This window comes from Sinorhizobium sp. 7-81 (assembly GCF_030124405.1).
GTDB lineage: Bacteria > Pseudomonadota > Alphaproteobacteria > Rhizobiales > Rhizobiaceae > Sinorhizobium > Sinorhizobium psoraleae.
Genome location: NZ_JASKLT010000003.1, coordinates 451,001 through 564,631, shown reverse-complemented (window position 1 = coordinate 564,631; position 113,631 = coordinate 451,001). Strand labels below are relative to the sequence as shown.

Sequence of the window (113,631 nt, the reverse complement as noted above, 5' to 3'; positions counted from 1 at the left end):
GCCACCACATTGGGTGCATCCGCCCAGGCGGGAGAAGAGAGAAGAACAGTGGATGCAAAGAGCAGGGCAGGCGTCGATTTCATCGGGGTCTCCGAGCTTAACAGGTTCAAGTGTTACGCAGCCTTTGCGCATTGGATGTTGCGCAGCATCGTCATGTAATGTTATTACATCAATTGCGTTATGCTATAACGTGTGCGATAGCCAGTGGCAACCATCAATCCGGAATTTTTTGATGCTGAATTTCCGATCGCCAGAAACGAGGCCGCTCGTCAGCCTCAACAACACCGGGGTCCGCCGGAACGGGCGATGGCTCGTGCGCGGCGTCGAGTTTTCGATCGGCCGCGGCGAGATCGTCACCCTCATCGGGCCGAACGGGTCGGGAAAATCGACGACGGCGAAGACGGCGATCGGCGTGTTGAAGCCGGACGAGGGATATGTCGAGCGGATCGGTGGGCTCAAGGTCGGCTATGTGCCGCAGAAGCTCGCCATCGACTGGACCTTGCCCTTGACAGTCGAGCGGCTGATGACGCTGACGGGTCCCTTGAAGGCACGCGAAATCGAGGAGGCGCTCGCCGCAACCGGCATGCTGCACATGGCGAAAGCCGAAGTGCAGCATCTTTCGGGGGGCGAGTTCCAGCGCGCGCTGCTTGCCCGCGCAATCGCCCGCAAGCCTGACCTGCTTGTGCTCGACGAGCCGGTCCAGGGCGTCGATTTCTCCGGCGAGATCGCGCTTTACGAACTCATCAAGCAGATCCGCAACCGCACCGGCTGCGGGATCCTGCTGATCTCGCATGATCTTCATATCGTCATGGCGGAAACCGATACGGTCGTCTGCCTCAATGGTCATGTCTGCTGCCGCGGCACGCCGCAGGCGGTGAGCCAGAGCCCGGAATATCTGAAGCTCTTCGGCCGGCGGGCAGCGGGCACGCTCGCGGTCTACAGCCACCATCACGACCATACGCACCTGCCGGACGGGCGCGTGCTGCATGCGGACGGCAGCATCACCGAAAGCTGCTTCCCGGGCGACGGTCATCATCACCACGAGGAAGGCGAGGACGTGCACGACCACGATCCGGACTGCGGCTGCGGCCATCATGCGCGGCTCCACGGCTACGAACAGCCGGAGAAGCGCGATGCTTGACGATTTCTTCATCCGCGCGCTCGTCGCCGGCATCGGCATCGCCATCGTCGCCGGGCCGCTCGGCTGTTTCGTCATCTGGCGGCGCATGGCCTATTTCGGCGACACCATGGCCCATTCGGCGCTGCTCGGCGTGGCGCTGTCGCTGCTCCTCGAACTCAACCTCATGGTCAGCGTCTTTATCGTCGCTTCCGTCGTCTCGCTGCTGCTCTTGTTCCTGCAGAAGCGCGGCGCGCTGTCGACGGATGCGCTGCTCGGCATCCTCTCGCATTCGGCGCTGTCGATCGGCCTCGTCATCGTCGCCTTCATGACCTGGGTGCGGATCGATCTGGTCGGCTTTCTCTTCGGTGACATCCTTGCCGTTTCCGAGGCCGACATCGACATCATCTGGGGCGGCGGCATTCTGGTCGTCTTCGCGCTCGTCTATCTCTGGCGCCCGCTGCTTGCCTCGACCGTCAATCCGGAACTGGCGGAAGCCGAAGGCCTGCGGCCCGAGAGGGCGCGGCTTTTCTTCATGTTGCTGATGGCGCTGGTGATCGCCATTGCCATGAAGATCGTCGGCATCCTGCTGATCACGTCGCTTCTGATCATCCCGGCGGCGACCGCGCGTCGCTTTGCCGGGTCGCCGGAGATCATGGCCGTGCTTGCCTCGGTGATCGGCGCGCTCGCCGTTGCCGGCGGGCTTTTCGGCTCGCTCCACTTCGACACCCCGTCGGGACCGTCTATTGTGGTTGCGGCGCTTGCGCTGTTCGTGCTGAGTCTCCTGCCGGTCGGCAGAAGGCTCGAAAGCGCTTCACATTTTCCGAACGGAGGACACCAGTGATGGCCACGCCGCAATTGACGAAAAACCAATCGCTGGTGATGGGAGCGCTGGCCCATTCGGAAGGCCCGATGAGCGCCTACACGATTCTCGATAAGCTGCGCGACCAGGGATTTCGCGCGCCGCTGCAGGTCTATCGCGCGCTCGACAAGCTGCTCGAATACGGCCTCGTCCACCGGCTGGAAAGCCTGAACGCCTTCGTTGCCTGCACCTGCCCGCATGACCACGAACATGATCGCGGCGTCACCGCCTTTACCATCTGCGAGGGCTGCGGCCAGGTGACGGAGTTCCACGACGAAGCGATCGAAGAGCGCCTTTCGGCGCTCGTGCGCGCGCAGAATTTCAAGACCGAGAAGACGACGATCGAAATCCGCGGGCACTGCGGGAGCTGCGCCGCCTGATTTGTGCCGGTGTGAGCGTCAGTCCAGCCGCGTGAACTGGGCGGCATAGCGCTGCCAGTTCTTCACGTAATGTTCGGCGGAACGCTTCAACCGCTCGACCGCGGCGTCATCCAGCGTGCGGATCACCTTGGCCGGCGAACCGACGATCAGCGAATTGTCGGGAAATTCCTTGCCTTCGGTGACGAGCGCACTGGCGCCGACGAGGCAGTTCCTGCCGATTTTCGCGCCGTTCAACACGGTCGCGCCCATGCCGATCAGTGAATTGTCGCCGATCGAGCAGCCGTGGATGATTGCCCGATGACCGATGGTGCAGCCTTCGCCGATCGTCGTCGGGAAACCGGGGTCGACATGGATGATCACGGCTTCCTGGATGTTCGTGCGCGCACCGATGCGGATCGGCTCGTTGTCGCCGCGCAGCGTCGCGCCGAACCAGATGCCGACATCCTCGCCGATTTCCACCTGGCCGATGACGTTGGCGTCGGGGGCGACCCAATAGCTGCCTTCCGCCGGCTTTTGCGGCCGCAGCGGTCCGAGTGCGAAGAACGGCATGCGTGTTTCCTTCCTGGCTACTGCATGTTTCCTCAAATCCCAGCCGATTCAAGGATAAAAACATGTAGGCGTTAGACTACGGTGACCGAGAGCGCGGCGACGCCATCGACGCCGCAGGTGACGATGTCCCCGCGCCGAACCGGCCCGACGCCTGCGGGTGTTCCGGTCATGATCACGTCGCCCGGCGCAAGCGTAAAGGTCCCGGAAAGCTCGGCGATGATCTCGGGTACCTTCCAGATCATCTGTTCGAGATCGCCCTGCTGACGCAGTTCGCCGTTGACCTTCAGCCAGATATTGCCATTGACCGGATGGCCGATCGCTTCGGCCGGGACGATCTCCGAGACCGGTGCGGAATGCTCGAAGGCTTTGGCGGCCGCCCACGGCTTGCCGGCCTTCTTCGCCTCCGCCTGCAGGTCGCGGCGCGTGAAATCGATGCCGACGGCATATCCGTAGACGTGGTTGACCGCTTCCTCGACGGGAATGTCGGCGCCGCCGCTGCGCATGGCGACGATCAGCTCCACCTCGTGGTGCACGTCGGAGGAGCGCGGCGGGTAGGGGAAGTTCGCGCCCGGCGGCAGCAGGTTGTCCGGATTCTTCTGGAAGAAGAATGGCGGTTCGCGGTCGGGATCATGTCCCATCTCGATCGCGTGGGCGGCATAGTTGCGGCCGACGCAATAGACACGTCGGACCGGAAAGCCCACGAGGCTGCCGGAGATCGGCAGCAGCACGGGCGGCGAGGGCGGTATGACAGTTTCCATGAATCCCCTTCTACCGCGATTGACCCGGCAATGAAAATCGACCCTACCGCATGTCTCCTTGAATCGACCTCGATTCAAGGACAAAGACATGCAGCATTTCAAATTGCCTACAGCGACCTTTGCGCGTCTGATAAGACGCGCAAAACGCCGCAACGCCTTCGCGTGTCGATTGGGCGCGCGGCGCTGCGGCGAATCTGGAGGTGAAGGTTAGCAGCCGGAACGGCTGCCGCAAAAGGCAAAGTATGCCGAGGGCTTGATGCGGTGGCTGCGATCAGGCGCAGCGCACATAGTCTCTAAGCTGGTCGCGGGTCAGAAACCGGCCGTCCGAGCGCGAATTGAGTTCCGGGTGGCTGTATTCGAGGCTGGGTACTTCGGGAAGTTCAAGGGCCTGGCGGACGGTCATGATGCCGATATCCTTGCGGCCGCTTTCGCGCTTCATACTCACTTCGACTATGCGATAGAGATGGCTCTCGCTCATGGTGGCTCTCCCGTTTTATTTTTCCCTTTTGGTGTGGACTAAAGCTCTCCGAAATTGGTTTTTATGGGGCACCTCAGAATATAACCGCAAGAAATGAACGCTTCGCGACAGAAATCGGGCAGTTTCGCGAATATTTCTGTGTCATTTCGAGATGCGCGGGAACGAAAAAGTAGTACATTTCCGCCTGTGGTCGCTTCGGTCGGAAACTAATCTATGCGCAGATAGGCCGGGGCCCAGTTACCGCGGAAACAAAGAACAACGTCTTCGCCAGTTCGCGCGATATCGTACACAACGCCGTGCGTCGATGCCTCAATGCGTCTCTAAATGCGCCTCCTTGGCGGCGGAAATAAAGAGTTTGCGGGCTTCTTCGACGGTACGGCGGCCAGCAATCGCAGCGCGACAGGCGCTGCGGGCGGCGACGTAGTAAGGTCCACGGTGGGGCCATTGGTCCGCCAGGCACCTGAGCGCGTCGGACGGTCCCTTGACCGTGCGCACATCATTACCGGTCAATCCAAGTTCAATCGGATGGCTCCACAACACTTGATGCATGCTTCTCCTCCTTGAGATCATGGACAACAACGTCGTCAGCAGGGTCCCGGTTCCGCGCTCCTCGGACGCGCACCTTGAGCCAGGTGCTTCAATGTAGCGCAGGAATTACGGTTTGTCCGCTAATTTGCGGGCGTGTCCTTCCTTGGGGGCGCGACGTTCCCGCGGGGCGCGGGGCGCGTAGAATTCCTGGCCGAGGGGACTTCCTGCCGGCTGAGGAACTATCGGCCTTCACATGGGTTTTGTTTCGGCAAGCTCGGAGGGGAGCGCCTTGATGATTGCCCCGGACTTTGAGGAACCGGAGCGGAATGCCCCCAACGAGTTATCCGTGGTGGATCGCGCGCCATGTTGACATGGCGCGGGGATCTTCTGTCGCATTAGGAAAGCAAAGATGTGGACGAAATCGCTTGTTGCCGAAATTCTCGGCGAACCGTCGCTGTCGCAGACCGCCGGCAGCAGTCTGGCACAATTCGAATGGAGGAACCGCGTCATCGTCATCTTCTCCGACCTGACGAACGAGAAGGCGGCGCGGCAGGAGAAGCTGCTTCTTGCCAAGCACCGTGAACTTGCACGCCATGATGTTGTGGTCCTGCGCGTGCGGGACGGCTGCGTCGTACCCCTCTACGGAGCTGGCGGCGACCTCGACGCACGCCAGATCCGCGAAGACCTCGACGTAAACGAGGTTCGCGACTTCACCGTCGTGGTCGTGGGAAGAGATGGATCGGTGAGACTTCACGCGAACGAGCCGAAAAAACCGGATGAGTTCTTCGCTTTGTTCGAGGGAGGCAACGCGGCGCCGAACCGGCATGCGCCCGGGGGTTGAGGCGGAACGCGGCCGTGGGAGGTCAATGCAACGTCCTTGAAACCGCTGCCGAGACGCCTTGCTTCATTTCGGCATCCAAGCGCATGGCCATCACATAGTCCTCGGTCAATTCCATCAGAGCCAGCGCGATCTCCTGCCACGTCCAGCCTTCGCTCTCGGCCAAGGCGATCAGCAGGTGGAAATCATCATCCAGCGCGCGCTGGCATTCGAGGTCGCGGTCGGGATGATTGTGGCGGATGTTTTGTGCGAGCGCTTTAGGCATTGTTCCTCCTTACTCCGAAAAGGAACTCCGGGAGCATCCCCGTGGTTCCATCGTGGCGAGCCCTTTTCCTGGAGAATACGTGGCGGATGGCGGAATGGTTGCAGCAGCCGGGGGGCGGTTGGAAGTGCCGGCGCCCCGTCTCGCGAGCACCGGTAAGGTGCCGAAAGGAGTGTCGTTTACCGGCGGCAATCAGCGACGGCTGCAGTCTCGCTTTACCTGGATTTGCGCGGTATAAGACCTCGCCCTAATTCTGCACTGCCGCTCCGATATGGCTCCTGCCGCGACAGATCCGTCGCGGCCCCCCGGGGCATCGTGCGAACCGATGAGACGTGAGAGACTTGCCGTCAATGGCTGAAAATCCGGGAAAACCCCGATACTTCAAGGCGCCCATCTTCGCCGTGGCGCCTATGATCGACTGGACGGATCGTCACTACCGCTTCTTCGCGCGGCAGCTCTCGCGCCATGCGCTGCTTTATACGGAGATGATCGTCGCCGACGCGATCCTGCGCGGCGATCGCCAGAAGCTGCTCGGCCACGATGCCTCGGAGAACCCGGTCGCCTTGCAGCTCGGCGGCAATGATCCCGCGAAGATGGCGGAGGCCGCGCGGATCGGCGAAGGCTTCGGCTACGACGAGATCAACATGAATGTCGGCTGCCCGTCCGACCGGGTGCAATCGGGCACCTTCGGCGCCTGCCTGATGCAGGAGCCGGCGCTCGTCGCCGAATGCGTCGCGGCGATGAAGGCGGCGGTCAGGATCCCCGTGGCCGTCAAATGCCGAATCGGCGTCGACGACCAGGACCCGGAACTGGCGCTGCGCGACCTCGTCGCCCGCGCGAAGGATGCCGGCACGGATGCCGTCTGGGTGCATGCGCGCAAGGCCTGGCTGCAAGGCCTGAGCCCCAGGGAAAACCGCGAGGTCCCACCACTCGACTACGGCCTCGTGCATCGGCTGAAGGCGGAACACCCGAATCTTTTCATAGGCCTCAACGGCGGTCTTCAGACACTGGATCAGGCGCTCTCGCATCTGGATCGTCGCTTGCTGCCGCCCGGTGCGGCCAGCGCCCCAGCCGTCGAAGCCGAAGCTGGGCAAGCGCTGGACGGCGTCATGCTTGGCCGCGCCGCCTATCACGACAGCGGCCTCCTGACCGCTGCCGACGGTTATTTCGCCCATCCTCTGACAGGTGCTGCGCCGGACCCGATCGAGCCAAACACCTTCTCCGATCGCCACCACCGCCTGTCGCTCGATTTCTGGGCCGGCGTGCGCGACGCGATGGCGGACTACGCCGCCACCCATATTGCCAGCGGCGGCCGCCTGATCCACGTCACCCGTCACATGGTCGGCCTTTTCCAGGGCTGGCCCGGGGCCCGGCGCTACCGCCAGATCCTTTCCGCCGAAGCCACGCGCAAGGGCGCCGGTCCGGAGGTGATCCACGCCGCCTTCGACGCCGTGTTCGAAGCCGCGACCGCAAGGCAGGCGGCGGAGTAGGGCGCGCCGGTCTCTTTTCGAGCCGACCTCTCCTCTCGTCCCTCATTCCTGTGCTCGTCACAGGAATCCAGCCACAGCGCGTCCGCGCTGTGAATGCTCCGTTCATCGAAAGACGGATTCTCCCGGCGTTGCTCGCCCAAGCATCTCCCGCGCCCAAGGACTTGGGCGCACTGGATTCCTGTGACGAGCACAGGAATGAGGGAGCACAGGGAGCGGTCGCGCCTCCGTAAGCGCACCCAACAAAAAACGGCGCCTCTTGCGAAGCGCCGTTCTTCAAATTCCGTCGGAAACGTCCGGCTTAGAGAGCCTGGAGGTTGACGGCCTTCGGGCCCTTGCCCATGCGATCCGGCTCGGTGTCGAAGGCAACCTGCTGGCCGTCCTTCAGGGTTGCGAGGCCGGCGGCCTGAACGGCGGAGATGTGGACGAATACGTCCTTCGCGCCGCCGTCCGGCGTGATGAAACCAAAGCCCTTGTCCTGGTTGAAGAATTTTACGATGCCCTTGGTGGCCATGGAAGAAGTCCTTTTCCTTCAGTCTGTCTTTTTTGCCGCAACCCAACGCTTCAATAGCACGTATCGGCTGCTGCAGGTAGTGTCCGCGCCCCCGGAGGGATGCGAACGGGTCGTCTTCAGTGCTATCGGCACTGAAAGGCGTCGAGTGGTCACGATATCGGGGAAAAGACGTCTACGATGCCGCTTGCGGCAGTCCCGGCGAATGGCCGGGCTCAAACGAAAGTCCAGTCTCCGGGATTGAAAACGCCCGAACGGTTTAGAAGTGGCAGTATTCGCGAAAAAAGGCAAGGGGAGAGTTTCCAGGTGCCGCGCCACCGGCCGCAACGCCTTGCCTGCCGCCGTTTGCGTGGTTTCCCTCGAAGGCGCGCCGATCAGGAAATGTCGTGGATTGCCTCTTTCTGACCACATTTTCGTCCCGACGCTCGGCTGCAACCGCCATGGGCTTGCTGCGGCCGCAGCGAACCGGTAGGTCTGAACCGGAAGGAATATCGCAGTTGATGAACAGGTGCCCCGCGTGATCGATCCCTATGTCCTCCTCGGAATTGAGCGCGACGCCGACGAGCGGGCGATCCGGACTGCCTACCGAAAGGCGGTGAAGACCGCGCATCCCGACCGCGGCGGCGATGCCGAGCAGTTCGGCAAGCTGCAGGCGGCCTATGACCTGCTCAAGGATCCGGTGCGGCGCAAGGTCTATGACGACACCGGCTACGATCCGCAGCTCGCCGACGCCAAGGACCTCAAGGGCCTGATGATGCTCGAAACGCTGGTCAACGATTTCATCCTCGACGAGCGCGAGCCCGGCAGCTTCGATCCCGTCGCGGCGATGCGGCGCAAACTCTCCGACGATATCGTCAAGAACCGCTTCCACATCCTCGAACTCGAACGCCACCGCTCGCGTGTGCGCAAGCATCTCGACCGCCTCGGCCGGCGGCCGGAGACCGACGTGCTCGGCTCGATGCTCCGCGCCCGCAGCCAATCGATTGCCGACGCGATAAAGAACGCCGAGGCGCAGATCGAGGCGATCGAGCAGGCATATCAGATGCTGGAGGGGTATTCGTATGAGCTGGAGGCGATCGAGGTGAAGGCGGCGGAGTAGGGCGGGATCGTTTCGATTTAAACGCGATAAGATCGTCCGCCTGGCTGCAGGAGCCTGGCTCCGACGTCGTTCCGTCCTGTGTGTCTTCGCGCAGTCGTCGCGTTGTCCGCTATGGCCCTTCAAGGCGGCCCTTCTTTTGAGATGCGATACACGCTGGAGGGTACGTTTCAAGACGGACAGCCGGGGGGGGGGTAGCGGACCAAGCCCGGCGTCAACTTCGGGACCCGCTCCATCCGCTGCACTTTGGGAACAGTGATGAGCAATTCGCGCCAGCCGTGATCGGCCGGCGCGACTTGCCTGTCATCTGGCGTGGGCGTCGATCTCGCTAATCCTGATCGTCGGCGTCGCCGTCACCGTCGCCGCTGCCGGGATCACGGTCACCGTCGTCCGGATCATCGTCGCCGTTGCCGGGGTCACGGTCATCGTCCGGATCATCGTCGCCGTTGTCGGGATCATCGCCGCCGTTGTCGGGATCGCCGCCGCCGTTGTCGGGATCATCGTCGTCGTCGCCGGGATCATCGCCGCCGCCGGGATCGCCGCCACCGCCGCCGGGACCGCCGCCACCGCCACCGGGACCGCCACCGCCGCCGCCGGGACCGCCACCGCCGCCACCGGGACCGCCACCACCGCCGCCGGGACCACCGCCACCGCCGCCGGGACCACCGCCGCCGCCGCCGGGACCACCGCCACCGCCGCCGGAGCCGCCGCCACCATCTCTATCGAAGCCTTCGGTGGAGGTCGTGGAGAAGGGGTTCCCAATAGCCGCCGTAGATAACGGCGGACATTGGTTGATTTGGTCGGTCGTCAGGATATCGGCTCTGTTCCGAGCCACGCAGCAGGCCTCGTAGTTCGCCTCTGTCAGGGGACTGCACTGATCAGCCGTGAGTATCGGCCCCTCGAGGGCTTGGGCGCGTGCGGTACCCGTTGCCGGTATTAAAAAACCGACCGACATCAGGGCCAGGCCGGTGCTCTTTAAAAGTACATCTCGGGTTTTCATGTTTCTCTCCCTAATTTAGTGAGCACTTAAATTCGCAACTCGCGGGAATGTTCCCTAAAAAATCAGGGGTTTTCGGAAACTCATGGCTGCGCGGCACTACCGGAGGTTTTCAGATGACCGTGAGAAGATCGCGTACGCATGATCGCGCGTTTCTCATCCAGGAACCGCGACGTGCTCGTCGATTCGAGATCGTCCGTGTTGCAGGCACAACATGGGGCTTCGGTGCGGAACTGTGCCGGGGCAAGTGTTTCCGGAAGTAAGTTACGGATGCTTTCCCTCTTCGCGGGAGAGATGCCTGAATGGGGCAGAGAAGGCGCCTCCGATTATCGGCGGCGCAGCGTTTATGCCGGCCGCCGCTTACGACCGCGGCTCGCCGACCCCAAGAATCTTAAGGGTGTGATGGTGGCCTGAGACATTGGTCGATGATTTCATCCTCGACGAGCGCAGGCCCGGCAACTTCGGTGCCGTCGGAGCGATGCGGCGCAAACTCTCCGACAATATCGCCAGGAACCGCCTCCATATCCTCGAAGATTATGCGCGGGCTTCGTTTGAGTTTAACAGGGCCAAGGAACAGAAAGAGGTTGCTGCTTCTTGTGCATACCGACTTTATCTTGACGACTCTGAAAGGCTTGCAAGCATGGAAGTACTTGATCCACCCACGTTGCTCCCCCTCATCGAGGAAGCGCTGGGAGCAGCGGCGGCCTTGCAGTAGTCTGCTCTTGATAACTTTGGCGCTGTCGACGGGGTGATCGTGTACATACAGCCGACGCGCGTTTGCGGTAGATGCCTCGGGCTAAGGGGGAGTTGTTACTGTTGCTAACTTCCCGGCCGCCCCGTCTTGCCCTTCGTGCGCCCCTTGCGCCGCTTCTCCTCGGCCGGGTCCTCATACGACCCGACGCCCGGCTTCGCCCGGATCAACGGCTTCTCCGGCACCTTCCCCGTCACCGGCTTTTCCGTCCGTCCAACGGTCATCTCGTCGAGCGTGTTCTTGCGGAACAGCGATTGCTCGCGAGCCGATTTGCCGGCAGGGACTGCCACGTCGCGGCCCATTTCGTCGAGGTCGGGCTTGCGGAAGAGGGGGCGTTCGGTGTCGGTGCCCGGGCCCATGTTGTCGAGTGAGGGTTTGGCGAAGTAGCTCCCGGATGCTTCGTCGGCGGTTGAAGGGGTGGTACCCCCCTCTGTCCTGCCGGACATCTCCCCCACAGGGGGGGAGATTGCGCTGGGGGCGCCCTTGCTGCCTCGCTTGCCAGCTTCCGCACTCCGCGCCTCTTCTCTCCTTTTCCCTGTCGCGCCTTCGGCGCTCCGGGCCTCTTCCCGTGCCATCGGATCGTCCAGCGCCGCAAGTTCCGCCGCCTTGAGGCGCTTGATCTCGTCGCGGAGGCGGGCGGCGGTTTCGAAGTCGAGGTCGGCGGCGGCGTCGCGCATCTGTTTTTCGAGCGCGTTGAGATGCGCCTGGAGATTGTTGCCGACGAGGTGGCCGCCGTCGGCGAAGCCCTTGCCGGAGATGCCGGAAATGTCGGCGCGGACGTGGTCGCGCTCGTAGACCGAATCGAGGATGTCGGAGATCTTCGCCTTCACCGATTCCGGCGTGATGCCATGTTCGAGGTTATAGGCCATCTGCTTTTCGCGGCGGCGGGCGGTCTCCTCCATCGCGCGGCTCATCGAGCCGGTGATGGTGTCGGCATAGAGGATGACCTTGCCGTCGACGTTACGGGCGGCGCGGCCGATCGTCTGGATGAGCGAGGTTTCCGAGCGCAGGAAACCCTCCTTGTCGGCGTCGAGGATGGCGACGAAGCCGCACTCGGGGATGTCCAGGCCCTCGCGCAGGAGGTTGATGCCGACCAGCACGTCGAAGGCGCCGAGGCGGAGGTCGCGGATGATCTCGATGCGCTCCAGCGTGTCGATGTCGGAGTGCATGTAGCGCACCCGCACGCCCTGTTCGTGCAGGTATTCGGTGAGGTCCTCCGCCATGCGCTTGGTGAGCACGGTAACGAGGGTGCGGTAGCCGGCGGCGGCGGTCTCGCGGATTTCCCCGAGCACGTCGTCGACCTGTGTCTTTGCCGAGCGCACTTCGACCGGCGGGTCGATCAGGCCGGTCGGGCGGATCACCTGTTCGGCGAAGACGCCGCCGGACTGTTCCATCTCCCAGCCGCCGGGGGTGGCCGAAACCGCGATCGTGTCTGGGCGCATCGCGTCCCATTCCTCGAAGCGCAGCGGCCGGTTGTCCATGCAGGAGGGCAGGCGGAAGCCGTATTCGGCGAGCGTCGCCTTGCGGCGGAAGTCGCCGCGATACATGCCGCCGATCTGCGGAATGGTGACGTGGCTCTCGTCGATGAAGATCAGCGCGTTATCAGGAATATATTCGAACAGCGTCGGTGGCGGCTCGCCCGGCTTGCGGCCGGTCAGGTAGCGCGAATAGTTCTCGATGCCCTGGCAGGAGCCGGTGGCTTCCAGCATTTCGACGTCGTAGCGGGTGCGCTGCTCCAGCCGCTGCGCCTCCAGCAGCCGGCCGGCGCGCTCCAGCTCGGCGAGGCGCTGCGTCAGCTCGTCCTTGATCGCCTTGATGGCGGCGTTCAGCGTTGGCCGCGGCGTCACATAGTGCGAGTTGGCGTAGATCTTCACCGATTTCAGGTCGCCGGTCTTCTGGCCGGTCAGCGGGTCGAACTCGGTGATCGCGTCGATCTCGTCGCCGAACATGGAGATGCGCCATGCGGCATCCTCCAGGTGGGCGGGGAAGATCTCGATCGTGTCGCCGCGCACGCGGAAGGAGCCGCGCTGAAAATCCATGTCGCGGCGCTTGTATTGCTGCGCCACCAGGTCGGCCAGCAATTGCCGCTGGTCCAGCCGGTCGCCGACACTCATCTGGAAGGTCATCGCCGTATAGGTCTCGACCGAGCCGATACCGTAGATGCAGGAGACCGAGGCGACGATGATCACGTCATCGCGCTCGAGCAGCGAGCGCGTCGCCGAGTGGCGCATGCGGTCGATCTGTTCGTTGATCGAGGATTCCTTCTCGATATAGGTGTCCGAGCGCGGCACATAGGCTTCCGGCTGGTAGTAGTCGTAGTAGGAGACGAAATACTCGACCGCGTTGTCGGGGAAGAAGTTCTTGAACTCGGAATAGAGCTGGGCGGCGAGCGTCTTGTTCGGCGCAAGGATGACGGCCGGGCGTTGCGTCGCCTCGATCACCTTGGCCATGGTGAAGGTCTTGCCCGAGCCGGTGACGCCGAGCAGCACCTGGTTGCGCTCGCCGGAGGTGAGGCCGTCGACGAGGTCGGCGATCGCCGTCGGCTGGTCGCCCGCGGGCTCGTAGTCCGATTGCATGCGGATGGCGATGCCGCCTTCGGACTTTTCCGGCCGGGCAGGGCGGTGCGGCGTCCAGAGCTTGCCGTCCTTGAACAGCGGGTTCCCGCTCTCGATCAGCTTGGAGAGCGCCTCGACGGTGGCGGTGACGCCGGAGCCTGCGGTCAGCTTGTCGGCATCCTCCAGCGCGACATCGAGGCCGGCCACCGGATTGAGCCCGGCGGCGGCGCGCGTCTTCGGGTCGGTCGAGCCGCCCATGGACGTGCCGCGGGCGGTCTTTCCGCTCACCGTTTTTCCGCTCACGCTGTCGGCGCGTTGCGCCTTCGCTCCGCGAGGGCCTCGCGTCAGCTCGGACGCCCGTTCGGGCTCGCGGCCTTCGGCCGATTCCTTCTTGGTAGCTGCCGCTTTGGACGCGGCAATTTCCACCTTTTTGCGATGCTTACCCGCCTTGGAGGCAACCTCGCGCCGGCTTTCGAAGGCGCTTGCTTCCGCCTCCGCCTCGAGCTGTTTCACCCAGTCGGAAACATTGCCGGACAGCGGCGTGCCGGAAAGCGGCGCCTGCGGGGCTTCTTCGAAACCGCTGGGTGCCGACGGCTTCTTTCGGGGATCTTTCGGGGAATTTGCCATGGCCGGAATATGGACAGAGTCAGGTCGAAAGAAAAGGGGGAGTGAGTACAAAAGGGAAACGAAGCAGGTGTTTTTCCGGTGGCTTCGGTGGCCGACGCATGCACGCGGCGATTGCGCCGCCACATGGGCTGTGCAAGATCGCTCGGGATCGGTTTCCGGAGGCAAGGGTGGAAGCAACGCAGCAAAACACGGCCAGAACTGCTTTCGACGAAATCGCCCTGGCGCCGAGCGGCGAGACCCTGGCGAATGTCCGCGCCGCGGTGGAAGAATACAATGCCGCGAGGCTGCTACACCAGGCGAGAGCCCACCGGCGGAAATGGGGGATGCTTGGTCTCTACGCGGTGGCTTGTGCGACGGCGTTCTTTTCGCTCGATGAGCAGATCGCGGAGCAATACTTTGGCTTGATCTGCGTAACGGTGGTGATCGGGGGATTTGGCGTTCTGGCTTGGGCGCAGCATCCGGTGAGAAGGGCACGGCAGGCCTTGCGCGATCGAATTCTGCCGCAGATCTTCGGGTTTGTGGGCGCCGTCGCGTATAGCCACGGTGCAAGGCCGCCGTTTTCACATGCCTTCGACAGCCTGAAGCTCGCGCTTTACGACAGCGATGATTACGGCGACATTATCACTGGCGTCTACGAGGGTACGAATTTTGCTGTTGCCGAGTTGAGCCTCCGCCACGGCAAGACGCCCGTTTTCCGTGGTGTCCTGTTGTGCGTGCATTTGAGCAAGGCCTTCCCCGGCCGGCTGATTGGAATCGAGCGTCCAAGCCTGCCGGAGCGTTTCGTCCGGGTTTTTACACTTGATCATTGGACCGTTGTTCCGAGCGGCAGCCCCGAGCGTGACGGCACGCATGAATTTCGCTCCGACAACCCGGCAGCGGCCAAAGCGGTGCTGCGCGGGTCCTTGCTGAAGGCGCTGCAGCACCTTTCCGAGACGTGGCCGGCCGGTACCGTCCGCTTGGGGCTCGCAAGCAACGATTGCTTCCTGCTCATTCCGACGAAACACGACTTCTTCGAATTGCCTGACATCGGAGAGGAGATCGACTGTGAGCAGCATGTACTGCGAATGATCCGCGAACTTCTCGTACTGCTCGCGACCGCGAAACTCGCAGGCCAGATCGGTTGGGAGGAGCTTTTACCCGGGGAGACCCTGGAAAGCGCGGATTGAACACGGTGAGCCGCTTGCGGTGGCGATCTCGATCGGCTCATCCTCGGGCAAATGATTCGCGCTCTCCCGAGGTTTTCATGCCATTCGCCATCAATCCCGCCTATGTCTGGCCGGTGCTGCTTCTGCTTGTCTCCAACGTCTTCATGACCTTTGCCTGGTATGGTCACCTGAAGTTCACGTCATCGCCGCTCTACATCGTCATCGTCGCAAGCTGGGGCATCGCCTTCTTCGAATACTGGCTGGCCGTTCCCGCCAATCGCATCGGCCATTCGGTCTATTCGGCGGCGCAGCTGAAGACGATGCAGGAGGTGATCACGCTCACCATCTTCGTCATCTTTTCGATTTTCTGGCTGAAGGAATCGATCGGCTGGAACCATGTCATCGGCTTCGCGCTGATCGCCGCCGGCGCCTCGTTCATCTTCAAGGGGTGAGGTCGGTTCGCAATGCCCCTCATCCGCCTGCCGGCACCTTCTCCCCGCAAGCGGGGAGAAGGGACAAGCGGCTCGCTCCAGATTCCCCTCTCCCCGCACGCGGGGAGAGGGCTAGGGTGAGGGGCAAGAGCGCCTACGTTGGCGAAAGCGCAGACGGCTATTGGATGGCTCGTCGCGAGGCGGAATTTCGGCGCCATCAGCTAAGCAGATCAAAAGCGCGATAGATCCAGATCAGTTGGTAGAGCAGGCCACCGACGAGGAAGATCGCATGAAACCGCCTGTTCGGCGTCCAGGCGGCGGCGACGCACAGGATGATGTAGGCCGCGTTGCGCAGCGGATATTCGAGGCCGTAGCTTTCGAAATGGGCTTTGCCCTTGAGAGCCGTATCGATGAGGTCGACCGCAAACGCGACCGCGAGGAAGCCGAAGAACCACACCCGCCGCGACAGGAAATACTCCTCGTAGCCGGCATATTCGTCCAGCGAGGTTGGAAAGAGCAGCACGCAGAGAAAGAAGTAGATGCAGGCGTAGAGAATGACAAAGAGGTAGACGCTGAAATCGATCACTGCGAGCGAGTGCAGGTAGTATTCCCACCACCAGAAATGCAGCAGGAATACGAACATGAACAGCACCCAGCCAAGGTGGATCCAGTAGACCTTGGTCTTGCCGGGGTGCTGGACGAAAAGTGCCACGCCGCTTAGGAGCCGCGCCAGACTGAGGCTGATGATCATGCCCATGACGATGCGAATATGGGAGAAGATCGCCGGATCTGGCGCGGGCGCATCCATCCGGTTGCCTATTCTTCCGGTACCGGTGTCGGCTTGCCGGTGGAATCGAGCGCCACCATCACGAAGATCGCGTCCGTGACCTTCTCCATGACATGGGAGAGGTAACGCTGTGCCCAGGCCTCCACCTTCAGCGTCATCGACGTGCGCCCGACCTTGACGATATCGGTATAGATGCACAGCGTGTCGCCGATCTTCACGGGCATGGCGAAAGCCATTTCCTTGACCGCCGCCGTAACCACGCGACCCCTGGCGCGTTCGGCGGCGCGGATGCCGCAGGAGAGGTCCATCTGGGCCATGACCCAGCCGCCGAAGATATCGCCGGCGGCATTGGCGTCGCCCGGCATGGCGAGTGTCCGCAAGGTAAGCTCGCCGTTCGGCTTGATCGCGTCGGTCATCAGCCTGTCTCCCTGTTGTCGAACAAGATCTATCGCATGGCCGGCGGGCAGGGAAAGAGCGCCGACCGACAAATCCGCGTGGAGTGAGGCCGTCGTGAAGTGTTCAACCGTTTTCAAGTCGTTAATTGAGCACCGCGAAAATTAGTGATTCTTTGTTAGGGGCTTTGCAAAGACCTGCTCCTATCCTGTCTCAAAGTGGAGGCTGGGGATGAGAAAATTTCGGATTTCGGCGCGTCTCTACGCGCTGGTTGGGTTCGCGCTGCTGACAATGGCGGCGGCGCTGACGTTTAGTCTCGTGCAGGCGCAGGACAGGCTGGTCGCGGAGCGCAAGGCCATGCTTGCCGCGATGAACGAGAACGCCATCACGGTGTTCGACGCCTATTTCAAGCAGGAGCAGGCCGGAACGCTTTCGCGCGAGGAGGCGCAGAAGCGGGCCCTCGAAGCCGTCAAGGCGATGCGCTATCAGGGGAGCGGCTATTTCTGGGTCAACGACATGCATCCGACCATGGTCATGCATCCGATCAAGCCGGAGCTTGACGGCGCGGACCTGACGGCCAACAAGGACCCCAACGGCAAGCATCTCTTCGTGGAATTCGTGAAGACGGTGCAGGCGCACGGTAAGGGCTTCGTCGACTACTACTGGCCGAAGCCGGGGGCCGAGGAGCCGGTGCTGAAATATTCCCATGTCGCCGGCTTCGAGCCCTGGGGCTGGGTGGTCGGCACGGGCGTCTATGCCGACGATCTCGCCGCGATGTTCCGCGAGCGCGCCTGGCAGATGGCCGGCATTCTCGCTGCAGCGGCGCTCGCGATCCTGATGGCGGCGCTGGCGATCGTGCGCAGCGTCGTGCGGCCGGTCGAGAAGCTGAAAGTCTCGATGCAGGCGATTGCCGACGAGGATCTTTCCTCCGATGTGCCGGAAACCGATCGCGGCGACGAAATCGGCCAGATGGCCAAGGTTCTGGTCGTGCTTCGCGATTCAGTGCGGGAGCGGCTCGAATTGCGCTCGCGCGAAGCGGAGCAGCAGGACAGGCTGAATGCGGAACGGAGCAGCAGCGAGGAACGTCAGCGTGCCACCGCCGAGGCGCAGGCGGATGCGATGGACACGATCGGCGCGGCGCTGGAGCGCCTGGCGAGCGGCGACCTGACAGCCGAAGTCGAGCATATCGCTCCGGAATACGCCAAGCTGCAGAAAGACTTCAACACCGCTGTCGCGGCGCTTCGCGATGTCATCGGCGCCATCTCGCAGTCGACCGAAATCGTCCACGGCAGCGCCGGGGATATTTCCGAGGCGGCCAACAATCTGTCCCGCCGCACCGAGCAGCAGGCGGCTGCCCTCGAAGAGACCGCGGCAGCGCTCGACGAGATCACCTCGACCGTTCGCCATGCCTCCGACCGTGCCCACGAGGCGCGCGACATGGTCAACGAGACGAAGGCGAGCGCGGCGAAATCCGGCGGCATCGTTCGCAATGCGATCGACGCCATGGGGCGGATCGAAGCATCCTCCAGCCGGATCAGCCAGATCATCGGCGTGATCGACGAAATCGCCTTCCAGACAAACCTGCTTGCGCTCAATGCCGGCGTCGAGGCGGCGCGGGCAGGCGAGGCGGGCCGCGGCTTCGCCGTCGTCGCCCAGGAGGTGCGCGAGCTTGCCCAGCGCTCGGCCGGGGCTGCCAAGGAGATCAAGGATCTCATCAGCGCCTCGGTCAAGGAAGTGGGTGCGGGGGTGGAACTGGTGCGCTCGACCGGCGATGCTCTGATGGAGATCGAAACACTGGTCAATCGCGTGAACGAGCAGGTCGCATCGATTGCGACGGCCTCGCGGGAGCAGGCGACGGGCCTTCAGGAGGTGAACACCGCCGTCAACAGCATGGACCAGATGACGCAGCAGAATGCCGCGATGGTCGAGGAAACCACGGCCGCAAGCCAGACGCTGGCGCAGGAGAGCCGCGAGCTCAAGGTGCTGCTCGAGAAGTTCTGCCTGCAGGAAAGACATCGTCAGGCGGTCTATGGCAGGGCGGCCTGAGAGATAAGAAGACTTCTTGCAAAAACTGGCCCGCGTTCCAACGCGGGCTTTTTTGCATGCGGTCGCCGTCCTATCGCCGGTTGTATGCGAAGGGGCGCAACTCGCGGCACTTGACGTTATAGTGCCGGCCGGGTCACATGCGGTGGCGGAGGGGATTGGCCGTGGCAGGTCGGTCGCTTGGGGCCCATTGATTCGATCCGGAGGGGATTACCTGTGTCGCTTCTCAAGCTTTTCATCGCTCGGCCGTCCGCTGTCATCCTGATGGCAATTGCCTTCCTTTCGGCCTGCACCGTCGTGGTGGAGGAACCGCGGCCCGGCCCGGGGCCAATCCGCCCGCCGGGTCCGCCAATGTGCACCATGGAATTCGCCCCCGTTTGCGGTGAGCGCGGCAACCGGCTCAGAACATTCCCGAATGCTTGCCAGGCGCGGGCTGACGGCTTCCGGGTGGTGCATCGCGGCGAGTGCCGCCCCGACAATCGTCCGCCGCAGCAAGCCTGCACACGCGAATTCGCACCCGTTTGCGGTCAGCGCGGGCCACGGACGCAGACGTTCCCGAACGCCTGCGTAGCGCGTGCGGAAGGATTCCGGGTGATTGCGCCGGGCGAATGCCGCGGTGGCGGCCGTCCTCCGGAGCAGCAGTTCTGCACGCGGGAATTCGCCCCGGTCTGCGGTCTGCGCGGCGGGCGCATGCGCACCTTCCCGAATGCCTGCGAGGCACGCGCCGACGGGTTCAGTGTCATCCATGGCGGAGAGTGCCGCTGACGTCCTGTAAGTATCGTTGATCTGGATTTCAGGCCCGCAGTCGAATGGGTGCGGGCCTTTTCACGTATCGGCTCGCGGCGGTTCGTTGCCCTGATATGGGAGGTTTCCGGAAAGGCTTCGTTTACCGTGTTTCCATAAAGTGCGAACGAGATCCGGCTTTTTAAGCCGTGCGCCAGCTTGACGACACAGGCGGCAGCGACGGTTACGGCTGGGGCGGCGCATCGACAACGCTTCGGCTTGTCGTGGATGAAGGCGGCAATGAGTATGGCGTATGTTTCTCTTCTCCATCGGCCGTTGACGGCGCTGGTGCTGGCCGCGTCCCTGGTCGCCTGCACGACCGACGTCCTCGCGCCTTCGGCCCGGGTCGACGGAGGCGCCCGCGTCAGCGCTATCGAGCCGGTGCGTGCCGATAGCCGCCCTCAGCAGGAAATGGCTTACCCGTCAGGTGAACCCGTCGCGGCGTCAACCGGGAGTGTCGTGCCTGCCGAGCCGAGCGCACAGATGGAGCGCGGGCTGCCGATGATCGATAGCGAGCCGATGCCGACGGAAGCGCAAACGGCAGGCGCCGGTCCGATGGCGATACCCGCCGAAGGCGTCAACATGGACGCGATGCTCGGGGTTCAGCCGGTCGTCGGACTTGCCGAGGAGCAGAGCAACGAGATTGCCGAGGGTAATGCCAGTCAGCCGGTGGTCGCCGGGATCGGGGAGGACAATATACGTCAACTCGGCGGATCCGCGGGGCCGGTGCCCGTATCCGAACCGAACGTCGATTACGACCCCGACCTGCCGCCGTTGACGCCGGGACGGATCCCGGCAGAGGAAGCGAAGCAGCCGCGTTACATGGAGCGGCAACGGGTCGTCCAGCCCGCGCAGGAACCGCAGCAGGTCGCCTTCCTGCCACGCGCGCGCAATCCGCTTTCCGCGCCGGAATACACCGGCGAAATGCCACGCGCGGAGATCGCCTGCCGCCAGCGCCTGAAAAAGCTCGGCGTCGTCTTCCGCGATGTCCCGCGCATCAGCAACGGGCCGTCCTGCGGCATCGATTATCCGATCGAGTTGAGTGGCCTTTCCGGCGGTATCGGTGTGAAACCGGCGGTGAAGCTCAACTGCCAGGTGACCGAAGCTTTCGCCAAATGGGTCAAATACGAACTCGCGCCGTCTTCGCGCTATCGCTACTGGTCCGGCGTCAAGACGATCAAGCCGCTCGGCGGCTACTCGTGCCGTACGATGAACTCCCGACGCGGCAATCCGATGTCCGAACATGCGCGCGGCAATGCCATCGATGTCGGCAAATTCATTCTGAAGAATGGCAAGGAGATCGACGTCCGCAGGAAGGGCTTCTTCGCCTTCCGCGAACGCGGCCTCCTGAAAGCCGTGCGCTCCGACAGCTGCAAATATTTCAACACCGTGCTTGGCCCCGGCAGCGACCCGTTCCACAAGGACCATTTCCACTTCGACCTCAGGACGCGCAAATCCGGCTATAGGCATTGCGACTAGAAAGCCGTGCGTTCAAGCGAGCGCATAAAGGCAGCTCCAGCGACGATTGCAGCTAAACAAAAAAGGCCGGCGGGGAAGCCGGCCAAACCCGGAGAATAGGGGGAGACTCCGGAGTGCAAATCACGGGAAGCGAGGGCTTCACGCCAGGTCAAAGTGATTGAAAAGCATCACCGTTTCATGACAGTGATAGGCAAGCAGTCCTGATCCGGATTGTTCTTTGCCGGATTCCAGCCAAATCGAGTTTCTTCATGCCGCCAGTTTCGGAATTGATGATGTTTGCACTGGCGCTGGCGGCGGCCGGCGTCGTCGCCGGCGTGCTCGCCGGCCTCTTCGGCATCGGTGGCGGGGCCATCCTCGTGCCGGTCTTCTATCAGGTCTTCGGCCTGCTCGGCATCGATGACGCGGTCAGGATGCATCTTTCCGTCGGCACGTCGCTCGCGATCATCGTTCCGACGTCGGTGCGTTCGTTTCTGGCGCATTATCGCCGCGGCGTGGTCGATCTGGACCTGTTGCGCAACTGGATCGTGGCAGTGCCGCTCGGCGCGATCCTCGCCTCGGTCATTGCGGCCCATGTCGGCAGCGAGACGCTGCGTCTGATCTTCGCGGTGATTGCGCTCGCCTTGGCCTTCCGGATGATCTTCAACCGGTCGAGTTGGCACATCGGCACGGATCTGCCGAAGAATCCGGTCAAATGGCTGGTCGGAGTCGCGATCGGCATTCTCTCCGGCCTCATGGGGATCGGCGGCGGCGTGCTCAACAACACCTTCATGACGCTGCACAACCGACCGATACACCAGGCGGTCGCCACGTCCGCCGGCGTCGGCGTGCTGATCTCCATCCCCGGCCTGTTCGGCTATGTCTGGGCCGGGTGGGGCGAGGCGGGCCTTCCGCCGCTTTCGACCGGCTTCATCAACTGGATCGCGGTGGCGCTGATCATCCCCATAACCTTGCTCGTCGCGCCGCTCGGGGTGCGGCTTGCCCATGCCATGGACAGACGACAGCTTGAGGCGGGATTCGGGATTTTCATGGTGCTCGTCGCCATCCGGTTCTTCTACAGCCTCTACGGCTGAGCGGAACGAAACGTCACGTCTTCAATGAGTTGTGCACTTGGCCACCGTCACGCCGCCGGTGGCGTTTTGTTTGCTCAGGTCCACAATATATAATGTACTTAATCATATATTATATGACTTTATGGAGGCGATCATGCCTGCAAACCTCATTGCAAAACCGGAGGTCAAAGGCTTCTACGAGTGCCGGACGGGAAGCATCCAATATGTTGTTTCCGATCCGGCGACGAAGCGCTGCGTGATCATCGACCCCGTGCTTGATTTCGACGAGAAATCGGGAGCGACGGCGACGGAGCAGGCGGAACTGATCCTCGACTACGTCACCGGCAACGATCTGACTGTCGATTGGATCCTGGACACCCATCCTCACGCGGACCATTTTTCCGCCGCAGCCTATTTGAAGGGAAAGACCGGCGCGCCGATCGCGATTGGCGCCGAGATCCGCCAGGTGCAATGTCTCTGGAAGAAAATCTACAATTGGCCGGAGTTGGCGGCGGACGGCTCGCAGTGGGATCATCTCTTCGCCGATGGCGAACGCTTTTCCGTCGGCTCCATCGAAGCCTATGTCATCCATTCGCCGGGGCACACGCTGGCGTCCGTGACCTATGTCATCGGCGACGCGGCCTTCGTGCACGATACGATCTTCATGCCGGACAGCGGCACTGCCCGGGCCGATTTTCCGGGCGGGGATGCGCGTCAGTTGTGGCGCTCGATCAATGCCATCCTTGCCCTGCCGGACGAGACCCGCGTCTTTACCGGCCATGACTACCGGCCGGATGGCCGCGAAGCACGCTGGGAAAGCACGGTCGGCGAAGAAAAGCGCTGCAATGCGCATGTGGTCGGCCTGACGGAGGACGACTTTGTTCAATTGCGCCAAGCGCGCGACAAATCGCTGCCGATGCCGAAGCTGATCCTGCATGCGTTGCAGGTCAATATTTGCGGCGGTCGACTACCGGAGCCGGAGTCGAACGGTGCGCGCTACCTGAAGTTTCCGCTGAATGCGCTGCTGGGCGCGGCGTGGAACTGACGGGAGAATGACGATGGGTACAGTGATGAAATTGCGAAACGTGCGCCCGGACATGAGCGTGCGGGCCGGTGAGGCGGCGGCGCTGCTGAAGACGCTCGCCAACCAGAACCGACTGATGATCGTCTGCGCGCTTGTCGAAGGAGAACACTCGGTCGGCCAGTTGGCGGAGATGCTTGGCATCCACCAGCCGACCTTGTCGCAGCAACTGACGGTGCTGCGCGAGGCCGGCATTGTGGCGACGCGGCGCGACGCCAAGCAGATCTTCTATCGTCTCGCCGAGGAAAAGGCCTCGCGGCTGGTGATGGCGCTTTACGAGATCTTCTGCCGCGAGGGCCGGAAGCGTTGACTGCTGACCATCGGAATGCGCTTGCAGGCGGCTGCCGATCGGCCTTTTCGCGGCAGTGCTGATGCGGGCGAACGCTCGCCGCGATATTCACGGATGGCGATGTCTGCGCCCTCACAGCGGCAAACATCCTGGCGCGTTGCGGCGCCAGGCGACGTAGCGGTTCGCTGACCCGCTTTGTCGAAAGTGCCGCCCGCGTCTGCGACAATCGCCGCGAAAGCGATCGGTTTACGGTGTGTCGCAGGGAATTTTGCCCTGCATGGGCTGCAATTCCTAGCGAATTGGCCCATATAGAGCGGCATCCTGCCACTCCTGCACCATTCCCGGATCCCTTCGCATGGCGCCCATCGTTTCCGTTTCCAATCTCTCGAAGACCTATGCATCGGGCTTCAAGGCGCTGAAGGGCGTCGATCTCGATATTGAGCAAGGTGAAATCCTTGCGTTGCTCGGGCCGAACGGCGCAGGCAAGACGACGATGATTTCGATCATCTGCGGCATCGTCAATCCAAGCGGAGGCGAGGTCACCGTCGGCGGCCACGACGTCGTGCGCGACTTTCGCCAGACGCGGGCAATGATCGGCCTTGTGCCGCAGGAACTTACCACCGACGCCTTCGAGACTGTGTGGAATACCGTCTCCTTCTCGCGCGGGCTGCACGGCAAGAAGCCGGATCCCGCCCACATCGAGAAGGTGTTGAAGGATCTGTCGCTCTGGGACAAGAAGGACAACATGTTGCGCGAGCTTTCGGGCGGCATGAAGCGGCGCGTGCTGATCGCGAAGGCGCTCTCGCATGAACCGCGGGTGCTCTTCCTGGACGAGCCGACGGCCGGCGTGGACGTCAACCTGCGCAAGAGCATGTGGGACGTCGTCAGGCGGCTTCGCGCTTCAGGCGTGACGATCATTCTGACCACGCATTACATCGAAGAGGCGGAAGAGATCGCCGACCGGATCGCTGTTATCAATGGCGGGGAAATACTGCTGGTCGAGGACAAGGCCGCGCTGATGACGAAACTCGGCCGCAAGCAGTTGCGCGTCGATCTCGCCCAACCGTTGGACCGCCTGCCAGATACGCTATCCTCCTACAACCTGACGCTTGAGGGCGACGGCAACTGTCTGATTTATGACTACGACACGAGCGCCGAGCGGACCGGTATCACCTCGCTGCTCGCCGCGCTTGCCGAAGCGGGAATCAGGCTTAAGGACATTTCCACGCGACAGAGTTCGCTGGAGGACATTTTCGTCGAGATCGTGGGGGCAGAGCGATGAACATCGAGGCAGTCAAGTCGATCTATTTCTTCGAAATGGCGCGTACTCGCCGCACCCTGCTGCAGAGCGTCGTGTCGCCGGTCATATCCACCTCGCTTTATTTCATCGTCTTCGGCGCGGCGATCGGCGCACGTATTCAGGAGATCGACGGCATCTCCTATGGCGCCTTCATCACCCCCGGTCTGATGATGCTGACGCTTCTGACGCAGTGCATCGGCAACGGTTCCTTCGGCATCTATTTCCCGAAGTTCACCGGCACGATTTATGAAGTGTTGTCGTCGCCGATCTCGATGGTGGAGATCGTGCTTGGCTATGTCGGTGCGGCGGCAACCAAGGGGCTGATGATCGGCACGATCATCCTGGCGACGGCCTCGCTCTTCGTCGATCTCTCGATTGCCCATCCCTTCGTCATGCTGTTCTTCTTCGTGCTGACGGCGGTGACGTTCAGCCTGTTCGGCTTCATCATCGGCATCTGGGCCAAGGATTTCGAACAGCTGAACCTGATCCCGATGCTGGTCGTGCCGCCGCTCGTCTTTCTCGGAGGCAGCTTCTATTCCATCGACATGCTGCCGCCGTTCTGGCGCGCGGTCAGCCATTTCAACCCGGTGCTCTATCTGATCAGCGGCTTCCGCTGGAGTTTCTTCGAGATTTCCGACGTCAATCCGATCGCGAGCGCCGTCATCATCCTCGTCTTCCTGACGCTCTGCATGGCGGTGCTGACCTGGATCTTCCGGACCGGCTACAAACTTCGTAACTGACGGTCGGACTAGAGCGCCGTGCGTTCAAGCGAACGCACAAAGGACGCTCTAGCACTTTGATTCTAGAGCATCTTATCCGCTTTCGTGATTCCACCCGAAAGCGGATAAGATGCTCTAGTCGCGCAGCCTGAGCTCGTCCGCGCGCATCTGGAGGAAGTCGAGGGTCGAAATGAAGCTCATGCCGAGAAGGCTGCGGTCGAGCCTTCCCTCCGCCGCGACCATTGCGCGGATATTCCGGCGCTCGATCGGGCCGATGGCGATGTCCGACAGGATAACCGGGGCGGCGAGCGCCCGGCCATTCGCCGTCATGACCGTCACGGTGTAGCTGAGGTTCGCCGGATCGAGACCGATCCTTTCGGCGTCCTCGTAGGTGAGCGCGACACTGCTCGCGCCGGTATCGACCAGCATGCTGACGTCGTGGCCGTTGATCCTCGCGTCGGCGGCGAATTGGCCGTCGAGACGGCGTTGCAGCACAACCTCCTGCTGCCCCTCGCTGTCGGTAATCACCATCGCCCGTCCGGGCATCAGGCCTGTCAGCAGCCTGTCGCCGACCGACCGCAGTTCGAAACGGTAGACATAGACGGAGACCAGCGCGAGGGCGATCAGGAACCAGATGAAGATCTGGCGCAAGCCTTCGCCCAGGCGTCCCCGGCTGCGCAGGATGCCGGCACTGAGCAGCGTGGCGAGGGCGCCGAGCGCAACGAGGCGCCCGAAATCATCATTGTTGATGCCGAAGGTTTGGCCGCTCTCGTGGTTGATGACCAGAAGCGCAAGGCCGATCGCGAGGATTGCCAGCAAAAGTATCAGACGATTCATGCGCCGCTTCGTTCCCGCGCCATGCGCGACCGGCGTGTCTCGCGCCGCGGCTTGCGCTCCACCGTATCGAGCCGCGCGGGCAGGGCCGCCATGATACTGTGCCGTTCCGCGTCGGTGTAGAGCGTCCAGGCACCGATCTCTTCACGCGTGCGGCCGCAGCCGAAACAGTAGCCGGTTCTGTCGTCGATCGAACAAACGAGAATACAGGGGGATTCCATGGTCCAGGGCTTACTCTGTTTTGTGCCGAAGTGGTTCGCTGCCAGTATCCCGTTTTCACTCGGACCTGCTGCATGTTTCCTTAAATCCTAGCCGATTTGAGGATAAAAACATGCAGCAATTCAAAGTGCTGTCCTTTGCGCGCCCAATCAAGACGCGGCGCTCCAAAACAATATTGGCGTTTCAGATCGCCAGCGCAAGGGCGCCGAGAATGGCGATCTCGGTCAACTGCTGGGTCGCGCCGATCGTATCGCCGGTATGGCCGCCGAGCTTGCGCGATGCAATCTTTCCAAAGGCCTTTACGGTGAGCGCGAAGGCGGCAAGCGCGAGCAGCACCGCGATGGTGGGAACGCCGGCCGCATAGAACAGGAGCAGCGAGAAAAGAACGGCGGACCCGAGCGCGACGGAAGTCGCCTGGGGATCGGGCGTACCGGCCGATGCGGCCACTCCGTCGCGACGCGCAGGCGGCAGGCGCGACCAGTGCCAGACCATGGCACCGCGGGTCAGGGCGCTCACGGCGAGGAGCGCGAGTCCCGCGTCGATCGGCCCGAGCAGCGGCAGGAAGGACGCGAGCGCCGATACTCGCAGGCCGACGGAAAGGATGAGCGCCAATGCGCCATAGGTCCCGACGCGGCTGTCCTTCATGATCTCGAGCGCGCTTTCGCGGTCGCGGCCGCCGCCAAAGCCATCGGCGGTGTCGCCGAGACCGTCCTCGTGCAAGGCTCCGGTGACGAGCGCCTGCACGGTAACGACGAGAAATGCAGTGAAGAGCGAACTCGCGTGAAGCGCCATCAGAGTTGCCGCAAGGACGGCTGCGGGCAGGGCGATCAGCATGCCGGCGAAGGGAAAGGCGCGCACGACACGTTCGAGCCGCCCGTCATGATCCACGAAATGGCGCTGCGGCATGGGGATGCGGCTGAGGAAGGCGACCGCCCTCGCCACGTCGTCCCAGAGATCGCCGATATATGTCATTGCCCCTCCTGCGACCCCTCTGCAGCGCCGCGCGGCTTACGCGCAAAGGACGCTGTAGTGCTTCGCTGCATGTTCTTATCCTTAAATCGACTAAGGAAACATGCAGCAGGCCGAATCGTCGCGCCTCGCCCGATCATGCTCCGGCGACAGCATCTGGCGCAAATGCCGTTGCCGGACGCGGTCCCAGGCTCTATGACGTGCGCCAACCGACGCTTCTTACCTGCAAGGATTCTCCATGAGTGCCAGCATGAGTGCCAGCGGCCTTCCGTTCGATGATTTCCGCGAATTGTTGCGCAACCTGCCGGGGCCGGATTCGGCGGCGCTCGTGGCCGCGCGCGAACGGGATGGGCAATTGACGAAGCCGCCGGGCGCGCTTGGGCGTCTCGAGGAAATCGCCTTCTGGCTCGCCGCCTGGACCGGCCGCGCGCCGGCAGTCACCCGGCCGCTGGTCGCGATCTTCGCCGGCAATCACGGTGTGACCCGCCAGGGTGTGACGCCCTTTCCACCGTCGGTGACGGCGCAGATGGTGGAAAATTTTGCCGCCGGCGGCGCGGCGATCAACCAGATCTGCATCAGCCATGATCTTGGCCTCAAGGTGTTCGATCTCGCGCTCGACTATCCGACCGGCGACATCACGGAGGAGGCTGCCCTTTCCGAGCGCGACTGCGCGGCGACCATGGCCTTCGGCATGGAAGCGATCGCCGGTGGAACCGATCTCCTCTGCATCGGCGAGATGGGGATCGGCAATACGACGATTGCGGCTGCGATCAACCTCGGCCTCTATGGCGGCACTGCGGAGGAGTGGGTCGGACCGGGAACGGGTTCGGAAGGCGAGGTGCTGAAGCGCAAGATCGCCGCGGTCGAGAAGGCCGTAGCGCTCCATCGCGACCACCTCTCCGATCCGCTCGAACTGATGCGCCGGCTCGGCGGACGCGAGATCGCGGCGATGGCCGGCGCGATTCTCGCCGCGCGCGTGCAGAAGGTTCCCGTGATCATCGACGGTTACGTCGCAACGGCGGCGGCGGCGATTCTCAAGGCCGCGAATCCATCGGCACTCGATCATTGCCTGATAGGCCATGTTTCCGGCGAGCCTGGACACATGCGCGCGATCGAGAAGCTCGGCAAGACGCCTCTGCTCGCACTCGGCATGCGGCTTGGCGAAGGTACGGGCGCCGCGCTTGCAGCGGGCATCGTGAAGGCGGCGGCCGCCTGCCACAGCGGCATGGCGACCTTCGCCCAGGCCGGCGTCAGCAATAAGGGGTGAGTGGTCCGCGGCGGCTCCTCGGCGGCAAGGCGGCAAATCGATTCCGAATTCGTGGAATCCTGCGGCAGCCTTGTTCTTGGCGCGACCACGTGCCACCGTTGCTGTCGATTGGCCGTCCGGCTCGGAAAGCTCCATCCTGGAGGGCTTGATGCGAGCGGGCCGCTCTCCTATCCAAAGGGCATGCGATCGGCGGTGGGCCTTGACCCGGGCCGCCTTGCATTCGCCTCAATCGCAATGTCGTAGCTGCCGCAGTTTTGAGCTGTCGAGATAAAATGGACGTCAACAACACCAACCCCCGTAACGCCAAGCCCGGACCTGTCGGCAAGCACACCGGTATCCGGCACCTCTTTGCTGCCGCCAGCTATTCTCTGGGCGGTGCGAAGCGGCTGATCGGGGAGGCGGCGTTCCGGCACGAGCTCATCGCCTTCGCGATTGCCATGGTCGCGTTCGCCGTCGCAGGCGCGACGCTGTTTCAATACGTCGCGATGGCGATTCTCTTCCTCCTGATGATGGCTTTCGAGGCCATCAACACGGCGATCGAGGAGATCGTCGATCGCGTCTCGCCGGAAATCTCGGAAATGGGCAAGAACGCCAAGGATCTCGGATCCTTCGCCTGTCTCTGTCTGATCCTGGCCAATGCGGCCTATGCCTTTTATGTGGTGTTCCTGGCCGGATTCATGAACTGAAGCAGGCGCAGAGTGCGTAACCGATCAGGCGAAGCTCTTGCGGCGCCGCGCAGGGGCGGGGACATCCTCGACTGGCGGGAGGCTCTCGAGCACGCGACGCGGCGGCAGGATGGCGATCGCTTCCGTTCCTTCACGGAGCTTCGAACGCAGGATGAACTGGCCGTTGTGCTTGGCGAGGATCGCCTGAACGATCGGCAGGCCGAGGCCGGTGCCCTGTTCGGCGCTCTTGATCGCGATCGAGCCCTGACCGAAGGCGGAAAGCACGATCGGGATTTCCTCTTCCGGGATGCCCGGACCGTTGTCCTTGATCGAGAGATATTGTCCGCCGCCGGCGGTCCAGCCCACCTTGACGGTGACCTCGCCGCCCGACGGAGTAAACTTGACCGCGTTCGAAAGCAGGTTAAGCGTCACCTGGCGTATTGCTTTCTCGTCGATCCACACGGCAGGCATGCCCAGCTCGAATTGCTCACCGATCGTGATGTTCTTCGACCGGGCGCGGAGCTGCACCATGCCGATGCAATCCTCGGCGATGTCGACGAGATTTACCGCCTCCTCGTTGAGGTCGTATTTGCCGGCCTCGATCCGCGAGAGGTCGAGGATCTCATTGATGAGATTGAGCAGGTGCTCGCCGGAACGGTGGATGTCGGACGTATATTCCTTATAGGTCGGGTTGCTGAGCGGCCCGAGCACTTCGGTCGACATGACCTCGGAAAAGCCGAGAATTGCATTCAGCGGCGTGCGCAGCTCATGCGACATCGAGGCGAGGAAACGGGATTTTGCGAGGTTGGCTTCCTCGGCGCGCCGACGGGCTTCGTCCGACATGGATTTCGCCACTTCCAGTTCCGCGATGAGGTCGTCCTTTTCCGATTGCATGGAAAGAATATGAACGTTGGCGCGGTTCATCCGGCCGGTCATGAAGACGAGGAACACGAGCGAAAGCGAGAGGATGCCGGTGAGACCAATGTCGACGGGGTTGCCGTCCGTTACCGACGAGAAGGCGAGCGCGCCGACAACTGGCAGGAACGTGTAGAGCAGGGCGTTGCGCAACAGGAAGGTGCCCATGGCGGTCGCCGCGAGCGCAACCAGCAGGGTGGTGCCTTCGAAGAAGCCGAAGCGGATATCGCCGCAGGAGGCGCAGTCCTGGATGGCGAAAATCGCCCAGCAAAGCCCCATCAGCACCTGGCCGATCAGGAAACGCCGGCGCCAGACGACAACCTTGTCGGGGCCGATATCCTCCCGCTTCGCCTTCCGCGCAAGGAATACCATTACCGCATGGGCCGACAGCGCCATCAGGGCCCAGGCGAGGATGCCCAAGTCGCCGGTAAGATAGACGCCGGTGGCCGCAATCAGCGCAACAAGCAAGGGCAGGGCGATCGCGCCATGCAGGACGGAGTCGATGTGGAGGAGAAGCATTTCCCGCTCGAAGCCGGACGGAGCGGACGAGCCGGTTTGCAGCCGCGCGCGCGTCGCCCGGACGGTCTTCGAAACGGCCTTGTTTCGATGACTGCGCGACTTGTCGACAATGATCTTATCTGTCGATGTGCTGACGACGATACTCATGCTCTTGATCGAGGGATTGTGTCCAGCTTGCAGTCTAGGATGCAATCCTTAAGAAGTTGCTGCCCGGCATGAAGGAATTGAAAACCATTGTGGCGCGATTGCGTTTTTCGGGAGGCGGAACGAAGTTGGCGGTGTCGAGTTTCGAGGTGCGTGCGTGAGACCAGGGAACCGGAAGTTCCGGATCATCAACGGCACGGGAGCAAAGCCCCCCGCGCCGGGACGGGGGTTCGGATTTGGCCGGCCAGCGGGTGCCTTGCCGAGAAAACGCGCCGATGGGCGAGGCGGAATGATCGGTGGTTGGATGTTCCTCCTTCTGCTCAGCATCGGCGCCTATTTCGCTGCAAAGCTACCGCCGCCGGAACAGACGGTGACCGGCGAGCTGCAGGGCGCAGCTTCGGCAAGCGACGGCGACAGCCTGAGGCTCGACGGACGGCGCGTGCGGCTTGAAGGCATCGACGCGCCCGAAATCGGCCAGACCTGCCGGCGCGGTGACGTCACATGGGACTGCGGCGCCGAAGCGCGTCAGCGCCTGAGGGCGCTCACCAGCGGTCTTGCGACCGTCTGCCGCCTGCATGGCCGCGACCGCTATGGCCGCGATCTCGGCGTCTGCGAGGCGGGGCAGCGCGATCTCGGCCGCGAGATGGTTCTCTCCGGCTACGCGGTCAGCTATGGCCGCTACCAGCACGAGGAAGAGGTGGCACGAGAGGGCCGCGTCGGTCTCTGGGCCGGTGATTTCGTTCGGCCGCAGGCGTGGCGCCGGTCGCATGGCGGCGCGGAGGAGACGCCGCATGAAGCGAGCGACCGGCTGGAACTCGCTTTTCAATGGCTCGAGGAGCAGGCCCGGGCGATTTTCAGGAGGATCGTCGATGGCGGATAGTGGCGCGCGTCACCTCGAGGAACTGCGCGCAGCGATTGCCGCATGCCGCATCTGTCGCGACAATCCGGCGCGTGGTGACGAACATCGGCTGCCGCACGACCCGCGGCCAGTGGCGGTCATTTCGGATTCGGCGCGGATATTGATCGCGGGCCAGGCACCGGGACTGCGGGTGCATGAGAGCGGTCTGCCCTTCAACGATGCTTCGGGCGATCGGTTGCGGCAGTGGCTCGCCGTCGACCGACCGACATTCTACGACCCGAAGAAATTCGCGATCGTCCCTGTGGGATTCTGCTTCCCGGGATATGACCGACACGGCAGCGATCTCCCGCCGCGGCGCGAATGTGCACCGCTCTGGCGGCAACGGGTGATGGACGCCATGCCGCAGATCGAGCTGGTGCTGGCGATCGGCCATTATGCGCAGCGCTGGCATCTCGGACCGGATTGTCCAGCCTCGATGACCGAGACGGTGCAAAACTGGCAGCGATATGTCATGCGCAACAGCGGCCCGGCCGTCTTGCCACTGCCGCATCCGAGCTGGCGCAACACCGGCTGGCTGCGGAGAAATTCCTGGTTCGAGACGGACCTGCTGCCGTTTCTGCGTGCCCGCGTCGCTCTGTTGATTGCCTGAAACAATTTTCTTTATTTTCACGAAATCCACGTTATGAAGGGAAAAATATTCGAGAGGACCTTTCATGGATCGCCTAGACCGCAAGATCCTGCGCCTTCTGCAGGAAGACTCGACTCTGGCCGTTGCCGACCTCGCCAAGAAGGTCGGACTTTCGACCACGCCTTGCTGGCGGCGTATCCAGAAAATGGAAGAGGATGGTGTCATCCGCGGCCGGGTCGCTCTGCTCGATCCGGTGAAGATCAACACCAAGGTGACGGTGTTCGTTTCGATCCGCACCAATTCACATTCGATGGAATGGCTGCGCCGTTTCTCCGAAGTGGTCGCCGATTTTCCGGAAGTGGTCGAATTCTATCGCATGAGCGGCGACGTGGATTACCTGCTTCGCGTCGTCGTCCCGGACATTGCCGCCTATGACGCGTTCTACAAGCGACTGATCGCCAAGATCGAGATCCGTGACGTGTCCTCGGCCTTCGCCATGGAGCAGATCAAGTACACGACCGAACTGCCGCTCGATTACATGGTGATCGACCAGGCAAAGTCGAGCGAGGAATAGACCGCCCGCCTCAGGCCGGAATGCCGAGCCGGGCACGCACGCGATCGCTTTGAAGTTCGCGCACGGCGTCCTTCCCGACCCACCTTGCCGCACGACGGTCGCTTGCGGCGAGCTTTTCCGCCAGCGCGACCGCCGGTCCATGGCAGGCGGCGTTTCGTTTGCCGATCTGCCGTAGCGCCCAATTGACCGCCTTCTTCACGAAATTGCGTTCGTCGCCGGCATGCGCCTCGATTAGCGGCAGCCAGGCAACAAGCGCTGCATCCGGCTCCTGCTTCAGGTGAACCGCCGCGGTCGCGATCATTGCGAAAGCGATGCGGCGGACGAATTCCCGCTCGTCGGCGGCGAATTCCGGAACGAGCGTCTGCTCGAGACGGGCGGCGACAAAGAGGTCGGCGACGGTATCGGCAAGCTCCCAGGAGTTGCAGTCAGCCGCCCAGTCCCGCGCCTCTTGCAAGGCGAGCGCATTCGGGTCGGCCGTGAAGACCGCGAGGAGACGCGCTTCGCGGATGTCCGATTGCCAAAACTCCATTGTCCGGCCGTGGTCGACCTTCACTTGCCGGGCGATGCGATGCAGCTCGACATTGGAGAGGCCGAGCGCGGTTTGCGTGGCGATGCCGAACCGCGCCATGCCGGCCACGTTTTCCCTCGAGCCGAGCGCCCGCATGTATTCAATGATTTCGCCAGCTGTCGACGCGGGCGAAATCGTCATTTTTCGAGACGGGCCAGCAAGGACGAGGTATCCCAGCGATTGCCGCCGAGCGCCTGAATGTCGGCGTAGAACTGATCGACGAGCGCGGTCACCGGGAGCTTGGCACCGTTGCGGCGCGCTTCGGCCAGCACGATGTCGAGATCCTTGCGCATCCAGTCGACGGCGAAGCCGAAATCGTATTTGCCGGCATTCATCGTCTTGTGGCGGTTCTCCATCTGCCAGGACCCCGCGGCGCCCTTGGATATGACGTCGATGACCTTCTCGATATCGAGGCCCGCCTTCTTGCCGAAGTGGATGCCTTCGGCGAGCCCCTGCACGAGGCCGGCAATGCAGATCTGGTTGATCATTTTGGTGAGCTGGCCGGCGCCGACCGGGCCCATCAGGCCGACCATGCGGGCATAGACCGCTATCACGGGCTTGGCTCTGTCGAAGGCGTCTTCGTCGCCACCGCACATCACGGTCAGGACGCCGTTTTCGGCACCAGCCTGTCCGCCGGAAACCGGCGCGTCGATAAAATGCGCATTCTTCGCGCGGGCCGCCGCATAGAGCTCGCGGGCGACCTCGGCGGAAGCCGTGGTATTGTCGATGAAGACAGCGCCCGGCTTGATTGTTTCGAAGGCGCCGTCCTTACCGATGGTAACGGAGCGAAGATCATCGTCGTTGCCGACGCAGGAGAACACGAAATCCTGGCCGTCCGCCGCATCCGCCGGCGTCGCAGCCGTGTGGCCACCGAACTCGGTCGCCCACTTTTGCGCTTTCTCTGCGGTGCGGTTGTAGACGGTCAGTTCGTGCCCGCCTCGGACCTTGAGGTGACCGGCCATGGGGTAACCCATGACGCCGAGACCGATGAATGCGACTTTGGCCATTTCCTGCAGACTCCCATTTGCTTCGGAGCAGGTGTAACCGATGGCCGGCGTGCATAAAAGAGCCGGGATGCGTTCGCTGTCGCATCCGCTGGTTTCACGCCCCTCGTCTCAGGGCTTGAAGCGGGCGACCACCAACTGCCCGGCGATCGGCTCGCCTTCCTCCATGCGCACCGTGATATCACCGATCTCGATGATTTCGAACCCGGTCGCCGTCAGGCGATCGCGCAGGTAGGCTTCCGAATGGGCGAAGCGCTGATGCGGACCAACCTTGTAGTCGCGGCCGGCGAACGCTTCCGCGGGAAGCGTTTCGCTGGAGAAGATCAGCAGGCCGCCCGGAACGAGATTGTCGACGGCACCGAAGAACAGCGCTTCGAGCGCACCCATATAGGGCAGTACGTCGGTGGCGACGATCAGGTCGAAGGGGGCTTCGTCGTTATCGTCCAGGAAATCGACCGCTTCGGCGACGTAGAGCGTCTCGTAGAGATCCTTTTCGTGGGCGATCTCGACCATGTTTTCGGAGAGGTCAATGCCGGTGACGTCTTCCGCCATGTCGCGCAGCGCGCCGCCGGTCAGGCCCGTGCCGCAGCCGAGATCGAGAACGCGCTGGAAGGGTCCGAGTTTCAGAGCCTGCAGGCGCTGGCGAACGAGCAGCGGCACGCAATAATCGAGCTGATCGACGAGGACGTTCTCGAAGACATCGGCATGTTGGTCGAAGAGCGTCGCGACATAGGCGTCGGGTGCCTTCAACGGCGTTTCGCCGCGGCCAATCGATGCGAGGCGAACGGCAGCGCCGCCGTGATCCTCCGGGTCGAGTTCCAGGACTTCCGCGTAAGCCGCTGCGGCCGCGTCGAGGTTGCCGGACTTCTCCAGCGTCAGCGCGCGATTGTACGCCTCCGCCAGGGCTTCCTCGTCGATTTTCTTGCTCTGTTGCGTCATGGGCGCTTCTTACGACCGTCCACAGGCTTTGGCAATCCGCCTTTCGCCGTGCGCTCCCGAGAGGACGACTCATTCATCGAATGGCGTGCCCGAAACAAAAAACGATATTTAGCGTTCGGTAAAAAATGACAATGCTCAAGCTCGACGGGATTTATCCCCGGCTGGAAAGGAGTCATCATCCATTCAACAACGAAGACCGGAGGAAATGCCGATGTCCGCTGAACTGAGCCCGCTGACATTGGAAACGGAAACCGAATTGCCGGAGCGGCAGGGGCCGCCGCTGCCGCAGACGACGCAAGAGACGATCAACACGATCGTGCACTATTATCGCGGCGAAATGGGGCGAATGGCCGGATGGCGGGACCGCATCGACCGCACGTCGAACTGGGCGATCACCGTTGTTGCGGCGATGCTTTCCGTATCTCTGTCGACGCCGTCCTCGCATCATGGTGTCCTGCTGTTCGCGATTCTCCTGATAAGTTTGCTGCTGTTGATCGAAGCGCGACGTTATCGCTTCTTCGACGTCTATCGCGCGCGTGTACGCCAACTCGAGCGCGGTTATTTCGCGCAAATTCTTGCGCCGGAGGGGATGCCGAGCCTAAAATGGTCGGCCTCGATTGCAAAAAGCCTGCGCAAGCCGGCCTTCCTGATGAGTTACCGCGAAGCCGTCTATCGGAGGCTCCAGCGCAACTATTGCTGGATGTACCTGATCTTGCTTTTGGCCTGGGCGCTGAAGATCTCGTCGCCGAAGATTTCCTCCAACGGCGAACCTTTCGGCCACGTTCGTTCCTGGGCCGACGTGACCGAAAATGCCGCGCTCGGGCCGCTCCCGGGCTGGGCGGTGATGATCGGGGTCGCGCTCTTCTACGTCCTTGTTCTTTACGCGTCGCTGCACAAGGAACATCACGAGGGCGAACTCGCTCACGGCGAGGTGCATGTCTGACAGTGCGCATAGCGCATCGATGATGTGTGCATTTGTTGCTGTCATCAGAAATTGTCGTTTGCGGTCAGCGAAAATGACTGCTTCAACTGCATCCGCTCTCGGGGCAGCTTCGGCCAGGGAAGCATGCTTGGTTTGAAATCAACGCGACTTTTGCGCGCCCGGCGCATGCCGGAGACTACGGCGTCGAGCATCTTGTCGGACGCGCAAAGGACGCACTCTGAATGCTGCATGTTTCCTTGAGCCGGCTACGATTTAGGGAAACTTGCAATAAAGGACGAGAAGATGAGTGGAGAGAAGGTAGCGATCATCACCGCAGGCGGCTCGGGCATGGGTGCGGTTGCAGCGCGAAGGATGGCGGCGGAGGGATATCGCGTCGCGATCCTCTCCTCATCCGGCAAGGGGGAGGCGCTGGCGCGCGAACTCGGCGGCATCGGCGTCACCGGCTCGAACCAGTCGAACGACGACCTGAAGCGCCTGGTCGATGCGGCCTATGATGCCTGGGGCAGGGTCGATGCGCTGATCAACTCGGCCGGCCATGGGCCGCGCGCACCCGTATTGGAGTTGACCGACGAGGACTGGCACAAGGGAATGGAGGTCTACTTCCTCAACGCCGTGCGGCCGACCCGGTTGGTAACGCCGATCATGGTCGAGCAGAAATCCGGCAGCATCGTCAACATCTCCACCTATGCGGCCTTCGAACCAGATCCTTTGTTTCCGACGTCGGGCGTCTTCCGTTCCGGTCTCGCCGCATTCACGAAGCTCTTTGCCGACCGCTATGCCGCCGACAACGTCCGTATGAACAATGTTCTGCCGGGCTTCATCGACAGCCTGCCGGAGACGGAGGAGAGGCGTAACCGCATTCCAATGGGGCGTTACGGCACGTCGGAGGAAGTCGCTGAATTGATCGCGTTGCTCGCGACCGATCGCGGCGCCTATATCACCGGCCAGAATATCCGCATCGACGGCGGAATCACGCGTTCCGTGTGACGCCGGCGGGAACCATGCGGCGCTCAGTGGAGAATGAACTCTCCCTTGAGCGCCCGCCATTCGCTGGCGGATACCAGCTTGCGATGCACATAGCGCACTGAATGCAACGGGCCGTCCAGTTTCTCCTGCCAAAACTTCAGGAAGTGGCGCATCTCCGGAAAGTCCGGCGCGATGTCGTAATGTTGCCAGATATAGGTCTGGAGGAAGGTCGGATGGTCGGGCATCCGGTAGAGAATCTGGGCCGTTGTCAGGCCATAACCCTTGAGCTGCAGCTCCATCTCACTCGTCATCAGGACCTCACTTCTCGCAAAGGTGGTCTCTATGATGAAACGCTTGATCTATTAATCAAGTCTTAGTATTCGTATCGAAACGAGATTTCCTGCGGAATAACAAAGGCTTGTCAGCACTCGCCGATCGGTGCTGCCAAGCCTTAGGAGGAGCGGTGATCCTGCTCCACACCGGCCTCGGGCAACGCGGAAGGCGGCCGAGAGACCGCTGCCGTGTTGACGTTGCGCTATCGCTTCAGATGCCGCGTCAGTCGTGCCTCGAACCAGGCCCAGATGTTGCGCAGCAATTCGACCATCAGCAGGTAGAGAACCGCTGCCCAGACATACATCTGGTAGTCGAAGGTGCGGGAGAAGGCGCGGCGCGTCTCTCCCATCAGGTCCAGGACGGTGACGATTGCAACGATCGCCGAGCCCTTGATCATCAGGATGATCTCGTTGCCGTAGGGGCGCAGCGCGACGATCATCGCCTGCGGCAGAATGATCTTGAAGAACGCGACGCGCTGCGGCAGCCCAAGGGCCGCGGCGCCTTCGTGCTGGCCGCGTGGTACGCTCTGGATAGCGCCGCGCAGGATTTCGGCCTGGTAAGCGGCCGTATTCAGCGTGAACGTAAAGAGCGCGCAGTTCCAGGCATCCCGGAAGAACCACCAAAGCCCCACCGCTTCGAGCTGCGGACGGAAGCTGCCGAGGCCGTAATAGACGAGGAAGAGCTGGGTGATCAGCGGCGTGCCGCGGAAGAAATAGACATAGGCATAGGAAAGCCAGGACCAGATCTTGTTCTTCGACATGCGCCCGAGTGCTACCGGCAGCGACAGGATGGCGCCCATGATGATCGAGGAGATCACGAGCGTCAGCGTGACGCCGAGACCGGACAGGAAACTCGGCCCGTATCGCGAGAATTTCTCCGGGTCCCAGCCGTTGACGACAGTGAGGAAGATGCCGACGGCAAGCGCAAGCCAGATGCCGAGCGTAACGCTGCCGATGAAGCGCGAAAGCGTATAGGGCTTAGGCGGCGCCGGTGGCGGTGCCTGCGGCGGAATCATGGTTTCGGCAATGCTCATCGGCTCATCTCCGCGCGTTTGGTCCAGCGTTCGAGCGCCGAGAAGGCGACGGATGAAACCATCGCCAGGACGAGGAAGAGGATACAGGCGATGCCGAAGAATTCGAACGCGTGCTTGGTGACGCGGGCGGCGACGCCCGTCTGGCGGAGAATGTCGGGCAGCCCGACGACTGAGACGAGGGCGGTATCCTTGAGCAGCGCCATCCAGAGGTTGCCGAGGCCTGGAAGCGCGATGCGCACGAGCTGCGGCAGGATGATCAGCCGCATCGTCTTGCCGCGATGGAAGCCGAGCGCATCGCCGGCCTCATATTGCCCGTGCGGAATAGCCTTGAACGCGGAGAGCAGCACTTCCGAGCAGTAGGCGGAAAAGACGACCCCGAGCGCAATCATGCCTGCAACGAAGGCGTTGATCTCCACCGGGCCCTCGTAGCCGAGGGTCGCAAGGAACTGCTGCACGAGGATCTGCATGCCGTAGTAAACGATGAAGAGCGTCAACAGCTCGGGCAGGCCGCGAAAGATCGTCGTATAGATGTTGGCCGCAAGGCGCAGCGACTTCTCGTTCGATTGCTTGGCAAGCGCGATGAAGAAGCCGACGACCAGCCCGACTGGGAGGGTGGCGATCGCAAGGCTTGCAGTGATGAGGAATCCGTAGGCGATCTCGTCGCCCCATCCGGCGTCGCCGCACGCCAGAAGCGTGCCGGAGCCGAACCAACGAAATACTCCGACCGGACCGCAGAGCGGATCGATGATCGATCCGATCCAGGCGAAAACGGAGAAAAGGGCGGCGAACAGTCCGCTCATGCCAATAAATTCCCCTTGCAGCGTTCTTTTTGGCGTCAATGACGCTTATTTTCGAAGGTTCTTGTCAAACAAAAACGGCGGAAGGGCAAGCCATCCGCCGTTGCATTTTTTGCATCAACCGAGATTTCCCCGGTATGATCGGCACGAAAATCGAGCCTGCTGCATCTTCTCCTCAAATCGCAGTCGATTTACGGACAAAACATGCAGCTTGTGCGCCAGAAGAGGCGCACGGCGCTGTGGTGGCGTCGATCAGCTGCCGTAGACGTCGAACGGGAAGTACTTTTCGTTGATTTCCTTGTACTTGCCGTTTGCGCGGATGGCTTCGATCGCCTTGTTGAGCTTTTCGCGCAGCGCGTCGTCGCCCTTGCGCACAGCGATGCCGGCACCTTCGCCGTTGATGACCGGGTCGATCGGCAGCGTGCCGAGCAGCTTGCAGCAGGCGCCGTCCTCGGTCTTCAGCCACTCCGAAAGTACGACGACGTCGTCGATGACGGCGTCGACGCGGCCATTGGCGATGTCGAGCTTGTATTCGTCGGCGGTCGGGTAGAGTTTCACCTCAGACTCCTTCATATGCGCTTCGGCATAGTTGGAGTGGGTCGTGGAACCCTGAGCACCGAGCGTCTTGCCAGCGAGTGCGGCCTCGGTCGCCTCGGTGATCGGAGAGTCCTTCGGAACGACGATCGCCGGCGGCGTGTTGTAGTACTTGTTGGTGAAGTCCACCTTTTCTTTGCGCTCGGCGGTAATCGACATCGATGCCACGATCGCATCGAACTTCTTGGCGATGAGCGCCGGAATGATGCCGTCCCAATCCTGGGTCACAAAGGTGCATTCGGCCTTCATCTCTTCGCAAAGCGCCTTCGCGATGTCGATGTCGAAACCAGTCAACGAACCGTCCGCTTCGAGATTGTTGAAGGGCGGGTAGGCGCCTTCCGTGCCGATAACGACCTTTTCGCCGTCTGCCATGGCGGTGCTGGCCATGAGCACGAAAACGGCAGCCGATGCGGCGGCTGCCAGCCGTCTGGAAATACGCATGATTATCCTCTCTGTTGGCTGACACCCGGTTTTTTCTTGTTCGCGGATGCCAAATAGGGCCGGGGCGTACGCCTCGGTTGGCGGGATATTCGTACTTCTCCTGCAAAAATCAACTGGAAAGCGCCATCGCCCACCGCGAAGCCGGGATCACGCGCCGTTCGCTTCCGCGAGCGAAGATGAACGGCCCGTTCAGCGGAGGTTAATGTAGCCTCCGATAGGCCTTGAAGCGGAACCGATCCGCGACTGCAGCGTTGCGAGTACGACATAGACGAACACAAAAAAGTCGGAAACCGCGGATCATGGCCCTTTAGGTGCAGGCTTGCGGCCGTGACAGGTCGACTGGACAGGACGCGCGGCAAGCTACGGGACCTCCCCAATAAGAGGAAGGAAGACAATGTCGATTCGATCCAGACTTTTCGCGACAGTGGCCGTGCCGGTATTCGCGGCGAGCTTTGCCGTTCAGCCGGCACTTGCCGAGAGCCTGATGGCGCCGTTCGAAGTTGCTCAGGAAGGCGCGGAGCAGCCGTCGCCCGAGGAGTTGCTGCTTAAGAAGCGCAGAAAGCAGCGTGCGGCCGAAGAAGAGCCCCAGGGGCAGGCTGAGGAGCAACAACGCCAGGCCGAGGAAGAGGCCCCCGTCCGCAAGAAGCGCCGACAGCAGGCCGAGGAACAGCAACCCGCCGCTGAGGAGGCTCCGCGGCAGGCTGAAGAGCAGCAGGCTCCGAGGCGCAAGAAGCGTCAGCAGCAGGCTGAGGAACAGCAACCCGCCGCCGAGGAGCGCGCTCCGGAGCAGGCCGAGGAGCAGCAGACTCCAAGGCGCAAGAAGCGCCAGCAGCAGGCTGAGGAACAGCAGCCCGCCGCCGAGGAGGGCGCTCCGCAGCAGGCCGAGGAGCAGCAGGCTCCAAGGCGCAAGAAGCGCCAGCAGCAGGCTGAGGAACAGCAGCCCGCCGCCGAGGAAGCTCCGCAGCAGGCTGAAGAGCAGCAGGCCCCAGCGCGCAAGAAGCGTCAGCAGCAGGCTGAAGAACAGCAGCCCGCCGCCGAAGAGGGTGCTCCACAGCAGGCCGAGGAGCAGCAGGCTCCGGCACGCAAGAAGCGCCAGCAGCAGCAGGCTGAGGAAGGTCAACCCGCCGCCGAGGAGGGCGCTCCGCAGCAGGCTGAGGAGCAACAGGCTCCCGCCCGCAGGAAGCGCCAGCAGCAGGCTGAAGAACAGCGCCAGACGGATCAGCCAGCCGAACAGATTGGTGAAGGCGAACAGCCCGCTCCTGGCGCGGAAGCACCGGCGACGGCAGAGGGTACCGGCGAACGGCCGCGTGGCCAGCGTGCTCCGGAAGTGGTCGATGAGCGCACGGAGGAAGAGAAGGTCAAGATTGCCAAGGACCCGGCGGCGAGCGACGACACAGTTGTGCTTCCGGTCGAAAACGGTGCAGCCGTTCTCGACAGCGACAAGGATGCCGACAATGTGGGCGGCAACCGTGCCCGCGAGGCTCGGCGCAAGCAGCGTGAGGAATTGCGCGCCAAGGAAGAAAGCGTAGCGCCTCCGACCGACGATGCCGCAGCCCAGGCGAAAATATCAACCGAGGTCCGGGAACAGATTCCACAGAGGATCGAGGCCAATCTGAACGAGGAAGGACAGCGCATCGAAGAAGCGCCGGTCTTCGCCGTACCTGAGACGACCAACATCGTCAACAACACGATCGTCAACAACACCGTGATCAACAACAACACGACGAACAATGTCACCGAGGTGGAAGTGGTCGAGGAGGTCGATGACCGCGTGATCCTCGGCGTCGGCGACCGCATTTTCGTCCGCGGTGACGACCGGCCGCGTCTGCGGCGCGATTCGGAGGAAACCTTCTACGACCAGCTGCCGCGCGACCGCGTCCGTGAGACCATCGTTCGTCCGGGCGGCTATCGGATCGTCACGGTCTACAACCGCTATGGCGATATCGTGCAGCGCTCGCGTATCGACAGCGACGGCAACGAATATCTGCTGATCTATGCGCCCGAGTACGAGGAGGATCAGGACCGTCCGGCGATCGTAGACGTCGGTTACGAACTGCCGCCGATGCGTCTCACCATTCCGGTGGAGGATTACATCGTCGACTACGCCGACGATCCGGACCGGGATTACTACGAATTCCTGTCCGAGCCGCCGGTCGAGCAAGTCGAGCGCGTCTACACGATCGATGAGGTGCGCAACTCCGCCCGCCTGCGCGACAAGGTTCGCCGCATCGACCTCGACACGATCCACTTCGAGACGGGTAGCGCCGAGGTGTCGATGTCGCAGGCCAAGACGCTGCGCGGCGTCGCGGATGGCATGTCGAAGATCCTCGAGAAGGATCCGGGTGAAACCTTCTTCATCGAGGGCCACACGGATGCCGTCGGCTCGGACCGCTCGAACCTGGTTCTTTCCGATCAGCGTGCGGAATCGGTCGCGGTGCTCCTCAGCGAAGTCTATGGCGTCCCCGCGGAAAACCTCGTGACCCAAGGCTATGGTGAGCGCTTCCTGAAGGTGCGCACGCAAGATGAGGAGCAGGAGAACCGCCGCGTGACCATCCGCCGCGTGACTCCTCTCGTGCGGCCGGTCGCTCAGCGCTGACGACAGCCTGCTGCCACTGCTTGATGAAACGGGGCCGGGAGACCGGCCCCGTCTTTATGTATGGGCGCAGGAAGCCGTGAAGTCGCTGGAGAAATGAGTTCGGTTCGGAGGTTCAGCCCCGCAGCCCCGTAACCTTTTCAACGAAGTCGGCGATTGTGACCGTATCGTCGAGAACGAAGACCGGGAGGTCGGTGTCGGTCACCGGATGATCAGCAGCGATGGCGACGATATGCGGGTCGATCGGCGCCAGCGGCTGGCGGTTGGCTGACTCCAGGCGGCGTGCTTCGATCTTCGGGATCGGCTCGCGCTTGTAACCTTCGATCAGTACGAGATCGCAAGGTGCAAGCCGCGCCAGGACCTCTTCGAAGGACGGTTCCGGCGCACCACGCAATTCATGCATGATCGCGAAGCGCGTCGAGGAGACGATCGTCACCTCATGCGCGCCGGCCTCCCGATGGCGGTAACTGTCGGCGCCGACCTTGTCGATGTCGAAGTCGTGGTGGGCGTGCTTGACGGTGGACACGACGTAGCCGCGCCGCGTCATTTCACTGACGAGGCGGACCATGAGGCCAGTCTTGCCCGAATTCTTCCAGCCGGCGATGCCGAATATCTTGGGTTGTTTCATTGTTTGCGATCCTTGAGGCGTTGCAGCCATGCTTCGGCCTCTCGAAGCTCTTCCGGCGTATTGATATTGAAGAAGGGGTCGAGCGGACCAGCCTTCGTGTCGATCATCGGAAAGTCTACCGTTGACGACGGATGGCGCGCAATGAAAGCGCGTACGCGCAACTTGGTGTCGGTGCGGATCCAGGCTTCCAGATCATCGGCGATTGCGATCGGCCACAGCGCAAACAGTGGATGCATGGCCCCGTCGGAACAGGCGACGGCAATCCTTCCCTCCAGGTCGGGCGCTGCGGAAAGCCGGGCCACGAGGTCATCGGGGAAAAACGGTGTGTCGGCCGGCACTGTCAGCACGTGGGCAGCATGTGGTGCGGCCTGCGCGGCGTGGCGCATGGCGGTCAGAATGCCGGCGAGAGGGCCGAAATAGCCAGGCACCGTGTCGGCAACCACGGCAAGACCGGGGGGCAGGTCGATGCCGGGAGCGGCATTGAGATTGAGCGCAATAACGTCCGCTTGCGGGGCGAGTCGCTCGACGATGCGATCGAGCATCGTTCGGCCATCGAGCACGAGGCCCACCTTCGGCCTGCCCATGCGCGAGGACCGGCCGCCGGCGAGGATGACGGCGGGCGGGCGCGGCGGTGCTTCTGGCGCATTCATGGCCATCGACGCGTTCCTCTATTCGAGAGGGCCGGCAAGGGAGCGTTGGGCAACGGCCTTCCTGCCGCGCAGGCTCTCGCGATAGAATGTGTAGAGGCCGGAACCGACGATAACGGCGACCCCCGCCAGCATCCAGCTATCCGGCGTTTCCGAGAAGAAGAAAATGCCGATCGCGACCGACCAGAGCAGACTTGTGTAGCGGAATGGCGCGATCACGGAAATGTCGCCGTCGCGCATCGCGAGCACGATCGTCTGATAGCCGAACATCAGGAGAATGCTGGCAATGGCAATGTGAGTGAGCGACGTCGCCGACATTGGCTGCCAGCCCCCGAACGGCACGATAAGCACAGCGCCGACGAGCGTCGTAATCAGGGCCGTCGTGACCGTGATGAAGAGCGACGGCACGTCGCTGCCGATGCGGCGGGTGCAGAGATCACGCGTCGCGGTGCAGAAGACGCAGGCGACGACGGTCAATGCTGCAGTGGTAAAGCCTTCCGGTCCGGGTCGCAGCACGATCAGCACTCCGACGAAGCCGATGGCGATTGCCGCCCAGCGGCGCCAGCCGACGGGCTCGCGCAGGAAGAGCGCCGCGCCGAGCGTCACCGCCAGCGGCAGCGCCTGCATGATCGCGGAGGCGTTTGCGAGTGGTAGCTGGCCGAGCGCCGAAATATAGGTGATAGACGCCAGCGCCTCCATGACGATGCGCAGGATGATCGCCGGCCGCAGGATCGTTCGGATCGGGCGAAACGCACGGAAGTGGACGGCGATGACCAGCACCATCACCGTGGTGAGCAGGCCGCGGACGAACATGATCTGGCCGGTATTCATGGCGCCGGTCACGGATTTGACGAGCGCGTCGTTGCAGGCAAAACTGACCATGGCAAGGCACATCAAAACGATGCCGCGGAAATTGGCAGATGAATGCATTCGTCTTTCCTGGTGGCCTCGGCCGAGGCCAATGCCGTGCTTGGCGGGAGGAGGCGAATCCGTCTGGCGAGATGCGCGCCCCATGGCCAAGCATTGACCGTCCTTTCGCGCAAACTCAAGCATCGTTTGTGCAAAATCGCCCTCCACAGGGGCGGTGAGCCGTACCGACGCAAGATTCCTGGCTGCGCGCCACCGTGCCGCCGCTTCCGGCGAACATTCGCTGAATCTTAAGTTTCGCTGCCTATCGTCCCGATGATTCCGCAATCCAATCGCATGAAGCGATCGGTGGAGACGGCCGTCAGATCTTTTTGCGCCGTTGATCCGCGACGTGCCCGCTGGAGCCTGGGAGGTGCTTCCGCCGGCATTTCACACCGCTTCCGTCAGAGAAGCCACCGTGCGGGCATGTTCCTCATAAAAAAGAACCCGGGGTCCGCAATGTCTATGATCGATCGCCTCTTACAGCGCCTGCGTATCGTCACAAAAGTCCTCCTCTTCGTGGTTCCGCTCGTGGCCCTGATCGCCGGGATCGGTCTCGTCGGTTTCTTCACCGCGCGCACGCTCAACGGGCATATGACCGTGACGCGCGAGACCATCAACAATCTCTCGGATTTTCAGGCGCTGCGCAGCGCGTTGCAGGCGTTCGCCGACAGTCCGAGCGAGGAAGCGCGCGATGTCCTTGTGAAGCAGATCGACGAGCAGGAGCAGGGCGTCAGAACACTGGAAGGGCTGTTGGCACGCGAGGCGGACAGGGCGCAAATCGCCTCTGTCGTCGCCCTTGGCTCTCAGATGCGCAACCAGACCGACAAGCTCTGGTCGGTAAAGACCGAGCAGGACACGGCGACGAGGTCGCTTGAGGCGGCGCTCGCCGACATGACCGAGAAGGGCAACGGCGCCTACAAGCAGATCGATATCATCCGGACGGAATCGGGAGAGAAGGAAGCCTTTGCCAAGGCGCTGCTCTTCGATGCGGCTGCCTATCAGGGGGTTGCCGAACGGATCAAGAAATTCCGCCTGCCGGTGACCATGGCCGTCAATCCCGATGCCAAGATCGACCAGGCAAACAAGCTGCTGCCGCATCTGCTGAAGCAGATCGGTGAAGCCGAGAAGATCGCCTCCGAAAAGGTGCAGAAACCGATCGGCGAACTCAAGGCGCAGGCGCTGAAGATCCAGGCGATCCTCGCAAGCGCCGAGGAAAACGACGCGAAGAAGAACGCGCTCGTGCCGATCCTCAGCAAGCTCTCGAAGTACGAGGCCGATTTTGCCAAGGAAGCGGTCAAGAATTCGGACACCGCAGCCAAGCGCTTCGTCGGGATGGACGAGGAAATTTCGACACTCAAGACGCTGATCGCTTTGATGAGCGATACCTTCAAGGGGCTCGACAATACCCGCTTTCATATCAGCGAGTTGCACCGTTCTCTCGACGCCGCGAGTCGCGACCTCGTGATTGCCGATATCAACGGCGTGCGCGAAACGTCCCTCAAACTTTCCGAACTCGGCGGCAAGAACGCAGCGCTCCGCGACCTGCCGGCGAAGCTTGGCCCCTCGCTCGACAGTATCGACAAGGGTACTGCCGCATTGATCGATGTCGGCGGCCGCTGGCAGGCCGCCAAGGGCGAGGCCGCGACGCTTGTCGCCGATGCAAGCCGCACACTTGAAAGCTTCGTCAGCAGCGCGCAGGAAGCCGGGAAGCAGGACAGCCAGCGCTCGGCGACCGTCTCGATCATCGCCATGGTCGCCGGGACGCTGCTTTCCATCATCGGTGGCCTGATGCTGGTCGAGACACTGCGCGGCCCGTTGAAACGCGTCACCGAAACCATGACACGGCTCGCCAACGGCGACCTCGAAGTGGCGATCGAAGGCCGCAATCGCGGCGACGAAATCGGCGACATGGTGCGCTCGGTTGCTGTCTTCCGCGACAACGCACTGGAAAACGTGCGGCTGGAACGTGAGGCGGAAGCTGCGCGGACCCTGTCGGCCGCGGAGGAGGCACGCCGCTCGCAGGAGCGCGCGCGCATCGAAGCCGAGCAGATGCAGGCGCTCAATGCTCTTTCCGACGTCCTTGCCCAGCTTGCCGCCGGCAACCTCGAGGAAGGCATGGCGGAGGATCTGCCTGCGGACTACGTGATCATGGCGCGCACCTACAACAACGCCGTCGAAGCGCTGCGTGCGACGCTGACGGATGTACGCCTCGTCACGGAGGAGATCACCGGCGGTACCGGCAATCTCTCGGCCTCGGCCGACGATCTTGCCCGGCGTACAGAGCAGCAGGCGGCGGCGCTCGAGGAAAGCTCGCGCGCGCTCCGTCAGCTCACCGAACTCGTCCGCTCGACCGCCGAAAGCGCGCGCAGCACGACCATATCGGTCGATGAGACGAACAACTATGCCCAGCATTCCGGCCAGGTCGTCGCCAAGGCGATCGATGCCATGGCGGAAATCAATCGTTCGTCCGAGAAGATCGGCACGATCATCGGCGTGATCGACGAGATCGCCTTCCAGACCAACCTGTTGGCGCTGAACGCGGGGGTCGAGGCGGCCCGCGCCGGCGACGCGGGCCGTGGCTTCGCCGTCGTTGCCCAGGAGGTACGCGAACTGGCGCAGCGTTGCGCGGGAGCGGCCCGCGAGATCAAAGGGCTCATCTCGGCAAGCTCCGCCCAGGTGCGCAGCGGCGTCGCGCTGGTGCAGGAGACAGGCGACGCGCTGGCGGTGATCAACGACCACATCGCCACCATTCACCAGCTCGTCAGCAATATCGAGGCTTCCGCAGCGGAACAGTATACCGGTCTCAGCGAGGTCAATTCAGCCGTTCACGAGGTCGAGCTGATCACGCAGCAGAACGCTGCGATGGTCGAGGAGAACACGGCGGAAATCCACGGCCTGCGCCGGCAGGTCGAAGCGCTCAACGAGAAGATCGAGCGTTTCAAGACTGGCACTGGCGGGCTGAGCGATCACAGGCAGCTTCGTTACGGATCGACCTACGCTGCCTGACCTATGTTGAAAGCAGAAGGCCCCGCGGTCGCCAGCGACTGCGGGGCCTTCTGATTTTTCTCTGGTTCTGGGAAAGCGTCAGCCGCCGGTTACGCTCATGTGGCGTGCGACGGCTGGGCGGTTGTGTTCGCGATCGATGATGAAGTCGTGGCCCTTCGGCTTGCGGGAGATCGCCTCATCGATAACGCGGGAGAGATAGGCATCGTCGCCGGTGGTGCGCAGCGCCGCCCGCAGGTCGGCGGCGTCGTTCTGGCCGAGGCACATATAGAGCGTGCCGGTGCAGGTGAGCCGGACACGGTTGCAGCTTTCGCAGAAATTGTGCGTCATCGGCGTGATGAGTCCGAGGCGTCCACCGGTCTCCACCACCTCGACGTAGCGGGCAGGGCCGCCGGTCTTGTAGGCAATATCCTTCAGCGTGAACTGGGCTTCGAGACGCTCGCGCATCTCGGACAGCGGCAGGTAGTGGTCGGTCCGGTCCTCGTCCACTTCCCCCATCGGCATGGTCTCGATCAGCGTCAGGTCCATGCCGCGTCCGTGCGCCCAGCGCATCAGTTCGGGAATCTCGGCATCGTTGAAGCCCTTGAGCGCGACCGTATTGATCTTCACCTTGAGGCCGGCTGCCTGAGCCGCGTCGATCCCCTCGAGTACCTTCGAGAGTTCGCCCCAGCGGGTGATCTGGCGGAACTTGTCGTGATCGCGGGTATCGAGCGAAACGTTGATCCGCCGCACGCCGCAATCGGCCAGTTCGGCGGCGAATTTCGACAGCTGCGACCCGTTGGTCGTCAGCGTCAGCTCGTCGAGGCGGCCGGCGTGTATCTCCTTGCCGAGTTCGCGCACGAGAAACATGATGTTCTTGCGCACCAGCGGTTCGCCGCCGGTGAGCCGGAGCTTGCGCACGCCCTTCGCAATGAAGGCGGAACAGAGCCGGTGCAGTTCCTCGAGCGTCAGCAGATCCTTCTTCGGCAGGAAGGTCATGTGCTCCGCCATGCAATAGGTGCAGCGGAAGTCGCAGCGGTCGGTGACCGAAACGCGCAAGTAACTGATGGCCCGGCCGAAAGGATCGACCATCGGCGTCTTCGAGCTGTCAAGCGGCTGTGCGCCGGTTCTGTCAATGGCGGCAGTGTTCAAGGTTCTTCTCCGAGCGCTTCCAATGTCGGGGGCAAAAACCCTCGCGTCAAGGCGCATACTGTCGCAAATTTCGGTGAAGCGGCATTCGGTCCCAGCGGTATCTCCCGGATGAGGCGTATTTGCGCCCGAAAGGGCTGGGAAGATTTGAAAATGTTTCGGCTTTCCCACGACATTTTCTCCTTTTCGGAGTGAAAGATCTGGTCAGCCGGGTGCACGAATCTGGTAGGTCCTTGGCCTGAACTGGGGTAGTGCTCAGCGGATGAATGCGGAGTGAGCATCATGAGTGAATTCTGGCCGACCGAGCTGCGCGTATCGAAAGACCGCCACCGCCTGACTGTCGCATTCGACGACGGCGCTTCCTTCGACCTGTCGGCGGAGCTTCTGCGGGTGCTTTCGCCTTCGGCCGAGGTGCAGGGACACGGGCCGGGCCAGCGGGTCACCGTACCCGGCAAGCGCAATGTCCAGATCATTTCGGTACAGCCGACCGGCAACTATGCCGTGCGCATCGGTTTTGATGATTTCCACGACACCGGCATCTTCACCTGGAGCTATCTGCGCGAGCTGGGAGAGAAGGGTCAGGAACTCTTCGCCGCCTATGAGCAGGAGCTGGCCGAGAAGGGCATGTCGCGCGACAAATCGGAAAAGCCGCGCTGAGCGGCGTCGATGCGCTCAGTCGGCGTCTTCCTTCAGCAAGACGGCGATGATGCGCTCCATCGATTGCGCGACCGTCATGCAGTCCTCGATCGGCGAACCGGTCAGCGACTTCTCGATCAGCGCCGTCTGGATCTCCATTGCATCCTCGGTGAGCGTACGGCCGGCCGGCGTCAGCGAGAGCCGCAGCACGCGCTTGTCACGTTCGTCTCCCCGCCGTTCTATGAGGCCGCGCTTCTCCAGCTGCGGTAGCAGCATGCTCATGTTCGAGCGGCCGACGAGCAACTTGCGGGCGAGTTCCTGCTGCGTGATGCCTTCGAAGCGATAGAGATTGATCAGGATGTCGAGATGCGGCGGCTTGATGTCGAGATGGACGAGCTCCCGCGTCAACGTCTGCTGCATCAATTGGCAGGCACGGGCAACGGCGACCCAGCTTCGAAAGCGCGGATGATCCCAGGGGAAGTGATGATGTTCTGTTGTCACTTGCTTTTTGTTCATCGTTGTACAATTATGTTCAAAATTGAACATTTCAAGAGAGTTTCACTATGGCATCCTTCGGGATCAAGGTCATCCGTACCGCACTGAAGGCGGTGTCCGCCGTCTCTCCCGAGGCTGCCGGTAGGCTCGCCTTCAGAATCTTCTGTCTCACGCCGGGCCGCAAGCCGAAAAGCGGCAAGGAGGCGGCCTTGCTGAAAGCGGCGGCGCCGATCATGGAGCACTCGCGGAAGGTCACTCTGTCCTTCGCCGGCGGTTGGGTCGTTGCCCATCACTTCGCGCGGCGGGTCGACGCGGATGGACCGCGGATCCTGCTCGCGCACGGCTGGGGATCGCGCAGCGACTATCTCGCGACCTTGATCGATGGCCTGCTCGCAGCCGGGGCGGAGGTGGTCGCACTCGACTGGCCGGGCCACGGTGCCTCGCCGGGACGGTCGCTGACCATGCCTCAGGCGGTGAGGGCGATCGATGCGGCCTGGCGCCACTTCGATGGCTTCGACGTGGCGATCGGCCATTCCTTCGGTGGCGCGAGCCTCGCCTGCGCGGCTGGCGCGGTCGTGTGCGACGTGCCCGCTCGTGTGCCGGCAAAAATGGTGCTGATCGGCGCGCCAAGCGAAATGACCTGGCTCTTCAACGGCTTCGGCAAAATGATGGCTCTCGCGCCGGCGGCCCAGGCGGCTTTCGAGGGCATGGTCGAACGCCTCTCGGGACGCCGGGTCGATGCCTTTGATGCGGCCCGCATTCTCGGCATGCTGAGGAAACCGGTGCTTGTCGTCCACGCGGAGGACGACAAGGAGGTTTCCGCCACCCATGCCCGCCGCTACGGCGCGGCCGGGCCGAATGTCGAGTTGTACTGGGCGAACGGCTTCGGCCATCGCCGCATCGTTTCCGCGGATCCGGTCATCGACAGGATCAAGGCCTTCCTTAACGAAAGTAAAAAAGGTGCTCACCTGAGAAGAATCGCCTGATGCTGTCATCAGGGCGTCATGCTATCCATCGAAAGCGCGTGCAAGAGCAAGCGTCACGGAGGATGAAATGACGGTCATCAGCACGGTCGAGGAACTGAAGGCACTCTACGGCGACACGAGCGAAGCATCGGTGGTCAAGGTGACGAAGACGCTGACGGCCGAGTACCGGCAGATGATCGAGGCCTCACCCTTTGCAGCGCTTGCGACCGTCGGGCCGGAGGGGCTGGATTGCTCGCCGCGCGGCGACGATCGATGCGTCGTCCGGGTCGCCGACGAGAAGACGGTGCTGATGCCCGATTGGCGCGGCAACAACCGCGTCGATTCGCTTCTCAACATTGTCCGCGATCCGAGGGTGGCGCTGATGTTTCTCGTCCCCGGGTCGAATACGACGATGCGCATCAATGGCACGGCCGTCGTCAGCGTCGATCCGGCGCTGACCAGTTCCTTCGAGGTCGACGGCAAGCATCCTCGCAGTGTCATCGTGGTCACGATCGGGGAGGTTTATTTCCAGTGCGCGCGGGCGCTCATCCGTTCGCAGCTCTGGAACCCGGATCGCTTCGTCGATCCGGCATCGCTGCCGACGCCGGGCACGCTGCTGAAAGCCGCAAAGGCCGATTTCGACAACGAAACTTACGACCGGGAATGGGCCGGACGCGCCGCCAAGACGATGTGGTAAGCGCCGCCGATCATTCGATGGCGGCCGCAGAACGCCGCTTGCATGGTCACGGCGCCTAGCGGCGATAGATCAGCCAGTTGCGGCCGGAATCCTTGCGCATTCCTTCCTCGAAGAGAACCGTCCGGTTTCGCCCGGCATTCTTGGCCGAATAAAGAGCGATATCGGCCTTGTTGTAGAGATCGACCGGATCGTCCGCTTCGGTCGCCATGCAGACGCCGACGGAGAGGGTGATCGGACCGTAATTGACGCCGGTCCTGGAATTCTTGAAGGGCGTGCCGGCAAGCACGGTGCGGATTCTGTCGGCCGCCTGCAGGCATTCTTCCTGGGTGCAATCGCTGAGAATGATGGCGAATTCCTCGCCGCCGGTGCGCGCGACGAACGCCTCCCGCCGCAAGTTGGCGCGGATGACATTGCCGACGGTGGCAAGAATCTTGTCGCCGACCGGATGACCGAACGTGTCGTTGACCTTCTTGAAATGATCGATATCGGCGACGAGCAGGCCGGTGAAGTTGCGCGCATGTTCGCTGTTGTAGACGGCAGCCAGGGTGTCGTCGAAGGCCCGCCGGTTAGCAAGACGCGTCAGCGAATCGGTGTTGGCGATACGCTTGTATTCATCGAGTTCCTGCCGGATGACCTCCATCTCGAAGGACTTCTGGACGACGTTCTGAACGCGCTCCTTGCCCTGGTTCATCGTGTCGACGGTCGCTTCGGTCAGGATGCCGATGGCGTGGCGCAGAATGTCGGCGCTCGCGGCGCTCTTGCTGGTCATGTTGAGATAGGCTTCGTCGAGAACCTTGTTGTAGTTCTCTAGCGCATATTGCTCGTCCTTCAAGAGGTTGACGAGCTCGGTCAGCTTGGCGGCAAGCGTGTTATGCGCCCGCTCGATGCCGTTCGGATGGTGAATATGGCTGAAGTATTGAGCGCCGATCGCGTCCAGTTCTTCCTGCGTCGCCCGGCTGCCAAGCGCCGCAAGCTCCTTGGACAGTTGCGGGTTCGAGCCGAGATAGGCCTCGTAATAAAGCTCGTAGTTGCGCGGTATCGGCGCGACCCCCATCATCCGCATTGCGTGGGTGACCTGCGCTGCAATATCGGGCGTCGGCGTCTTGTTTGAGGTTGCCGTTTGCATATGCAAACCTCCTTAATTTATCCAATTCTAAATTCTGGTGATTTTTAGGGGGAAATGATTTGTGAAGTCTTAACAATTGCTTGAGTGCGTCGAGACAATTCGACCAATTTCGGTCTGATGCGCCGAGCGCCGCGATATGCCGGCGGGGATATTGCCACGGCGCCGTAAACGCGGGCCGCGGCAATCGACATCGATCAGGCAGGGCTGATCATCGTTTCCGGACGGACGACTGCGTCGAACTCTTCGTTCGTCACATAACCGCCGCCGACGGCCTCCTCGCGAAGGGTCGTGCCGTTCTTGTGCGCAGTCTTGGCGATCTTCGCGGCATTGTCGTATCCGATCTTCGGCGCCAGTGCGGTGACGAGCATCAGCGAGCGGTCGAGCGCCGCCTTGATGTTGTCTTCGCGAGCCTCGATGCCGACGACGCAATTGTCGGTGAACGAGACCGCGGCGTCAGCGAGAAGCTGTACCGACTGAAGGAAGTTGTAGGCCATCAGCGGATTGTAGACGTTGAGTTCGAAATGGCCCTGGCTGCCGGCGAAGGTCAGGGACGCATGGTTGCCGAACACCTGGACGCAGACCTGGGTCAGCGCTTCGCACTGCGTCGGGTTGACCTTGCCCGGCATGATCGAGGAGCCGGGCTCGTTCTCCGGCAATGACAGCTCGCCGAGACCGGAGCGCGGACCGGAGCCCAGCAAGCGGATGTCATTGGCGATCTTGAAGAGTGCGGCCGCGGCGGCGTTGATCGCGCCGTGGCTGAAGACCATCGAATCGTGGGCCGCGAGCGCTTCGAACTTGTTCGGCGCGGATGTGAAGGCGATGCCGGTGATCGCGGCGATCTCTTGCGCCACCTTCTCGGCGAAGCCGACCGGCGCGTTGAGGCCGGTGCCGACGGCAGTGCCGCCCTGGGCGAGCTCGCAGAGACCGGGCAGGGTCATCTCGATGCGCTTGATCGATGAGGCGACCTGCGCGGCATAGCCGGAAAACTCCTGACCAAGCGTCAGCGGCGTCGCGTCCTGCGTGTGGGTGCGACCGATCTTGATGATGTGGTCGAAGGCCTTCACCTTTTCCTCGAGCGCCTTGTGCAGGTGCTTCAGCGCCGGCAGCAGGTCGTGGATGACGCGCTCCGCACAGGCGATGTGCATGGCCGTCGGATAGGTGTCGTTCGAGGACTGGCTCATGTTCACGTGGTCGTTCGGGTGAACGGGCTTCTTCGAACCCATCACGCCGCCGAGCAGTTCGATCGCCCGGTTGGAAATGACCTCGTTCGCATTCATGTTCGACTGCGTGCCGGAACCGGTCTGCCAGACGACCAGCGGGAAATGATCATTGAGCTTGCCGTCGATGACTTCCTGCGCTGCCTTGACGATCGAATCGCCGATTGCCGGATCGAGGCGGCCGAGCGCCATGTTGGCACGTGCCGCCGCCTGCTTGACGATGCCGAGCGCCCGGACGATGGCGACGGGTTGCTTTTCCCAGCCGATTTTGAAGTTGCCGAGCGAGCGTTGCGCCTGAGCGCCCCAGTAGCGGTCGTTCGCCACTTCAATGGGGCCGAACGTATCTGTTTCGGTGCGGGTCGATGTCATCGTGATACCTGCCTTCGTCTGCGGTTCATGAAGCCGAGGCGAGAAACGTGTCTCAGCCGGTCGTTCCACCCCGGTGCCGGGCATCTCTCTGCCCCGGTCACACAAGCTTGTAAAGGGGCGGCAAGTGCATCGCAGGGCCTACAATCGTTTGAATTGTTGCACCGCGGCAATTGCTCTGCTTCCGGCTGTGTAGGCTGATCCGAGGGGTCGCGGTCGCGGGGGTTGTGACCTTTCCGTCACATTGCGCGTTTTCCTTTTGCGGGGACGACTGGGCCCCGGGAAATATCGAGACGCGCGCGAGGAGGGAAAAATGAAATGCGAATCAAATTTTTATGACGCTTCACGCATCTTCCGAGGGATGTGTTTTGGGACAGGTTTTGGCGGGTTTCGGCCGCGCGGGGGCCGGGCGTTTCCTTTTCATTCACCATCCTTTTCTATAAGTCGGGGAGCACGAGGGCGTGGCGAGAATCTGGCAGCGGCCGAATTCGGCGGCAACGCGATACGGGGATCTATGTTCTAATGAAAATTATCAAATCGGCAGCGATTGTGGCGCTCATGACCGGGTGTGCGGTTGCAACCATCGATGTGCAGCCGGCATCGGCGATCACCCTGATGGACTTCATCCGCGGCGGCAAGAAAAGAACGTCGCCGGAGCGCGCCCGACCTGCCCAGCCGCTGCCGGGCGTAGGCATGATGGTGCCGCAGCAGATCGACCCGCGAACAGCTGCCAAACCGCCGCGCGTCACCGGGCCGCGGTACTATACCTACAAGCCCGAACCGCTCCGCCGGATTGCCACGGACCGCTTGCTCGATCCTGTTGTCACCGGCTCGGTGCAGAACGGCGCCTTGCCCCCGATGCTGCGTCAGCCGCTTTCGGATGCGCGGCAGTTTCTTCCCGAAATCAACGTCCGCGCCACGGCCGATGTCGCGAAGGCGGTCGAGAACTACTATGGCGCACGGACGGACTTCGTGTGGATCGATGGCACCGGCGTCAGCGCGCGCGCCAAATCGGCACTTTCCGTACTCGCGCAAGCCGCGAAGGTGGGGCTTGATCCCCAGGACTATGCGGTTGATGTGCCGTCCGACACCTTCGATCGCGGCGACATGATCGCTCGCGAAAAGGCGCTGGTGCAGTTCGAAATAGCGATGTCCGTTGCGACCCTGACCTATGTCCAGGACACGGTGCGCGGACGCGTCGATCCGAACAAGATATCCGGTTATCACGACTTCAAGCGCAAGAGCGTCGATCTCTTCGCCTTCCTGGACAAGCTGGCGGCAAGCGATGATGTCGCGGCGTTGCTCGAGAGCCAGAATCCCAAGAGCACGCAGTTCCTGGCGTTGAAGGCGGAATTGGAACGTCTGCGCGCGGAGACCGATGCGACGCCGCGCGTGGAAATCGCTGCTGGTACGCTCCTGAAGCCCGGCCAAAGCAACCCCGAACTCGCCAATGTCATTGCCGGCATCAAGCTCAAGGCGTCGGAAACGCTGAAGACCGAACACGCCGTCGTGCTTGCCAGCTATAACGGGACCCCGGACTATACGCCCGAGCTGGTGTCAGTCGTCGAGGCCTTCCAGAAGGAGCACGGGCTGAAGGCCGATGGCGTCGTCGGCCAAGCCTCGATCCGCGTGCTGACGGGCGGCGACACAACCGCCAGCAAGATCAACAAGCTCGAGATCGCGATGGAGCAGGCGCGCTGGCTGCCGGACGGATTGGGCAGTCGCTACGTCTTCATTAACCAGCCGGCCTTCACGGCGTCCTATACGGACCAGGGTGTCGAGCAGTTCTCCATGCGCGTCGTGGTCGGTTCGAAGACGAACCAGACCTACTTCTTCCAGGACGAGATCCAGACAGTGGAAGTCAATCCCTACTGGGGCGTGCCGCAGTCGATCATCGTCAACGAGATGCTGCCGAAGCTGCGCAGCGATCCCGGCTATCTCGACCGCATGGGCTATCAGGTCGAGGTGGGTGGCCGCGTCGTCTCGTCGTCCGCCGTCAATTGGTATGCATCGACCTCCTCGATCGCAGTGCGCCAGCCGCCGAGCAGCGACAACGCGCTTGGCGAACTCAAGATTCTCTTCCCGAACGCCCATGCAATCTACATGCACGACACGCCGTCGAAGAGCTTCTTCAAGCGCGACCAGCGGGCGCTAAGCCACGGCTGCGTTCGCCTCGCCGATCCCCGCCGAATGGCGGCCGCGGTCCTCGGCGTCAGCATGGACGAAGTCGGCAAGGAGATTGCCACGGGGCACAACCGGGCTCTGCCGGTGCCTCAGAAAGTGCCGGTCTATGTTTCCTATTTCACGGCATGGCCGAACAAGGATGGCAAGGTCGAGTATTTCAACGACGTCTATGACCGGGACATGTACATGAACCGGGCATTGGAGGCGACGCGCAACACGCGACGCGCCGAAGGTTAGAAAGGGAAGGGCCGCGCGAGCGGCCCTTTTCATTTGGGCTTTCGGCCGATTACCGTCTCGACCAGATGCGGCGTCAGTTCATCGAAATGCTGGATGATACGATCGGGCGAGAGGCTTTCGATCGGCACGTCGGAATAGCCGAACGGCACGGCGATCGACGGAACGGAAGCGTTGCGGGCGACCAGGATATCGTTGAGGCTGTCGCCGACCATCACCGCTCGTCCCGCGACACCGCCGGCATTGGCGACCGTCGAGAGGAGGTGCTCGGCATGCGGCTTGCGCACGGTGAAGGTGTCGCCGCCCGAGACGGCCGCAAACCGGTCGAGCAGGCCGAGCCCTTCAAGCAGGCGCCTTGCCAGCATCTCAGGCTTGTTGGTGCAGACGGCGAGCTTAAGGCCGGCATCCTGCAGGCGGTCGAGTGCGGCGACGAGCCCCGGATAGGGAACGGATGTCCCCGGCATCGAGCCGTGGTAGAAGTCCACGAACTCCTTCATCTGCCAGACAAGATTCTCTTCGCTGAGCGCCTTGCCGCGTAGCGCAAACGTGCGCTCGATCATCGCACGGGCGCCATGACCGACGAGATGGGTCAGGTCGGCATAGGTGACGGGCTCGACGCCGGCCTGCGTGACGGCGTGATTGAGGCTGGCGACGAGGTCCGGAGCGGTGTCGACAAGTGTACCGTCGAGATCAAAGACGACAAGGGGAGGAGACACTGGGAACCTCGCGTTGGCGGAAATCGTAATGTTCGGGTAGGCGAAGTCCGCAAGAAAAGCAATGGCGCGGATCAGCGCAGCCGGCTTCTGGAATCCGGCAAGGCTCTCTTATTTTGACTTTTGTTTGCGGCGACGGGCGTGTAAGTGTCTCAGCGGAAATTGGACAGTGGCTGGCCTGCATCGGCCCTGCCATCTGCGCGATCATGAGGGAGCGAGTGGCGCATGGACGCCCGCCAAATGAAGATCAGGGCCGCCGCTGCGGCGCTTGAATATGTCGAAAATGGCATGCGGCTTGGAATCGGTACCGGTTCGACCGCCGAAGAGTTCGTCCGGTTATTGGCCGAAAAGGTTGCGTCGGGCTTTCAGATCGTCGGCGTGCCGACGTCCGAGCGCACGGCCAGGCTCTGCCTCGAGCTCGGCGTGCCGTTGAAGTCGCTCGACGAGCTGCCGGAACTGGATCTCACGATCGACGGCGCCGATGAGGTGGATGGAAAGCTTCGATTGATCAAAGGCGGGGGCGGGGCGCTGCTGCGCGAGAAAATCGTCGCCAGTGCCTCTGCGCGGATGATCGTCATTGCCGACGAATCGAAGATTGTCGACGTGCTCGGCGCCTTCAAGCTGCCGATCGAGGTAAATCCCTTCGGGCAGGTAGCGACGCGGCTGGCGATCGAGAAGGTGGCATCCCGGCTGGGATTGACTGGCGATATCGTCGTTCGTGCCTCGGGCGACGGCCCCTTCATGACCGACGGAGGACACCTCATTCTCGATGCATCTTTTGGCCGTATTCCTGATGCAGATGCGCTCGCGGCAGAGCTGAATGCCATCCCCGGGGTGGTCGAGCACGGGCTTTTCATCGGGATTGCGTCATTGGCGATCATCGCCGGTCCGGAGGGAGCGCGTACCCTGACGGCGTCCTGAGCCGATCCGACGCTTCGATGAGGCGTTGCGGACGGCGCAGAAAATAGGTTTCCGCACATATCTGCCTGGCGGCGGCAATCGGCCGGGCGACATGTGCCAACACAGGAGCATGGATAAAAATGAACAAACTCACAGGTCTTGCCCGCACGTTCGCAGCTGCTGCCGTCCTTGTTTCGGTTGCGGTTCCGGCAGTTCGCGCCCAGGACGTGTCGGAAGATCAGATCAAGGCAGCCCGCGCGACCATCGCTGCGCTTGGCGTGACCAACACTTTCGACAACATTCTGCCGCGTCTCGCCGAACGCCTGAAGAATACGCTGATTCAGTCCTCGCCCAACCACCAGGAACTGATCACCGCAACGGTCGACGAGAAGGCGCTCGCTCTTGCAGCCCGGCGTGCGGACCTGGAGCGCGAGGCCGCTACCATTTACGCCAAGACCTTCTCGGTCGAAGAACTGAACGCGATCACCGAGTTCTATGCCTCGCCCGCCGGCAAGAAGCTGCTGAACGACGGTCCGATCGCTTCCCGCGAGTTGCTGAAGGCCGCCGATATCTGGGCCGCCGGCGTTTCGCGCGACCTGACCCAGGAGGCGACCAAGTCGCTCGATACGACCATCGGCAGCGCGCCTGCGGCCGACGCCGGCACGCCGGCTCCGGCGCAGCAGTAATTGCCGCAAGGCCGGCGACAGATCGATAAAGCCCGGAGCAATCCGGGCTTTTCTTTTTTTGCGCCGCAAGACTATATCAATGGCGAAGGGTGAGGCGGGGTTCGTGCCTTCCATCCTCCAATCCGACATTTTCGACTGATACGATTTTCACACCAGGAGCTCGCCATGACCGCTTTCGACTATGACCTCTTCGTGATCGGCGGTGGTTCGGGTGGCGTCAGAAGCGGGCGGCTGGCAGCGGCACTCGGCAAGAAGGTGGCGATCGCGGAGGAGTTCCGTTACGGCGGCACTTGCGTGATCCGCGGTTGCGTACCGAAGAAGCTTTATGTCTACGCTTCGCAATATTCGGAGCACTTCGAGGACGCGGCGGGCTTCGGCTGGACCGTTGGCGAAAGCCGCTTCGACTGGGCGAAGCTGGTTGCCGCCAAGGAGCAGGAAATCACCCGTCTGGAGGGCCTCTACCGCAAGGGGCTCGCCAATGCCGGTGCCGAAATGCTCGATACCCGCGCCGAACTCGCGGGACCCAACGCGGTGCGGCTCATGGCGAGCGGCAAGACGGTGACGGCCGAGCGAATCGTGATTGCCGCCGGCGGCCATCCGAGCCCGCACGAAGCGCTTCCGGGGCACGAGCTCTGCATCAGCTCCAACGAGGCTTTCGATCTCGCCGAGCTGCCGAAATCGATCCTGATTGCCGGCGGCGGCTATATAGCTATCGAATTCGCCAACATCTTCCACGGACTGGGCGTTGAGACGACGCTGATCTATCGCGGCAAGGAAATTCTCTCGCGCTTCGATCAGGACTTGCGGCGCGGCTTGCATGCGGCGATGGAAGAGAAGGGCATTCGCATCCTTTGCGAGGATATCATCCAGTCTGTATCGACCGACGCGCAAGGCCGACGCGTCGCTGAGACGATGAAGCACGGCGAGCTTGTCGTCGACCAGGTGATGCTCGCGCTCGGCCGCGTGCCGAACACTGCGAGCCTTGGTCTCGAGAACGCGGGCGTCAAGGTCAATGAACGCGGCGCAATCATCGTCGATGCCTTCTCGCGCACGAGCGCACCGGGTATCTACGCGCTCGGCGATGTGACCGACCGCGTGCAACTGACGCCTGTGGCGATCCATGAGGCGATGTGCTTCATCGAAACGGAATACAAGAACAACCCGACTTCGCCTGATCACGATCTCATCGCGACGGCCGTCTTCTCGCAGCCGGAGATCGGCACGGTTGGCATGACGGAAGAAGATGCCGCGCGGAAATTCGATGAGCTCGAAGTCTACCGCGCCGAGTTCCGCCCGATGAAAGCCACGCTTTCGGGGCGCAACGAAAAGATGATCATGAAGCTTGTGGTCAATGCGGCCGACCGCAAGGTGGTGGGCGCGCATATCCTCGGGCACGATGCAGGCGAAATGGCGCAGTTGCTCGGAATTTCGCTGAAGGCCGGGTGTAGCAAGGACGACTTCGACCGCACGATGGCCGTCCACCCGACGGCGTCCGAAGAACTGGTGACCATGTATCAGCCATCCTACCGGGTCAGAAAGGGCGAAAGGGTCGCTTGAGCCGCTTGAAGGCGGCAAAGCGGCCGCCGATGTTTTCTGGTAGAATGGCTTTCCAAGCCCCATGTTAACGTTTATAAGCCGCAGCCGCGAAGTCATCGGCTCGGGGCGGGCGCGACGGCTTGGATCATCGAAATCCGAATACCGGGCGGTTTGAATGCCGCCGGCGCGACGTGCGCGGGCCCCCGCGTCAGACAACAGGTGATGGAAATGGCACAGACTTGGACTCCGAACAGCTGGCGGCAGAAACCCATTCAGCAGGTGCCGGATTATCCGGAACTCGCAGCGCTCGAGGCAGTGGAAGCACGCCTGGCGAAATATCCGCCGCTGGTCTTTGCCGGCGAGGCGCGGCGTCTGAAGACTGCTCTTGCCAATGTCGCCGAGGGCCGCGGTTTCCTGCTTCAGGGCGGCGACTGCGCGGAAAGCTTCGCCGAGCACGGCGCAGACACCATCCGCGACTTCTTCCGCGCCTTCCTGCAGATGGCCGTCGTTCTGACCTTTGGCGCACAGCAGCCGGTCGTCAAGGTTGGCCGCATCGCCGGCCAGTTCGCCAAGCCGCGCTCCTCGGGCGTCGAGAAGCAGGGTGACGTGACGCTGCCGAGCTACCGCGGCGACATCATCAACGGCATCGAGTTCACGGAAGAGGCCCGCGTGCCCAATCCGGAGCGGCAGATCATGGCTTACCGCCAGTCCGCCGCGACGCTGAACCTGCTGCGCGCCTTCGCAATGGGCGGCTACGCCAACCTCGAAAACGTGCATCAATGGATGCTGGGCTTCGTCAAGGACAGCCCGCAGGCAGAGCGTTACCGCAAGCTCGCCGACCGGATCTCCGAGACGATGGATTTCATGAAGGCGATCGGCATCACCTCGGAAAACCATCCGAGCCTGCGCGAGACCGATTTCTTCACCAGCCACGAGGCGCTGCTGCTCGGCTACGAGCAGGCGCTTACCCGCGTCGACTCGACGTCCGGCGACTGGTATGCGACCTCGGGCCACATGATCTGGATCGGCGACCGCACGCGTCAGGCCGACCATGCCCATGTCGAATATTGCCGTGGCATCAAGAACCCGCTCGGCCTCAAATGCGGCCCGTCGTTGACCGCCGACGGCCTGCTGGAACTGATCGACCTGCTCAATCCGGCAAACGAGGCAGGCCGCTTGACGCTGATCTGCCGTTTCGGTCACGACAAGGTGGCCGAGCATCTGCCGCGCCTCATCCGCGCCGTCGAGCGCGAGGGCAAGAAGGTCGTGTGGTCCTGCGATCCGATGCACGGCAACACGATCACGCTCAACAACTACAAGACCCGGCCCTTCGAGCGGATCCTGTCGGAAGTCGAAAGCTTCTTCCAGATTCACCGTGCGGAAGGCACGCATCCGGGCGGCATCCACATCGAGATGACCGGCAACGATGTCACCGAATGCACCGGCGGCGCACGTGCGCTTTCCGGCGACGATCTTGCCGACCGCTACCACACCCATTGCGATCCGCGCCTGAACGCGGATCAGGCTCTTGAACTTGCCTTCCTGCTCGCCGAGCGCATGAAGGGTGGCCGCGACGAGAAGAAAATGGTCGTCAACGGCTGACCGAAGAGTGTAGTGCTACGGCATGTGTCCTTAAATCGAGTGGATTTAAGGACAAGAACATGCAGAGAATCAAAGTGCCACAGCGACCTTGGTGCGCCTGAAAAGACGCACGGCGCTGTGGTTCAAAATTTCTGAACGACCGGCGCGTCATCTGAATTTGACAGAGCCGGGCCAGCCGATAAAGCTGGCCCGGCTTTTGTTCGACTTGGAAAATGGGGACGGGGACGGAATGGAAACTCATGAAGGCGGCTGCCTTTGCGGCGCTGTGCGGTTCAAGACGCGCGGGAAGCTCAGAGAGATCATCTTCTGCCATTGCTCGCAGTGCAGGAAACAGACAGGCCTCTATTACGCCGCCACGAATGTGCAGAACAGCGACATCGACGTCGAAGGGGCGGACAATGTCACCTGGTATCGTTCGAGCCCGGAGGCGCAGCGCGGCTTTTGTCGGTCCTGCGGATCGGCGCTTTTCTGGAAAGCCGATGGACTCGACTATACGTCGATCCTTGCAGGCACATTCGAGACGCCGACGCGGCTCGAACCCGGCTATCATATCTACTGCGCGGACAAGGGCGATTATTACGAAATCGACGACCGCTTGCCGCAGTTTGCCCAAGGGCGCGGTTGACGGGACCAGCCTATGGAGCCAGTTCCGTGGTCGCCCGCTCGAAAGCGCTCGCCAACGCTTCGAACTTGACGGCCTGCCAGAAGACATACTCATCGATCAATTGTTCGCTCAGCCAGAACCGGCCGCGCGTGCCGTCATCGGGCCGGCCGATAAAGCCGGACTTTTCTGCGTTTGAAAACAGCCGGCGAACATGGGTGTTCGATATCAGGTAATGCTCGGCGAGCGTCGCCAGATTGACGTTGATCCAAACTTTTCCGTCGACCGGAACAAGGCTTGACGGGCGCGCCATCAGGTCATCGAGCAGTATGCCGCCAGACTCCGACCAGACGAAGATGGCAACCCCCTGTGGAGGCTGCGTCCATTTCCTGTCAGCGAGGAGGCGCCGGGCCGCAAGCGGCTGAGTACGTTCAAAAATGGCCATATCGGCCTCTATGCGTTCCACCCTGGTTCCGCCGTCCAGCAGGTCGAGCGTCGTCATCTGGCTCTTGAACCAGAGCTGCATTGCATGCTGGCTGATTTCCGTCGGCTCAAGCGGGCGCGTCCTCCTCGTCCGCCCGCCGGTGGTCGGGCGGAGCATTTTATAGGCGACCAATTCGGCAAGAAAGGCTGTCGCGGTGTTGCGGCTGGCACCGTCGGTATCGCGCATCAGCTTCAGCAAGCGTGCCGCCGTGACGCCAGATTCGGGATTGTTGCGGTCGCGTTCGAGGTGGAGCGCATAGGCCGCGTGGGTCAGCATCCACTTCTGGTGGGCCGCCACCATGCGTGCGACGCGGGGGAAGAGGTCATTCACCGCTATCAGGTTGCGTGCACCGACCTGCAGGACCGACCGAAATTCCGGGTTCTGCAGCAATGCCTCCACCGTGAAACCGGGTGGGCTCTTTTGCTCGACGCTTTCCTTCCCCGCAACCTGCTGCATCTGCACGCATGTCCCCAAGGGCGCTGCATCGGAACATGGCAATCGACGCGTGTTCCGGGGCAACACACAGCTCGCTCTGGTCGTTCACTAGCATTCCTACCTTGCGCCGAACGTGCAAGTCCGTTGTTTTGTTCAGACGAAATTTCCGCACGCCACGCGCGCAGTGACGGCAGTTTGCCGATCGACTGGCTGAACACGCGTCACGTTCACGCCGGCCATGTCATCGCGGCCAGTCGCTGCCAATGCCTGTCATTGGACCAGAACCGGTCGCTGGCACTTGACGCCGGTGACGCGCACGTCGGCCTCGCCGACACGGACGCCGACCAATAGCAGCAGGTTGTAAAGCAGCTCATCGACCGGTGCGGTGACGGAGCCCAGCGTCTGCGCCAGTGCCTGCTGCAGCAATGCCGGCGTTGCCAGCGACAGAGGCCCCACATGGATCTCGGCGTTCAGGTTGTTGAGCAGGGTTTTGGTGGTCGAGGTGAGAATATCCTTCGTCGATACGCTCTTGATCGTCCGCGACGCGACTTCGTTCGGGCTGAAGCTCAGGCGCGACGCCTGAAGGTTCTTGGATTCGACATGGGCGATTGCGTCAATCTTGAGGACGGTCGCATCCACGAGACGCGCAGGCGTCACCCTCGCATCGGAAGAGAAGCTCGCCAGGACAGTGGGGTCGACGTCGCCGATGGCGATTTCGGCGATGCCGGGCACTGCATCGACGACAACAGCCGCGTTCTCCGGCGTTCGGCCGTAACAGCGAATGTCCGACAGCTTCGCTTCCGCATGGGCAAGCTCCACATAGATCGGCAGCCGGATGCGGATTCCGGCGAGGGCTGCGAGACCATCGACCCCGATCTCGACGGCAAGGCGCGTCTGTGCCGTGCGCACGGCGGCTCCGGGGGCGCCCAGGCGGTGGCTCGGGGTTTCCACCGGCGGTTCGCCGATCGCTAGCTTGACCTTCGCCGACGCGATACCCGGAAGACCGGCAACGGCATCCAGGGCAACCTGTCGGTCGCCAGTGGCGATCGCTGCGGCCGCGGAAACGAGCTGCAAGGCGCTGACCTTCATCGCCCAATCCGATCCGGCATCGACGCTCAGGCTCTTCTTCGGGTCTATATTGAGGACCTGGGCCAGCGTGAAGCTCTGTTTGTTGTCGGGGGCGGCGAGTTCGATCGTTTTCAGAGCGGAGGTAACGGAGCCGGACAGACCCTGCACAAGTCTCATCGACGCGAGCAATTGCGGCATCGTCAAATCGGCCGTCAGCACATCCTCGTAGGATGCAGCGGTCAGGTTCAGGCGGGTGGCGATTACCTTCAGGAAAGGCTGGACGTCGATATCGGCATCGATCAGAGCTTCGTAGTCCATCACCTTGAGCGAGACGGTGGTGCCAAGCATCTGTCCGAGAACGGCGTTCAGCAAGCCGCTATTGAGGCTGGCAAGTCGGGACCCCACGGAAAAGGCCGCGACCTTGGAGCTGGCAGCGGTACCCGTGACGCTCAGATCCGGCGGGCCGCTGAACATCGCGGCGAGGTAGAGGTCTCCCTTCTTTTCGAGCGTGACCTGGACCGCGTCGGTCGGGACCGCGTCCTTGATGAAGCGTTGGGCCGCAGCGATTGCGGGATCGGGGACATACCGGCCGCGTATGATAGTCGCCACGCCCTTGGCCGCAGTCTCAACGTCGTTCGGCAGCACCTTGCCGTCGACCGTCATCAGGCCCGCGGATGTCGATACGGCGTAGTCGAGGCCGTTGTTCTTGAAGTGGGCCAGCACCGCGTCATCCGCCGAACCGACATTGGCGGCGGCGGCGATTGCCGCGAGGTCGGCCACGGATTGCATCTCCTGCTTTTGCAGCGTGAGATAACCGTAATCGACGCCAAGTGCCATGGACGTGATGACGAGCGGCATCACCAAAGCGGCCGAAATGCCGACGTTAGCGTTTCTGGCTTTCATGAAGTGGCGCATCTGCGCTGTCCCGATCGCCATTTCAGATGCCTCCCACGCGTATTGTCGCGTAACGCTCGATCTGCTCGCCCGGCAGCGCAAAGGTGAAAAGACTCCAGATGGGGAGGTCACTCGCATCGTATTTGATCGTGACGGTGAATTGGTTGGCGTTGTTTTCGTCGTCGCGGACCGTCACGTTCATCTGCGAGGACTTGATGAACGTCTGGTTCATCGTTGTCGTGCGAATGTAATCGATCGCGAGCTGTTCCCGTTCCTCCTCCGAGAGGCCGGCGATCGCCGTGCGTGCGGCATCCGCGGCGATCTGCTGAATCGAATGCGCTGCACTCAGATAAATCCCGTAGGCAATCAGGGTCAGCACACACATGAAAAAGAGCGGTGCTATCACCGCAAATTCTATCGCGGCAGCGCCGTCGCCACGGCCGAATAGGCGCTTGAGAACCGACATACCAGCAGCATCTCCCCAGTTGCGTACCTTCAATCTCCCTGCATTTTCAGGTTGCGCGTCAAACGTTAATAATTCTTAACTCCCATAAGTTGTACATCTCTCCGATGGTTCATGGAGAGTTTAAATTTTACGTTGAATTAGAAATAATGCATGTTGATGCGATGCGCCGCGGGCAGGCCGCTCCGCGGAGGAACGCTAGTTGTCGGTCCATTTCCGCTGCGAACGGCAACGCTTGGACTGCGCTATCCGGTGACTGAGTTTGGCAAGGTCGAAACGCGGTGCGGCGATCTCGCGAAGCAGCACGTCATTGACTTGTGGTGAAGCGCGATCAATTCGACCTCGGTCGCGAGAATGGCGACCGGCGAAAGCGTGAGAGGCTTCGTCAGCGGCCGAGGGAGATTGCGCCTCGGCCGTCGAGATCTCAGGAGCCCACGGGGAAGAGTTCGGCGTGGGACTTGAAGAAGCGTTCGGTGCTGTACCGCTTGCCGAACATCATGTCGTGCTGGAGGAAGCGGTAATCGCGCAAGGACGCGGGTATCTTCGGCTGCCGCGACCACTCCGCAATGTCCTTGCCGTTCTTGCGAACCACCATATAGCGGTCGAGGATGCGGTACTGGTCGTAAACCTTGCCGAGGAAGCCGGTGTAATAGGGGTGCTCGTAGCCGGCCTGCTTGAGGATCTGATAGGAAAGGAAGGCCGGGCTGATCGTTCCGATGTTCTTCTTCGGGCCAGTCTTGTTCGACCAGACGACGAGCGGCGTTTCATGCTGCGCCTTCATCTGCTCCTTCGTACCCTTGCGCGACGCCGTCACGTCGTTCATGTAGCCGGTATTGGTGTAGACGGTGTTGAGCGGCGGCAGATGATCGCCGAAGAGCACGATGATCGTCTCGCGGTCGCGGTTCTTCGCCCAGTCCATCAGCATTTTCAGGCTGTCGTCCGCTTCCTTGATGCCCTGCGCATAGGTAGCGAGCACCTGGCGGTCACTTTCGGGGAGATTGCCTTCGACCTTGATCGTGTTCTTCGCATAGCGGTTCGGCTCATAGGGGCCATGGCCCTGCAGGGTCACCGTAAAGAAGAAGAAGGGGTCCTCCATGGCATCCGCCTGGCGAATGATTTCCTTCGTCAGCGCGTCATCCGAAGCAAAGATGCCGCGCTTCTGCATCACCGGCAGGTTCTCTTCCGACCGGAACGTGTCGAAGCCGAAGGCCTTGTAGACGGCGGTGCGGTTCCAAAACCAGCCCTGGAAGGGGTGGATGGCGCGCGAGACATAGCCTTCGCTGCGGAAGAAGGTCGCCAGCGAGGGGATCGGGTTGCGGATATATTGCTGGTAGGGAATGCTGCCATAGGGCAGGAACGCATTTGAAAAGCCGGTCAGCGCCTCGAATTCGACATTGGCGGTCATGCCGCCGAACTCCGGCGAGAAGACGTTGCCCACCTGCATCTCGCGGACCGTCGGCATCGGGTCGGGCGAAAGCTTCACATTTGGAAGACGGGTCGGATCCCAGAAGGATTCGCTCATGAGCACGATCACGTCCGGCTTTCCGCGATGCGTCGTTCCGGCAGGGGTCGGCTTGACCGGAATGCGGTCGATCGCATCGGCCATATAGCCCGCAGGCGCGTTGACATTGGCCATCGGCAGGTTGATCGCGAAGGCAAGCGCAAAGCCGTTGTGGCGATAGTTCTCGGTCTGGTCCCACATGATGGGAATGACCCTCAGCCGGTCGCGGATCCACGAGAACTGGTTGTAATCCATGATCTGCCAGAAGGCGACGAGCAGGGGCAGGGCGAAGGCGGCGCGAACGATACGCTCCTTGCGCGTCAGCTTGGGGAAGTTCCGCCACGCATAGCGCAGGAGCAGGCCGATAACGGCGACCATGGCGATCAGCCCCAAGACGACGCCAATGGCGGTCCACGGCCGGTCTTTAACGAGAACCGGCATCAGCTCCATGATTTGCCGGCCGAAGAGAAAATCGGTCGGATAAAGCGGATCGGAGAGGAAGACTTGCTTCTGTTGGCAGACAAAGGCCGGAAGAACGGCGAGCGGCACGACCAACAGGCCCGCCTTGTGCTCGCGGCCGAACAGCGCATCGATTGCAAGCAGAACGAGGAAGAATGCCGCAACTGTCGTCCAGGCCGGACGCATGGGATCGATGAAATAGGCGACGGTATCGGCAAAGGATTGGCGCACGATCAGCTCGATTGCGAACACAAGCGCTGCAGCAATGAAAAGAGAGAGGAACGCGCTGCGCGTGCCGGCCAGTGTCTTGGCGCTTCTGACGGAGGAGCCAGACCTATCGACATAGGCCTGGGAGCGTCTCGCGGCGGCGGAATCGATACTGGCCAAGAGCTTCTCCAATTTTATAAATCTTTCGTCTAACTGTCATACGACTGTCATCTTGAACGGGGGATGAATGGTTAAACCAGCTTGGTTGGTTGCAAGTTCCGCGCGCGGCAAAAGATTGCCATCTCTCCGCGTAAGGGGCCGGAAACGCAGAATTTTTCGGAATTTTTGAGTTGATTGCGATTGGCTGTGGGTTTTTTGTCGCGGTATGCGATAGAACATGCCGTACGTCAGAAAGTATTCGCTGAGAAAAGACCGACAGGCCCGCTCATGACTGCACAGAATGCCGTTCCCTCGACGCTACGGATCGCCGTGGCCCAGCTCAATCCAACGGTCGGCGACATCGCCGGCAATCTGGCGAAGGCACGCGAGGCGCGCGCGGATGCGGCGCGCCAGGATGCCGACTTGCTGGTGTTCACCGAACTCTTCATCTCTGGCTACCCGCCCGAAGACCTCGTGCTGAAACCTGCGTTTCTGAAGGCCTGCTTGCAGGCGGTCGAGAAGTTCGCCGCTGAAACGGCTGATGGCGGGCCGGGCGTTGTCATCGGCTTTCCCCGTCAGGCCGGAGCGCTCCGCCATAATTCGATCGCCGTCCTGGACGGAGGCAAGATCATCGCGATCCGCGACAAGGTGGATCTGCCGAATTACGGGGAGTTCGACGAAAAGCGCGTGTTCGACGCCGGAGGAATGCCCGGTCCCGTCAACTTCCGCGGCGTGCGCATCGGCATACCGATCTGCGAGGATATCTGGGGCGATCTCGGCGTCTGCGAGACCCTCAAGGAAAGCGGCGCCGAAATCCTGCTTTCCCCGAACGGTTCGCCCTATTATCGCGGCAAGGTCGATGTCCGCCATCAGGTTGTGCTGAAACAGGTCATCGAGACCGGCCTGCCGATGATCTATGCCAACCAGCTCGGCGGACAGGACGAGCTCATCTTCGACGGTGCGAGCTTCGCCTTCAATGCGGACAAGTCGCTGGCCTTCCAGATGAGCCAGTTCGAGGAAGCGGTCGCGATCTCGGAATGGAGGCGAGGCGAGGACGGTTGGGCTTCGTCCAACGGGCTCAATTCACGCATCCCGGAAAGCGAAGAGGCGGATTACCGCGCCTGCATGCTGGGCCTCAGGGACTACGTCAACAAGAATGGCTTCAAGAATGTCGTGCTCGGCCTTTCGGGCGGCATCGATTCGGCGATCTGCACGGCGCTAGCGGTTGATGCACTTGGCGAGGAGCGTGTGCGCACGGTGATGCTGCCTTACCGATATACGTCGCAAGAATCGCTGAAGGACGCCGAGGCCTGCGCCAAGGCGCTCGGCTGCCGCTACGATATCGTTGCCATCGAGGAGCCGGTCGAGGGCTTCCTCAGCGCGCTCTCGGATGCATTCGAGGGCACGGAATCCGGGATCACGGAGGAGAACCTCCAGAGCCGCACGCGCGGGACGATCCTGATGGCGATCTCCAACAAGTTCGGTTCGATGGTGGTCACGACCGGCAACAAATCCGAGATGTCGGTCGGCTACGCCACGCTCTATGGCGACATGAACGGCGGCTTCAACCCGATCAAGGATCTCTACAAGATGCAGGTCTATGCCCTTTCGCGCTGGCGCAACAGTGCGGTGCCGCCGGGCGCGCTCGGGCCTTCGGGTGAAGTCATCCCGCAGAACATCATCGACAAGGCCCCATCCGCCGAACTTCGGCCGAACCAGACCGACCAGGATTCGCTGCCGCCTTATCCGGTGCTCGACGACATCCTCGAATGCCTCGTGGAGAAGGAGATGAGCACCGAGGAAATCGTCGCGCGTGGCCATGACGAGCCGACGGTCCATCGCATCGAACACCTGCTTTACATTGCGGAATACAAGCGCCGCCAGTCGGCTCCGGGCGTGAAGATCACCAAGAAGAACTTCGGTCGCGACCGGCGCTATCCGATTACCAATCGCTTCCGTGACAGGGGGTAGTGATGCGCAGCTCGGTGGAGATCTTCGACATCGGCAGCGGCGAGACACGCGTCGTCTGGCAGACCGAACGGCTGGTCGAGGCGCCGAACTGGTCGGCGGATGGACGTTTTCTTGTCATCAATGGCGACGGGCAGCTCTATCGCCTCCCGCTCGACGGCTCCGAACCGGTGGAGATCGACACGGGCTTTGCCCGGGAGTGCAACAACGACCATGGTATTTCCCCGGACGGGCGAACACTCGTCATCAGCGACAAGACCGAATTCGGCAAGTCGGCGATCTACGTCCTGCCGATCGAGGGCGGTTCGCCCCGCTTGGTGACGCCGAACCTGCCATCCTACTGGCACGGCTGGTCGCCGGACGGGCGGACACTTGCCTATTGCGGCATCCGCGACCAGGTCTTCGACATCTACACGATCCCGGTCGAAGGCGGCGACGAGCGTCGACTGACGATGGGCGAGGGCCGCAATGACGGACCGGACTGGTCGCCGGACGGGCGCTGGATCTATTTCAATTCGAGCCGCACCGGTCGCATGCAGATCTGGCGCATTCGCCCTGATGGCAGCGACGTGCAACGCATCACCGACAGCCCTTATGGCGACTGGTTCCCTCATCCTTCGCCTGACGGCCGGCACCTTCTGGTGCTTTCCTACGACGGCGATGTCTTCGATCACCCACGCGACCTTGACGTCAGGCTGCGCCTTATGGACCCGGAAGGCGGCAATGCGCGCGTTCTGTTCGAGCTCTTCGGCGGGCAGGGGACGATGAACGTTCCGAACTGGTCGCCGTCGGGCGAGGCATTTGCGTTCGTGCGATATCAGCCCGAGTGACTCCCTCGCGGCATGTACGCCGCCTCAGGCGGCCGGTAGATTGTAAGGCGTGATCACCTCGACCGCGGATAGACGTTGGCTTCCGGAGCCGGTGAGAGCCGCCCTTTTCCCCATGAATGCGCGAAATGCAGTACGTGCGTCGGTCTTCAAGTCGTGATGCAGGACGAAATGCACCCGTCCGTCCCTCAGGAGTTCCAGATTATCCTGATCGAGATCATGAGCGATGAAGATTGAGCAAGTGCGGTCGAGCCGACGGAAAGCGGCGAGCACGGCCCGGTTTCCTCCACCGATCGAATAGGCGGCGTTGATCTCGGGATGGCGCGTTAGCGCCTCAAGGGCGAGGGCGCCGGTTTCGTCGTTCTTGCCGTAACCCTCGCTAATCTCGACGATGCCGACCGAAGGGTAGCGTGCGCGCAATATCCGGCGGAAACCAATCTCCCGTTCTTCCTCCCCGCGAAAACGGTTGCTCGAGATCGTGACCAATACGGTCGCCGCCTGATGGGCAAAGCGCTCGCCGATCAGATAGGCGGCGGTCTCGCCGGCCGCGCGGTTGTCGGCACCGGCATAGGCCGTTCTGGCGGAGTGGGGCAGATCTGTGACGAGCGTCACCACCGCAATCCTTGCGCTTTCGAGCCGTGCCACGGCAGCGGTCACCTCCGGCACATCCGGTGCCTTGAGGACGATGCCATCGGTGCCGCGCAGGCGGATTCGGTCGAGCAATTGCGCGATCTCCTGCGCCCGCATCGTTTCCGCGAAATGAAAGCGGCAGCGGAAGATCGTCGGCCTGAAGGTCGTCGCTTCGTTTTCGAAAGCGTGTCGCACCGCCTCGGTAAAGCGCTCCGGCGCTTCCATGACCACATCGATTGCGTATTTCCGCCCCTGGATCTCCAGACCGGCCTGCTGCTTCTCAAGCTCGCGGATCGCCGCCTTGACGCGGGCTATCGTCTGCGGGCGAACACCCGCCCGATCATTGAGCACACGGTCGACCGTGGCGGTGCTCACGCCTGCCTGGAATGCGATATCCTTGACGAGAAACGGATGCGCCACGCCAGGGCCTCCTGATGGTTTTTTGATGGATTTCTGCTCTATCTCGGAATTGGGCGATACGTATAGTCGATAAAATGGTTTGCGAGGAGAATGCCCGATGAAGACCGACAACACGGCGAGGAGGCGCGTCGAACGCGTATGGCTGACGGAGGATTCCTGCAGCATCGAGGCGTTTCGCGTCGAGGTCGAGCGCCGCACCAACCCGGCAGACTATCCGCATGCGGCGGATTGCCAGAAGAACATCCTTATCTACGACAGCGCCAGCCTTATTGCCGCTTGCGCGACGGACGATGGCCGGCGCGCGGCCCTGGCGGAGATTTGCGAGGTCCTTGCAGAAGGGCCGGGCGTTGCGGTGTTCAAGCGCGCCTTCGCTGATACGAGCGTCATAGACGAGGCAAGCCGCATCTTCGACGACATCATCGAGGAGCAACACCGCACCAACAGTGGCGGCGGCGACCATTTCGCCAAACCGGGCGCCAACGACCGGATCTGGAATTCGCTGGAGAAGCATTGCCTGTGCGCTCCAGAAAATTTCGCGGCCTACTACGGCAACGCGGTCATCGCCCTCGCCAGCGAGGCCTGGCTCGGGCCGAACTACCAGATGACGGCGCAGGTGAACCGCGTCAATCCGGGTGGGGCCGCGCAATCGGCGCATCGGGACTATCATCTCGGCTTCCAGACGTCGGCGGTCATCGAGCGATATCCCGCGCACGTGCACAAGCTCTCGCCGGTGCTGACGCTGCAAGGCGCCGTCGCCCATTGCGACATGCCTCTCGAAAGCGGGCCAACCTTGTTCCTGCCCTACAGCCAGACCTATGTGCCCGGCTATCTCGCGCTCAAGCGACCGGAATTCAAAGCCTACTTCGACGAGAACCACATCCAGCTTCCGCTTGAGAAGGGCGATGCGGTGTTCTTCAACCCGGCGCTCTTCCATGCCGCCGGCACCAACCGCTCGGCCGACATCAAGCGTGTAGCAAATCTCCTCCAGGTCTCCTCCGCCTTCGGACGCGCGATGGAAACAGTTGATCGCGAGCGAATGTGCGGCGTGCTCTATCCCGCCCTGAAGGCTCTCGCGGCCGATGGAAAGCTTTCAGTCGCCGAGATCGCCAATGCGATTGCCTCCTGCGCCGAAGGTTATTCGTTCCCGACCAATCTCGATCGCGACCCACCGCTCGGCGGCCTGGCGCCGAAGACGCAGGCGCAGCTGATGCATGAAGCTCTCGCGGCTGGTTGGGACACCGGGACCTTCGTGGAGGTACTCGCCGCGCAGACAACGAAGAAAAAAAGCTGAGGAAGGCCCGAGAGTTAAGGCTTCGGCCGCTGCGGGTGGAGCCTGAAACTGCAAATCTATCCCAAGGAGGATTTCATGAGCACGGAATATGGTCGTCTCGATGGCAAGATCGCCATCGTTACCGGTGGCACGCAAGGGCTCGGCGCGACGATCGCCGCGCTCTTTGCCGAACGGGGCGCGACCGGTATCGTCATCTGCGGGCGCAATGCCGCGAAAGGCGAGGCGAAAGCGGCCGAAATCAGCAAGGCGACCGGTACCAAGGTGGTCTATGTCCCGGCCGATCTTGAACTTGTGGAGGATGCCCGTCAGGTGGTCGCCACTTGCGACCGGGAGTTCGGCCGTGTGGATGCACTGGTGAACGCCGCCGCGATCACCGATCGCGGCACGATCCTCGACACGACGCCGGAACTCTTTGACCGCATGTTCGCAATCAATGTGCGCGCGCCCTTCTTCCTGATGCAGGAAACCGTGAAGGTGATGCGGCGCGAGAAGATCGAGGGCACCATCGTCAATATCGGCTCGATGTCGGCCAAGGCGGGCCAGCCCTTCATCGCCGCCTATTGCGCGTCGAAAGGCGCCCTGGAGACGCTGACCAAGAACACGGCTTACGCGCTTCTCCGCAACCGCATTCGCGTCAACGGGCTCAACATTGGCTGGATGGCGTCGGAGGGGGAGGATCGCATCCAGCGCGAATATCATGACGCACCGGCGGACTGGCTGGAGAAGGCTGCGGCGAACCAGCCTTTCGGCAGGCTTGTCGATCCGGCCGAGGTCGCGCGCGCCTGCGCCTATCTCTCCTCGGCGGAATCAGGCCTCATGACCGGTTCGGTGATCTGCTTCGACCAATCGATCTGGGGTGCCTATGACGGCTCGCCGCATCCGTCGGCGCCGCTCTGATCACCATGCCGCTCTGCGTTTTGCCAAGCGAAGGCGTCGCACAGGCGAGGTGTTTCGCTCGTCTTGCCTTTCGTCGGCGGCTGTGTCCATATGCGGCCGTCAGGTGCCCGCCGCGGCGGGAGAATCGGGAAGCCGGTGCAAGTCCGGAACGTGCCCAACGCTGTGATGGGGACGGTCACGCCAAAAATAAGGTTCTGTTTTGTTGCAGGGCTTTGCCACTGAATCTTGAAGCGATTTGGGAAGGCGGTGCGGCTGGATGATCCAAAGTCAGAAGACCGGCCTGGCGAGATAGACCGGCCCCGCGCGGACGGCGGGAGGTTGTGCATTGTTGGGGATCAAACGATGCGACCTGACCCGATTGGCTGCCTTGCGGCGGCCGGAGCCTTTTCGCCGGACGAACGTGCCGCCGTCTATCGCGCCATCGAAACACGCCGCGACGTGCGGGACGAGTTCCTTCCCGATCCGCTGCCCGACGAACTCATTGCCCGACTGCTTGGTGCCGCCCACAGCGCGCCTTCGGTTGGCTTCATGCAGCCCTGGAACTTCGTGCTCGTCCGTCAGGAGGAGACGCGCGAGAGGGTCTGGAAGGCCTTCGAGCGCGCCAATGAGGAAGCAGCGCTTATGTTCTCCGGCGAGGCGCAGACGAAATACCGCTCGCTGAAACTCGAAGGTATTCGCAAGGCGCCGCTCAGCATCTGCGTCACCTGCGATCGCACACGCGGTGGAGCGGTCGTGCTTGGACGAACGCACAATTCGCAGATGGACGTCTATTCGACCGTCTGTGCGGTCCAGAACCTCTGGCTCGCCGCACGTGCGGAAGGTGTCGGCGTCGGTTGGGTCAGCATCTTCCACGAGCGGGAGATCAAGGCGATTCTCGGCATACCCGAGCATATCGAAATCGTCGCCTGGCTTTGTCTTGGCTTCGTTGATCGGCTCTATCAGCAGCCGGAACTCGCGGTAAAAGGATGGCGTCAGCGCCTGCCGCTCGAGGATTTGGTCTTCGAGGAAGGGTGGGGCATTCAAGGATGAAATCGCGCTTGGATTTAACGGGATAGACGCGATACCTGCACCGTTGTGGGAGTAGACAATGCGGTGTCGGCGGGCGCTCGACCACTGGATCTGCGGCAGAACGATTCAATTGCCCTGGACCGGCTGGTAGCCCGGACCGAGCGGGTTCTTGAGATCGATAGCGCTTTCCTCCTGCGGCAGGAATGCCGGGCCTACGACACGGACCTTCCTGTTCTTCGGATCGTAGGGCCGCTCCTGCACGGGTTTGGCTTGCGCCGAACCCGCGGCCGGCTTCCGGTCGCCGTTGATCGTGATGACCGACGGTTCGCTGCCCGTCGTCGTCTTGCCGAGATCCGTAGCCGGACCTTTCGGGATCCGGCAGCCGCAGACCCCCGGTGCACCGACGCCACGCGCGCGGTAGGCAAATGCGGTCGGCAACTCGGTATAGGGCCTGCCGGTCGAGGCCGAGACCATCTGGTCACTCTCTTCCGTCGCGAGGGCGTGGTAGTAGAGTTCCGTCTCCGCACCGGGGCAGCGTGCCTGGCAAAGTTCGGCATCGCGCGCAAAATCTGCCGGCGTTGCATTTGAAGAGATCGGGAAAAAGGCACCGTCGCAGGTCCGCACGCACATGGTCCTGAGACTGCCGGCCGGCTCTTCGCTGAGCAACGGAAAGTCCTGCATTCCGGCATCGTCATTCAGCAGCGGGTAATCTTCACTGTCAGGTGGGAGATCCCGGAGGATGTTGCGGGGGAGATCGGTGTCGGCGCTGGCGAATTCGTCCTGCCCTTCGACCGGATCCGCGCCCGCCTCATCCTGGCAGCCGTTCAACTCCAGTGCCGCGAGAATACGCCGGCGCGTGTCGCCCGTGTCGCCCGATATCAGCGAGCGGCGGTGCGCCTTGAGCCTTTGAAGATTATCCTCCATGCGGGCGATCGTCTCATCGAGCGCGGCACATGCCTCGTCATTGTCGCCCCCGATCACGACGACACTGCCGGTGTTGCACTCCATGCGACGGCGCTCATTTTTTGCCCGACGGAGCTCGATGTTCTGGCGGGAGACGGCGCCGGTGAAATCGCGCAGGTTGGCTGTCGGGGTAACGATTGTCGAAAGATCGGTCAGTCGTGCGTTCAGGCGTTCACAAACGGTCGAGGCCGCCGCGCCGTCAGCCATCGCCAGCAGCGCCGGGAACAGGACCACCGCCATGCGTTTTAAGTTCCGGGACACGACACTCCGGGACACTGGCTCTCGTCTCTTTCTGCAATCCGGCGCGATCCTTTTCAAGGACGTCGGAAACTCCTGTTTTTCCCCATCATAAAGGGCTGCCGTGACAGTGCAACGTCAAGGCGGAGTCTGCGTTAATGACAACCGCAGCAAAGAGAAGAGGTCCGGACCCCGGAGCGGCCCGGCTACTGCATGTGTCCTTAGATCGTCGCCGACCTAAGGACGAAAACATGCAGCAATTCAAAGTACCACGACATATTTTTGCGCGTCTGATACGACGCGCGGCGCCGTAGGTTCGTCAGGCGGCCCGTGCGGTTTCGAGCGACATCGGGCGCTCAAGCACGGTTCCGTCGATCGCGGCCACATGCTTCATGGTATCGAGCAGTTCCCGCGTCACTTCCCACGCCACGGCCACGGCATAGACGGAGCCGATCCGGTGCGGCTCGGCAATGCGTTCTCCCGGGCACCCCATGCGCCGGAACATCCTTTCCAGGAAGACATCGGTGACCGTGACGATGTGGCTGATGCCGGAGGCAAGACCGAGTTCGCCGACGCCGCACATGAGTTCTGCGGCGGCGACCGTCACCTGGTTCGACGAGCGGTCCTGCGAAATATCCGGATCGATGCAGAAGCGGCTCGATTCCCAGACGGAGGCACTGCGGATTTCAGGATTGTCGCCGAGCAGGATCGGAAATGTATCATCCAGCATATTCGGCCCAAGCGTCGGCAGCAGCCGCAGCGATCCGCGCAATTTTCCGGTTTCCGGTGAATACGACATTACATAGAGAGGGTTCGCCTTGTCGTAGTGGTCGATTTCCCACTCGCCGTCGGTCTTCACGTCCCATTTGAGGAAGTCATGGAACACGCGCTTGCGCAGCCGGAACATTTCGTCGATGGCCCGCGGGTGCTGTCCGCGAGCGTTGCCGTTCAGAATCCTGATCATCTTTCGCTCCATCGTTTTTGCGCGATGGGCAGATGCTGTCAGGCTCAAGTGACACATGTAACTGTCTATAGTGACAGTTTAAAAGCGCATTTTTTCCCACTAAATTTGCGGGGGTTTGTTCCGAGGTCTGACGGGTAACCGTGTGACCGAACCCGTCAGATGGTGGGGATCAGCGCGTGGCGAACCGCCTGAGCCACGGCCTGTGTATTGGAGACGACGTTCAATTTGCGGCGCGCATTGGTCATGAAGAAGCGGACTGTACGCTCGGAAATGCCGAGGATCGTGGCGATTTCCCAGTAACTCTTGCCGGCAGCCGACCAGGTCAGCACTTCGGTCTCGCGGCCTGTCAGACGCATGTCGCGCTCATCGATTGCGCCTGCCATGGCGGCATGTTCCAGCATCGAAGCATGGAAGAGGTTGGCGGCCAACTGGAAATCGCGCAAATGGCAGCGCCGGTAGGCGGACCATTCCGCCGGCGACATATTGGCGTTGATGGCGAGGAGCGCCATGCGTCCTGCGGGTGACGGTAGCGGCAGCGCGACGCCTTCGGTCGAAAGCCCGATTTCCTCGGCGGCGTGAAAGAGCGGTTCGCATTCGGGAAAGCGCCGCCGCGCGGTCGTCCATTCGACAGGTCTTACGCCGCCAAGCGCAAGCCGCAGGATGGGGTCGATCCGGTAGAGGCCCTTCGAGAGATAGATCTCAGCGGCATAGGCGCCGAAGGTGTGGTGCAGTCGGCAGACCTTCAGGCCATCGGCAAGCGGCTCCGCTTCAAGGTACAACAGATGCGCGATCTTGAAGGTCCGGCGCATCAACGCAAAGAATTGCTCCGGTTCGGCGCAGCCCCCGTACTCCACGATGTCCAGTAGATCGAGGACAGCCTGTTGATCAGTCATGCCGCAACACCGAATCTTGTCCTGCAACAAGCATGGTAAGGGGGGCATGCTTTGTCTAGTGTAATATTTCGCAAACGCTGCAACTGCTACCCCCTCCTCAATCCAAGGTTGAATTTCGACTGGAGTAAACGCCGGACCGCCCGGTTGGCGGCCCGGCGGAGTGTCTGTCCGCTATACCGGATGGCTTGCCTCCACGACCGCAAGTGCGGCCATGTTGACCACGCCGCGCGATGTGACGGACGGCGAAAGAATGTGTGCCGGCAGCGCCGAGCCGAGCAGGATTGGCCCGACATGCAGGCTGTCCGTCATGGTCTTGACCACGCCGAGCGTAATGTTGGCTGCGTCCAGATTCGGGAAGACGAGCAGATTGGCTTCGCCGTTCAGCGTGCTGTCCGGCATCACGCGCTGGCGGAGGATCTCGGAGATCGCCGAGTCGCCGTGCATCTCGCCGTCGACTTCGAGGTCGGGTGCGAGTTCGCGCACGAGATGCAACGCCTCACGCATTTTCGAGGCGCTTTCGGAATCGCGCGAACCGAAGTTCGAATGTGACACGAGCGCTGCGCGCGGCGTGATGCCGAAGCGGCGGATTTCTCCGGCCGCCATGGCCGTCGTCTGCGCGATCTGTTCGGCGCTCGGGTTGTAGCTCACATAGGTATCGGTGAAGAAGGTTGCACCGCGCTGCGAGATAAGCAGGCTCAACGCCGAGAAATCGAGAACCCCGGACCGCTTGCCGATGATCTGCGAAACGTCGCGCAGGTGCTTGCTGTAGCGTCCTTCGACGCCGCAGATCAGTGCATCCGCTTCGCCGCGCTTGACCGCAAGGGCGCCGATCACAGTCGTGTTCGTGCGCACGATCGTGCGGGCCGCTTCCGGGATCACGCCGCGGCGGCCTACGAGGGCGAAATAGTCGTCGACATAGTCGCGATAGCGCGGGTCTCCCTCGGGATTGACCACCTCGAAATCGACATCCGGACGGATTCGCAGGCCGTAGCGCCGAAGACGCGTCTCGATGATCTGCGGACGGCCGATCAGGATCGGCTTGGCGGTGCCTTCCTCAAGCAGGACCTGGGCGGCACGCAGCACCCGTTCATCCTCACCCTCCGCGAAGATGACGCGGTTCTTCGTAGCGTTCTTGGCCGCCGCGAAGACCGGCTTCATGATGAATCCGGAGCGGAAGACGAAGCGGTTCAGCTTGTCGAGATAGGCGTCGAAATCCTGGATGGGGCGGCTCGCGACACCGCTTTCGGCCGCCGCCTTCGCAACAGCCGGAGCGATGCGCAGGATCAGCCGCTGATCGAACGGCGAGGGGATGAGGTAGTCGGGTCCGAAGATCGGCGTTTCGCCCGTATAGGCCCGCGCGGCGACGTCGGAAGGCTCCTCGCGCGCCAGTCCGGCGATTGCCCGAACGGCCGCCATCTTCATCTCTTCATTGATCGTGCGCGCACCGCAATCGAGCGCGCCGCGGAAGATGTGCGGAAAGCAGAGAACGTTGTTGACCTGGTTCGGGAAGTCCGACCGGCCGGTGCAGATCATCGCGTCCGGGCGTGCCGCGCGCGCAACTTCCGGCATGATCTCGGGCGTCGGGTTGGCAAGCGCCATGATCAGCGGCTTCTCGGCCATCTGGGCGAGCAGTTCGGGCTTGAGGACGCCGGCCGCCGAAAGACCGAGGAAGACGTCGGCCCCACCGATGCTGTCGGCGAGCACGCGGTTGTCGCTCTCCTGTGCGTAGACGGCCTTCCACTCGTCCATCAGCGCCTCGCGACCCTTGTAGACAAGGCCCTCGATGTCGTGGACCCAGATATTCTCCCGCTTGGCGCCGAGCGTGACGAGCAGGTTGAGGCAGGCGAGCGCCGCCGCGCCCGCACCGGAGGCGACGATCTTCGCCTCGGCAATATCCTTGCCCGCGAGTTCGAGGCCGTTCAGAACGGCGGCGGCGACGATGATCGCGGTTCCATGCTGGTCGTCATGGAAGACCGGTATCTCCATCTTCTCGCGCAGGCGCCGCTCCACCTCGAAGCATTCCGGCGCCTTTATGTCCTCGAGATTGATGCCGCCGAAGGTCGGCTCCAGGGCCGAAATGACGTCGACCATGCGCTCGACGCTCGGAGCATCGATCTCGATGTCGAACACGTCAATGCCGGCGAACTTCTTGAAGAGCACGGCCTTGCCTTCCATGACCGGCTTGGAGGCGAGCGGGCCGATGTTGCCGAGGCCGAGAACGGCCGTGCCGTTGGAAATCACCGCGACGAGATTGGCGCGCGCCGTGAAATCGGCGGCTGTCTCGGGATTGTCCTTGATGGCGAGGCAGGGCGCGGCGACGCCGGGCGAGTAGGCCAGCGCCAGATCGCGCTGGTTGCCGAGCGGCTTGGTCGGCTGGATTTCAAGCTTGCCCGGGCGAGGATAGCGGTGGAAGAAAAGTGCCTGCTGGTCGATATCTCCGCTCGCCGGAACCGATTGGGATTTCGCTTTTTCGCCCGTATTCATGCCTTGCATTCCTCTTTCTTGGTCGAGGCCTTTTGGCATGAATTGCGGGCGGCGTACAGTTTTCGCCGCGGTTCTTTTGCGGCGCGCGGATTGTCGCAGCACAGCCCGTGTCATCTTCCTGAAACACGAGTCTGATTTTGACGGGTTCAAAAGGCTCAACCAAGACGAGGCTCGCATGACCGCGGCATCGGTATCCCAACAGAACTCGGTTCGGAAACTGCGGACGCTCTTCATCTCCGACGTCCACCTGGGCTCCAAGGCAGCCAAGACCGACTACCTGCTCGATTTCCTGCGCCATCACGAGGCGGAAACGATCATCCTCGTCGGGGATATCGTCGACGGTTGGCGCCTGAAGCGCAGCTGGTACTGGCCGCAGCCCTGCAATGACGTTGTCCAGAAGCTGTTGCGCAAGGCGCGCAAAGGCTCCCGCATCATCTACATTCCCGGCAATCACGACGAATTCATGCGGGATTTTCCCGGCGTGCATTTCGGCGGCATCGAGGTGGCGCAGCGCCATATGCATAAGGGCGCCGACGGGCGTAACTATCTCGTCCTGCACGGCGACGAATTCGACGTCGTGGTGCGCAATGCGCGCGTGCTCGCCTATCTCGGCGACTGGGCCTACGACATGGCGATCGCCATCAACATCGGGCTGGCGGCGATTCGCCGTCGCCTTGGCATGCCCTATTGGTCGTTCTCCTCCTGGGCAAAGCTGCAGGTCAAGCATGCGGTGAATTTCATCGGCGAGTTCCAAAAGGTCGTTGCCGAGGAGGCGCGGCGCCACGACGCACAGGGAGTCATCTGCGGCCATATTCATCACGCGGTGATCGAGGAGATCGGTGACGTCCGCTACATCAACACCGGCGACTGGGTCGAAAGCTGCACGGCGATCGCCGAGCATTACGACGGCAGGATGGAGCTTATCACCTGGCACCGGATGGGTGGCGGCCTGGCCGAGGTGGAAAGCTCGAGCGAGGCCGAAAAGATGCTGGCGCAGGTCCTCTCGCCACAGGCCGCCTGACCCTTTAGAGGCGCGGGCCCGAATGCGAGGGCAAGTTTTTCCCTCGCTTTTTTCCGAGACGCACCTGTGGCGAAAACTAGCTTATGGTGAGCGGCGACGCGGTTGTGCTAGAGATGACGCACAGCCATCAGGTCACTCCATGATTCCCTCATCCGCGCCCCCGAACGTGGGGCCTCCGCCGCGCAAGTTCGCGCTCCGCATAGCGCTGCTTTTTTGTGCGCCGTTGATCGTCAACGGCTTTGCCATGCCGTATTTTCCGGTCTGGCTCAGCACGCTGTCGATGACCGACTTCGAGATTGGCGTCGTTCTCGCCGTGCCGATGTTCATTCGCGTCATCACGGCACCGCTCGCGGGCTTGCTTGCGGATAGGATCGGCGAACGGGTGATCGTGCTAATCTGGTCAGCCGTTCTGTCGCTCGTGACGGCCTTCGTTCTTTTCTATGCGCACAGCTTCTGGCCCGTGCTCATCATCTATGCGCTGCAATCTGCGGTCTATTCGCCCTATGTGCCGATCGTCGAAGCGATCGCGCTTTCGGGCGTGAGGCGTTGGGGCTTCGATTATGCTCACATGCGCGTCTGGGGATCGGTGGCCTTCATCGGTGCGACCATGCTTGGCGGCTGGATGATCGGCAGATTTGGCGGTCCAATGGTGCTGCCGGCGATGGCCGCTGGCTTCGGACTTATGGTCCTGATGGCCCTTTTGGCGCCGCGGGTCGGCCGGCCGCGACGTCCGTCGCCGATCACTGCGCTGACCGAGCCACCGCCGCAATCGCTGCGCCAGCCCGACCTGCAACTGCTCCTGATCGGCGTCACGATGGTGAACAGCAGCCATGCGATGCTCTTCGCCTTCTCGGCCATCTACTGGCAGCATATCGGCTACAGCGGCACGCAGATCGGAGCGCTCTGGAGCGCCGGCGTGGCAGCCGAAGTGCTGATGTTCGTTTTCGCCAAGGCCATCATCCGACGCTTCAGCGTCTGGGCGATGATCTTCTCCGGCTGTGGGCTTGCCGTCGTGCGCTGGCTGATCTTCCCGATGGATCTCGGCTTCTCCGGCTATTTCGTCCTGCAGTGTTTCCACGCCTTCACCTATGCGATCATGCATACGGGCATGCAGCACAAGCTGGTGGAGAGGGTCGCGGAAGAGCAGGAGGCTTCGGCCCAAGGCCTCTATTTCTTCTACACCGGCTTCTTCACGGCGATTTTCACGTTCTTGTCAGGCTATTTCTATGCCTGGTTCGGCGTCGACGGCTTCTATTCGATGTCGGCGGTCGCCCTCATCGGCTGCTGTTTCGCCTTTGCCGGCTGGTATCTTCAGCCCCAGAGGCTGGCCTCAGGCGGAAAGACGAGAGAAGCTTCGTAGCGCAGGCCAGGCTTGCGATCTTCCGCAAGCAGGAGCGGACCGTCGAGATCGACGAAATCGGCGCCCTGAGCGACGAGCATTGCCGGCGCCATGGCAAGCGAGCTGCCGACCATGCAGCCCACCATGATCTTGAGCCCGAGCGCCTCGGCCGCGGCGCGCATGCAAAGTGCTTCGGTCAATCCGCCTGTCTTGTCGAGCTTGATGTTGACCGCATCGTAGCGTCCGGCAAGATTTTTGAGGTCATCGGTCCCATGCACGCTTTCGTCGGCGCAGAGCGGAACCGGGCGCGTGATCGAAGCGAGCGCCTGATCCCGGCCTGCCGGCAGCGGTTGCTCGACGAGAGCGATGCCGTTTTCCGCGCAAGCTGCAAAATGGGCGGCGAGATTGTGCTCCGTCCAGCCCTCGTTCGCATCGAGGATGATGCGGCTCTCCGGCGCCCCTTGGCGGACGGCGCGGATGCGCGACGTGTCGTCCGCCGTGCCGACCTTCACCTTCAGCAGCGCGCGATGCGCGTATTTTTGCGCCTGCGCCATCATCTCTTCCGGTTCGCCGAGGGAGAGGGTGTAGGCGGTCGTCAGCGGGACCGGAGCAGCGATGCCGGCCAGTGCATAGGCGGGCGTGCCGCTTTGTTTCGCCTCCAGGTCCCAGAGAGCGCAGTCGACCGCATTGCGAGCGGCGCCGGGCGGCATGTCCTTCTGCAGCTCAGCGCGCGTCAATCCGCTCTCGATCGACGGACGAACCGCCTCGATCGCGGCCAGAACCGATTCGAGCGATTCGCCATAGCGGGCATAGGGCACGCACTCGCCCCAGCCGGTTACCTCGCCGTCGCTGATTTGGCAGGCGATGACGCTCGCGGTGGTCTTCGAGCCGCGAGAAATCGTGAAAACACCGGCGATCGGAAAGTGTTGGACGGTTGTTGTCAGGAAATGTGGCATTGGATCTTCTCCGCCGGGCCTTATTGATGACATCACCGCCATCACCCGCTATGACGTTCTGCATTTTAGAAGCGCATTGGACAGTGTATCTTTTCAGCCGCACAAAGGTCGCTGTACGACTTTGAATTTCTGCACGATTTTGTCCTTAAATCGAATCTGGTTTAAGGAATTGTGCAAAGGCCAACCGGGAAGACCAGGATCACGTGACGCGTTCTCCATCCAAGATCGCTGCAGATGTCACGCTCGACGAGAGCGCGAGGGAGCAAGGCAAGCGTTACGTCTTTAGCGGCAACTGGCGGCATGAGACAGCCGAGGCGATGGCCGCGAAGCTGAAGAAGCTTGGGCGTCCTTCCGGCGGGCGATATGAGTTCGATTTTTCCGGCATTACGGCGATGGATACGGCCGGGGCCTGGATCATCCGCCGGTTCATGAACGGCATTGCGGGCGAGGCCGGCGCGGACGTGCATTTCGCGAGCGGCGGCCAGCGTTATGTCGAGCTGGTGCAGGCGCTGCCGGAAAAGTTGCGCTCCCCGGAACGCGACACCACGAGACTTCCGCTTTTCCAGCGGCTGTTTGCGCCGATCGGCGAGGTAACCGTGTCTATATGGACCGACACGGTCGCGGCGATGTTCATCCTCGGCTCCGCCGTCCGCGGCGCTCAGTTGAAGCTCGGGCGTCATGCGGGCGTCTCGCCCGCCGCGATCGTGCACCAGATCGACCGCATGGGCGTCATGGCGGTGCCGATCATCACGCTCATGTCGTTTCTGATCGGCGCCATCATTGCCCAGCAGGGCGCCTTCCAGCTCAGGTCCTTCGGCGCCGAGATCTTCGTCGTCGATCTTGTCGGCATCCTGCAGCTGCGCGAAATCGGCGTGCTGCTCACAGCGATCATGATCGCCGGCCGGTCCGGCAGTGCGATCACCGCCGAAATCGGCTCGATGAAGATGCGCGAGGAAGTCGATGCGCTGAAGGTCATGGGCCTCAGCCCCGTCGGCGTTCTGGTGTTCCCGCGCCTTGTCGCGCTCACTATCGTGCTGCCGCTCCTGACGATCATCGCGAACTTCGCGGCGCTGACCGGGGCGGCGCTCGTTGCCTGGAGCTATTCAGGCATCACGATCCCGACGTTCCTGGCGCGGCTGCAGGAAGCTGTCGATTTCTCGTCGGTGGCGGCGGGTATGATCAAGGCGCCCTTCATGGCGCTGATCATCGGTGTGGTGGCGGCTGTAGAAGGCCTCAAGGTCGGCGGCAGCGCGGAGTCGCTTGGGCGGCGTGTGACCTCGTCGGTCGTCAAATCGATCTTCGTCGTCATTCTTATCGACGGGTTGTTCGCCATGTTCTACGCGGCAATCGACTTCTGAGGCAGGCGGCATGGTTGAAGCGGTAATGGAAAAATCGGAGGAAGCGGCGGAGCGGCGCGAAGCCGTGCTTTCCGTTCGTGACCTGACGGTCGGTTTCGGCGATAATATCGTTCTCGACAAACTCAATCTCGAGGTGTTGCGCGGAGAGATCCTCGGCTTCGTCGGGGCTTCCGGTACGGGCAAATCGGTACTGATGCGCACGGTGCTCAGGCTTTTGCCCAAGCGGTCCGGCACGATCGAGATCCTGGGCGCCGAATACGAGAAGATGAGCGAGGCCGACCGCATAGCGCTCGACATGCGCCTCGGCGTGCTGTTTCAGCACGGCGCGCTTTTCTCCGCGCTGACGGTGCGCGAGAATATTCAGGTGCCGATGCGCGAGTATCTCGATCTGCCGCAGGATCTTATGGACGAGCTTGCACGGCTGAAAATCGAGCTGGTGGGCCTCGCGCCGGAAGCGGCGGAAAAATATCCGTCTGAGCTCTCCGGCGGCATGATCAAGCGCGCGGCACTTGCGCGTGCTCTTGCGCTCGACCCGGATCTCGTCTTTCTCGACGAGCCGACCTCGGGTCTCGATCCGATCGGCGCGGCGGAGTTCGACGAGTTGATTGCCAAGCTGCGCGACACGCTGGGATTGACCGTGTATATGGTGACGCACGATCTGGACAGCCTGTTCTCGGTCTGCGACCGGATCGCGGTTCTCGGGAAGAAACGCGTTCTGGTTTCCGGCACGGTTGAGGATATGCTCGCCTGTGAGGAGCCATGGGTGAAGTCCTATTTCCGCGGCAAGCGGGCGAGATCGATCGTTCGCGAGCATGAGTGATGCTCGCACGGCGCATGGTGGTGACAAGCTTCGGACAAGCCCGTTTGTCGAAGCAGTATGAATGAGCGGCTTGAAGTCGCGAAGGTAGTCGGAGCCAATGGAAACCAAAGCGAACTATGCCATTGTCGGCTTCTTCACGGTGTTCGTCATCGCGGCCGCATTCGGATTCGTCTACTGGATGTCGCAGTACGGCCGAAGCGGTGAGATGGTCGAGCTCGTGGTCAATATACCGGGCTCGGCCAACGGCCTGTCCGTCGGTTCACCGGTGCGTTTCAACGGCATCAATGTCGGCACCGTTCGCAACCTCGCGATCGACGCGAATGATCCGCGCTTTTCTATTGCCATCACCGAGGTTTCGACGGACGCGCCCGTGCTCAAGTCCACGAAGGCCACGCTCGAAGTGCAGGGGCTGACCGGTGCCGCCTATATCGAACTCAGCGGCGGCAACAAGGGCGACGAGAACATCCTGAAGACCGCTATCGAAAAAGGGACGCAGGCGCACATCCTCGCCGACCAATCGAGCGTTACCAGCCTGCTGGCGACCGCGGACCAGATCCTCGACCGGGCGAACAACGCCATTGGCGACATACAGGGCTTCGTCATGGAAGTACGCGGTCCGCTCACCACGACGATCGGCAATGCCGAACGCTTTTCCAAGGCGCTTGCCGACAATTCCGGCGCGATCGACGACTTCCTGAAGAGCGTCGGGGAGCTCTCGACGACGGTCAGCGCCGCGTCCAAGAAGCTCGACACGACGCTTGCCAGCGCCGACGCGTTGATCAAATCGGTGGACCCGAAGAAGATCGATCGCATTGTCAGCAATGTCGAGCAGGTGAGCAACGACCTCAAGGCCGCCTCCGGCGGCGTTTCGGAGACGATCGCCACCTTCAGGCGAACCGTGGAAACCTACCAGGAGGTAGGCAGGAACGCGCAGCAGACGCTGAAGCGCGTCGATACGCTGGTCGCATCGGTTGATACCCAGAAGGTCGAACTGGTCGTCAACGACATCTCGGCCGCGAGCGCCGATGCTCGCAAGACCGTCGCCCGGATATCCGATTTTGCGGAGAAGATTTCCGCACGGCAGGAGGATATCGACCAGACGATTACCGATTTCACGGAGATGTCGAACAAGCTGAACGCGGCGTCGAACCGCGTCGACGGCATTTTGGTCAAAATCGATGGCTTCCTCGGCGATGCGGACGCGCCGTCGCTTTCCGCCCAAGCGCGTTCCACGCTCGAGGCGTTCCGCAAGATGGCCGACAGCCTCAACGCACAGATTGGTCCCATTACAGAAAACCTGAGGCGCTTCTCGAATTCGGGGCTGCGGGACGTAGAGGCACTCGTCACCGATACGCGCCGCACGGTGCAGAGCCTGGAGAATACGATTTCAACCTTCGACAAAAACCCGCAAAGACTGCTTTTCGGGGGCGAAACGGTAAAGCAGTATGATGGCCGCACGCGACGGTGATTCGCGCGTTGATCGAACGTTGCAAGCGGCATGCACCCGACGGGTTAGGCTGGAAATTGCGCCGGAGTGGATGGGGATATTGGCAGTATGAATTTGCGGGGGCTGGTAGTTGTGCGTAGGGGTAGGGTGACCCGGTCCGCCGTAATCTTCTCATTGGCAATGGCACTCGCGGGTTGCGGCACGCGCGCAGCCGTCAACGACACGTTCAGTCTCGCATCGTCGCCCATCGTCCAGGGACAGGCATCGACCGGCAGGCAGATTCTCGTGCCCGAGCCGACCGCGCTCCAGACCCTCAACAACAATCAGATCGTCATCCGGCTATCCAGATCGGAACTGCAATATCTCGCCAGGGCGCAATGGGGCGACCGGCTCCCGAGGATGGTGCAGGACAAGCTCGTCCAGACCTTCGACAACACCGGGAAGGTGGGGGGCGTCGGCAAGCCGGGCCAGGGCCTTGCAATCGACTACCAGCTCATCACGGAGATCCGATCCTTCGAGATCTCCACAGAAGGTGCGGACACGGCGGTCGTCGAGATCTTCGCCAAGCTGCTCAACGATCGTGACGGCACTGTCCGGACGCAGCGCGCTTTCCGTGCCGGCGTGCCCGTGCGGGGCGCGAACAGCCCAGCCTTCGTCGCCGCCCTCGACGCGGCCTTTGCCCAGGTCGCTGCGGAGATCGTCAGCTGGACGCTCGCGTCCATCTGAACTCCAGTCCACGTCTTCGCCCCGACGGCAGTTAGGTGATGCATCGATCCGGAGGCGCGCTTAGCCCGTGCCGACTTTCGAAAGCTCGATGTGGTTGATCACTTCGGCAACGCCCTCGACCGCCTTTGCCGCTTCCTCTGCGCGGACCATTTCCTCCCTGGTCGCCACCGTTCCGCCGAGCACTGCGGTGTTGCCGGTGACAGTGACGGTAACATCAATGGCGTCCAGTCCAGGCGAGACCGCGAGATAGTGCGCGACGCGGCGTTCGAGTTCGGCAGGATGCTCGGCCGGTTGTCTCTCCGGCTCGTTGCCGAAGAATGTCCGTTTCTTGAAAATCATGCGCCGATCCTTCTCTCTTGAGGAAAGAACGCCGGCCGCAGGGTTTTGTTCGCTCGGCCCTGTTCGACGCCCGCGGCGCTTCCGTCCGCGTCACGGCCAGCGCACGACCGGGGGAAGGGAAGAGAGGATCGATTCGACGTTCCCGCCGGTCTTGAGGCCGAAAATCGTGCCGCGGTCGTAGAGCAGATTGAATTCGACGTAGCGCCCGCGGCGAACCAGCTGCTCGTCACGATCCTCTTCCGTCCACGGGGCGTTGAAATTTGCCCGGACGATTTTCGGATACACGAGAGCGAAGGCCTTGCCGACATCGCGTGTAAAGGCGAAGTCCGCCTGCCAGCCGCCCAGTTCATCCGGCGAATGCAGCCAATCGTAGAAGATGCCGCCGGTGCCGCGCGGTTCGTTCCTGTGTTTGAGGAAGAAGTACTCGTCGCACCATGCCTTGAACCTCGCGTGATCGGCGACCGCATGGCGATTGCAGGTGATTTCCATCGCCCGGTGGAAGAGCAGCGTGTCCGGGTCGGTCATGACGCGCCGGCGATCGAGAACGGGCGTGAGGTCGGCGCCGCCGCCGAACCAGTGGCTCGTCGTCACGACCATGCGGGTATTCATGTGCACGGCGGGGACATTGGGGTTCACCGGATGGACAATCAGCGAAATGCCGGACGCCCAGAAGCGCGGATCCTCGCTGGCGCCGGGGATCTGTTCGCGAAACTCCGGCGAAAATTCGCCATAGACGGTGGATGTGTGGACGCCGACCTTCTCGAAGACGCGACCCTCCATCATCGACATGCGGCCGCCACCGCCGGCTCCCTCCTCGCGCAGCCAGTCCTTGCCGACGAAGCGGCCCGGCGGCTGGTCGGAAAGCGGTCCGGTCAGTTCATCCTCCAGCGTCTCGAAGGCCGCGCAAATCGTATTGCGCAGGCTTTCGAACCAGGCTTTCGCCTCGGCCTTCTTGTCTTCGATGTCAGCAGGCAGACCCTGCGGCAATTGCGGTCTTTCCATGGGAATTCAGCTTCCATTCGCGGCCTTTCGCGCGGGAAAGCCGCCGATTCGAGTGGTTTCGCCACAGTTCATATTTTTGCCCGGATGGCAACGGCGCGACCTTACCAACAGACTAGCGCAGGAATAGGCCGAGATTAGAAACGATCTCGCCAATCCGGGTCGCCCGCGGCGCAGGACGGCTTCCGACGAGGGCTGGCAATCACGCGGCAGTCATCCTATCTTCCCTGTAGAGGTATGGCCCATGGCAAAAATACCCGCAGGACCGCCGCTTGAAGGTTTGCGGCGTCAGATTGCCCGGCACCGCCGGGAGAACCCCACGCGGAGCGACAGGCTCTTCGTGCGAGAGACGTTCAGGCTCGAGCGAAGCGCCGCTCGCGCCAAGGCGCGCGAATGGTTCGAGACCTGGCCAAAGGCGGCCTACTGGACCGAGGTGGAAAGCTGGCGCCAGCTCGATGGCGATGAGATCGAGTTCACCATGCGCCGGCTGCCAAGCGCCGACTGATCGCCACCGAACTTCGCTTGGCATTTACGATGCCTCCGGCGGTTTTCATTTGCATGCCACGATCACTGTGCGCCCGCGAAAATAAGCGGCGCCCGGGGAAACATGGTCGCCACAGCGCAACCTTCGCGCTACAAGTGGAGGGCGTCTCGTCCGAGCCGCCCCGTCCTCATTCACCACCCGTTGTTTTCCATGCTCGTCTTTCGTTCGGTCGTCGTTCTGTCGGCAACGCAAATCATTGCCTGGGGCGCCATGTTCATGGCCATTTCGGTGACGGCCGCCGAAATGGCCGGCGATCTCGGCTTGAACCGGTCGAGCGTCTATCTCGGTCCAACCGTCATGCTGGTAGCGATGGCGTTGTGTTCGCCGCCGCTTGCCTCATTCTATGCGCGACATGGAGCGCGGCGGGTATTGGCGCTCGGCTCGATTTTTGCCGCGCCCGGACTTTGGCTGCTTGCGGCAGCGCAGGGACCATTCTCCTACTTTGCCGCCTGGATGATCCTTGGCATGGCAGGTGCGGCGACCTTGACAACCTCCGCCCATGTCTTCCTCAACGAAATAGCGGGTGAGGGTGCCCGGCGCGCTATCGGTGCGCAGATGGTCGCCATGGCACTCGCGCCAAGCCTCGCCTGGCCTGCCACCGTCTATCTGGAGGCTATGTTCGGTTGGCGCGGCACTTTCGTGCTTTATGGCGCGGTGATGGTGCTTGTCTGCGCGCCGTTGCACTTCTTCGCCCTGCCAAAGACTGCGGCACGTGCCGGCGCGCTCAAAAACCGACCGCCGGAGGCTTCCACCCGTCCTCAAACAGGACACAACCGGCTCGTCACCGCGCTGATTACCGCCGCCGTCGCGCTGAATGGTTTCGTCACCTGGGGCTTCCAACTGGTGGTGATCGACCTTTTCCGCAGCTTCGCCGTGCCGGATTATCTCGCCGTCGGCTTCGGTTCGGCGATCGGTTTTATCCAGCTGTCGGCACGGCTTTTCGATTTCCTTGGCGGAAATCGCTGGGACGGCCTGACGACCGGCCTGGTCGCGGCAGCCATCATGCCTCTCGCCCTGTTGGCATTGATCCTCGGCAATGGAGCCGAGTGGTCGATCATCCTGTTTCTCGCGCTTTACGGCCTGTCGAGCGGCGCCATGTCGGTCAGCCGGGCGACGATGCCGCTCGTATTCTTCACGTCAGGACACTATGCATCGGTAATGGCGCGCCTCGGTCTTCCCCTCAATCTCGCCTTTGCGGCAGCCCCGCCTTTCTTCTCGTTCATTCTGGGCGAAGCCGGAAACCGGTGGGCGCTTGCAATTGCGCTCTTCTGCTCCTTCGGCACGCTGGCAAGCATGGTCGCGCTTGACCGCATGAGACCGGCTCGGCGTTAATCCGCTCCATCCATCGGATCGATCAGACGCGGGCCCGCTCCTTCACCGCCGAGCATATCGTAAGGGTTGCGCAGGGGACACTCGCGCATCGAAAGGCAGCCACAGCCGATGCATCCCGTCAGATGGTCGCGAAGCGCCGTCAGCTTCGCGATGCGCTCGTCCAATTGATGCCGCCAGGTCATCGAAAGTTTCGCCCAGTCCTCGACCGTCAACGGCCGGTCGTGGGGCAAGACGGAAAGCGCTGATTGGATCTCGGCGAGCGGAATGCCGGTGCGCTGGGCGACCTTGATCACGGCCACGCGCCTGAGCACGGCGCGCGGATAGCGCCGCTGGTTGCCGCGGCTGCGGTTGCTTCTGATCAGCCCCTTGGTTTCGTAAAAATGGAGCGTCGACACCGGAAGACCGCTGCGTTCGGCGACCTCGCCGACGGTCAGTTCCCGCGCGAAATCACCGGTCCTGCCTTTTTCCATGGGATGCTATTGACCTCAACTATGGTTGAGGTTCTATAGCATGAGCTCCCTGATAGCGACAACAAGGAGCTGATACCCACATGACAGAGAAGATGACCCTTGCCGTGATCTACGGCAGCGCGCGGCAGGGCCGATTCTGCGATACGGTCGCCAGTTGGCTCATCCGAGAAATTTCGACATCCAGCGTCTTCAGCCTGACGATCATCGATCCAGTGAGACTGAGGACCTCCCGCGGTACCGAGAAGGCGGTCGATCCGGCCGAATGGATGGAGCGAAAGGTCGCCGAGGCGGATGCCTTCATCGTCGTCACCCCCGAATACAATCACGGCTATCCGGCCGCCCTGAAGGAACTGATCGATTCGGTCTACGAACCGTGGCATGCAAAGCCGGTTGCCTTCGTTTCCTACGGCGGCGCATCCGGCGGCATCAGGGCCGTCGAGCAGCTCCGCCAGGTCTTCGGTGAACTTCATACGGTCACCATGCGCGACGGCATAAGCTTTTCGAAAGCGTGGTCGAAATTCGATGCGGCCGGAAACCTTTATAAGCCCGAGGAAATGCGCGCGCCGTTGTTCCTGATGATGGACCGGCTGACCTGGTGGGCCCGCACGCTGAAAAACGCACGCAAGACGACGCCGTACAGCGAGATCGCGGCATGAGCGGTCCAACCTTCCACGCAGCCCCTGCCGCGCAGGGGGTGCTTTCTGCCTCAACCAGGGCCCGTAATTTGACGCTTCTCTGCGTAAGCGCGTTGACGATCATGTCGGGCGCCACGATCTCCGCATCCTTGCCCGGGATCGAGGCCCGCTTCGCGGAAGTCGAGGGCGTTGCGCTCCTCAGTCGGCTGATGCTGACGCTCCCGGCGATCTTCATCGCCGGGCTCGCGCCCGTGGCCGGCGTCATTGCCGACCGGTTTGGCCGGAAGCGCCTGCTGCTTCTTTCGCTGGTCATCTTCGCGCTGGCCGGATCGTCCGGCCTCGTCCTTGACAGCCTTCCGGCCTTGCTCGTCGGTCGTGCGGTGCTCGGCATTTCCGTCGCGGGCATCATGACGACGGCGACTGCGCTGGTCGGTGATTTCTTCGAGGGCGCCGCACGTGACCGTTACATGGGATTTCAGGCCGCCTTCGTCGGCATCGGCGGCGCCTTCTTCCTGTCGGGAGGCGGCCTGCTCGCCGACCTCCATTGGCGCGGGCCTTTCGCGATCTATTGCCTGGCTTTTGCGCTGTTGCCGGCAGTCCTGTCGCTCATTCCGGAACCGGCCGGGGCCGAGGTTTCCCGCGTGGCGGACGTCAAACCGGGACCGGGTCACGGCTTCGCGTTGCCGCTTGCCCTGGTGCTGCTGGCGGCGGGCCTGCACTTTGCGATCTTCTACATGCTGCCGACGCAGCTGCCCTTTTATCTGAAAAGCCTTGGCATCGCCCAGCCGAGTCGTGCCGGCATCGCGATCGGAGCAGGGCAGGTGGTCGGTGTTGCGGCGGCGCTTTCCTTTTCGCGGGTGAGAAGCCGGATCGGCCGGATGGGCGTCTTTGCCCTCGGTTTCGCGGCGCTCGGCGCCGGCTACCTTGGATTGGGAAGCGCCCAGTCCTATGCGGGCATTCTTGCCGCCACTGCGATAACCGGGATCAGCATGGGGTTGATGACGCCGAACCTTTCAGCCTCGTTGCTGGCGATCGCGCCGCCGGGGCTGCGCGGCCGACTTTCGGGAGCCCTGATCGCCAGCATCTTTGCCGGTCAATTCATATCGCCGCTCGCAAGCCAGCCGCTGGTGCGCAGCTGGGGCTATGCGGCCGCCTTTACGGGCGCCGGCATATTGCTCGGCGCGCTAGCCTTGGTCTGCCTGGCAAGCCGGATGCTGCTCGTCACACGGCCGCGACAACAAGAGGACAGGGCATGATGCTTTTCGCGACCCGGTCAGCCTGGCTCGGTTTGGCGGATGGCTTCGCCGACGATCATGGCGGCCGAGATGGCGATATTGAGCGAACGCTGGCCTGGCGCCATCGGGATGACAACCCGCCCGTCGGCGCGCTCGTGGACGTGATCCGGCACGCCAGCGCTTTCGCGCCCGAACAGCAGGAGATCGTCCGGGCGGAAGCTGAAGCGCGTATAAGGTTCCGCCGCCTTGGTCGAAGCCAGCACGAGGCGTCTGCCGGTGGTCGCCCGCCAAGCTTCGAAGCGCTCCCAGTTGACGTGGCGGGTGAGGGTGACGGCCGCGATATAGTCCATGCCGGCGCGCTTGAGATTGCGGTCCGAAAGATCGAAGCCGGCCGGTTCGATGATGTCGACCGCAAGGCCGAGACAGGCCGCAAGCCGCAGGATCGTGCCGGTATTTCCCGGAATGTCCGGTTGGTAGAGCGCGATGCGGAGATTATTCATGGGCTTTCACCGGAACGTGATGGGGCGCAGAAAAGCGACGGCTTGTATGACAGTGAATTGCCCCACGATCCACCCATGGCTTTGCGGTTGAAGGACACATTCTACATCGCTGCTTTTGCGCTCGCTAATCTGTGCCGTATCGGCAACAGCCGATATGGCGATCACAAAATGGGCAAGAAAATACCCGCGACAATCTGGCGCGGGGGCGCGAATAGGTTTAAAGCTCGCTCATCTTCAACGCGAACCGATGGAGGCATGCATGCATATTCCGATGATGACACGCCTCCGGGCCGGGTCCTTCCTGGTCTGACCGGTTCCGCGCCCTTTCTTTCCATCGATCGATTGACGCGCGCTCCGGTTCTCCGGAGGTCGTAGCTCGCTTTGCGGGTCCCATTTCCGGTTTCGATTTTTCAAGATAAGAATGCGGGGCGACCCGCCTTCCTTCAAAATACTCTGAAGGAGCTCGAGAATGTTTGGCTGGTTTGAATCCCGCCTCAATCCCTATCCGGCGGAAGCGCCGACGCTTCCGCCAAAGGGCCTTTTTGCCTTCTGCTGGCATTACACGAAGCCGGCTGGTCCCTGGCTCGCGATCATGTCGGTCTGCACCATGCTGATCGCAATCGGCGAGGTGGCGCTGTTCCAGTTCCTCGGCAACATGGTCGATTGGCTCTCCAGCGCCAACCGTGAAACCTTCCTGGCGGCCGAAGGCGGCAAGCTCTTCTGGATGGCGGCGCTGATCCTCATCGGTCTGCCGGCTCTGGTCGCGATCGATTCATTCGTCATGCATCAGGTGCTGCTCGGCAACTATCCGATGATCGCCCGCTGGCAGATGCACCGTTACCTGCTGCGCCAGAGCATGACCTTCTTTGCCAACGAGTTCGCAGGGCGCGTGGCCACGAAGGTGATGCAGACGTCGCTCGCCGTGCGCGAGACGGTGATGAAGATCCTCGACGTCTTCGTCTATGTCGTCAGCTATTTCGCGACGATGCTGATCGTCGTGGCGGCAGCCGATTGGCGGCTGGTGACGCCGCTCGCCGTCTGGCTGGTGGTCTACATCTCCATCGTCACCTACTTCGTGCCTCGGTTGCAGAAGATCTCGAAGGAACAGGCCGACGCCCGCTCGATGATGACGGGCCGTATCGTCGACAGCTACACCAACATCGGGACGGTCAAGCTGTTCTCGCATGCGGGGCGCGAGGAAACCTACGCTCGCGCAGCGATGGACGAGTTCCTCGACACCGTTCACCGGCAGATGCGGAAGGTCACGCTGTTCCATGTGTTCGTCTACACGAACAACAGCCTGGCGCTTTTCGCGATCAGCGCGCTCGGCATCCACCTGTGGCTGACGAGCGCGATCTCGGTTGGGGCAATCGCCATCGCGATCGGCCTTGCGATGCGCATCAACGGCATGTCGCAGTGGATCATGTGGGAGGTGTCGGCGCTGTTCGAGAACATCGGGACGGTCTATGACGGCATGGGCATGATGACCAAGGCGCATGACATCGTCGACCAGCCAAATGCGACCATGCTGAAGGCCGACAGGGGCGCGATCAGCTTCGACAATGTTCGCTTCCACTACGGCAAGGCGAAAGGCGTCATCGACCGGCTGTCGCTCGACATCCGCCCCGGCGAGAAGATCGGCCTCGTAGGACGGTCGGGCGCCGGCAAGACGACGCTGATGAACCTGCTTCTGCGCTTCTACGACCTGGAGGCCGGCGCGATCCGGATCGACGGAAAGGATATCTCCACCGTCACCCAGGATAGCCTGCGCTCGCAGATCGGCGTCGTAACGCAGGACACGTCGCTGTTGCATCGCTCGATACGCGACAACATCGCCTATGGGCATCCGGAAGCGAGCGACGCGGACATCATTGCCGCGGCGAAGAAGGCGAACGCCTGGGACTTCATCCAGGCGCTGGAGGACAACCTTGGCCGGCGAGGTCTCGATGCGCAGGTTGGCGAGCGCGGCGTCAAGCTCTCCGGCGGCCAGCGGCAGCGCATCGCGATCGCTCGCGTATTCCTCAAGGACGCGCCGATCCTGATCCTCGACGAGGCGACATCGGCGCTCGATTCGGAAGTCGAAGCGGCGATCCAGGAAAACCTGTTCGCGCTGATGGCCGGAAAGACGGTGATTGCGATTGCACACAGGCTTTCGACATTGACCGAGATGGATCGCCTGGTGATCCTGGAGGCCGGTCGCATCGTTGAAACGGGCTCGCATGACGAACTCGTGGCCAAGGGCGGGCTTTATGCCGACCTCTGGTCGCGCCAGTCCGGCGGCTTCATTGCCGACGACATGGAGAAGGAAGAGGCGGCGGAGTGATCCGCCGCTTCATTGGCCCATTGGCAGCAAGCGGTTAAAGCGGTTTTCTCGACAGCGCCGCGCGTCTCCGGCGCGCAAAGGACGCCGTAGCACTTTGAATTGCTGCATGTTTTTACCTTGTATCGCTACGATTCAAGGAAACATGCAGCCCTCCGGTCGGGCGAACAGCCGTGCGAATTCACGTATTTGTAATGTAGCCGGCCTCGGAAATCGTTTGCCGCCGTTTCACAACCACCTATATCGGGAAACATGCTGCGGGCCATCGTCACCACCTTTGAGAACTGGATCAAGCCGTTCGCGCCGCGGGAGAGCCTGCAGCCGCCAAAATCGCTGTGGGGATTCGCCTGGTTCTACGCAAGCCAGGCAAAGGGACCGTTCTTCGCCATGGCGGTGCTCGGCGGTCTGGTGGCGATGCTGGAAGCCGGGCTTTTCTATTTCGTCGGCCGGCTGGTCGACGTCCTCGACACTGTTCAGCCGGAGGCCGGGTGGAGCGGATTGATTTCCGCCAACGGACCGGAACTGCTCTTCATGCTGTTGACGGTGCTGGTGTTCCGCTTTCTCGCCGTCGCGCTTGCGGCACTCGTCGAGGAACAGGCGATCATCACCGGTTTTCTCAATCTTGTCCGCTGGCAATCCTACGTCCATGTCGCCCGCCAGTCGCTGACCTTCTTCCAGAACGACTTTTCCGGCCGCATCGTCACCAAGGTTTGGTCCGGCGCGCAAGCCACGAGCGACCTCATCGTCTCGCTGCTGCAGGTCGTCTGGTTCATCGTCATCTACACGGCCTCGACCATGGCGCTGATCGCGCAGCTCGATTGGCGCCTGGCTGCAATGGTGGCGTTCTGGATTGTGATCTTCCTTGCGCTTGCCCGTTATTTCGTTCCCCGGGTGCGCAAGCATGCCCGCGAGACGGCCGAGATGGCGTCGATGCTCAACGGTCGTATGGTCGACGCCTATTCGAATATCCAGACGCTGAAGCTCTTCGGCAGTGACGAGGAGAACGACCGCTATATTCGCGCCGGCTTCGATCGGTTCCAGGGAGCGGTGATCCCCTTCACGCGGTTGCTGACGGCCGTGCGGTCATGTTTGGCGCTGCTGTCCGGTCTGATGATCACGGCCATCGCCGTCTACTCGATCCATCTGTGGCTCGCCGGCTCCGTCAGTTCCGGCGCGGTTGCGTTCACGCTGGCGCTGGTGCTGCGCCTCAACATGCTGCTTGGCCGCATGATGTCGCAGTTCAATGCAATCATGCGCAACATCGGCACGATCCAGAATTCGGCCGAACTCGTATCGAGGCCGATCGGCCTCGTCGATCGGCCGGGCGCGCCGAAGCTCGTGGTGAGTCAGCCGGAGATCCGCTTTCAACATGTCACGTTTCACTATGGCAAAGGCAGCGGCGTCATCGACGATTTCTCGCTGGTGATCCAGCCGGGCGAGAAGGTGGGAATCGTCGGCCGTTCGGGCGCCGGGAAGTCGACGCTCGTCAACCTTTTGCTGCGCTTCTACGATCTCGAGGGCGGGCGCATTCTGATCGACGGCCAGGACATCGCCGCGGTTCGTCAGGAATCGTTGCGCGCCCAGATCGGCATGGTCAGTCAGGACACCTCGCTTCTTCACCGGTCGATCCGCGATAACATTCTCTTCGGCCGGCCTGGCGCCACCGAGGCGCAATTGATCGAAGCAGCGCGCAAGGCGGAAGCCTACGATTTCATCGTCAATCTGCAGGACCAGCGTGGCCGAACGGGCTTCGACGCACATGTCGGCGAGCGCGGCGTCAAGCTCTCCGGCGGGCAGCGACAGCGAATAGCGATCGCCCGCGTCATGCTGAAGGATGCGCCGATCCTGGTTCTCGACGAGGCGACCTCGGCGCTCGACTCCGAAGTGGAGGCGGCCATCCAATCGAATCTGGAGCGCCTGATGGAGGGCAAGACGGTGCTCGCGATCGCCCATCGGCTGTCGACGATCGCCGCGCTCGACCGGCTCGTGGTGATGGACCGGGGACGGATCGTCGAGGACGGCACCCATGCGGAACTGATCGCCCGCGGCAGGCTCTATGCCGACCTCTGGTCGCGTCAGTCGGGCGGTTTTCTCGCGCGGGAAGAGGCGGCAGAATAGGGCGGCCATACGCCGCCCGCCGACCGTCTGCGACACCGTGCCGGAAACCACCTGCGACCCCGTCAAGTCCTTGTGCCAATTGGTCGCGCTTTTCCCCGCGACAATCTGCCCACATGCCCTTGTCAAGGCTGGACATAATTTGCGATCAAGCATAGAACGCGCCCGATTGACGGGGAATCTGCGTGCAGTGCGTGCGCAGAATTTTCCGGGTTCTGGTGTTCGGTCTATGCTTGTCTCGGCAAGCCGGGTGGGGCGCCAGCGAGTTGCTAGGGCGTGGTTCCTCGGCTCGGGCGAAGGCCTGAACAGGAATCTCGCCGGGGCGGATGCGGTTTCCGCAACATTGCGTGAGAGGATGGTTTAGCCGTGAGCGAACACGACACTTCAAGCGAGACCTTGGGCGAGCCCACTCGCCGCGATTTCCTTTACCTGGCCACCGGCATGGCTGGCGTCGTCGGCGCCGGCGCGGCCGCCTGGCCGTTCATCGACCAGATGCGTCCGGATGCATCCACACTTGCGCTCGCTTCGATCGAGGTCGACGTTTCAAGCCTGCAGCCCGGCATGTCGCTGACGGCGAAATGGCGCGGCAAGCCGGTCTTCATCCGCAACCGCACGGACAAGGAAGTGGAGGACGCCAAGGCCGTTCCTTTGGAAGAGCTCAAGGATCCGGTTGCGCGCAACGCCAATCTTGCTGCCGACGCCGCGGCCAACGATCTTGATCGCTCCGCCGGCGAGGGCAAGGAAAACTGGATCGTGATGATCGGCTCCTGCACCCATCTCGGCTGCGTTCCGCTCGGTCAGGCGGGCGATTTCGGTGGCTGGTTCTGTCCCTGCCACGGCTCGCACTACGATACGGCCGGCCGCATCCGCAAAGGCCCGGCACCGGAAAACCTCCCCGTGCCGACCTTCTCGTTCGTTTCCGACACAGTTATCAAGATCGGTTGAGGGGACTACTGATAATGAGTGCTGATCATTCAACCTACACGCCAACGACCGGCATCGAGAAGTGGGTTGATTCCCGTCTTCCGCTGCCGCGCCTCGTTCACGACTCGTTCGTCTCCTATCCGGTTCCGCGCAACCTGAACTACGCCTACACCTTCGGCGCCATGCTGTCGGTGATGCTGATCGTCCAGATCCTGACCGGCATCGTGCTGGCCATGCACTACGCGGCCGAAACCTCCGTCGCCTTCGAGTCGGTCGAAAAGATCATGCGCGACGTCAACCACGGCTGGCTGCTGCGTTACCTGCACGCCAACGGTGCGTCGTTCTTCTTCATCGCGGTCTACCTCCACATTGCCCGCGGGCTCTACTACGGCTCCTACAAGGCGCCTCGTGAAATCCTCTGGATCCTCGGCGTCGTCATCTATCTCCTGATGATGGCAACCGGCTTCATGGGCTACGTTCTGCCTTGGGGTCAGATGTCGTTCTGGGGCGCGACGGTTATCACAGGCTTCTTCTCGGCCTTCCCGCTCGTCGGCGAGTGGATCCAGCAGTTCCTGCTTGGCGGCTTCGCCGTCGATCAGCCCACGCTGAACCGCTTCTTCTCGCTGCATTACCTGCTGCCCTTCATGATCGCCGGCGTCGTCGTCCTGCACATCTGGGCCCTGCACGTCACTGGCCAGACCAACCCGACCGGCGTCGAAGTCAAGTCGAAGACCGACACCGTTTCCTTCACGCCCTATGCGACGCTGAAGGATGCGCTCGGCGTATCGGTGTTCCTGATCGTCTACGCCTGGTTCGTCTTCTACATGCCGAACTTCCTCGGCCACCCGGACAACTATATCCCGGCTGACGCCCTGAAGACCCCCGCACACATCGTTCCGGAATGGTACTACCTGCCGTTCTACGCGATGCTGCGCGCCATCACCTTCAACATCGGCCCGATCGACTCCAAGCTCGGCGGCGTCCTGGTGATGTTCGGCTCGATCATCGTGCTGTTCTTCCTGCCCTGGCTCGACACGTCCAAGGTCCGTTCGGCCGTCTATCGTCCGTGGTACAAGCTGTTCTTCTGGATCTTCGTCGCTGATGCCATCATGCTCGGCTGGCTGGGCTCGCGCCCCGCAGAAGGCCTCTATGTCGTGATGTCGCAGCTCGGCACGCTGTACTACTTCGCCTTCTTCCTCGTCGTCATGCCGGTTCTCGGCCTGATCGAAACGCCCAAGCGCATTCCGAACTCCATCACAGAAGCGGTGCTGGAAAAGCAGAATGCAAAGGCGCAGCCGGCAACCGTGCGCGCCTGATCAGAACAGTGATTGATAAGGAACCCACAACAATGAAAAAGCTTGTTACAGGCATTCTGTCACTCGCTGTGGTCGCCGGTCTCGGCCTGGGCGTCGCCGTCGCCCAGGAACCGGCAGGCGGAGAGGAGCACGCCACCAGCGGCACGGCTCACTACCCGATCCACAAGCCGGAACAGCAGGACTGGACCTTTGCCGGCCTCTTCGGCCACTACGACAAGGGCCAGCTGCAACGCGGCCTCAAGGTCTACACCGAAGTCTGTTCTGCCTGCCATTCGATGGAACTGGTGGCATTCCGTACGCTGGAAGATCTCGGCTATTCCGACGCCCAGGTGAAGGCTTTTGCGGCAAACTACGAGGTCCAGGACGGCCCGAACGCGGACGGCGAGATGTTCAGCCGCAAGGCCATTCCGTCGGATTACTTCCCGTCGCCTTTCCCGAACAAGGAAGCGGCGGCCGCCGCCAACAACGGGGCCGCTCCGCCGGACTTTTCGCTGATCGCGAAGGCACGCGGCATCGAACGCGGTTTCCCGCAATTCGTCTTCGACATGGTCTGGCCCTATCAGGAAGGCGGACCGGACTACATCCACGCGCTGCTGACCGGCTATCAAGAGCCGCCGGAGGGCCTTGAGGTCGCCGAAGGTACGCATTACAACCCGTACTTCGCTAACGCGGCAGCGCTCGCTATGGCCCAGCCGCTCTCCGACGACCAGGTCACCTATGACGACGGTGCGCCGCAGACCGTCGATCAATACGCCCGCGACGTCTCGGCATTCCTGATGTGGGCCGCCGAGCCGCACCTCGAGGATCGCAAGCGCACCGGCTTCATGGTCATGGTGTTCCTGCTGATCTTCACCGGCCTCATCTACCTGACGAAGAAGTCGGTCTACGCAAACAAGGAGCATTGATCCGAATCCGGCAAACGCCGGCTCGATCATCCGCGAAACTTAGAAGGCCCCGGGTCATTGATCCGGGGCTTTTCTTTTGCTTGAACGACGTCCTGACATTGCCGGGCTCTCACCATTCGGGCGCATTCCCACACCCGCCGCCAAGCCTCGGCGTGCAGCGATGGCCGGACCTGCTGCATGGTTCTTAAATCGGTATCGATTTAAGGATAAATCTTGCAGCAATTCAAAGTGTTACAGCGACCTGATCTAACCCCTTGAAATGACGTTCCGGACGGAGGACCGTTAAACACCTTTCCTTGAATTGCTCGAGCGTGCGGCGTTCAATCGGGTACTGTCCATTGCGGGTTCCAGGCGATCTCCCAGAGATGGCCGTCCGGGTCGTGGAAATAGCCCGAATATCCGCCCCAGAAGCGTTCTTGCGCCGGATTGGTGATGACCGCGCCGGCACGCTCAGCCTGTTTCATGATCGCATCGACCTCGACCTTTGATTTGACGATGTGCCCGATCGACACCGCACCGAGCCGTGTTGGCGTCGCGGTTATGTTCGCGTCCTTGGCAAGCGAAGCTGTCGGAAACAGTGCGAGGATCAGGTCTTCGCCCATGTGGAAGAAGACCACCGCGCCATCTTCGAATTGCTGCCCGACAATACCCTCCGTCGGCAATCCCATTCCGTCACGATAGAAGGCAAGAGACCTTTCGAGATCGCTCACGCCGAGGGTAAGGACTTTGATCCGCGGTTTCATGTCCACCTCCTGCACCGCCGCGCGTCCAGAGCAATTCAAGGCGCATGTTTAGCGGTTCCGTAAGGAATTGCCTCGCTTCAAGGAGTTAGAGCGTTCATCGCTTCAACAAAGTGCTGAACAGCTCTAATCGGACGCGCACCGCCGCCCATGTAACACCTGAATTCCAGCATCAGTTTATCCTTGAATCGGATCTGATTTAAGGGACCGTTCAAAAAGCTTCGGGGAGGAGCCCTCTGCTTGCGCCGCTCAGTCATAAGCTTCTATGCGCCATAGAGATGGCGCTCTGCCGGTCTCACCTGATGCCGGCCCAAAGAACGTCGCGTGGCGCGTACACGATCGGGCTGGAGACAAATGCTATGGCAAAATCCCGCTGAAGGAGGGGCGATCCCACCTGAATTGCATGGGCATGGTTACTCCATGACACCGCATCGGTCGGCGTGTTCTGGCACCACTTCAGTGGTCGCTTGGGATATCATGGATAGGAAAACGGCCCCGTCTTTCGACGGAGCCGTTCTCTTCAGGATCTTTCGGCCGGATCAGTTGAAGCGACCGGCCGCGTGGGCGAGCATCGTATAGACCTTGCCCGTATCGGACGTCAGATAGGTCTGCGTGATGCGCTTGTCCGGATCGTTACGCGCGACATCGGCGAGCAGCTTCTCGAAATCGGCGATGTAGCGGTCTACCGCCGTCCGGAACTCCGGCTCGCGGTCGTACTTGCGCTTGATCTCGTCAAATGTCTGCTGTCCCTTGAGGGTGTAGAGCCGGCGGGTGAAGACATCGCGTTCGCCGCGCTGATAGCGCCGCCACAGATCCACCGATGCATCGTGGTCGATGGCCCGGGCAATGTCGACCGAGAGCGAGTTCAACGACTCGACCACATGACGCGGGTTGCGGGTATCCCCGGCACGCACCGCGGGTTGGCTTTCCGCGGGCCGCTGGCGTGCCGTGGACGGAGCTTCCTCACGTGAGGCTGCGCGAAGCAGATCACGCATCCACCCGCCACCTTCCTCGGTACGGTCTTCCGCAACGTCCTGGCGCGCTGGCGGTTGCGGCCGCGTTGCCTGTTCCAGTCCAAGGCTTCCACGCAAAGCGGGAGCCGGAGCCGGGGCGGGGGCCGGCGCTGGAGCCGGCGGCTCGCGCCGCTCCTCCGCAACGGTTTGCTGCACGGCAGGGCGCATGGCGGCGGGGGCCGGAGCATTCGAGACGGCCTGCTGGCGAACCGGCTGCGCGACCTCGAGCTGCGTGGAGGACTTGCCGATGATTTCGGAAAGCTCCTGCAGGGCCTTGATCTGCTCGGAAACGGCGCGCCGCATCATCGAGGCGTTCTCCTTTGCCTCTTCGGGCAGGTCGAAGGCGCCGCGCTTCAGCTCCTCGCGGGTCATATCGAGTTCCTTGCGGATCTCGCTGGCGGAGCGGCGGATATCGTCGGTCGCGCCACTGAAGCGGTTGATCGCCTCGTCGATCGCCTGACGGACGGCCTCGCGCAATTGCGTGGCGACGCCGTCCGACTTCTTGCCGCTTTCGGCCAGCATGCGCTCGATATCGGACACCGATGCACCGACGCTTCCGCGCAGGCGCGATGCCACTTCCTTCGAACGTTCCTCGGCGTTTGCGAAGGCGCCTTCGATCGAGTGACCGGCGTCCTCGCCAGCCTTGGCGATGGCGCGGCGAAGGGCTTCCGAAGCGCTGAGCGCGCGGCCCTCGACCTGCGAGAGGGTCTTGTTGACGTCGGCAAACGAGGTCTCGACGCCGGAGCGCAAGGTATCGGCAATCTGTCGGGTCCGTTCCTCGGCGCGTGCGAAGACACCTTCCACCGAAGCGCCGGCTTCCTCGCCGGCCTGCGCCAAAGCATTGCGCATCGCTTCGGCAGCCTCGTTCGCGCGCTGTTCGGTGCTCGAAAGCAGCCGGCCGACGTCCGAGAAGGACGACTGGATGCCATTGCGAAGATTGCCGGCGACCTGGCCGGAGCGCTCTTCGGCACGCTGGAAGGCGCCATCGACGAAACCTTCCAGTGCCCGCATCGTGCGCTCGATTTCCTCCGAGCGCTGCACCAGGCCGACGGAAAGCGTCCGCAGTGCATCCTGACGCTCTTCAAGCGTGCTGACCAGGTTCGACTGGGCAGCCGCCAGCAGATCGGACGCCTGGCCGAGAACCTTCGAATGGTCCTCGAAGCGGCCGACGATCCCGCCGATCTGCGAGAGCGTCGAGCCGGCGATGTCGGACAGCTTGTCGACCCGGCCTTCGATGAGGCGCGTGGAACTGGACAGCATGTCGGATGCCTGCCGCGTCGTTTCCGAGAACTTCGATGCCGTCGCCTCAAGGCGCTGATCCATGTCGCCGAGATTGCTGCTTGCCTGGTCGATGACGGTCGCGATCGCCGAATTGTTGGCGGCGAGCTGGTCGATGAGGCCCATCGCCGTCGACTGGAGACGGTTCTCGACCATCTTCATGGCCTTGGCCGTTTCTTCCGCGCGCAGCGAGATGGCGTTCAGCGTTTCATCCGTCCGCTCGGTAATTGCATTGATGAGCGCTGCGTTTTCAGCGCGCAGGCGATCCGCGCTTTCCTGGGTGAGGGCTGCGATCCGCTCGGCGGCCTCCTTGCCGGTTGCCGCATACTGCTCGATGACCGGACGTGCCTGTTCATCGAGGAGGCGAGTCAACTCCTGCGAGCGGCCGGCGAGCATCGAATTGAGTTCGCGGGTGCGTTCGTCAAGCGTGCTGCGGATGGCCTGACCGCGGGCATCGAGCGCCTTCTCCGCATCGGAAAGGCTCTGCTGGATGCCCTGGGCGTGGTTCGCAACCTGGTTATGGGTGGAGGCAAGCCGCGCCGTTGCCGTGTCCGCGGCGTCGGTGACCGAGCGGACGAGATCGGCATGGCGGGCCGCGGTAGCCGATGCGGTCTGCTCGATCGAGGTCGCGAATTCGGCGTTGCGGGCGGCAAGCGCGTCGGCGAAATCAGCGCCGGCCTTGGACAAGAGGTCGGCCGAACGCGCAGCTTCCGCGTCGAGTTCCTGCGCCGCATTGCTTACCGCACCGCGCAAGCTGGTGACGAGGGCGGCGGCCTTGCCTTCGATCGTCCGGCTGACATTATCGAGGCCGATGTTGAGAGCACGGTCCATCGTGCCGAGCCGCTCTTCGATGCGGCCGGTACCGGCCTCGATCGCCGTGGAGATGCGGACTGCCGCAGTCTCGCTGATCCGATCGATCTCCCCGGCGCGCTCGCCAAGGCTCTCGGCAATCCGCTGTCCGGCATTGTCGACAATGGCGTTGACACTGCCGACACTGTCGCGAATTCGCTCTTCGAGCGAGCCGAGGCTTGTTTCGATGCGAGCCCCGGTGTCGTCGACGATCGCGTTGACATTGCCGACGCTGCCGCGAATGCGCTCTTCGACGGCGCCGAGCCGGTTCTCGATGCGGACACCCGTATCGTCGACGATGCCGCTGACGGTACCCACTGTGCCGCGAATGCGCTCCTCGAGCGAACCAAGGCTCGTCTCGATGCGTGCTCCGGTTTCGTCCACGAAAGCGTTGACGCTGCCGGCGCTGCCGCGAACGCGCTCTTCGAGCGAGCCGAGACCGGCTTCGATGCGGGCACCCGTATCGTCGAGACGATTGTTGATGCTGTTGACCGAAATGTCGACGCGATTGGTCAGCGTGTCGGCTGCAATGCTGATCTGGTCGGCCGTCTCGGCAAGGCGCTCTGCGATGTTGCCGGTGGTGGAGCGCATGCGCGCGTCGAGCGCCTCGGCGCTGCGGTCGATGACGCCTGCCATCGACGTCTGGCGCTCCTCGAGCGACATTTCAAGCATGCTGGCGCTGGTCGCCAGCGTCGTCGCGATCGCCAGGGACTGATCGGACAGGAGATCTTCGAGCTGTTCGCGGCCCTGGCCGACAGCAAGGTTGATCGCGTGGATACGATCGTCGAGCGTCGCGCGGATCTGATCATGCGTCGTCGTGAGCGTGTCGCGCAGATGCTCGGTCTTGCCGGAAAGCGCCTGTTCGATTTCGGCGGCCTTGCCGGCGAGCGAGGCGGTCGCCTCGGACGTGCGGGCCGTAAGCGCTTCCGCGATTTCGGCGCTGGTACCGGCCAGTGCTTCCGAGATCTTGCCGACACGCCCGCTCAGATCTTCGGCGATGCGCGCGCTTGTGTCGGTCAGGGTATGGGCGATCTGGCTGACGCGGCCGCCAAGGTTCTCGGCGACTTCGGACACGCTCTGCGAAAGCTTGTTTTCAATGTCGCCGACACGGTCGGTCATTGTTTCGGCAACAGCCATCGCGCGGAACGTCAGGTTGTCGGCGACGTCCTCGACATGGCGGCTGAGGGAGTCGGCCATTTCGTTGGCACGCGCCGACATGGTCGAGCTGATTTCAGTCGCCCGTTCCGAGAGCACGCCGTCGAGTGCGGCGGTCTGGCTACCGAGCGTTTCGGTAATTGCCTGGCTGTGCCGCGACAGCACGCCGTCGAGCGCCGTCGTCTGACTGCCGAGCGTTTCCGTGATTAGCTGGCTGTGCCGCGACAGCGCGCCGTCAAGCGCCGTCGTCTGACTGCTGACCGTTTCCGTGATTACCTGACTGTGCCGCGACAGCACGCCATCAAGCGCCGTCGCCTGGCTGCTGACCGTTTCCGTGATTGCCTGGCTGTGCCGCGATAGCACGCCATCAAGCGCCGTTGTCTGGCTGCCGAGCGTTTCGGCAATCGCTTTGCCGCGATCGGAAAGGAGATGCTCCAGCCGATCGGCAGTGCCGCCGACGGCGCCTTCGATGACGTCGAGGCCGGAGGCGAGCGCCGACGACAGGGCGGCGGTGCGTTCCGAAAGCGTGTTGTCGAGACGATGCTGGCTTGCCGCGATCGCGCTCGTGATCTCGTCGGTCGATCCGGTCAGCGTCTGTTCGATACGGGCGTGGGCGGATTGCAAACCATCGATGAAGGCCGATGTGCGCGAATCGAGGCCCTCGGTCAGGCGCTGTTCGCTCGTCGTCAGCGCATTCGCAAGCGCATCGGCGCGTTGGCCAAAGCCGTTCTCAATGCGCTCCTGCGCCTCGGTAAGGGCGCCCATAAGCGATCCGGTCTTTTCAGAAAGCACGCCGTCAATGCGGCTATGGGCGTTGCCGAGGAGATTGCTGAGTTCGGACGTGCGGTTGCCGATTGTCTCCTCGATGAAGTCCTGCGTCGCACCGAGTGCGGTTGCGAGCGTCAGCGACTGGTCGGAAAGGGCGGAACCTAGCTTCTCCACGCTGCTGTCCAGGGCGCTGCCAATTGCCTCGGAACCGCCGCTGACGGTCTCGTTGATCCGATGCAGGCTTTCCATCAGCTTGGTGTCGAGCAGGCTCGCCCGCTTGTCGAAGGCGCTTGCGAACTCATGGAAGCGCTCGTCGAACGCTGTCGCCAAATGGCCGACGGTGGTCTGCAGCTTCTCCTCGAAGAAACCGCCGCGAAGGTCGAGATCCATGATCGCGTCGTCTGCGCTCGACTTCAGGCTCTGCCTGAAGCTTGCGCCCTTTTCGTCGAGGGCGGAGTTGAGCGAGGCGAGCATGTCATCGAGCCCGCCGGAGATTGCCTGCTGGCCGACACTCAGGCTCTCGTTGAGGTCGCGGGTCCGTGCGATAAGCGTTTCATTGAGCTGGCGCGCGCGCTCATTGAGCGCGGCGTTCAGCTTCTCGGTATTGGCGTCCAGCGTCGAAGCGCGCGTTTCGAACTGGCTGAGCAGATGCTCGCCCCGTTTCTCAATCGTCTCGCTAAGCGCATCAAGCCGAGCATCGAATTCGTTGCTGAGCGCGACACCCGCAGTCGTCAGTCCCGAAAGGAGCGCATCGGTGCGGGTAGACAGCATCGTGCTGATGGTCTGCAGCGCGTTTTCTGATCTTTCGCTGAGGGTGGCGGCACGCGTATCGATCAGCGAGGCGAAGGCCTCGCCGGAAACAGCAATGCGCGAGGCGATGTCCTCGCTCGCCAGTTCCAGATCGTCCTTCAGCTTGGTGTGCGCACCGGCGATCGACGTGCGTATCCGGTCGGCATGTCCGATGATCGCTTCCCGCTCGAGCCCCAGCTCCTGCACGAGGGTGCGAACGCGAAGCTCGTTTTCGCTGTAGCTGCGCTCGAGCGCATTGACCTCGGAGTGCACGAGAGTTTCGAGCTCCGTCGCGCGGGCGATGGTCCGTTCGATGCCCTCGTTCATGGCCGAGACTTCGCGGCGGACAGCTTGGCCGACCGTCATCACGCGGTCCGCGGCCGTCGTTTCCGGTTCGGCCAGACGCAGCGCGACTTCCGCCATCGAGCGCGCGGCGTTGCGCAGGTCCTGCGCTCTCGCGATCATGATGGCAAACGAGAAGAACAGCATCACGGGAAGGGCGATGCCGACAAGTATAGCGATTACGCCCGGCGTGGCGGCGAGATCGGCGAGCGAACGGATCTGCCAGATCTGCGGTGCATAGAGGAGATGGGCGACGGCGACGCCGGCGAAGGCCCAAAGCAGCGACACCAGCGCGGCGGTACGGATTGCCGCGCGGCTGGTGCGAACCTCGAGGGAACGCAGCATCGCGGCTGGCGACCGGCGCGTATCGTCATTTGCCGGCGAAAGCGGCGGTTGCTTCGGAGCGGGTTCGGGCGCGGGGCTGCGCACCGCCTTCGGCGCTTCCTGCTGCGCCTTTGGAGCCTGCGCCTGCTCGGATGATGCGGCCGCCTGCTTGCTGGGCTCGGACACACTTTCCTCCGGTTCATCCAAGGAAGTCTTGTCATTCAGAGCCGACTTAAGGTCGTCAAAGTCGATTTTCAGAGCCGCTTCCAATGCCTGGAACGCCTTCTCATCGATCGACTCACTGCTCTTTTTCGTCGCCATAGGGATACGCCTCACTACTATTGCCCGCCGATGGCCATCTCCGCGGCGCCAAACAGGCGATCCCGAAGACATCCGAAAACAGGGCGGTGACGGCAGGATATACGCGTCACATCTGCGCAAGACCCTGTCTGATCACCCATTCCATTGCCTCGATGGATAGCCGGAACTAAGGCCTCGCGGCACCGAGCACAGAGCTTATCCACCGGAAGAGTTGCCACTTTCGTACGCAAACACGTTCCTGACCGTATCGTAGTGACACATTAGCCAGGTTCTTACAATTAAGCGCAATCGGCATTCATTAAAATCCTAATGATTTCTTAACAAGACGGCCGCCCATCTGTTGAAAAAGCCAAGGAAATCAGCCGGTTTAGCGAGCGTTAACCATTTCCTCAGATTCCTGCATCTATTGCGTCGCGGCTTAAGCCGATGGCAGCGCCGCCGGCCGATGATCCACGTGTGCTCGAAGCCGTGCAACACGCACCGGCGAAAGCGGCACCCAATAACAGGAAACTGGCCCATGGCGGCACTCAAGATAGCCTTCGAGACACCGGACAATCCGGGAAGCTCTTCCTCGTCCTGCAGAAAACCCATCGACTTCGCCCAACTCGGCAGGCAGACAATGGGGGACAAGGAACTGGAGATCGAAGTTCTGCAGCTTTTCGCGCGCCAGGCGCGGCAAGCGGTAAGCGAGATCGCCGGCGGCGACGCCGATCGGCGTATCCAGGCGGCGCACCGGCTGAAGGGTGCGGCACTTGCTGTTGGCGCCGCCGATGTCGCTGAGGCCGCCGCCGCGATCGAGCGGAAACCGGCGGACGCCACCATTGCCGGCGCGCTCGGCGCTGCCGTGCTCGAGGCCGAGCTTTTCATTCTTAAGCTTTGCCGCTGACTCAAGTCCCTCTTTGTAGGACTTCCGTGTATTTGACGCCATTCGTGGCAGTGCCGACGAGCATGTGCCACGAGGCACGACCGGCTGTTGTTGACTGGCTGGCCAATTTGTTGGAAGAACGTGCCCTGAATTTGCGCCGTCGCCCGCCTGTCGCTGCAGGAACTTGCGTTGGCGGCCAGTCCTGCCAATCCATTCCGGAAAGAGAAATGACAAAACTTACGATCGTAGCCTTTGACGGCACGCGCCACGAACTCGATGTCGAGAACGGCTCCACGGTCATGGAGAATGCGGTTCGCAATTCTGTGCCGGGTGTCGAAGCCGAATGCGGTGGCGCCTGCGCCTGTGCGACCTGTCATGTCTATGTCGACGACGCGTGGGCGGCTGCCGTCGGCGCGCCGGAGGCTATGGAAGAAGACATGCTTGATTTCGCGTATGATGTGCGCCCGACGTCACGGCTTTCCTGCCAGATCAAGATGAGTGAAGCTCTGGACGGGCTGGTGGTCCATGTTCCGGAGCGCCAGGCCTGACCCCGAGCTTTCTGCAGCAGCCACTTCCGCTCAACGCACGACCGCAAAAAAAATGCCTCGCTGGTCGCATCGACAAGCGAGGCAAGGAGGGCGTATCGCAAGCAGATGAGGGAGGGAACATCTGTTGCACCAGGACACGCCAGGAGAACCTGTTTTTGCTTCATTGCTTCGCGTTATATGAAAAACGCTTCAGCAACGACGCAAACTCGAATAAGATCGTATACGAGCACAACGTCTTACTACCCATACATAGCTAAACGTCGATTTCGTCGAGAGGTTGAACTTTAATTCTACCGCTCACTTCATGGTATGAATATAGCTGAGTCGGCGCCCCACTGCCATCGTTAGAATTCGCCAATAAAATACCGTGGGTTTTGCGCAGCCGCCTTGCGCACTTCCAGGTTATAGTCATCCTGTTCTTGGGGGCGAGTTTTTGCTTCTTGAACAAAGCGACAGTCGCGCTTGTGAGTGGCGGCGTGAGGCGAGCGTAGAGCGGAGTGGGAGCGGCCTTAGCGCCGCTCTTTGATGCTTTCCAGCCGGTATTGCAGCAGCCGGATCATGCGGCGATCGAAGTTTGCGGCCTCCGTCCGGTCAAAGCGTGCCTGATCCTTATCGTGGCTTTCGACTTCGGCTGCGCTTGTTCGAGCCACTTTGGCCTGCATGCGCTCGCAATCCGCTTCCGGCTTCAGCGCCATAAACGCCTTTTCCATCTGGCGCGCGTGATTACGGGCGATCTCCGCATGCCGCTCCTCGTGGCGCTTTATGTCGCTCGCCAGGGTGTCCCAAACCAAAGCGAGGTCGCGCCCCGCCTGCTTGCGATATTTCCAACGCGGCAGGATGATGCGCGTGCTGAGCGTTACGCGCGCGGTCCCGATGGCGCAACGCCCGCTGCGGCTGACGTAGGTGATCGTGCCGCCGAACTTGATCCGTGTGGCTCCCGGGTGGCGCGCGCCCGTGCTTGTCATCACGGGGCCGGCCGCAGCAAGTGCCTTGTCGAGTTCGGCGGCCGTGCGGCCACCAATCGAGAAATAGGTGAAGGTCTTGCTGAACACAGTTTCTCCCGCGGCGCTGCCCAGCGGAAGGCCGACGAAGAACGCGACAAGCGCGGCTTTCAACGGAAAGCGTACTCGGTACATCGATGCGTGGTTCTCTTTGGTTGAACTTGGTTCAAGCTTGGGGCATAGCCAGCGTTAGCGCAACACAAATCGACCGGAGATGGCGTTCGGAGCGCTCGGAGTTACGTGAGGAAATCTTCGCAACCATTTGATATTGAACACGCTGAACTGTTCTTGGTGAAGCCAGTGAATATAACGCGCTTCTCCGCATCGCAGGATCATGGGAACATGACGAACAATCCATTTCAGATGTCTCGTTGGCAATTGGCGCATGGACGCAGCCTCGAACTCGGAACGCGTGGCGTTTTGATGGCGATCATCAACGTCACGCCGGATTCCTTCTCCGACGGCGGGCGTTTCGTCGACCCCGCCGCGGCCGTTGCCGCCGGGCTGCGCTCGGTCGAGCAAGGCGCGGAAATTCTCGATATCGGCGGCGAATCCACCCGTCCGGACGCAGAACCGGTAACTGCCGAGGAGGAGCAAGCGCGCATCCTTCCGGTGATCGCTGGGCTCGCTCGCGAAACGAGGGCGATCATTTCCGTCGACACCTACCGCGCCGAAACGGCGCGACTCGCCGTCGAAGCGGGCGCCCACATCGT

At 62.1% G+C, this 113,631-nt stretch carries 103 protein-coding genes, 2 pseudogenes and 1 riboswitch (2 of these 106 only partly in view); of the genes and pseudogenes, 58 read left to right on the top strand and 47 right to left on the bottom strand.

What is annotated here, in order from left to right; all coding sequences use genetic code 11:
• Nucleotides 1-83, bottom strand: the beginning of a protein-coding gene (gene znuA / locus QN224_RS15270; RefSeq protein WP_283977371.1) for a zinc ABC transporter substrate-binding protein ZnuA. The gene continues 922 nt to the left of window position 1, outside the view; only the first 83 of its 1,005 coding nucleotides appear in the window; it begins with the start codon at nucleotides 81-83; the stop codon falls past the left edge of the window.
• Between the two features lie 149 nt (nucleotides 84-232).
• Here znuA and QN224_RS15265 point away from each other — a divergent pair, with 149 nt between their 5' ends.
• The 3 genes from QN224_RS15265 to QN224_RS15255 are packed head-to-tail and all read left to right on the top strand — an operon-like array spanning nucleotide 233 to nucleotide 2,359.
• Complete coding sequence (locus QN224_RS15265) at nucleotides 233-1,141, top strand: metal ABC transporter ATP-binding protein (protein WP_173513132.1); 909 nt, start codon at nucleotides 233-235, stop codon at nucleotides 1,139-1,141.
• On the top strand, nucleotides 1,134-1,961 hold the full coding sequence (znuB, locus tag QN224_RS15260; RefSeq protein ID WP_173513133.1) for a zinc ABC transporter permease subunit ZnuB: 828 nt from the start codon (nucleotides 1,134-1,136) through the stop codon (nucleotides 1,959-1,961). The genes QN224_RS15265 and znuB overlap by 8 nt, the downstream gene beginning before the upstream one ends.
• The gene (locus QN224_RS15255; protein WP_173513134.1) at nucleotides 1,961-2,359 is read left to right on the top strand and encodes a Fur family transcriptional regulator; all 399 of its coding nucleotides are present in this window, start codon (nucleotides 1,961-1,963) and stop codon (nucleotides 2,357-2,359) included. Before znuB ends, QN224_RS15255 begins: the two co-directional genes overlap by 1 nt.
• An 18-nt stretch (nucleotides 2,360-2,377) precedes the next feature.
• Here QN224_RS15255 and QN224_RS15250 read toward each other — a convergent pair whose 3' ends face one another.
• The 4 genes from QN224_RS15250 to QN224_RS15235 all read right to left on the bottom strand — a co-directional run bounded on the left by QN224_RS15250 (nucleotide 2,378) and on the right by QN224_RS15235 (nucleotide 4,693).
• The gene (locus QN224_RS15250) at nucleotides 2,378-2,908 is read right to left on the bottom strand and encodes a gamma carbonic anhydrase family protein (RefSeq protein WP_283977370.1); all 531 of its coding nucleotides are present in this window, start codon (nucleotides 2,906-2,908) and stop codon (nucleotides 2,378-2,380) included.
• Between the two features lie 71 nt (nucleotides 2,909-2,979).
• On the bottom strand, nucleotides 2,980-3,666 hold the full coding sequence (locus QN224_RS15245) for a fumarylacetoacetate hydrolase family protein (RefSeq protein ID WP_283977369.1): 687 nt from the start codon (nucleotides 3,664-3,666) through the stop codon (nucleotides 2,980-2,982).
• Nucleotides 3,667-3,937: 271 nt separating this feature from the next.
• Nucleotides 3,938-4,144, bottom strand: coding sequence for a hypothetical protein (locus tag QN224_RS15240; RefSeq protein WP_173513137.1), 207 nt, complete (start codon nucleotides 4,142-4,144; stop codon nucleotides 3,938-3,940).
• A 309-nt stretch (nucleotides 4,145-4,453) separates the two neighbouring features.
• The gene (locus QN224_RS15235) at nucleotides 4,454-4,693 is read right to left on the bottom strand and encodes a DUF982 domain-containing protein (RefSeq protein ID WP_173513138.1); all 240 of its coding nucleotides are present in this window, start codon (nucleotides 4,691-4,693) and stop codon (nucleotides 4,454-4,456) included.
• A 388-nt stretch (nucleotides 4,694-5,081) separates the two neighbouring features.
• Between QN224_RS15235 and QN224_RS15230 the strand changes: the two genes are divergently transcribed.
• A complete protein-coding gene (locus tag QN224_RS15230) occupies nucleotides 5,082-5,513 on the top strand; it encodes a DUF4174 domain-containing protein (protein ID WP_173513139.1) in 432 nt (143 codons plus the stop codon).
• Nucleotides 5,514-5,535: 22 nt separating this feature from the next.
• On the opposite strand, the gene QN224_RS15225 is transcribed toward QN224_RS15230, so the two are convergent.
• The gene (locus QN224_RS15225) at nucleotides 5,536-5,775 is read right to left on the bottom strand and encodes a hypothetical protein (protein ID WP_283977368.1); all 240 of its coding nucleotides are present in this window, start codon (nucleotides 5,773-5,775) and stop codon (nucleotides 5,536-5,538) included.
• Nucleotides 5,776-6,122: 347 nt separating this feature from the next.
• Between QN224_RS15225 and dusA the strand changes: the two genes are divergently transcribed.
• Entirely contained in the window at nucleotides 6,123-7,262 is a 1,140-nt protein-coding gene (dusA, locus tag QN224_RS15220) for a tRNA dihydrouridine(20/20a) synthase DusA (protein WP_283977367.1), read from the top strand.
• Nucleotides 7,263-7,560: 298 nt separating this feature from the next.
• Here the strand turns inward: dusA and QN224_RS15215 are convergent, their stop codons facing one another.
• Complete coding sequence (locus QN224_RS15215; protein ID WP_173513142.1) at nucleotides 7,561-7,773, bottom strand: cold-shock protein; 213 nt, start codon at nucleotides 7,771-7,773, stop codon at nucleotides 7,561-7,563.
• Between the two features lie 487 nt (nucleotides 7,774-8,260).
• Here QN224_RS15215 and QN224_RS15210 point away from each other — a divergent pair, with 487 nt between their 5' ends.
• Nucleotides 8,261-8,869, top strand: a complete 609-nt coding sequence (locus QN224_RS15210; RefSeq protein ID WP_283977490.1) for a J domain-containing protein — start codon at nucleotides 8,261-8,263, stop codon at nucleotides 8,867-8,869.
• 325 nt (nucleotides 8,870-9,194) lie between these two features.
• On the opposite strand, the gene QN224_RS15205 is transcribed toward QN224_RS15210, so the two are convergent.
• The gene (locus tag QN224_RS15205; protein WP_336621112.1) at nucleotides 9,195-9,701 is read right to left on the bottom strand and encodes a hypothetical protein; all 507 of its coding nucleotides are present in this window, start codon (nucleotides 9,699-9,701) and stop codon (nucleotides 9,195-9,197) included.
• Between the two features lie 528 nt (nucleotides 9,702-10,229).
• On the opposite strand from QN224_RS15205, the pseudogene QN224_RS15200 reads away from it, so the two are divergent.
• Nucleotides 10,230-10,395, top strand: a pseudogene (locus QN224_RS15200) (molecular chaperone DnaJ); the annotation flags it as partial.
• 287 nt (nucleotides 10,396-10,682) lie between these two features.
• Here QN224_RS15200 and uvrB read toward each other — a convergent pair.
• Nucleotides 10,683-13,796, bottom strand: coding sequence for an excinuclease ABC subunit UvrB (gene uvrB, locus QN224_RS15195; RefSeq protein WP_283977365.1), 3,114 nt, complete (start codon nucleotides 13,794-13,796; stop codon nucleotides 10,683-10,685).
• Nucleotides 13,797-13,963: 167 nt separating this feature from the next.
• Here uvrB and QN224_RS15190 point away from each other — a divergent pair, with 167 nt between their 5' ends.
• Both QN224_RS15190 and QN224_RS15185 read left to right on the top strand, forming a co-directional pair.
• Nucleotides 13,964-14,962: a hypothetical protein gene (locus QN224_RS15190; RefSeq protein ID WP_283977364.1), complete on the top strand. Its 999-nt coding sequence runs from the start codon at nucleotides 13,964-13,966 to the stop codon at nucleotides 14,960-14,962.
• Nucleotides 14,963-15,039: 77 nt separating this feature from the next.
• A complete protein-coding gene (locus QN224_RS15185; protein ID WP_173513147.1) occupies nucleotides 15,040-15,393 on the top strand; it encodes a DMT family protein in 354 nt (117 codons plus the stop codon).
• 196 nt (nucleotides 15,394-15,589) lie between these two features.
• Here the strand turns inward: QN224_RS15185 and QN224_RS15180 are convergent, their stop codons facing one another.
• Together QN224_RS15180 and QN224_RS15175 are read right to left on the bottom strand one after the other, a co-directional pair.
• A complete protein-coding gene (locus QN224_RS15180; protein WP_283977363.1) occupies nucleotides 15,590-16,180 on the bottom strand; it encodes a hypothetical protein in 591 nt (196 codons plus the stop codon).
• Between the two features lie 8 nt (nucleotides 16,181-16,188).
• A complete protein-coding gene (locus QN224_RS15175) occupies nucleotides 16,189-16,575 on the bottom strand; it encodes an acyl-CoA thioesterase (RefSeq protein WP_173513149.1) in 387 nt (128 codons plus the stop codon).
• 208 nt (nucleotides 16,576-16,783) lie between these two features.
• On the opposite strand from QN224_RS15175, the gene QN224_RS15170 reads away from it, so the two are divergent.
• The 8 genes from QN224_RS15170 to QN224_RS15135 all read left to right on the top strand — a co-directional run bounded on the left by QN224_RS15170 (nucleotide 16,784) and on the right by QN224_RS15135 (nucleotide 25,316).
• A complete protein-coding gene (locus QN224_RS15170; protein ID WP_283977362.1) occupies nucleotides 16,784-18,598 on the top strand; it encodes a methyl-accepting chemotaxis protein in 1,815 nt (604 codons plus the stop codon).
• A 261-nt stretch (nucleotides 18,599-18,859) separates the two neighbouring features.
• Nucleotides 18,860-19,360 (top strand): Kazal-type serine protease inhibitor domain-containing protein, encoded by a 501-nt coding sequence (locus tag QN224_RS15165; RefSeq protein WP_283977489.1) that lies wholly within the window; start codon nucleotides 18,860-18,862, stop codon nucleotides 19,358-19,360.
• Nucleotides 19,361-19,624: 264 nt separating this feature from the next.
• Nucleotides 19,625-20,857, top strand: coding sequence for an extensin family protein (locus tag QN224_RS15160; RefSeq protein WP_283977488.1), 1,233 nt, complete (start codon nucleotides 19,625-19,627; stop codon nucleotides 20,855-20,857).
• Nucleotides 20,858-21,105: 248 nt separating this feature from the next.
• Nucleotides 21,106-21,927 carry a sulfite exporter TauE/SafE family protein gene (locus tag QN224_RS15155; RefSeq protein WP_173513151.1) on the top strand — a complete coding sequence of 274 codons (822 nt, stop codon included), beginning with the start codon at nucleotides 21,106-21,108 and terminating at the stop codon, nucleotides 21,925-21,927.
• Nucleotides 21,928-22,060: 133 nt separating this feature from the next.
• Nucleotides 22,061-22,951 (top strand): MBL fold metallo-hydrolase, encoded by an 891-nt coding sequence (locus QN224_RS15150; RefSeq protein ID WP_283977361.1) that lies wholly within the window; start codon nucleotides 22,061-22,063, stop codon nucleotides 22,949-22,951.
• Nucleotides 22,952-22,964: 13 nt separating this feature from the next.
• Complete coding sequence (gene bigR, locus QN224_RS15145; RefSeq protein ID WP_283977360.1) at nucleotides 22,965-23,297, top strand: sulfite-sensing transcriptional repressor BigR; 333 nt, start codon at nucleotides 22,965-22,967, stop codon at nucleotides 23,295-23,297.
• Nucleotides 23,298-23,631: 334 nt separating this feature from the next.
• Complete coding sequence (locus QN224_RS15140) at nucleotides 23,632-24,558, top strand: ABC transporter ATP-binding protein (protein WP_269283242.1); 927 nt, start codon at nucleotides 23,632-23,634, stop codon at nucleotides 24,556-24,558.
• Entirely contained in the window at nucleotides 24,555-25,316 is a 762-nt protein-coding gene (locus tag QN224_RS15135; protein WP_283977359.1) for an ABC transporter permease, read from the top strand. Before QN224_RS15140 ends, QN224_RS15135 begins: the two co-directional genes overlap by 4 nt.
• 114 nt (nucleotides 25,317-25,430) lie before the next feature.
• Here the strand turns inward: QN224_RS15135 and QN224_RS15130 are convergent, their stop codons facing one another.
• The 3 genes from QN224_RS15130 to QN224_RS15120 form a co-directional block, all read right to left on the bottom strand.
• Entirely contained in the window at nucleotides 25,431-26,132 is a 702-nt protein-coding gene (locus QN224_RS15130; protein WP_283977358.1) for a TIGR02281 family clan AA aspartic protease, read from the bottom strand.
• A complete protein-coding gene (locus QN224_RS15125) occupies nucleotides 26,129-26,350 on the bottom strand; it encodes a DUF1289 domain-containing protein (protein WP_283977357.1) in 222 nt (73 codons plus the stop codon). Before QN224_RS15125 ends, QN224_RS15130 begins: the two co-directional genes overlap by 4 nt.
• Before the next feature lie 181 nt (nucleotides 26,351-26,531).
• Nucleotides 26,532-27,320 (bottom strand): adenosylcobinamide-GDP ribazoletransferase, encoded by a 789-nt coding sequence (locus tag QN224_RS15120; protein WP_283977356.1) that lies wholly within the window; start codon nucleotides 27,318-27,320, stop codon nucleotides 26,532-26,534.
• Between the two features lie 247 nt (nucleotides 27,321-27,567).
• On the opposite strand from QN224_RS15120, the gene cobT reads away from it, so the two are divergent.
• Together cobT and QN224_RS15110 are read left to right on the top strand one after the other, a co-directional pair.
• A complete protein-coding gene (gene cobT / locus QN224_RS15115; protein ID WP_283977487.1) occupies nucleotides 27,568-28,584 on the top strand; it encodes a nicotinate-nucleotide--dimethylbenzimidazole phosphoribosyltransferase in 1,017 nt (338 codons plus the stop codon).
• 272 nt (nucleotides 28,585-28,856) lie between these two features.
• Complete coding sequence (locus tag QN224_RS15110) at nucleotides 28,857-29,270, top strand: diacylglycerol kinase (RefSeq protein ID WP_283977355.1); 414 nt, start codon at nucleotides 28,857-28,859, stop codon at nucleotides 29,268-29,270.
• Between the two features lie 24 nt (nucleotides 29,271-29,294).
• Here QN224_RS15110 and QN224_RS15105 read toward each other — a convergent pair whose 3' ends face one another.
• Nucleotides 29,295-30,830 (bottom strand): HAMP domain-containing sensor histidine kinase, encoded by a 1,536-nt coding sequence (locus tag QN224_RS15105; protein WP_283977354.1) that lies wholly within the window; start codon nucleotides 30,828-30,830, stop codon nucleotides 29,295-29,297.
• Nucleotides 30,831-30,984: 154 nt separating this feature from the next.
• Between QN224_RS15105 and QN224_RS15100 the strand changes: the two genes are divergently transcribed.
• The 3 genes from QN224_RS15100 to QN224_RS15090 all read left to right on the top strand — a co-directional run bounded on the left by QN224_RS15100 (nucleotide 30,985) and on the right by QN224_RS15090 (nucleotide 32,888).
• Nucleotides 30,985-31,707 carry a thermonuclease family protein gene (locus QN224_RS15100; RefSeq protein ID WP_283977353.1) on the top strand — a complete coding sequence of 241 codons (723 nt, stop codon included), beginning with the start codon at nucleotides 30,985-30,987 and terminating at the stop codon, nucleotides 31,705-31,707.
• Nucleotides 31,697-32,335 (top strand): uracil-DNA glycosylase family protein, encoded by a 639-nt coding sequence (locus tag QN224_RS15095; RefSeq protein WP_283977352.1) that lies wholly within the window; start codon nucleotides 31,697-31,699, stop codon nucleotides 32,333-32,335. Before QN224_RS15100 ends, QN224_RS15095 begins: the two co-directional genes overlap by 11 nt.
• A gap of 64 nt (nucleotides 32,336-32,399) precedes the next feature.
• Nucleotides 32,400-32,888, top strand: coding sequence for an Lrp/AsnC family transcriptional regulator (locus tag QN224_RS15090; protein WP_173513165.1), 489 nt, complete (start codon nucleotides 32,400-32,402; stop codon nucleotides 32,886-32,888).
• A 10-nt stretch (nucleotides 32,889-32,898) separates the two neighbouring features.
• Here the strand turns inward: QN224_RS15090 and QN224_RS15085 are convergent, their stop codons facing one another.
• The 3 genes from QN224_RS15085 to QN224_RS15075 all read right to left on the bottom strand — a co-directional run bounded on the left by QN224_RS15085 (nucleotide 32,899) and on the right by QN224_RS15075 (nucleotide 35,399).
• Nucleotides 32,899-33,597 (bottom strand): DNA alkylation repair protein, encoded by a 699-nt coding sequence (locus QN224_RS15085; protein ID WP_283977351.1) that lies wholly within the window; start codon nucleotides 33,595-33,597, stop codon nucleotides 32,899-32,901.
• A complete protein-coding gene (locus QN224_RS15080) occupies nucleotides 33,594-34,463 on the bottom strand; it encodes an NAD(P)-dependent oxidoreductase (RefSeq protein ID WP_283977350.1) in 870 nt (289 codons plus the stop codon). Before QN224_RS15080 ends, QN224_RS15085 begins: the two co-directional genes overlap by 4 nt.
• 108 nt (nucleotides 34,464-34,571) lie before the next feature.
• Complete coding sequence (locus QN224_RS15075) at nucleotides 34,572-35,399, bottom strand: methyltransferase (RefSeq protein ID WP_283977349.1); 828 nt, start codon at nucleotides 35,397-35,399, stop codon at nucleotides 34,572-34,574.
• A 211-nt stretch (nucleotides 35,400-35,610) separates the two neighbouring features.
• Between QN224_RS15075 and QN224_RS15070 the strand changes: the two genes are divergently transcribed.
• On the top strand, nucleotides 35,611-36,342 hold the full coding sequence (locus QN224_RS15070; protein ID WP_269283269.1) for a DUF2270 domain-containing protein: 732 nt from the start codon (nucleotides 35,611-35,613) through the stop codon (nucleotides 36,340-36,342).
• A gap of 282 nt (nucleotides 36,343-36,624) precedes the next feature.
• The gene (locus tag QN224_RS15065; protein ID WP_283977348.1) at nucleotides 36,625-37,329 is read left to right on the top strand and encodes an SDR family oxidoreductase; all 705 of its coding nucleotides are present in this window, start codon (nucleotides 36,625-36,627) and stop codon (nucleotides 37,327-37,329) included.
• A 23-nt stretch (nucleotides 37,330-37,352) separates the two neighbouring features.
• Here QN224_RS15065 and QN224_RS15060 read toward each other — a convergent pair whose 3' ends face one another.
• The 4 genes from QN224_RS15060 to QN224_RS15045 form a co-directional block, all read right to left on the bottom strand.
• Entirely contained in the window at nucleotides 37,353-37,619 is a 267-nt protein-coding gene (locus QN224_RS15060; protein WP_283977347.1) for an usg protein, read from the bottom strand.
• A 224-nt stretch (nucleotides 37,620-37,843) separates the two neighbouring features.
• A complete protein-coding gene (locus QN224_RS15055; RefSeq protein WP_269283276.1) occupies nucleotides 37,844-38,674 on the bottom strand; it encodes an ABC transporter permease in 831 nt (276 codons plus the stop codon).
• Entirely contained in the window at nucleotides 38,671-39,474 is an 804-nt protein-coding gene (locus tag QN224_RS15050; protein WP_283977346.1) for an ABC transporter permease, read from the bottom strand. Before QN224_RS15050 ends, QN224_RS15055 begins: the two co-directional genes overlap by 4 nt.
• A gap of 249 nt (nucleotides 39,475-39,723) precedes the next feature.
• Nucleotides 39,724-40,506 (bottom strand): ABC transporter substrate-binding protein, encoded by a 783-nt coding sequence (locus QN224_RS15045; RefSeq protein ID WP_283977345.1) that lies wholly within the window; start codon nucleotides 40,504-40,506, stop codon nucleotides 39,724-39,726.
• A gap of 394 nt (nucleotides 40,507-40,900) precedes the next feature.
• Between QN224_RS15045 and QN224_RS15040 the strand changes: the two genes are divergently transcribed.
• Entirely contained in the window at nucleotides 40,901-43,102 is a 2,202-nt protein-coding gene (locus QN224_RS15040) for an OmpA family protein (protein ID WP_283977344.1), read from the top strand.
• Between the two features lie 112 nt (nucleotides 43,103-43,214).
• Here the strand turns inward: QN224_RS15040 and mobB are convergent, their stop codons facing one another.
• The 3 genes from mobB to QN224_RS15025 are packed head-to-tail and all read right to left on the bottom strand — an operon-like array spanning nucleotide 43,215 to nucleotide 45,304.
• Complete coding sequence (gene mobB, locus QN224_RS15035) at nucleotides 43,215-43,727, bottom strand: molybdopterin-guanine dinucleotide biosynthesis protein B (protein ID WP_283977343.1); 513 nt, start codon at nucleotides 43,725-43,727, stop codon at nucleotides 43,215-43,217.
• Entirely contained in the window at nucleotides 43,724-44,377 is a 654-nt protein-coding gene (mobA, locus tag QN224_RS15030; protein ID WP_283977486.1) for a molybdenum cofactor guanylyltransferase MobA, read from the bottom strand. Before mobA ends, mobB begins: the two co-directional genes overlap by 4 nt.
• A gap of 18 nt (nucleotides 44,378-44,395) precedes the next feature.
• Nucleotides 44,396-45,304, bottom strand: a complete 909-nt coding sequence (locus tag QN224_RS15025; RefSeq protein WP_283977342.1) for a DMT family transporter — start codon at nucleotides 45,302-45,304, stop codon at nucleotides 44,396-44,398.
• 435 nt (nucleotides 45,305-45,739) lie between these two features.
• Here QN224_RS15025 and QN224_RS15020 point away from each other — a divergent pair, with 435 nt between their 5' ends.
• Nucleotides 45,740-48,289, top strand: a complete 2,550-nt coding sequence (locus QN224_RS15020; protein WP_283977341.1) for a methyl-accepting chemotaxis protein — start codon at nucleotides 45,740-45,742, stop codon at nucleotides 48,287-48,289.
• 78 nt (nucleotides 48,290-48,367) lie between these two features.
• Here the strand turns inward: QN224_RS15020 and moaA are convergent, their stop codons facing one another.
• A complete protein-coding gene (gene moaA / locus QN224_RS15015; protein ID WP_283977340.1) occupies nucleotides 48,368-49,417 on the bottom strand; it encodes a GTP 3',8-cyclase MoaA in 1,050 nt (349 codons plus the stop codon).
• Nucleotides 49,418-49,696: 279 nt separating this feature from the next.
• Here moaA and QN224_RS15010 point away from each other — a divergent pair, with 279 nt between their 5' ends.
• Entirely contained in the window at nucleotides 49,697-50,071 is a 375-nt protein-coding gene (locus QN224_RS15010) for a gamma-butyrobetaine hydroxylase-like domain-containing protein (RefSeq protein ID WP_173513181.1), read from the top strand.
• A 15-nt stretch (nucleotides 50,072-50,086) separates the two neighbouring features.
• On the opposite strand, the gene QN224_RS15005 is transcribed toward QN224_RS15010, so the two are convergent.
• Nucleotides 50,087-50,566 carry a MarR family winged helix-turn-helix transcriptional regulator gene (locus tag QN224_RS15005; protein WP_173513182.1) on the bottom strand — a complete coding sequence of 160 codons (480 nt, stop codon included), beginning with the start codon at nucleotides 50,564-50,566 and terminating at the stop codon, nucleotides 50,087-50,089.
• Between the two features lie 47 nt (nucleotides 50,567-50,613).
• On the opposite strand from QN224_RS15005, the gene QN224_RS15000 reads away from it, so the two are divergent.
• Both QN224_RS15000 and QN224_RS14995 read left to right on the top strand, forming a co-directional pair.
• Nucleotides 50,614-51,531 (top strand): alpha/beta fold hydrolase, encoded by a 918-nt coding sequence (locus tag QN224_RS15000; RefSeq protein WP_283977339.1) that lies wholly within the window; start codon nucleotides 50,614-50,616, stop codon nucleotides 51,529-51,531.
• A 67-nt stretch (nucleotides 51,532-51,598) separates the two neighbouring features.
• Nucleotides 51,599-52,207 (top strand): pyridoxamine 5'-phosphate oxidase family protein, encoded by a 609-nt coding sequence (locus tag QN224_RS14995; RefSeq protein WP_283977338.1) that lies wholly within the window; start codon nucleotides 51,599-51,601, stop codon nucleotides 52,205-52,207.
• Between the two features lie 55 nt (nucleotides 52,208-52,262).
• Here QN224_RS14995 and QN224_RS14990 read toward each other — a convergent pair whose 3' ends face one another.
• Nucleotides 52,263-53,333, bottom strand: a complete 1,071-nt coding sequence (locus QN224_RS14990; protein WP_283977337.1) for a GGDEF domain-containing protein — start codon at nucleotides 53,331-53,333, stop codon at nucleotides 52,263-52,265.
• Nucleotides 53,334-53,527: 194 nt separating this feature from the next.
• Nucleotides 53,528-54,948: pseudogene (gene fumC / locus QN224_RS14985) on the bottom strand (class II fumarate hydratase).
• A 490-nt stretch (nucleotides 54,949-55,438) separates the two neighbouring features.
• Here fumC and QN224_RS14980 point away from each other — a divergent pair.
• Nucleotides 55,439-57,337 (top strand): murein L,D-transpeptidase, encoded by a 1,899-nt coding sequence (locus QN224_RS14980; protein ID WP_283977335.1) that lies wholly within the window; start codon nucleotides 55,439-55,441, stop codon nucleotides 57,335-57,337.
• A gap of 29 nt (nucleotides 57,338-57,366) precedes the next feature.
• On the opposite strand, the gene QN224_RS14975 is transcribed toward QN224_RS14980, so the two are convergent.
• On the bottom strand, nucleotides 57,367-58,050 hold the full coding sequence (locus QN224_RS14975; RefSeq protein ID WP_283977334.1) for an HAD family hydrolase: 684 nt from the start codon (nucleotides 58,048-58,050) through the stop codon (nucleotides 57,367-57,369).
• 222 nt (nucleotides 58,051-58,272) lie between these two features.
• Between QN224_RS14975 and rpiA the strand changes: the two genes are divergently transcribed.
• The 5 genes from rpiA to QN224_RS14950 all read left to right on the top strand — a co-directional run bounded on the left by rpiA (nucleotide 58,273) and on the right by QN224_RS14950 (nucleotide 63,396).
• A complete protein-coding gene (rpiA, locus tag QN224_RS14970) occupies nucleotides 58,273-58,968 on the top strand; it encodes a ribose-5-phosphate isomerase RpiA (protein ID WP_283977333.1) in 696 nt (231 codons plus the stop codon).
• A 119-nt stretch (nucleotides 58,969-59,087) separates the two neighbouring features.
• A complete protein-coding gene (locus QN224_RS14965; RefSeq protein WP_283977332.1) occupies nucleotides 59,088-59,633 on the top strand; it encodes a DUF2059 domain-containing protein in 546 nt (181 codons plus the stop codon).
• 165 nt (nucleotides 59,634-59,798) lie between these two features.
• Nucleotides 59,799-61,190 carry a glutathione-disulfide reductase gene (gene gor / locus QN224_RS14960; RefSeq protein WP_283977331.1) on the top strand — a complete coding sequence of 464 codons (1,392 nt, stop codon included), beginning with the start codon at nucleotides 59,799-59,801 and terminating at the stop codon, nucleotides 61,188-61,190.
• 207 nt (nucleotides 61,191-61,397) lie between these two features.
• Entirely contained in the window at nucleotides 61,398-62,771 is a 1,374-nt protein-coding gene (locus QN224_RS14955; RefSeq protein WP_173513192.1) for a class II 3-deoxy-7-phosphoheptulonate synthase, read from the top strand.
• Nucleotides 62,772-63,000: 229 nt separating this feature from the next.
• Nucleotides 63,001-63,396 carry a GFA family protein gene (locus tag QN224_RS14950; protein WP_173513193.1) on the top strand — a complete coding sequence of 132 codons (396 nt, stop codon included), beginning with the start codon at nucleotides 63,001-63,003 and terminating at the stop codon, nucleotides 63,394-63,396.
• Between the two features lie 10 nt (nucleotides 63,397-63,406).
• On the opposite strand, the gene QN224_RS14945 is transcribed toward QN224_RS14950, so the two are convergent.
• From QN224_RS14945 to QN224_RS14930, 4 genes are all read right to left on the bottom strand, one after another.
• Nucleotides 63,407-64,312: a hypothetical protein gene (locus tag QN224_RS14945; RefSeq protein WP_283977330.1), complete on the bottom strand. Its 906-nt coding sequence runs from the start codon at nucleotides 64,310-64,312 to the stop codon at nucleotides 63,407-63,409.
• A gap of 249 nt (nucleotides 64,313-64,561) precedes the next feature.
• Nucleotides 64,562-66,295, bottom strand: a complete 1,734-nt coding sequence (locus tag QN224_RS14940) for a pilus assembly protein TadG-related protein (protein WP_283977329.1) — start codon at nucleotides 66,293-66,295, stop codon at nucleotides 64,562-64,564.
• Nucleotide 66,296: 1 nt separating this feature from the next.
• On the bottom strand, nucleotides 66,297-66,719 hold the full coding sequence (locus QN224_RS14935; RefSeq protein ID WP_283977328.1) for a pilus assembly protein: 423 nt from the start codon (nucleotides 66,717-66,719) through the stop codon (nucleotides 66,297-66,299).
• Between the two features lie 421 nt (nucleotides 66,720-67,140).
• Nucleotides 67,141-69,063, bottom strand: a complete 1,923-nt coding sequence (locus QN224_RS14930) for an LTA synthase family protein (RefSeq protein WP_283977327.1) — start codon at nucleotides 69,061-69,063, stop codon at nucleotides 67,141-67,143.
• Between the two features lie 267 nt (nucleotides 69,064-69,330).
• On the opposite strand from QN224_RS14930, the gene QN224_RS14925 reads away from it, so the two are divergent.
• Nucleotides 69,331-71,013, top strand: a complete 1,683-nt coding sequence (locus QN224_RS14925; protein WP_269283323.1) for an NAD+ synthase — start codon at nucleotides 69,331-69,333, stop codon at nucleotides 71,011-71,013.
• Nucleotides 71,014-71,015: 2 nt separating this feature from the next.
• Nucleotides 71,016-71,840, top strand: coding sequence for a TolB family protein (locus QN224_RS14920; RefSeq protein WP_283977326.1), 825 nt, complete (start codon nucleotides 71,016-71,018; stop codon nucleotides 71,838-71,840).
• A gap of 24 nt (nucleotides 71,841-71,864) precedes the next feature.
• Here the strand turns inward: QN224_RS14920 and QN224_RS14915 are convergent, their stop codons facing one another.
• A complete protein-coding gene (locus tag QN224_RS14915; RefSeq protein WP_283977325.1) occupies nucleotides 71,865-72,887 on the bottom strand; it encodes a LacI family DNA-binding transcriptional regulator in 1,023 nt (340 codons plus the stop codon).
• 97 nt (nucleotides 72,888-72,984) lie between these two features.
• Here QN224_RS14915 and QN224_RS14910 point away from each other — a divergent pair, with 97 nt between their 5' ends.
• The 3 genes from QN224_RS14910 to bluB all read left to right on the top strand — a co-directional run bounded on the left by QN224_RS14910 (nucleotide 72,985) and on the right by bluB (nucleotide 76,104).
• A complete protein-coding gene (locus QN224_RS14910; protein WP_283977324.1) occupies nucleotides 72,985-74,178 on the top strand; it encodes a phytanoyl-CoA dioxygenase family protein in 1,194 nt (397 codons plus the stop codon).
• 75 nt (nucleotides 74,179-74,253) lie between these two features.
• Nucleotides 74,254-75,075, top strand: a complete 822-nt coding sequence (locus tag QN224_RS14905; protein WP_283977323.1) for an SDR family oxidoreductase — start codon at nucleotides 74,254-74,256, stop codon at nucleotides 75,073-75,075.
• Between the two features lie 84 nt (nucleotides 75,076-75,159).
• Nucleotides 75,160-75,374: riboswitch (cobalamin riboswitch) on the top strand.
• A 43-nt stretch (nucleotides 75,375-75,417) separates the two neighbouring features.
• Complete coding sequence (bluB, locus tag QN224_RS14900) at nucleotides 75,418-76,104, top strand: 5,6-dimethylbenzimidazole synthase (protein ID WP_173513202.1); 687 nt, start codon at nucleotides 75,418-75,420, stop codon at nucleotides 76,102-76,104.
• A gap of 105 nt (nucleotides 76,105-76,209) precedes the next feature.
• Here the strand turns inward: bluB and QN224_RS14895 are convergent, their stop codons facing one another.
• The 4 genes from QN224_RS14895 to QN224_RS14880 form a co-directional block, all read right to left on the bottom strand.
• A complete protein-coding gene (locus tag QN224_RS14895) occupies nucleotides 76,210-77,322 on the bottom strand; it encodes a DUF2865 domain-containing protein (RefSeq protein WP_283977322.1) in 1,113 nt (370 codons plus the stop codon).
• A gap of 280 nt (nucleotides 77,323-77,602) precedes the next feature.
• Entirely contained in the window at nucleotides 77,603-78,247 is a 645-nt protein-coding gene (locus QN224_RS14890) for an acyl-homoserine-lactone synthase (protein WP_173513204.1), read from the bottom strand.
• 155 nt (nucleotides 78,248-78,402) lie between these two features.
• Nucleotides 78,403-79,140 (bottom strand): LuxR C-terminal-related transcriptional regulator, encoded by a 738-nt coding sequence (locus QN224_RS14885; protein WP_173513205.1) that lies wholly within the window; start codon nucleotides 79,138-79,140, stop codon nucleotides 78,403-78,405.
• Between the two features lie 171 nt (nucleotides 79,141-79,311).
• On the bottom strand, nucleotides 79,312-81,624 hold the full coding sequence (locus QN224_RS14880; RefSeq protein WP_173513206.1) for an NADP-dependent malic enzyme: 2,313 nt from the start codon (nucleotides 81,622-81,624) through the stop codon (nucleotides 79,312-79,314).
• A 175-nt stretch (nucleotides 81,625-81,799) separates the two neighbouring features.
• Between QN224_RS14880 and QN224_RS14875 the strand changes: the two genes are divergently transcribed.
• A complete protein-coding gene (locus QN224_RS14875; protein ID WP_173513207.1) occupies nucleotides 81,800-82,645 on the top strand; it encodes a UDP-2,3-diacylglucosamine diphosphatase in 846 nt (281 codons plus the stop codon).
• Nucleotides 82,646-82,784: 139 nt separating this feature from the next.
• Nucleotides 82,785-84,005 carry an MFS transporter gene (locus QN224_RS14870; protein ID WP_283977321.1) on the top strand — a complete coding sequence of 407 codons (1,221 nt, stop codon included), beginning with the start codon at nucleotides 82,785-82,787 and terminating at the stop codon, nucleotides 84,003-84,005.
• Here QN224_RS14870 and dgcA read toward each other — a convergent pair.
• Nucleotides 83,957-84,940 carry an N-acetyl-D-Glu racemase DgcA gene (gene dgcA / locus QN224_RS14865; RefSeq protein WP_283977320.1) on the bottom strand — a complete coding sequence of 328 codons (984 nt, stop codon included), beginning with the start codon at nucleotides 84,938-84,940 and terminating at the stop codon, nucleotides 83,957-83,959. The genes QN224_RS14870 and dgcA overlap by 49 nt on opposite strands.
• A gap of 203 nt (nucleotides 84,941-85,143) precedes the next feature.
• On the opposite strand from dgcA, the gene QN224_RS14860 reads away from it, so the two are divergent.
• The 4 genes from QN224_RS14860 to QN224_RS14845 all read left to right on the top strand — a co-directional run bounded on the left by QN224_RS14860 (nucleotide 85,144) and on the right by QN224_RS14845 (nucleotide 89,291).
• The gene (locus QN224_RS14860; protein WP_283977319.1) at nucleotides 85,144-86,298 is read left to right on the top strand and encodes an ABC transporter permease; all 1,155 of its coding nucleotides are present in this window, start codon (nucleotides 85,144-85,146) and stop codon (nucleotides 86,296-86,298) included.
• Between the two features lie 10 nt (nucleotides 86,299-86,308).
• Nucleotides 86,309-87,118, top strand: coding sequence for an ABC transporter ATP-binding protein (locus tag QN224_RS14855; RefSeq protein ID WP_269283353.1), 810 nt, complete (start codon nucleotides 86,309-86,311; stop codon nucleotides 87,116-87,118).
• A gap of 97 nt (nucleotides 87,119-87,215) precedes the next feature.
• Complete coding sequence (locus QN224_RS14850; protein ID WP_283977318.1) at nucleotides 87,216-88,586, top strand: MlaD family protein; 1,371 nt, start codon at nucleotides 87,216-87,218, stop codon at nucleotides 88,584-88,586.
• Between the two features lie 87 nt (nucleotides 88,587-88,673).
• Nucleotides 88,674-89,291, top strand: a complete 618-nt coding sequence (locus tag QN224_RS14845) for an ABC-type transport auxiliary lipoprotein family protein (protein WP_283977317.1) — start codon at nucleotides 88,674-88,676, stop codon at nucleotides 89,289-89,291.
• A 60-nt stretch (nucleotides 89,292-89,351) separates the two neighbouring features.
• On the opposite strand, the gene QN224_RS14840 is transcribed toward QN224_RS14845, so the two are convergent.
• Both QN224_RS14840 and hemF read right to left on the bottom strand, forming a co-directional pair.
• Complete coding sequence (locus QN224_RS14840; RefSeq protein WP_283977316.1) at nucleotides 89,352-89,630, bottom strand: BON domain-containing protein; 279 nt, start codon at nucleotides 89,628-89,630, stop codon at nucleotides 89,352-89,354.
• 90 nt (nucleotides 89,631-89,720) lie between these two features.
• On the bottom strand, nucleotides 89,721-90,632 hold the full coding sequence (hemF, locus tag QN224_RS14835; protein ID WP_283977315.1) for an oxygen-dependent coproporphyrinogen oxidase: 912 nt from the start codon (nucleotides 90,630-90,632) through the stop codon (nucleotides 89,721-89,723).
• A 241-nt stretch (nucleotides 90,633-90,873) separates the two neighbouring features.
• Between hemF and QN224_RS14830 the strand changes: the two genes are divergently transcribed.
• Together QN224_RS14830 and QN224_RS14825 are read left to right on the top strand one after the other, a co-directional pair.
• Entirely contained in the window at nucleotides 90,874-91,134 is a 261-nt protein-coding gene (locus tag QN224_RS14830; RefSeq protein ID WP_173513216.1) for a hypothetical protein, read from the top strand.
• A gap of 189 nt (nucleotides 91,135-91,323) precedes the next feature.
• A complete protein-coding gene (locus QN224_RS14825) occupies nucleotides 91,324-92,505 on the top strand; it encodes an MFS transporter (RefSeq protein ID WP_336621116.1) in 1,182 nt (393 codons plus the stop codon).
• Here the strand turns inward: QN224_RS14825 and soxR are convergent.
• Entirely contained in the window at nucleotides 92,502-92,975 is a 474-nt protein-coding gene (soxR, locus tag QN224_RS14820; RefSeq protein ID WP_283977313.1) for a redox-sensitive transcriptional activator SoxR, read from the bottom strand. The two genes, QN224_RS14825 and soxR, sit on opposite strands and share 4 nt — an antisense overlap.
• 80 nt (nucleotides 92,976-93,055) lie before the next feature.
• Between soxR and QN224_RS14815 the strand changes: the two genes are divergently transcribed.
• Nucleotides 93,056-93,631 (top strand): NADPH-dependent FMN reductase, encoded by a 576-nt coding sequence (locus QN224_RS14815; protein ID WP_283977312.1) that lies wholly within the window; start codon nucleotides 93,056-93,058, stop codon nucleotides 93,629-93,631.
• Nucleotides 93,628-94,866: an MFS transporter gene (locus tag QN224_RS14810; protein ID WP_283977311.1), complete on the top strand. Its 1,239-nt coding sequence runs from the start codon at nucleotides 93,628-93,630 to the stop codon at nucleotides 94,864-94,866. Before QN224_RS14815 ends, QN224_RS14810 begins: the two co-directional genes overlap by 4 nt.
• A gap of 17 nt (nucleotides 94,867-94,883) precedes the next feature.
• Here the strand turns inward: QN224_RS14810 and QN224_RS14805 are convergent, their stop codons facing one another.
• A complete protein-coding gene (locus tag QN224_RS14805; protein WP_269283374.1) occupies nucleotides 94,884-95,345 on the bottom strand; it encodes a tRNA (cytidine(34)-2'-O)-methyltransferase in 462 nt (153 codons plus the stop codon).
• A 469-nt stretch (nucleotides 95,346-95,814) separates the two neighbouring features.
• Here QN224_RS14805 and QN224_RS14800 point away from each other — a divergent pair, with 469 nt between their 5' ends.
• From QN224_RS14800 to QN224_RS14780, 5 genes are all read left to right on the top strand, one after another.
• Nucleotides 95,815-97,668 carry an ABC transporter ATP-binding protein gene (locus QN224_RS14800; RefSeq protein ID WP_283977310.1) on the top strand — a complete coding sequence of 618 codons (1,854 nt, stop codon included), beginning with the start codon at nucleotides 95,815-95,817 and terminating at the stop codon, nucleotides 97,666-97,668.
• Between the two features lie 249 nt (nucleotides 97,669-97,917).
• Nucleotides 97,918-99,783, top strand: a complete 1,866-nt coding sequence (locus QN224_RS14795; RefSeq protein ID WP_283977309.1) for an ABC transporter ATP-binding protein — start codon at nucleotides 97,918-97,920, stop codon at nucleotides 99,781-99,783.
• Between the two features lie 363 nt (nucleotides 99,784-100,146).
• Entirely contained in the window at nucleotides 100,147-100,725 is a 579-nt protein-coding gene (gene petA, locus QN224_RS14790) for a ubiquinol-cytochrome c reductase iron-sulfur subunit (protein WP_173513223.1), read from the top strand.
• 14 nt (nucleotides 100,726-100,739) lie between these two features.
• On the top strand, nucleotides 100,740-102,020 hold the full coding sequence (locus QN224_RS14785) for a cytochrome b N-terminal domain-containing protein (protein WP_173513224.1): 1,281 nt from the start codon (nucleotides 100,740-100,742) through the stop codon (nucleotides 102,018-102,020).
• Nucleotides 102,021-102,052: 32 nt separating this feature from the next.
• Complete coding sequence (locus tag QN224_RS14780) at nucleotides 102,053-102,925, top strand: cytochrome c1 (RefSeq protein WP_283977308.1); 873 nt, start codon at nucleotides 102,053-102,055, stop codon at nucleotides 102,923-102,925.
• A gap of 320 nt (nucleotides 102,926-103,245) precedes the next feature.
• Here QN224_RS14780 and QN224_RS14775 read toward each other — a convergent pair whose 3' ends face one another.
• Nucleotides 103,246-103,668, bottom strand: coding sequence for a VOC family protein (locus QN224_RS14775; RefSeq protein ID WP_173513226.1), 423 nt, complete (start codon nucleotides 103,666-103,668; stop codon nucleotides 103,246-103,248).
• Between the two features lie 536 nt (nucleotides 103,669-104,204).
• Entirely contained in the window at nucleotides 104,205-110,504 is a 6,300-nt protein-coding gene (locus tag QN224_RS14770; RefSeq protein WP_283977307.1) for a kinesin, read from the bottom strand.
• Between the two features lie 517 nt (nucleotides 110,505-111,021).
• Here QN224_RS14770 and QN224_RS14765 point away from each other — a divergent pair.
• Nucleotides 111,022-111,390 carry an Hpt domain-containing protein gene (locus QN224_RS14765; RefSeq protein WP_283977306.1) on the top strand — a complete coding sequence of 123 codons (369 nt, stop codon included), beginning with the start codon at nucleotides 111,022-111,024 and terminating at the stop codon, nucleotides 111,388-111,390.
• Between the two features lie 206 nt (nucleotides 111,391-111,596).
• Entirely contained in the window at nucleotides 111,597-111,917 is a 321-nt protein-coding gene (locus QN224_RS14760; RefSeq protein WP_173513229.1) for a 2Fe-2S iron-sulfur cluster-binding protein, read from the top strand.
• A 509-nt stretch (nucleotides 111,918-112,426) separates the two neighbouring features.
• Here the strand turns inward: QN224_RS14760 and QN224_RS14755 are convergent.
• The gene (locus tag QN224_RS14755) at nucleotides 112,427-113,053 is read right to left on the bottom strand and encodes a DUF922 domain-containing Zn-dependent protease (protein ID WP_173513230.1); all 627 of its coding nucleotides are present in this window, start codon (nucleotides 113,051-113,053) and stop codon (nucleotides 112,427-112,429) included.
• A gap of 207 nt (nucleotides 113,054-113,260) precedes the next feature.
• On the opposite strand from QN224_RS14755, the gene folP reads away from it, so the two are divergent.
• Nucleotides 113,261-113,631: the 5' portion of a dihydropteroate synthase gene (gene folP, locus QN224_RS14750; protein ID WP_283977305.1), read on the top strand. It continues 481 nt past the right edge of the window; the window shows 371 of its 852 coding nt (coding positions 1-371); it begins with the start codon at nucleotides 113,261-113,263; the stop codon falls past the right edge of the window.

Coding starts and splice junctions, on each gene's coding strand:
- QN224_RS15265 (WP_173513132.1), top strand. CDS start 233: ATGCTGAATTTCCGATCGCCAGAAACGAGGCCGCTCGTCAGCCTCAAC.
- znuB (WP_173513133.1), top strand. CDS start 1,134: ATGCTTGACGATTTCTTCATCCGCGCGCTCGTCGCCGGCATCGGCATC.
- QN224_RS15255 (WP_173513134.1), top strand. CDS start 1,961: ATGGCCACGCCGCAATTGACGAAAAACCAATCGCTGGTGATGGGAGCG.
- QN224_RS15250 (WP_283977370.1), bottom strand. CDS start 2,908: ATGCCGTTCTTCGCACTCGGACCGCTGCGGCCGCAAAAGCCGGCGGAA.
- QN224_RS15245 (WP_283977369.1), bottom strand. CDS start 3,666: ATGGAAACTGTCATACCGCCCTCGCCGCCCGTGCTGCTGCCGATCTCC.
- QN224_RS15240 (WP_173513137.1), bottom strand. CDS start 4,144: ATGAGCGAGAGCCATCTCTATCGCATAGTCGAAGTGAGTATGAAGCGC.
- QN224_RS15235 (WP_173513138.1), bottom strand. CDS start 4,693: ATGCATCAAGTGTTGTGGAGCCATCCGATTGAACTTGGATTGACCGGT.
- QN224_RS15230 (WP_173513139.1), top strand. CDS start 5,082: ATGTGGACGAAATCGCTTGTTGCCGAAATTCTCGGCGAACCGTCGCTG.
- QN224_RS15225 (WP_283977368.1), bottom strand. CDS start 5,775: ATGCCTAAAGCGCTCGCACAAAACATCCGCCACAATCATCCCGACCGC.
- dusA (WP_283977367.1), top strand. CDS start 6,123: ATGGCTGAAAATCCGGGAAAACCCCGATACTTCAAGGCGCCCATCTTC.
- QN224_RS15215 (WP_173513142.1), bottom strand. CDS start 7,773: ATGGCCACCAAGGGCATCGTAAAATTCTTCAACCAGGACAAGGGCTTT.
- uvrB (WP_283977365.1), bottom strand. CDS start 13,796: ATGGCAAATTCCCCGAAAGATCCCCGAAAGAAGCCGTCGGCACCCAGC.
- QN224_RS15185 (WP_173513147.1), top strand. CDS start 15,040: ATGCCATTCGCCATCAATCCCGCCTATGTCTGGCCGGTGCTGCTTCTG.
- QN224_RS15180 (WP_283977363.1), bottom strand. CDS start 16,180: ATGGATGCGCCCGCGCCAGATCCGGCGATCTTCTCCCATATTCGCATC.
- QN224_RS15175 (WP_173513149.1), bottom strand. CDS start 16,575: ATGACCGACGCGATCAAGCCGAACGGCGAGCTTACCTTGCGGACACTC.
- QN224_RS15170 (WP_283977362.1), top strand. CDS start 16,784: ATGAGAAAATTTCGGATTTCGGCGCGTCTCTACGCGCTGGTTGGGTTC.
- QN224_RS15165 (WP_283977489.1), top strand. CDS start 18,860: ATGGCAATTGCCTTCCTTTCGGCCTGCACCGTCGTGGTGGAGGAACCG.
- QN224_RS15160 (WP_283977488.1), top strand. CDS start 19,625: ATGGCGTATGTTTCTCTTCTCCATCGGCCGTTGACGGCGCTGGTGCTG.
- QN224_RS15155 (WP_173513151.1), top strand. CDS start 21,106: ATGCCGCCAGTTTCGGAATTGATGATGTTTGCACTGGCGCTGGCGGCG.
- QN224_RS15150 (WP_283977361.1), top strand. CDS start 22,061: ATGCCTGCAAACCTCATTGCAAAACCGGAGGTCAAAGGCTTCTACGAG.
- bigR (WP_283977360.1), top strand. CDS start 22,965: ATGGGTACAGTGATGAAATTGCGAAACGTGCGCCCGGACATGAGCGTG.
- QN224_RS15140 (WP_269283242.1), top strand. CDS start 23,632: ATGGCGCCCATCGTTTCCGTTTCCAATCTCTCGAAGACCTATGCATCG.
- QN224_RS15135 (WP_283977359.1), top strand. CDS start 24,555: ATGAACATCGAGGCAGTCAAGTCGATCTATTTCTTCGAAATGGCGCGT.
- QN224_RS15130 (WP_283977358.1), bottom strand. CDS start 26,132: ATGAATCGTCTGATACTTTTGCTGGCAATCCTCGCGATCGGCCTTGCG.
- QN224_RS15125 (WP_283977357.1), bottom strand. CDS start 26,350: ATGGAATCCCCCTGTATTCTCGTTTGTTCGATCGACGACAGAACCGGC.
- QN224_RS15120 (WP_283977356.1), bottom strand. CDS start 27,320: ATGACATATATCGGCGATCTCTGGGACGACGTGGCGAGGGCGGTCGCC.
- cobT (WP_283977487.1), top strand. CDS start 27,568: ATGAGTGCCAGCGGCCTTCCGTTCGATGATTTCCGCGAATTGTTGCGC.
- QN224_RS15110 (WP_283977355.1), top strand. CDS start 28,857: ATGGACGTCAACAACACCAACCCCCGTAACGCCAAGCCCGGACCTGTC.
- QN224_RS15105 (WP_283977354.1), bottom strand. CDS start 30,830: ATGAGTATCGTCGTCAGCACATCGACAGATAAGATCATTGTCGACAAG.
- QN224_RS15095 (WP_283977352.1), top strand. CDS start 31,697: ATGGCGGATAGTGGCGCGCGTCACCTCGAGGAACTGCGCGCAGCGATT.
- QN224_RS15090 (WP_173513165.1), top strand. CDS start 32,400: ATGGATCGCCTAGACCGCAAGATCCTGCGCCTTCTGCAGGAAGACTCG.
- QN224_RS15085 (WP_283977351.1), bottom strand. CDS start 33,597: ATGACGATTTCGCCCGCGTCGACAGCTGGCGAAATCATTGAATACATG.
- QN224_RS15080 (WP_283977350.1), bottom strand. CDS start 34,463: ATGGCCAAAGTCGCATTCATCGGTCTCGGCGTCATGGGTTACCCCATG.
- QN224_RS15075 (WP_283977349.1), bottom strand. CDS start 35,399: ATGACGCAACAGAGCAAGAAAATCGACGAGGAAGCCCTGGCGGAGGCG.
- QN224_RS15070 (WP_269283269.1), top strand. CDS start 35,611: ATGTCCGCTGAACTGAGCCCGCTGACATTGGAAACGGAAACCGAATTG.
- QN224_RS15065 (WP_283977348.1), top strand. CDS start 36,625: ATGAGTGGAGAGAAGGTAGCGATCATCACCGCAGGCGGCTCGGGCATG.
- QN224_RS15060 (WP_283977347.1), bottom strand. CDS start 37,619: ATGACGAGTGAGATGGAGCTGCAGCTCAAGGGTTATGGCCTGACAACG.
- QN224_RS15055 (WP_269283276.1), bottom strand. CDS start 38,674: ATGAGCATTGCCGAAACCATGATTCCGCCGCAGGCACCGCCACCGGCG.
- QN224_RS15050 (WP_283977346.1), bottom strand. CDS start 39,474: ATGAGCGGACTGTTCGCCGCCCTTTTCTCCGTTTTCGCCTGGATCGGA.
- QN224_RS15045 (WP_283977345.1), bottom strand. CDS start 40,506: ATGCGTATTTCCAGACGGCTGGCAGCCGCCGCATCGGCTGCCGTTTTC.
- QN224_RS15040 (WP_283977344.1), top strand. CDS start 40,901: ATGTCGATTCGATCCAGACTTTTCGCGACAGTGGCCGTGCCGGTATTC.
- mobB (WP_283977343.1), bottom strand. CDS start 43,727: ATGAAACAACCCAAGATATTCGGCATCGCCGGCTGGAAGAATTCGGGC.
- mobA (WP_283977486.1), bottom strand. CDS start 44,377: ATGAATGCGCCAGAAGCACCGCCGCGCCCGCCCGCCGTCATCCTCGCC.
- QN224_RS15025 (WP_283977342.1), bottom strand. CDS start 45,304: ATGCATTCATCTGCCAATTTCCGCGGCATCGTTTTGATGTGCCTTGCC.
- QN224_RS15020 (WP_283977341.1), top strand. CDS start 45,740: ATGTCTATGATCGATCGCCTCTTACAGCGCCTGCGTATCGTCACAAAA.
- QN224_RS15010 (WP_173513181.1), top strand. CDS start 49,697: ATGAGTGAATTCTGGCCGACCGAGCTGCGCGTATCGAAAGACCGCCAC.
- QN224_RS15005 (WP_173513182.1), bottom strand. CDS start 50,566: ATGAACAAAAAGCAAGTGACAACAGAACATCATCACTTCCCCTGGGAT.
- QN224_RS15000 (WP_283977339.1), top strand. CDS start 50,614: ATGGCATCCTTCGGGATCAAGGTCATCCGTACCGCACTGAAGGCGGTG.
- QN224_RS14995 (WP_283977338.1), top strand. CDS start 51,599: ATGACGGTCATCAGCACGGTCGAGGAACTGAAGGCACTCTACGGCGAC.
- QN224_RS14990 (WP_283977337.1), bottom strand. CDS start 53,333: ATGCAAACGGCAACCTCAAACAAGACGCCGACGCCCGATATTGCAGCG.
- QN224_RS14980 (WP_283977335.1), top strand. CDS start 55,439: ATGAAAATTATCAAATCGGCAGCGATTGTGGCGCTCATGACCGGGTGT.
- rpiA (WP_283977333.1), top strand. CDS start 58,273: ATGGACGCCCGCCAAATGAAGATCAGGGCCGCCGCTGCGGCGCTTGAA.
- QN224_RS14965 (WP_283977332.1), top strand. CDS start 59,088: ATGAACAAACTCACAGGTCTTGCCCGCACGTTCGCAGCTGCTGCCGTC.
- gor (WP_283977331.1), top strand. CDS start 59,799: ATGACCGCTTTCGACTATGACCTCTTCGTGATCGGCGGTGGTTCGGGT.
- QN224_RS14955 (WP_173513192.1), top strand. CDS start 61,398: ATGGCACAGACTTGGACTCCGAACAGCTGGCGGCAGAAACCCATTCAG.
- QN224_RS14950 (WP_173513193.1), top strand. CDS start 63,001: ATGGAAACTCATGAAGGCGGCTGCCTTTGCGGCGCTGTGCGGTTCAAG.
- QN224_RS14945 (WP_283977330.1), bottom strand. CDS start 64,312: ATGCAGCAGGTTGCGGGGAAGGAAAGCGTCGAGCAAAAGAGCCCACCC.
- QN224_RS14940 (WP_283977329.1), bottom strand. CDS start 66,295: ATGGCGATCGGGACAGCGCAGATGCGCCACTTCATGAAAGCCAGAAAC.
- QN224_RS14935 (WP_283977328.1), bottom strand. CDS start 66,719: ATGTCGGTTCTCAAGCGCCTATTCGGCCGTGGCGACGGCGCTGCCGCG.
- QN224_RS14925 (WP_269283323.1), top strand. CDS start 69,331: ATGACTGCACAGAATGCCGTTCCCTCGACGCTACGGATCGCCGTGGCC.
- QN224_RS14920 (WP_283977326.1), top strand. CDS start 71,016: ATGCGCAGCTCGGTGGAGATCTTCGACATCGGCAGCGGCGAGACACGC.
- QN224_RS14910 (WP_283977324.1), top strand. CDS start 72,985: ATGAAGACCGACAACACGGCGAGGAGGCGCGTCGAACGCGTATGGCTG.
- QN224_RS14905 (WP_283977323.1), top strand. CDS start 74,254: ATGAGCACGGAATATGGTCGTCTCGATGGCAAGATCGCCATCGTTACC.
- bluB (WP_173513202.1), top strand. CDS start 75,418: ATGCGACCTGACCCGATTGGCTGCCTTGCGGCGGCCGGAGCCTTTTCG.
- QN224_RS14890 (WP_173513204.1), bottom strand. CDS start 78,247: ATGATCAGGATTCTGAACGGCAACGCTCGCGGACAGCACCCGCGGGCC.
- QN224_RS14885 (WP_173513205.1), bottom strand. CDS start 79,140: ATGACTGATCAACAGGCTGTCCTCGATCTACTGGACATCGTGGAGTAC.
- QN224_RS14880 (WP_173513206.1), bottom strand. CDS start 81,624: ATGAATACGGGCGAAAAAGCGAAATCCCAATCGGTTCCGGCGAGCGGA.
- QN224_RS14875 (WP_173513207.1), top strand. CDS start 81,800: ATGACCGCGGCATCGGTATCCCAACAGAACTCGGTTCGGAAACTGCGG.
- QN224_RS14870 (WP_283977321.1), top strand. CDS start 82,785: ATGATTCCCTCATCCGCGCCCCCGAACGTGGGGCCTCCGCCGCGCAAG.
- dgcA (WP_283977320.1), bottom strand. CDS start 84,940: ATGCCACATTTCCTGACAACAACCGTCCAACACTTTCCGATCGCCGGT.
- QN224_RS14855 (WP_269283353.1), top strand. CDS start 86,309: ATGGTTGAAGCGGTAATGGAAAAATCGGAGGAAGCGGCGGAGCGGCGC.
- QN224_RS14850 (WP_283977318.1), top strand. CDS start 87,216: ATGGAAACCAAAGCGAACTATGCCATTGTCGGCTTCTTCACGGTGTTC.
- QN224_RS14845 (WP_283977317.1), top strand. CDS start 88,674: ATGAATTTGCGGGGGCTGGTAGTTGTGCGTAGGGGTAGGGTGACCCGG.
- QN224_RS14840 (WP_283977316.1), bottom strand. CDS start 89,630: ATGATTTTCAAGAAACGGACATTCTTCGGCAACGAGCCGGAGAGACAA.
- hemF (WP_283977315.1), bottom strand. CDS start 90,632: ATGGAAAGACCGCAATTGCCGCAGGGTCTGCCTGCTGACATCGAAGAC.
- QN224_RS14830 (WP_173513216.1), top strand. CDS start 90,874: ATGGCAAAAATACCCGCAGGACCGCCGCTTGAAGGTTTGCGGCGTCAG.
- QN224_RS14825 (WP_336621116.1), top strand. CDS start 91,324: ATGCTCGTCTTTCGTTCGGTCGTCGTTCTGTCGGCAACGCAAATCATT.
- soxR (WP_283977313.1), bottom strand. CDS start 92,975: ATGGAAAAAGGCAGGACCGGTGATTTCGCGCGGGAACTGACCGTCGGC.
- QN224_RS14815 (WP_283977312.1), top strand. CDS start 93,056: ATGACAGAGAAGATGACCCTTGCCGTGATCTACGGCAGCGCGCGGCAG.
- QN224_RS14810 (WP_283977311.1), top strand. CDS start 93,628: ATGAGCGGTCCAACCTTCCACGCAGCCCCTGCCGCGCAGGGGGTGCTT.
- QN224_RS14805 (WP_269283374.1), bottom strand. CDS start 95,345: ATGAATAATCTCCGCATCGCGCTCTACCAACCGGACATTCCGGGAAAT.
- QN224_RS14800 (WP_283977310.1), top strand. CDS start 95,815: ATGTTTGGCTGGTTTGAATCCCGCCTCAATCCCTATCCGGCGGAAGCG.
- QN224_RS14795 (WP_283977309.1), top strand. CDS start 97,918: ATGCTGCGGGCCATCGTCACCACCTTTGAGAACTGGATCAAGCCGTTC.
- QN224_RS14785 (WP_173513224.1), top strand. CDS start 100,740: ATGAGTGCTGATCATTCAACCTACACGCCAACGACCGGCATCGAGAAG.
- QN224_RS14780 (WP_283977308.1), top strand. CDS start 102,053: ATGAAAAAGCTTGTTACAGGCATTCTGTCACTCGCTGTGGTCGCCGGT.
- QN224_RS14775 (WP_173513226.1), bottom strand. CDS start 103,668: ATGAAACCGCGGATCAAAGTCCTTACCCTCGGCGTGAGCGATCTCGAA.
- QN224_RS14770 (WP_283977307.1), bottom strand. CDS start 110,504: ATGGCGACGAAAAAGAGCAGTGAGTCGATCGATGAGAAGGCGTTCCAG.
- QN224_RS14765 (WP_283977306.1), top strand. CDS start 111,022: ATGGCGGCACTCAAGATAGCCTTCGAGACACCGGACAATCCGGGAAGC.
- QN224_RS14760 (WP_173513229.1), top strand. CDS start 111,597: ATGACAAAACTTACGATCGTAGCCTTTGACGGCACGCGCCACGAACTC.
- QN224_RS14755 (WP_173513230.1), bottom strand. CDS start 113,053: ATGTACCGAGTACGCTTTCCGTTGAAAGCCGCGCTTGTCGCGTTCTTC.